The sequence below is a fragment of the Kineothrix sp. IPX-CK genome (genome assembly GCF_039134705.1).
GTDB classification, from domain to species: Bacteria; Bacillota; Clostridia; order Lachnospirales; family Lachnospiraceae; genus Kineothrix; species Kineothrix sedimenti.
In genome coordinates this window covers 1,499,459-1,614,801 of record NZ_CP146256.1, presented here as the reverse complement: position 1 = coordinate 1,614,801, position 115,343 = coordinate 1,499,459, and the positions used below count along the sequence as shown (strand labels likewise).

The window sequence follows — 115,343 nt, the reverse complement described above, 5'->3', positions numbered from 1 at the left end:
TTGCTTATAATAATCAGGTCTTTACGATTTGAGAGTATCTGCTCTATTATTTTTTCCGGCTCTTCTTTCAGCTGAAGCTTTAGGAAGAACCATTCATGAAAGCGGTTTATGATTTCTTTCTCTTGTCCGATATCCGCTAAATCTTCCAAAGCTCCATCCACCACGCTTTCTAATCCGCGGCCACTTTCTTTCAAGACATACCTAAGCTTTCCCTGGGCATATCCACCTATATACAATTCCATCTGCCTGCCTCCTATCCGCTATTATTCAGCCTTCGGCTTCATAACAATAACCATACCTTTTTCACACTTTACCTCCTATCGATATGGTTAACATAATTACCCCTTCACAAAGTACGGTAAAATACCCTGAAGTATCTCCCGTAATTCCCCCGAATTCCTTTTTGCTTTTTTTCCAGTAATAAAGAAAGGTCAATAGACTCATTAGAATTGCTGCGGTTCCTATACCTTTGGATAAAAAGATCATCGTCCCGCCGCAAACTGCCAGCTGCAAATACAGGAGTATCCTTACCAGCCTTTTCTGGGCACTGCTTGAAAAGGTATACAGCAATCCATCTTTCCTGGCACAGGCAAAAGTCACCGCACCGATCCCGCTGAGAATTCTGGAAAGATAGAAACCCGAGGCCAAAAGCCCTGCAGCCTTCATCCCCTCGATTTCCAAATACGCACCTATATATATAAGGTAATATACAATTAACAGAATGACCGAAAAGGCTCCCACATGGGCATCCTTCAATATTTCAAGCTTCCTCTCCCTATCCCTGTAAGAGTGCAGCGCATCCATCGTATCCATATAACCGTCCACATGGATTCCTCCGGATATGACAATCGGAAGAGCTGTTCCGATGAGGACTAAACAGCCTTTGCTCATTCCCAAAGCCTGACAGAACATTGTCCACAAATATACCGTAATTCCTATTACCACGCCGACCAAAGGAAAAAAGGCAATCATATATTTCATATCCTTTTCCTTCCATTCAAACTGGGGAACCGGAATAATGGAAAACATAGAAAAAGCAATTCCTGCAGCTTTAATTAAAAACATATCATTTCACCTCTACCGGTATTCCCGCAACTACCTCTGTCACCTCGTCCGCAAGCTCCGCCAGCCTGCAATTAATTCGTCCCAGCGTCTCCATATACCGCATGGTCCCTTCGTCATAGCTGTTACCATCTTCGAACACATTGTTGGTCACGATGACCAGATGCTTTGTCCTCTCCGCAAGCATCCGTACGCTGCCCATCACACGCTCTTCTACTTGTGATACTTCGGGCAGCCCGGTCTCTGCATTTGCAAACATCTCATTTGCCGCCAGATTGGACATACATTCAAGCAGTACCGATGCCTGTTCTTCTACCGCATCTGCTGCCGCCCCAACGTTTAACGGCTGCTCTATTGTAACGAACCCCTTTCCCTCTCTCAGCTTCCTATGTCTCTCCACCTTCTTTTTGCCTTCCGTATCATATATTTGCATGGTCGCCAGATAGTAAAGCGGCTCCGCTCCTCTCAGTGATAATATTTTCTTTTCAGCATAGGCAGACTTCCCGCTGCCGCTGCCGCCGGATATGATAATTACCATTTTCGGTGTCCTCTTTTTCTGACTAATCGAAGCGTACATACTGCTGTACACTGATATCCTGAAACCCCGTCCGGTTCTCATAAACGGATAGGGCAATATCTAGCAGTGAAAACATCATTACTGCGCCTGTTCCCTCTCCAAGTGCCATTTCCCCGTCGATGACCGGATGCAATCCAAGCTCCTGCATAATCTTTCCTGCGGCAGGCTCCTTGCTTACATGGGAAGGAATGATGAATTCTTTTATGCCGGGCACCAGCCGCTGTGCTGCAAGCGCGGCCGCCGCACTGATGGAGCCGTCCATCACTATCGGCACACGATACAGCCCACCGCCGATAAATACGCCGGTAAGCCCTGCAATATCCAGCCCCCCTACTGCCGCAAGTATATTAAGAGCATTTATGCTTCGGGTATCCGTCCTCTGAAATTGATATTTTTCCAAAGCGCTGTTGATCACTTCGTATTTGCGGCTCAAACCTTCCTTACTCAGTCCTGCTCCTCTTCCTGCTACGTCCTTTGCCGGACATCCCAATAGAGCCGCCGTCACCGCTGCACTGGTGGTAGTATTTCCGATACCCATTTCTCCGGTAGCAAGAAGCGTATAACCTCTTTTTTTACAGTCCTTCACCAGCTCAATTCCTACCGTAACGGCTTGCAAGACCTCTTCTTTCGTCATGGCAGGCTCTTTTAAAAAGTTTTTTGTTCCATAGGCGATTTTCCTATGTACAATACCCTCCCCGCTTATCTTGGAATTAATTCCTATATCCACCGCTATTACGTCTGCTCCGGCGGCCTTCGCCATCCTGCACACGCTGCTTTCTCCTCTTCCCATGCTCTCGGCTACATGCGCCGTTACTTCCTGGCCGCTTTGACTGATTCCTTCCTCCACGATTCCGTTATCCGCACATAGAACAATAACGGCTTTCGAAGAAATATCAATTCTGGTATCTCCCTCAATCGCTCCTATACGGGCGATTATCGTTTCAAACCGCCCCAGGCCATCCAGCGGCTTTGCAATGCCATCCCATATTTCTTTAATCCTTCGCTCTATTTCCATATCCGGCCCGTCAAGCTTTAATCGCTTCAGTTCTTCTTCCGTCACCAATCCACCCTCTTATGCTCTACTCCCAACAAATCGTAAATGTAATCCATATCCAAGTATTCTCTAAGCACCTTCGCCAGCTTGTCATACTGCGTTTCCCTGAATATTTTATGATCCATGGGCCGCCCGCCGTCATAGGAGATTCCTTTCTTTTCCGCCAGGCATCTCACGATTGCAGGAGCGATTTCTCCATGGTCAAAAATTCCATGCACATAAGTGCCGTATACATTGGTTAAGAAAGCACCGTCCGCCTTATCTGCGCCATCCTTTTTATCCGTAAGGACGCTGATGGGCGAAGCTTCTGCTTCCCGGCTGCTTACACCCATATGTATCTCATAGCCTTCTATCTCCATGCCGGAAAGCGAAGACAACTCTCCGCCTAAACTACAGAATCTTCCCGTTACCTGAGTTCTTATTTTGTCTTTCTTAAGTACGGTGTCTATTGCGAGCAGTTCCATTCCCCTTATATTTCCACCTTCTTCAGTGCAAAAGGGATCTGAAATGCTCTTACCTAACATCTGATAGCCTCCGCATATGCCAAATACCACGCAGCTTTCGGACATCTTTTTGACTGCCGCTTCCAAACCGTTCTGGCGCATCCACTTTAAGTCTCCCATCGTATTCTTACTCCCGGGAAGCAAGATCATATCGGGGCTGCCAAGCTCTGCCACACTTTTCACATACCTCACAGAAACATCTTTCAGCTGTTCGAATCTGTCGAAATCCGTAAAGTTAGAAATTCTCGGAAACCGGATAACCGCTATATCTATCAGGGCTTTTTCTTTTTTCTCAAAGCGGGTGGTCAGGCTGTCTTCATCCTCAATGGAAATATCCATATACGGAATGACTCCTACTACCGGTTTTCCGCCCTTTACCTCCAGCATGCTTATGCCCGGATCGAGTATGGTTTTATCACCCCTGAACTTGTTGATGATCAGTCCCTTTACCCGTTCCTGCTCTTCTTTTTCCAAAAGCATCAGGGTTCCGATAAGCTGCGCAAAGACTCCGCCCCTATCAATGTCTCCCACTAGCAGTACGGGAGCATCTACCAGCTTCGCCAATCCCATATTTACAATATCGTTTTCCTTTAAATTTATTTCCGCCGGACTTCCCGCACCCTCGATTACGATGATATCCGCCGTCTCCTGCAGCTTGTCATAAGCCGCCTTTATGACCGGAACGAGCTTCTTTTTATAGGTGAAATAATCTCTTGCATTCATATTCCCAAGGACTTCCCCGTTTACGATTACCTGAGAACCGATATCGTTAGTAGGCTTTAGAAGAATGGGATTCATGAGTACGGAAGGTTCCAGACCGGCTGCCTGCGCCTGAATGACCTGAGCACGCCCCATTTCCAGACCATCCTTCGTAATATAAGAATTCAGAGCCATATTCTGCGACTTGAAAGGCGCCGCACTAAAACCGTCCTGCATAAATATCCGGCACAGACCTGCAACGAGCAGGCTCTTTCCCGCATTGGACATCGTTCCTTGTATCATGATCGATTTGGACATAAAAAAACCTCCTTACCACAAATGGGTACGGAGGCAGAAAAGACATAGTAAGACCTATCCCTTAACTATTCCAGACCAATTACTCGTGGCTGTACTATACTTCATTCAAGGCAGGTCTCCTGGCTGAAAGATCATCGTATACGGCAGCCTTCCCGATTATTATCAGTGGCTGTTTGCCGCAACTCCCTTATCACAGTGACGAGTTCGTACAGGATTTACACCTGTTTCCCTTTTCATCGAAATGAGCCTCCGCTCTTTCGACACCTTAAATGGATGAAGTTTTGTTCACGAGTACCATAATACTATAGATAAAATATTTTTACCAGTATTTTTATGAAAATAATTATTTATATAATAAATCTTCGTTACTGTGAACGGAGCGGACAGTAACAAATTTTCCGATAGACCGGTCTAGCGCATCCGCTTCTTTCTTCAGCAGCTCCACATCCTCTTTCAGACCGGAAACGATCCTGACCTGTTCATCTAACGTTGCGGTCACTTCTTCTGTTGCCACCGCCGACTGCTCCGACACCACGGAAATATTATGGATGGATTCTTGTACCTGTTCCTTCTCTCCGGCAATCTCCTGCATGTTCCCTGCAACATTCTTAAGCCCCTTCACAAGATTCTCCACGCAGCGGTCGATCTCCCCGAACACCTGTATAGTCTCCTCCAAAGAAGCAGCCTGTGCGAATACAATCGTCTCCGCTTCTTTAGCAGATCTGGTCGTCCTTCCCGTGGTCTCTCCGATATTCTCCACGATATCCTTAATACTCTTGCCTGCCTGCATAGATTCATCTGCAAGCTTACGGATTTCTTCCGCCACCACCGCAAATCCCTTGCCGTTCTCTCCCGCTCTCGCCGCTTCAATGGAAGCATTTAGAGACAGAAGGTTAGTCTGTCCGGCAATGCGGTTGATCGTATCGATAAAGCCTTCAATCTCTGTGGAACGTTCCTCCACATCCTTGATATTGTCTACCAATACCTTGGTAATGGAAACTGTCGTCTCCGACTTCATATTCAGCTCATGGACGATGACGCGCCCCTGTTCCACCACAGCTGCGGCCCGGTCTACGGTATGGGCCATATCGTTCGTCCCTTTGCTTACGCCGTCGATCTTCACTGCAAAGTCCGCCATCTTATGGTTGCTGATATCCGCTTCCTTCGCCTGAGTCTGTGCCCCATTTGCCACTTCGTCTACCGCCGCTGAAATTTCCTTGACGGAAGCGTGGATGGTCTCCGATTTCATCGCGGCTCCTTCCGCCATTTCCTTTACTTTATTTCCGAATTTCTGCATATCTTCCATGAGCGTACGCATACTTTCCAGCGTATCGTTCAAGCTTTTGGCAAGAAGGCTGAATTCGTCTCTGCGGTCTGTCTTGAATTCCTGTGTCAGATTGCCTCCCGCCACCTCATGCAGTCCTTTGGTGATGATCTTCACGGACTTGCTCATGCCCGCCGCAATTTTGCCTCCTATGACAAAAGCGATCACACATGCAAGAAATACCATCACGATACATAAGCTTCGAATGGAATTGACATCCTTTACAATATTATCCTGGGGAATCAGGCCGCACAACAGTATCCCGGTATTTCCCACCGGAGCATATACGTATAAATACGTATTTCCGTTGTATTTGACATAATTGCCGCCTGCTTCTTCCGCACCCAGACTCTTTTCATAAAAATCCTTATCCGCAAATACCGCTTCCGTACCCTTAGACAGAAGCACTTCCCCGCTGCCTTCACCCTTCTGCAGACGCACAATCTCCCTTCCGTCCGGAGAAATCAATGCCTTTATACTGTTCTCGCCGAAATCCATCTCATCCAGCATCTCATAAATAGTTTCTGTAGTGATATCCAGTACGAGATAAGTATTTGCCTTGGAAAATTTCTGAAAAAATGCCAGACCATACCATTTATCTGAGATGTCTAGGCGCTGATCCAGAAAAGAATGGTAACCGAACCATCCGTTCTTGCGCGTTTCATTCTCCTTAAAATATCGGCCCTCCGGAGACTCCATAAATCCCTCATATACGTTATCGCCCATGCTTCCCGTTATGGAAGTAAGATAAGTTCCGTTTTCCGGAATAATTGAACAGCTGTACATATAGTCCACACTAAACTGCATTTGGAGAAGATTTTTTTTAGCACTTTGCAAATATTCTATTGCGTTTTTCTGCTTATAATACTTTTCATAATATGTGGACAGCTCGTCTCCGACGACCATTTCCAGTGCCTTTGAGGATACGTTGCCCGTCAACAGGCCGCAGTACATGCTCATGGCAGACGCCGTACTTATGGAAGAATCCTCCACCTTTTCCTTTATGACATTTGAGGCAGTCTTATAAGACACAAGGCCTAATACGATAATTAATACAATAGGAACGAGAAATGCCCTTAGCAAGGTACCCATGATGCCTGCATTTGCTGTCTTCTTCGTTGTTTTCTTCTTTTCGTCCGGCCTTAATACCGCTTTCGTTTTTCTCCCCATGGCATTTCTCCTATTATGAATCAGTTCTTCCGACGTGCAGAAAATATTTTTCTTTTATCACCTGTGCCGATGCAAATATTTATAAATTTTCATACGGTTCGATAATTCTTCTGTATATTGCAGGAAAGATGCTGCCGCATACGAAAAGCTGCGTCACTGCAAAACAACCGAGCAAAGGAAATACGATGGATACCGGAAAAAACAGCCAAAACATTCCCCACAGAAGTAAGACGCTCATAAGTGCGCAAAAGCCGGATTTCCATTCGCATACTATTAAAATCAAAGCATTTTTTATAATATGGCGGCCAGGTAAATCCAGTGCCGCCAAAAGAACAAAACAAAAACTTCCCAGCAGCGCCCCAAACGCCAGGCATGCAAGAGCGACCGTGCTGACGAAAAACGACTGCTCTCCATTTTGGAACCCACCTGACATTAAAAGAAGATAGCCGCCGTAAAAACACAAAACGAAAGAAGGCATTCCTACCTTAATACTTTTTATAATCTGTGAACGGAATTCCCTGAAAAAATCCCCTAGCTCAAAGCCATATCCGTCTTTGTACATTTTTATCAGATACCGGTTCAGGCCGCACAAGGCAGCGGGGATAGTAATTACCGGTATACAGCACAGTACAAAAACAAGGTTTACTGCAAACAGCTTCCCCGAATAGTTCCAGATAAAATAAAACACTCTTTTAAAGCCTGTTTTAGGAGTTTCTTTCACGCTTTCCCTGTTATTTCCAAGGTACCAATCCGTAACAGTCTTACTGATCCTCATTTCCTGCTGCACCTCCTGCCTTACGGTTCTTATCTTTCCTCTAGTTCTTCATTCCCGTCAATACGATGCCTTCCACAAAGCTCTTCTGTCCAAAAATATAAATAACAATGCCCGGTGCAATTGTCATACAGGTCGCTGCCATAGCGAGATTCCACTTCGTCCCGAAAGAACCGGTGAAATTGGTAAGTCCGATCGCAAAGGTCGTCTTTTCCATATCGTTAATATAAATTAGCTGCTGAAGCAAATCGTTCCAGATTTGAATAAATAACATCATTCCTACTACTACGATCGCCGGTTTTATCGCCGGCACCAAAATCGTCCATAAAGTGCGCATCCTCGATGCGCCGTCAATCGCTGCCGCTTCATCCAATTCCCTCGGTATGGTCAGCAAGAACTGACGGATGAGGAAAATATTGAAGAATCCACCGCCGGTTAGATACGGAAGAATCAACGGCCAATAGGTTCCTCCCAGACCAAGTCCCTGCGTCCAGAATACATACAAAGGAATAAGTGTCACCATTCCCGGAAGCAGGATGGTTCCTACGCAAAGATTGAATATCAGCTTTTTGCCTTTAAAGCGTAGTCTCGCAAACGCATATCCGCAGAAAATCGCCGTAATAGTTCCTGCACTTACCGCCGGAATAATTATGGTGAATGTATTTTTAAAATATTTCCAGTAAAGAAAGCTCTTCAGCGCCTCCGTATAGTTCGACCACTTCCATTCATGAGGTATGAAGGCGGGCGGATAAGCATAAAGCGTTCCGTTGCTCATCAGAGACGAGCGGAATATCCACCAAAGCGGTAACAGCACTAACGCTGCCAGGATAATTACGACAAGCAATACGACTCTATTTATAATCTGTTCCTTTTTCTTTCTGCTTCTAATTGATCTTCCTGCCATCCTAATCGTCCTCCTCTCCAAAAAGTGCTGTTTTCTGCGTAGCAAACAATATAACCGTGAAGATTCCTACGAGAATAAAGAAAATTGCCGCATAAGCAGCCGCATATCCCATTTTCTTTTTTACGAAGGCATACATATAGATAACATAGGACATGAACATTGAGGCATTCTGAGGCCCCCCGTCCGTCAGAGCTAAAGATGGCGTAACAACCTGAAGGTTTGTAATCAGCGCTGTCAGCAAGTTATAGAAAATAATCGGAGAAATACTTGGAACAGTTACATTCCAAAAACGCTGCCACGCATTTGCTCCGTCGATTTGCGAAGCTTCTATGTACACTCTGGGAACATTCTGAAGTCCCGCAAGAAAAATGACGATCAGATTACCGCTGCACCATATGGCTATCAGCGCCAGCGATGGGAGCACTTGACCGGGACTGTTCAAATATTGCTGGGTCGGAAGACCTAACATGCGGTTTACGAAATTGAATAAACCGTAATTTACCTCATACAGCCATTTCCATCCCGTAAATATGCCGATTGCAGGCAATAAATAAGGAATGAAGAAGATGGAACGCCAAAGCGTCCTTCCTATTATCTTCATATTCAGAAAAATGGCAATTACAAGAGAATATAAGATGGAACCGACTACCGTAAGCAGGGCAAAAATAATCGTCGCTTTCAACGAATCGAAAAAGTATACATCCTTCGTAAAAATTCGTATAAAGTTATCCAGCCCTACGAATTCCGGGTCCTTTACACCGTTCCACTTGAACAGGCTAAGTATAAATACCGCTATCGTCGGCAAATAACTGATGAAGGTCAATCCAAGAAACGCCGGAATAAGACAAAGATATGCGGTTCTCGCCTCATTTTTGCCTGCCCGCGACCTTTTGCTCTTTTCGGCTCCATATTTTTTACTCATTTAAACACCTTTCCTTCCTGCATTTCTTTCGTTATCCGCCCGCCGCATATCATGCGGCGGGCAGGCATTTCTACTACTCATTATATTCCGTAAAGATTTCATTTAATTCTTCCGCATATTCATCCAATGCTTCCTGCGCGGTCTGATCTCCGGTCCATACATAGGATAACGCCATAGTAAGTGTGCTGTTGAATTCCTCCGTTCCATTTACATAATACCATGCAGTAGATTGTGAATTATCTCTTGCATAATCTACAACTGCAGACTGATACATATCGTGCTCAGGGAAGTTCTCGTTGTTGATCCATTTATCGGTAAGTGCCTGATCCGTATACCATGATTCCAAAATAGGCATCCATGTACCTGCTTCGATTAAGGACCAAGAATTCTCTTCCTGATAATACCACTTCAGCCAGGTCATAGCTTCCTGCGGGTGTTCTGTCTGAGAAAATACTACATTCGGTCCTCCTGTACATATGGTTACTTTATTCTGGAAATAAGGAAGGACACCAACACCATATTCAAACTGTGCATCCGGGCCGAGGAAGGTTCCTACGTTCCATGCTCCGTCTGTAGACATAACGACTTTTTCCGTTCCGAGCGAAGTGTTCAAGGAGTTTGAGGCATCGCTGATTTCAGGAGCGCAATGATATTTTAAGGTTAAATCGGCAATAGCCTGAATTGCATCCGCTGTTTCCTTGGAATTAATGGTACATGCCGTACCGTCGGCACTATAATATCCGCCGCCGTTTGACAATGCCCATACTTCCAGCTGCCATGCGAGCGTATTAATGTTACAGCCGTAAATTTCGATATTTTCAGGATCGAAAGCAGGATCCAAAGCATTTTTCCCATTAATATCCAGCGTCAATGTCTGTGCTACCTTTACAAAGGTATCCCAATCCCAGGCTTTGTCTGCGGAAGCCGGCGGTGTGAACTGCGCCGGATCGAGATTCTGCTTCTCACATACTTCTTTAAGTAAATCGATGTTATACCACATATTTAAAACTTCGTTTGCTGCAGAATAAGCTACCGGCGTACCCTTGAACTTAAAGGTAAGAGACTCTAAAGGCTTCGCATCCCCTTCGCCGTACATGTCGCTTATATCATAGAGCAATCCATTTTCTGCAAAATCCAAAACGCCCGCTTCACTCATAATACCGGTATCCGGCAATTCCCCTGCCGTAGCCATGGCATTGAGCTTCGTAACATAATTGTCGTGGTCGATCTTCAATACTTCTACATAGATTTCATCCTGCTCCGAATTGAATTTATCTGCCACTGCCTGGGTAGCCGCTGTTTCCGTATCATTTCCCCACTGCGCATAAGTAATATGCACTTTGTCACTGTCGTCTGTTGTCTCCGCTACCGGAGCCTCGGCTTCTTCCGTCTGTGCCGCTTCTGTCTGCGTCTCAGTCTCCTTGGTTTCTACACTTGCCGTTTCCTGGCTGCTTCCACAGCCTGCCAGCATTGTTCCTGCCAAAAGCAGAGACATTGCCAGGCTTACTAATTTCTTTCTCTTCATATTTTCCTCTCCTTTGATAATGTAATTTTTATTCCACGGCATTCGTTATTGAATACCGTCATAAACACCCCATTTTGACCTAGATCTTCACTTTCTGCCATACTAACATCTCGCCGCCGCCGCGGTTGTTCCAAAGGCAGTAGGGAACCGCCCGAAGCTTCATTTCCTTTAGTTCAAATTCCGGCGCTCCATACAGTTCACCTCTTGAAATCTCCTTGTTTTCCAACCGGATTCCGTCATACTCCAGCACCGGTATATCTCCCACCAGCCCCTCTGCAGGCTCTCTCGGTTCAATCGGTTTGTTGATTTCCACATACACTCCGGCAAGGTTTCTTCCATTTTCCTTTTCTTCCAGACAATACACTAAAGGTCCCTTTACCAAGGCTACTTTTCCGCAGTCCTCGCGGACATTATCATTGGCTGCCACCCATTTGGCATCTATTCCGAAGTAGACGGCCAGCTCATGCTTTCCTGCTTCTCCCGCCTCTATAATCATGTATCCGGCTTCTCTGGCAGGTTCTAGCAGATCCCCGTCCAAAGTTGCCTTTACGCTTTTTGCATATTCCGGAACTCTTATCTTTATCCGGAGCGCCTTTGCCCCATCGCTCTCATAGTCGAGCCTGACAACACCGTTTTGCAGCAGTCTGGATCCCATCTTCACATGTAAGCTGCCTTCTTCTAAAATGACTTTTACTTCCGACGAAATAAACTGATGGATGAACAATGTATTTCCTTCCTTCGCATAAATATATTGTCCTAAAGATGCCAGTGTTCTCGCCACATTAGTCGGACAGCAGGCTACAGAAAACCATTTTTGCCGGTTCGCCTTCACATGATCCATGTATGTCCGCTTCGTACAAAATTCCGGCACCACCTCCAAAGGATTCACGTAAAAATAGCGGTTTCCTTCTATATTGATTCCCGCGAGAACTGTATTATAAAGTGCTTTCTCGACAATATCGTAATACCCGGCCTCTCCTGTTACCGCCGTCATCCTCTGCCCAAACATCATAAGTCCTATAGAAGCGCAGGTCTCCGAGTAGTTCGTTCGATTAGGCAAATCATAATCCACCGTGAATCTTTCTAATAAGCCGCTGGAACCGATGCCTCCGGTAATGTACATCCGCCTCTGTGTAACGTTATTCCAGATAGCCTTGCATGCTTCTAAAAGTTCTTCGTCCTGCCGCTCTCCGGCCAAATCCGCCATCGCACTGCACATATACATGGCGCGGACCGCATGCCCTTCCGCTGTTCTTTGCTTTGCCGGACGCATATGCGCCTGAGAGTATGCCAAATCATAATTATCGAACTCCGGAAAGAACTCATATCCGCCGCGCCTTCTGATTTCTTCAAGGAAATAGCTGGGCTCTTTTCCTCTTTCGTCGATAAAGTAATACGCACAATCCAGGTATTTCTTATCTCCGGTAACACGATAGAGCTTTATCAGACCCACTTCCACTTCCTGATGCCCCGGGTAGCCATGTATCTGTCTTTCCTCCGGACCGAAGACCCGGCAGATTAAATCCGCGTTCCTTCTGGCAATGTTAAGGAGACGATCCTTCCCGGTCGCTTCATAATACGCTGTTGCGGCCTCCATCAAATGTCCTGCAGTATAAAGCTCATGCCCTTCTACCTGATTGCTCCATTTTTTTTCAGGAGCCATAATCGTAAAATATGTATTTAAATATCCATCCGGCTCCTGCGCCCTGCCTACCAGTTCTATTACCTCATCCGCCTGCCGCTCAAAAGCCTTGCCGGTTCCGTTGTCGATACAATAGGAGACTGCCTCCAGCCACTTATATAAATCCGTATCCTGAAAAACGATGCCTCTGCGTTCTCCTGCCATCTCTCCGGCAGCTATCTTGAAATTAGCGATGCAATAGGTCGGCAGAGCCTCCTTCTGACGATCGTTCAACACTTCCCACTGATATTCCAAAATCTTATCAGCCACCTGTTTCGTATAGCTTCCAAACAGCGAATCCGTTATCTTAATATTTCTCAATTTTATTTTTTCCAATCATTATCCAGCCTTTCTGTTATATTTTTCCATATTATTCTTTCGTTTTTTCTTTTTTCACTGCTTTATGTTTTATTTTTTCATTTTATTATCCTATTTTTTTATTAAACGTTTACTATTTATAATAATAAAATTGAATTTTCTCATTATTTAAGCCATCAAATTAGTTTATTTTATTATGGTAAACGTTTACCTTTCTGTTGATTCATTCTAACATTTGAAATATTGTTTGTAAATACTATTTGTTATTTTTGTTAAATATATAAGATTTTATCTTTTCATTTTTGTATAAATTGAACATGCAATTCCTTTGCCTCGCTTTTCATCTTGTAAAACGTTTATCCTGCATATATAATATAAACAAATGTATTTATCGAGGTGGAAATTTTATGGCAAACATGAAAGACATTGCTGACAAGGCGAATGTTTCTATAGCGACCGTTTCCAAGGTCTTAAACGGAATCGGCGGAATAAGCAGCGAGACGACGGAGCTGGTGCTTTCTATCGCAGAAGAATTGAACTACCGGCCGAATCTTTATGCAAGAAATTTAAAAAAAGGCCAGAGCCATTCTCTTGGCATCATATCGGAAGACATTACCGTCTTCAATACCCCGCCCATCATCGATGGAATAGGTGCCTGCTGTGAAGAACGGAATTATCATTATCTCCTGGAAAATCTCCGTCTTCACAAGCTGAATATCGATCCGGTTCTCCACGCCGGCAAATATAATCAACTAACCGATGAAGCTATTGATCTGATGCTTTCCATGCAAGTGGACGGAATTATTTATTTGAGCTGCCACAGCCATAAGGTTCTCGCGCATCCCCTGAACCAAAATATCCCTTTTGTCTGTGCCTACTGCAGCAGTCCAAGCCTTTCTATTCCGTCCCTGCTTTACGATGACAGAAAGGCGGCATATGAAGCTACCGCTCTGCTCATCCGCCAGGGACATGAACGTATTGGCTGCGTGACAGGTTCCTCGGACAGTATTCATATGAGAAACCGGCTGACCGGATATCAGGAGGCGCTTTTTGAAAATGACATTCCCTATAATCCTCATCTGACCATACAGGGAGACTGGAACAGGGACAGCGGATATCAGGCAGCCGAAAAGCTGCTGAAACAGAATGTTACTGCTATTTTCTGTCACAATGATATAATGGCAATGGGAATTATAGATTATTGCACAAAACAGGGAATCGAGATAGGCCGTGATCTGGCGCTGATCGGTTTTGATAACCTGGAGATCAGTACGGTATGCCGCCCGACACTTTCTACGGTAGAACTGCCGCTTTTCGATATCGGTCATGCTTCTGCCCGCATCCTGATCGACAAGATCGAAGGCACGAAAGAGCCTGCTATAGGAGAGATATATTTGGATTGCCAGATTATCGAAAGAGAATCGACACAGCTCTACCGAAAAAAAAGGGCGTAGGAATCTCTTCCTATGCCCAAAGCTTTCTTAAGCTTCTTCCAATCTTCTGTCCCGTATTTCACCCCCTGTTCAGCGTTCCTTTATAACCGGAGATTCCGCCGGGATTTTCTGTGACTGTGTCACATATATAGGTTATTTATGGTAAGAAAGGTTACATTTAGAAAATTAAGAAATTTACGGTTTATATTATGGGTTAATTAAGTTATAATACAAGGGTCGTAGTTTTTTATTGATAAAAATTAGTATGAAATAAGGAGTAAGTTATGGAAAATTGGTTTTTGCGTTTTGTAAAGGGAATGTTTATCGGTTCCGGTTTTATTCTCCCTGGTGTCAGTGGCGGTGCGCTTGCGGCAGTTTTTGGAATTTATGAGCGGATCATTTCCTTTCTGGCACACATTACAAAGGATTTTAAGAATAACGTGCTATTCTTTATCCCGGTAGGACTTGGCGGCTTGACTGGGGTGTTTGTGTTATCATTTGCTGTTAGCTTTTTACTTGGAACGTTTGAATCATATATACTTTGGTTCTTTGTCGGCTGTATTGTAGGAACGGTACCCGCCCTGTGGGAACAGGCCGGTAAGAAGGGACGAAGCAGCAAACATATCGTTATTCTCGTTATTACATTTATTATTGGCCTGGTATTCTTGTTTTACGGTGAAGAGCTGTTCAGTACCGGTGTGCCGCAGAATTTCGGTACATGGATGTTAGCAGGGGCGCTGATCGGACTCGGCATTATCGTTCCGGGACTCAGCCCTTCTAATTTCTTAGTTTACATGGGAATGTATAAGGCCATGGCTGACGGCATTAAGACTATAGACATGGGCGTTCTTATTCCTCTGGCAATCGGCGGACTCGCCTGTGTACTTCTTCTTGCAAAATTAATGGATTATATTTTCTCCAGGGCATATGCCGGTCTGTTCCATTTTATCCTGGGCATAGTCTTTGCTTCTACTGTGATGATCATACCGAGAGACTTCAACTATCTCAGTGCCGGTACCATAATATGCATCATTATGTGTGCTGCAGGAGCCGCACTGGGTTACTGGATGAGCATGCTGGAAAAGAGATATAAGCCGGAGGATTAATCAAATACCCTTGCGGGAATAAATTATCAGCCGTGAAAGGGACCGCCGCACTATCCTATCGCTCGTGCGGCGGTCCCTTTCTTAATTCCTGACACAAAGTTTTATAATAATTTAGATGTTACTCCTTAGCATTGGCTGCAGCCTTCTCGCTGTACTCCTCCACCCACTTATCGAAGTTGCCGTTTTCAACGTTTTCTGCAATTACCTTATTGATGATTGCAATCAAGTCTTCATTCCCCTTGTCCAATGCGACCGCAGAGGTCTTGCTCCTCTCCATATCTGCATCGCTGAATACAATATTATCATATGCGAAGACATACTGTTCTCCTACTATGCCTTCCACCACTACACCGGCAACCTTGCCATTCTGCAATTCCATAAGGCAGTCGGGTACTTTTTCTAAGGAAACCAACGGCGAATCCGCCATTAATTCCTGCGCAACGGCTTCCTGAGTCGTCGATTTTTCCGCTGCTACCGCTTCCCCGGAGAACGATTCCAATGTATTATATTTTTCTGCGTTTTCCTTCAAAATCAAAATCTTCTGAGCAGCCTCCAGATAAGGCTCCGAGAAATCCATGGTCTCTTTTCTCTCTTCTGTAATAGAGATACCGGCAATCGCCATATCCACCTTGTGCGTAGGGATAGAAGATATTAAAGAAGTAAAGGTCATATCCTGGATCTCCAGTTCTACTCCTAACTCTTCCGCAATTTTCTTAGCAAGCTCCATATCGATTCCAACTACCGCCTGATCGGGAGATGTAATGTCAATAAATTCATATGGGGGGTAACCAGAAGCTGTTCCCACAACTAACTTTCCGGCTTCCTTAATGGATGCGAGCACCGGTCCGTCCGCCTGTGCAGTTTCCTCTGTATCCGCTGCTTCCGTAACCGTTTCGTCTGTTTCTGCCGCTTCTTCGACGGAAGCCTCCTCGCTGCTTTCTGCCGCAGGCTGAGTGCTCGCCTCGTCCGTCGCCTCACTTTGAGAACTGCCGCAGCCTGTGAAAAGCATGGCTCCCATAATAGCGGACATAATCAATGCTGTCAATTTTCTTTTCTTCATAAACTTCTCCTCCTTATTATGATGAAACTTATCTTAAAATTTCCACCCTTTCCGGGCAGTCCTTTCAGTTACCCAATTTGAATACGGCTTTTATTTACAATTCTATTTACCTGTTCGTATTCCCCCCGCAAATAATGGACGACATTTTCACAAGAAATTCTCTGCAGATCCTTCAATGATTCTTCGGTATAGAAAGCGGCATGGGGAGTAATGATCACGTTCTCCCGTCCGATCAGAGCATTATGATCCAAATCCGGTTTTTCCTCCTCGAGAACATCTAACCCGGCTCCAAACAAAAGCTCTTGTTCCAGCGCCCACGCCAAAGACTTTTCATCTACGGCACCGCCGCGTCCCACATTGATGAATACCGGCTTTTGCTTCATCCGTTCAAAGCGCTCTTTGTTAAAAAAATAATGGTTTTCCGTTGTCTGGTTCATATGGTTGGAAATAATATGGCAATTCTCCAGAATATAATCTATATCCACCAACTCGATACCCGCCTGCTTTGCCGTCTCCTCCGGCAGATACGGATCATAGGCGACGACCCTTATACCAAAGGCCTGCGCACGCCCGGCTACCGCTCTTCCTATCTTTCCCAATCCGAAGATGCCCATCTGCATTCCTCTAAGACGCCTAAGCTTTTGCCCCGAATAATACTGCCATGTTTTCCTCTCCTCAATGTCTTTCGTATAATGCTTCACGCCTCTTAAAAGAGTAAGAATCAATGCCATCGTATGGTCCGCTACCTCGCCCGTACAATATTCACCGATAGGAACAATTCCTATATTTCTTCTGCACGCCGCCTCATAATCAATGAAATCATAACCGGTCGCATTGAAGCAGACACATTTCAATTTTTCCGCACAGTCCAGGATTTCCTGATCCATATTCACAAAAGCAGTCAGCACGGCATCCGCATCCGCAATTACATTTTTGAACTCCTCCCTATCGCCGCGATAGGGATATGTGATGGTCCGGCATTTTTCAATGCCGCTTTCCAGGATTTCCTTTTCATAATCCAGATTTCTTCCTAAAACATCCGGATAATCGGTAATAACAACCTTCATATCCTCTCCTCCTTTATCTTCGGCTGCTCTTCCTCAGCCTTTTCTCCACCTGCTTGATCATGCAGGACAGTGTGAAGGTAATAATGAAATAGATCATTGCTACGATGACTAAGGGCTCCATCGGACGGAAGCTGATCCCCCGTATCGTATCTGCCGCATACATAAGTTCTGCAATCCCGATGACCGATACCTGTGAAGAGGTCTTAATTACTGTAACAAATTCATTGCCCATTGCCGGAAGAATATTTTTGACGGCCTGGGGAAGAATCACATACCACATCGTTCTAAAGCTGTTCATTCCGAGTGCCTTGCCGCCTTCTGTCTGCCCTATGTCAATGGACTGAATACCGCTTCTGACGATTTCGCAAATATATGCCGTAGAGTTCACACTTAGGGCAATGATGCCTGACAGCAGTCTGGAAATATCCGTTCCTCCCAGCATGATTGAGGGAATATTGATTCCCATGAGCGGAAGTCCGTAAAATACAATGAAAATCTGTACCAGTACCGGCGTACCCCTGATGAATTCCACATAGATTCCTGCGATTATTCTTAGAATCCTGCTTCTGCTCAGCTTCATAAATGCCATTAAGGTACCGAATATCAATCCTAAAATCACTGTCAATACAGATATCAACAATGTTATTTTAGTGCCATTCCAAATAAGAATCTGGTATTTGTATATAACCTGTAATACTCCTGCCATTTTCTTTCCCTCTTTCTATAACATTTTTTCTAAGAACGCCTTTACCCGTTCATTCTGCGTATCTTCAAATATCTGTTTAGGCGTTCCTTCCTCCATGATGATTCCTTCATCCATAAAAACCACTCTGTCCGCTACTTCTCTGGCGAATCCCATTTCATGTGTTACTACGACCATAGTCATTCCAGACTCCGCCAGATTTTTCATAGTGTTCAGCACTTCTCCTACCATCTCGGGATCCAGCGCTGAGGTAGGTTCATCGAATAATAAAATTTCCGGCTCCATTGCGAGTGCCCTTGCAATAGCAATTCTTTGTTTCTGTCCGCCCGAAAGCATCTCCGGGTAGACTTCCCTTTTATCCTCCAGTCCTACAATCCGCAATAATTCCAGAGCCTTTGCCATCATTTCCTCTTTCGGTCTCTTCTTCACCTTAAGCGGAGAAATCATAATGTTCTTCAGTACCGTCATATGCGGAAATAAATTGAAGTGCTGAAATACCATGCCGATATCCTGCCTTAAACGGTCATAGCTCTTAAACTTTTCCGTAAAGCATTGGTCCTTGAACCAGATTTCTCCTCCGTTCACCGTTTCCAGTGCGTTCATACAGCGAAGCAGCGTACTCTTGCCTGAGCCGGAGGGTCCGATAATGGCGACCACTTCCCCTCGTTTAATGTCCAGATTGATTTTTTTAAGCACTTGAAGAGAATTATAATTTTTGGATACGTTTCTAATGGATAAAATTTTCGTATTCTCCATAATTGCCCTTCCTTTCCGAATAGTGAGTCAAGAACTGTTACTGTTCACTCCGTTCACAGCAACCCATGATTTCCGCATTTAAATTCGCTTTGCGAAGCAGAAATCATCTCCTGAATCACGTTCTTACGCAGCTTAACAGCGAGTGTTAAGCTGCTGTGTGAACAGTAAACAAAAACTTTCTTATTACAAAAAAGGCGCCTGATTCTATTTCAAATCAAACGCCTTCGTTTTCTTCCATATGTGGAATAATTCGCACCGTATACTGTATACATTTTTCAATTTCTTATACTTTATCATGTGCGTATATACTTGTCAATACTATTTTTCCACTTTATTTTTTTTATCATTGTCCTTTGTTACATACAGATTCACCAACTGCTCCAGATACGTTACCGTTCCATCCACTCCCAGCAGGCTGCTGTCAAGCATTAAATCTTTATAACGGTAATCCTGAGGCAGATATCCTGCATAGGTTTTATGATAACGCTCTCTTGCCTTGTCCACCTCCAGCATCATTCTCCTGGCTTCATCGGGCTGCATACAAAACTTTTGTATACAGGTTTCATACCTAATCTCATCAGGAGCATAGATAAAGACATGAAGACTGTTCGGATATTCGTGCAAAATATAGTCGGAACATCTTCCTACGATAATGCAGGATTCCTTATCTGCGATACCTTGGATAAGCTTACGCTGCGTATCGAAAATATCGTTCTGCATATCGCTGGTTCCCATACCCAGAGGATATTTCATGCGAAAGAACTTACCCTGCACCGCTTCTTCCAGCTCCCCTATGACGGAGACCGGCACATTCATCTCCTTAGCAGTCATATCCACAATGTCGCGGTCATAATAGTTGATGCCCAGCCGTTTAGCCAGCTTTTGGGCAATGGGGCGCCCCATACTTCCAAATTGTCTGGTTATGGTAATTACATATTTGCTCATATCGCTTCCTCCTTTGGCGAAATTGTCCCCGCTCATATCGATTCCCTTAACAACGGCAGCGTGGAACAGTGGATTCCTCCTCCCAGCTTGTTAATCTCCGAGATATCCGCCGCAACCACTTCGACGCCTGCTTCCTCAAGGTTCTTTCTCGTATTCACACCCTTTGAAGAGAATAATACCTTCCCCGGCTCCATGGCGATACAGTTATTGGTCAGCATAGGGTCCTCCCTGTCCGTCTCAATCAGCCGGTACCCCCTCTCCTGTAACAGCTTTAAGAACCAATGGGGAAGAATAAAGGTGCTTACCAGAACCTTATCCTTATCAACGGGCACAAAAGCTTCATCCAGATGAATATAATAAGCGGGCATATCCACTACAATCAGCTCGATATCCTGATAGGAGAGCAAGGTCCGGAGTTGTTCGATTCCTGCGTCGTTCACACGGACGGATCGCCCAATAACAGCCGTCTTTGGATCCAGCATGGAAAAGGAACCACCCTCTACTGTTCCATTTCCTTGTATCGCACCTAAAATAGGAATATTCTGCTCCGCCAATAGTTTCTGCGTAAGCCATGTGTCTCCCTGATGAAAATACATGGCAAACCTTGTCAGCACAGCTCCCTTCGGCAGCATCAGCGCCACATCTCTGGTAAAGGTCAGATTGGTCCAATAATTTGCCGGGTCCTCTAAATAAAGCACTTCCGTTCCGTTCGCCCTCAGTATATCCGCCATCCGGTTATGCTGCTCCCGCATCAGTCCGATGTCCGGAAGCTCATAAGACTTGAAATAATTTCTAATCCTTCCCTCTTTACTTTTCAAAATCCTTGCGCCGGCTTCTTCCTCATATTCTCCGTTGGCGAGCTGCTCTAATTCTTCTCCCGGGCAGTGCATTAGAATCCTTTTAATTTTACCCACAGAATTATTCACCCCAAAGCCTTCCCCCCATACTTCCTCAAATACTTCGGATGTGAATAAGTTATCGATCTTACTTCTATCCATGTACATTTGTAAAGTCGCCATATCTGATACCTCCTATCTGTATGAATCTACTGTCTGTTACAAGCCTGCGAGCTTTGCGGCCAAAGGCATAGTAAGTACGGACAGCAGTGTAGTAAACGCTACTCCCTTAACTGCCGTATTCTCGTCGCCTCCGTACTGCTTGCTCAGAATAACCACCATACTTCCTGCAGGAGCTGCCAATACGATGAAGCAGACGCCAAGCAGAACTTCATTTTCCACAAACTGCTTAAGAAACAACATGCCTGCCACAGGAAGTGCCATTAATTTCAAAAAAGAAAAGCCCAATAATTTCTTATCTGTGATTAGTTTTTTTGTGGAAAGTCCCCGAAAAGATGCCCCAATAATCAACATACTAAGCGGTGCGGTCATTCCGCCCAGCATTTCAATCAGCTTCATTGGCATTTCAGGAACCGGAAAGCGGGTCACTTCGATTCCAATTGCTAACAGACATGCAATGACTCCGCTATTTAACATCGGTTTCCATTGCACGGTCTTTCTGCCCTCCAAGTCTTCCCTTTTACCCATTTTACCAATGCGGAAAATTCCATAAGTATAAATTAAAAGGTTAAAGGGAATGAGAAAAATAGCGGCATACATTATGGCGGATTGACCATAGACTGCCGAAATCAGCGGGAATCCCATAAATCCCATGTTGGAAAAAACAAGCATCACCTTATAGCCGCCCCTCTTTTCCCTTTCGTGAAAAAACATCGGTATGACGATTTCTGCCGATATTATCAAAACCAAAAAGAGCAAGACGGCCAGTATACCTGTGAACAGCAGCTCTTTTACCACCATCTGTCCTCCTGCACAGCCTGACAATATCAATGCGGGATTGGCAATATGAACTACCAGCCACGACAGGCTCTTTCCAGTAACGTCATCCAATATGCCTTTTCGGGCGCCATAATATCCCAGTAGCATTATAATAAAAAATATAAGCATTTGTTGAAAAAGCACCATAATATTCCGCCTACTTTTCGCTTAAAATTTCATCTATTATTTCTATTACCCTATCTATCTCACTCTTCGTTATGATGAGAGGAGCGATAAAACGAACCACATTATGATCGGCTCCGCAAGTCAAAAGGAGCAAATCCTTTTCCAATGCCCTATTTTTTATCTTATCGGTAAGAGCGGCATCCGGTTCGTTCCCTGTTTTAACGATTTCCATTGCCAGCATCAGGCCTATCCCACGAACATCGCCGATTACGGAGGCGAATTTCTTTTGCAGAGCCGAAAGCCTCTCTTTAAAATAGCTTCCCATTTCTTTGCAGTTCTCCAGCAGTTTCTCCTCTTCAATTACCTGAAGAGTCGCAAGGCCTGCGGCACAAGCCAGCGGATTTCCTCCGAAAGTGCCTCCGTGGGCGCCAGCCGGCCATAAGTCCATCAGTTCTTTTTTGGCAATGACTGCCGACAGCGGAATACCGCCGCCCAATGCCTTTGCAGAAGTAAGGATATCCGGCTTTACCCCATAGGTCTGGAAAGCGAACAGCTCTCCCGTTCTGCCGATTCCGGTCTGTATCTCATCAAATATGAGAACAATACCGTGATCATCACATATTTTCCTAAGTCCTGTTAAGAATTCCTTAGGCGGAGCAATATATCCGCCTTCTCCCTGAACGGGCTCTACGACAATAGCCGCTACACACTCCGGCGCAATAAGTCTGGAAAAGATCTGCTCGAACTGGCCGAGGCATTCCATATGACAGGTGTCCTTCTTCTGTGCGAAAGGACATCTGTAGCAATTCGCATAGTCGGCCCAATATACGCTTGGTAACAGAGGCTCATAATATTTCCGATACGCGGCATTGGAACCGGTTATAGATATCGTTCCTATAGTTCTTCCGTGAAAAGAATTCTTAAAGCTGATCACGCCGGGACGCTTTGTCACGTACTTAGCAAGCTTAATGGCGCCTTCATTCGCTTCCGCTCCGGAATTGCTGAAATATACCTTGGTATCTCCTCCCGTCAGTTCCACAAGTTGTTCGGCAAGCCTCACGTAGGCTTCATAGTAAACCACATTATGACCCACGTGGATCATGGTTTCCATCTGCTCCTTAATGGCATTTATCACCCTCTCATTCCTGCATCCGATGTTATTCACTGCCACACCGCTTGCGAAATCAAGAATCTTTCTGCCATCCTCCGTAAATACATAACAGCCTTCGGAATCCGTTATGCCGAGTGTTGTTGCCCGTCTTGCTACCGCCGGCATTACATCCATACATCTTTCATACATGCTCTTCATTGTCCCGTCCTCCTAAAAGTTTATATCCGTACCATAATAAACCGCTTTTATGAGCTTCTCCATCGTATCCATATCTATCGGTACCGGGTTGACTCTCGTTGCACCAAGCATGGCATGATCGGTCAGAATATCATACTTTTCCAGAAAATCTTTCTCTTCTACTCCTGCACCTGCAATACTGGAAGGAATATTCAACTGTTTTGCAAGCTCTTTTATTTCTTCTACGATATCGTTACAACGGCAGCGATAGGACAGTTCCCTTAATTTATTCTCCACTTCGCTATTCCGGCGATTATATGCCAGGGCATAAGGCAGAATAATTGCATTGGTAAGCCCATGCGCCATGTGAAAAACGGCTCCGAAGGAATGGGCGATACCATGTACCATCCCAAGCCCTACATTTGCAAAGCCTATGCCTGCCATCGCTTGATAATAATGTACCTTCTCCCGTGCCGCCAGCATTTCTTCTTCGTTCTCCTTCCTATATGACACGGGCAGCCATTTCATAATTCCCGTAATAGCCCCACTGCACAAGGCTTCATCGAATTCATCCAGATTGTGATTGATATAAGCCTCCATAGCATGTGTCAGCGCATCCATTCCTGTTTCAGCCACAATATTCTTCGGCATTGTCATCGGAAGCCTTCCGTCTAAAATCGCAATATCCGGCCTTAGGCAATCTGTCATAATGGGAACCTTTAATTGTTTTTCAAGGTCTGTTATTACCGTTCCTCTCGTTACCTCCGATCCGGTTCCCGATGTGGAGGGAACACAGATAAGCTCTGTTTTCCGCCCCTTCGGAATTTCGCCCCGGGCATTTATTTCCAGCACATTCTCAAAGGTGAGCATTGGAAATTCATAAAATAAAAGCATTGCTTTCGCACAATCCATCGTGGAACCGCCTCCTATGGCTATTACTGCCTGAGGCTTAAATTCCTTCATGACAGCAACTCCTCTCATAACCTCTTCGATCGTAGGGTCGGAGGCAACTCCTGAATGCACCTTCACCTCACCGCCCTTATGCTCCAGATAATCCGTTGCCTCTTTGATGACGCCCGTTCTTATCATCGAGCTTCCTCCTGTGACGATCAATGCCTTATCATATTTCAGCTCCTTAAGAAAAGAGAGGGCACCGGTACCCATTACTATTTTTCTCCCGCTTAATACTATGTTTTTCATGATGTTCACTCCTATCTGCCTCATGTGACGTGCCTAATATCCGTATGCCATCTTGAAGGACTTGCCTTATTGTAAATAGAACGCGATCGTCTTACGCAGCAGCAGCGGCAATACTTCAAAGGTATACGGAATATTCACTCTTTCCGTCCACTTATGAGCATCTTTTCCATAGCAGCCATAATTGACCGCCGGAATATTGAGCCTTTTGATCTGATCTACCGGTATAGGATATAACTCCTTCATTCCGGGAAAGTTGTCCGTAAGAAGCCCGAGGGATTCCTCCGAATCGTCTATTTTCAGATAACTGCTGTCGGAAAGGCTTGGGAAGAACTTCATAAAGCGAAAAGTTTCCCCCGTATCATCAGATACCTCCTGCACGATTTTCCGTATCCGGGAAATTATTTCTTCCTCTTTACCCTGCAGCGTATTATGAGGGCAATAAGGCGCTGCAAAGTACAAAATCACTGCCGGAACAGTAATGCCGGCCGCATGAAGGAGATACCGAACCGTCTGGATAGGAATTTCTCTTTTATCCGTCCCCTTTTTCATTTCGTCCAAAATCCTGCTCTCCAAATCCTTTTCCGTACAGCCTCTGTCTTTTGCAATCTGCCAAAGCTCCTCATAGGTCATTATCCGGTAAGGGTACTCATAATCCTTATGTGCCTGACCGCTCAGCTTACTGAAACGCGCGCTCATTTCATTGATTTTTGCCAGCGCCTCCTGCATTACCTCTTTAGCCGCCGTAATTAATTTCCCGATGATCTCCTCCATAGAGGCATTATGAACAAAATAATTAAAGTATACGAATGCCTCCGAAGCTGTCTGCACATTGTACCATGGTTTTAAATCCTTCATTTTCAGCACAGAGGGCGGATAGGTATATTCCCCTTCATATTCGTCCGAAAAAGCACTGTTTAAATTAATCTTATCCACCAGTCCGGCAGCGACCATGGATGCATCAAAGCCTTCGAAGCACTGTCCTACATGAGTCTCCTTTCCCTGTATATAGAAACAGGGAAGCAGTTTGCCGACGGTTCCTGTATACAAAGTTTTTGTCTGGTCGCCTCGGAACAAAGGGCATATGAAATCGTTATTGATCGCCAGTATGTATTCTAATTCATAAGTCTTCTTAAGCTCCTCTAAAATATCCAGTCCCTCTATGATACCTGTGTGCAGGTTTTCTTCCACCGGATTAAAGGATACCAGAATATTTCCGCTAAGATTCTGAACCTGCCCGCACATTTCTTTTAAAATGCCGAGAAAAACCGCATCGCCGCTTTTCATATCGCAGCTCCCTCTTCCAAACAGATAATTGCCGGATTCCAGATCCTCTCTTACCTCCGGTGCCAGATCCAAGCCCGCCAGCGCCTCCATTAATTCATCCGGTTTGCATGCGAATGGCTTTAGTGCGCCATATTCCTCAATCCCTACGGTATCCGTATGTCCGTGAAAAAGCAGCGTTCTTTTCTTTCTTTCTTTTTCTCCGATCAATAGCGCCATTACATTTCGGCGGTGAAGCGAATCATCCTTTAATTCTCTCACGATTACCTGATCAGGATGCCTCTTGAAATAGGGAATCTCTCTTATATATGCTTCCATAAACAAACCGATTTCCCGCTCCCCATCCGTGGTATTAACACTATTGATATTTACCAGCTCCTTTGTGAGCATCAGCATATCTTCATTGATCAAACGATATCTCCCCTTTCTTTTTCCAGAATGTAAAAAAGGCCTCTACGATTTCGTAGAAGCCTCTTTGCTTTATAGTTCTGTGTACTGTATACATTTTTAACATACTTTTTTACACTTGTCAACTATAAATCTTTATTTTTTTGTTGCATTACCAAGAAATTATGTAGTAAAATATTTTTAATATAAATGTGTACAGAATACAGAGAGGATATTTTATGAAACTACAACCCATTCAAAAAACGCTCACCTTGAAAGAACAAGCTTATAATTCTATAAAAGAAGCCATATTGCTAAATAAATTAGAGCCGGGTACACCGTTGACGGAAGAACAGCTTAGCGCTACTCTGTCCATAAGCCGTACCCCCATCCGTTCCGCCCTGCAGCAGCTCGTATATGAAAAGCTTGCCGCTTGCGATGTAACGGGACATATCTATGTGTCTACCATTACTCAGAAGGACGTGGACGACATCACCGTTATGAGGTCTAATCTGGAGCCTCTTGGAATCGAACTTATTTCCTTTCCCGTCGCCGCAGAAAAACTACATAAAATAAAGGAGATTCAAAAGGCTCAGCGCGAATTGGTAGAAAAGCATTCGGAAGATAATTATCAATATGCCCTTCTCGATACTATGTTCCACAACGAAATAGCTCATTTGTGCGACAACTCTATTTTAGTGGAGACAATAGAAAATCTGGGGCCCATTATGATAAGAATCAATATCTTATCCGGAACCTTACCTCCCTATAAGGAAAACGCTATAGAAGAGCACGCCTCTATTATCCGCTTTCTGGAAAATAATCAAAAAGATTTTGCCGTGTTAGCCATGCGGGAGCATGTAAAAAAGGTAGGGGAGCGCATTATAACTACGCTTAGCTAATATTTATTATTTTATATTTCTATGACCTTTTAGGCATTCTCCTTCATACTAGTCGCCCTTTCAGCGATATTCTTGCTGAAGTTGATAACATCGTGGTCATAGCTTTCATTCATCAGTTTTGACTGAATGAGGAAATCAGCGGTCGCTTTATTATTCGCGATTGGTATATCGTACACCTGCGCGATTCTGAGCAAAGCCTTGACATCAGGATCATGGGGCGCCGCTGTCAGCGGATCCGAGAAGAATATTACAAAATCGATCCTTCCTTCTACGATCTTCGCGCCTATCTGTTGGTCTCCTCCTAACGGGCCGCTGTTATATCCTCTTACGGGAAGCCCGGTGCTGTCCGTGATCATATGGGCCGTCGTTCCCGTTCCGCAAAGGAAGTGCCCCTTTAATATCTCCCTGTTATCCTGACACCATTTGATCAAATCAGCCTTTTTGGCATCATGAGCAATCAGTGCGATATTTTTCTGTTTCCCAATTGTAAGTGTGATAAAGTCTTTTTCCATGCAATTCGTTTCTCCTTACTTTACGTATGATTTTAAGCATTTGTAAGTATCAAAAATATTCTTGAACTTTTAGGCTGTGTTTTCCTATAGCCTTCCATTTTGTATTATAGCAGACTTTTTGAATTTTTTCATTTAATTCCGAATCATAGATTTTTAAATATTTTTTTTGTTCCAATAGCGATTCCGAGAGATATCGTCCCCGCAAGCAGCACTACCGCATGCTCAAAGCCTTTCCAGCTTTCAAAAAGAATACCGTAGAAGGCACTGCCTATCGGCTGCGCACACATGGAAGCCGTAAGAATTAACGCAATTACCTTACCAACAATACCAGGCGGCGTTTCCGCTTGGACAAAGGAAAGCATTTGTACCGTGAACATGGTGGAAATTGCCATAAGAATAAAACAGCATGTGCTTATCACTATGTAGTTTACAATATCAGAGGAACTAGTTGCCAGGGATATTCCGATAGGGAAAACGCAGACGGCACATGCCAGCAGCAAATGTCCGGCTTTTTTAACAGCCAGCCTTTTTGCGAAAATTCCCGTGAGGATCCCTCCCGCGATTCCCCCGGCTGCCAGCGCACCTTCCGCAAATCCATAGAGCCTATTCGCCTGCTCAGGGGAAAAGCTAAGTACCTCCGTAATCAGGTAGGGCAAACCTACGATAATCATTGCCGACATAAAAAGATTGATCGCACAAACCACAAGCAGAACCCTTCCGATAATAGGTTTCTCTTTTCGAATAAAGATAAGGCTCTCTGTAAAATCACATCTTGCAGTTTCCCATATGTTTTCTCCGCGCTCTCTCTTTTCAAAGGGAATCACGATAAAAATCTCCATAACCGCTGCAAGCAGAAAGCAGGCAAAGCAAAGTATAAGTACCGTCTTAAGGCCATATATGCTATATAAAATACCACCCAATACCGGTCCCAGCAAAGAGGAAAGTGAACTGATGGAATTGATAATAGAATTCGCTGTCATGAGTTTATCCTTGCCAACTAATGCAGGAACGCTGGCTTGAACCGACGGCTGATAAAATCCGGCAATACCATATAAGAGCATAAGCATACCTCCGATCAAAAGGATGATATTTGCCCTACCCATACTTAAAAAGAATATCAATATAAGCGCCGAAGTAAGAAAGTCCAATATGACCATGATATTTCGTTTATTCACTCGGTCTGCGATAATACCTCCTGCCGGCGAGAGAAGGATTGCCGGAATAAAGGCACAAGCGGTAACCGTTCCGTAAAGCGCGGAAGAACCAGTTTGATTCAGCAGATATAAAGGCAGGGCGAACCTAAGGGCAGCATTGCCAATAGGGAGATAATCTGCCCCACCGCTACCAAAGTAAAATCCTTAGAAAATAACTTTTCATTCATAATTTCAATCTCCTTATAATACCGAACGTCGGTATGTATATTTATAAAAAGCAGGTGTCAAAACGTCTGTTATAAATATATTTCTGTCCATATATCTAAAACAAAAGAAACGACTGCGTCAATCTATTTACTATCCTGATAAATCTGTGCCAGCTCCTGCAGCCTATTTATCATTTCGTCATCCAAAACATCCAGTCCAAAGCCGCGCAGCATTTGATCGAACACCATGAGCTTTCTATAACACTCCTCGGGTGTATTGTTAAAAATCATAGGATTGAGCCAGAAATTAGCGGCCAGCACTATCAGCTCAGAAAGCTCCGCGGAATATTGTGTCTGAATCGAGCCATCCGCTATCCCCTGCTCAACGATTGGACGAATATATAGGGGAACTGCTTCGTCTATCGTATCGCGAAGCATTATAAACATAAATCTGGGATTCTCACCCAGATTAGGCGCCGCCGTAAAAATATCACTTTGTACCGGACGCAGAATAGATTCCTTAAAGATGGCTTTCAGCTTTTCTTTTCCATTCATATCCGAACGGTCACGGATAACTGCTAACATTTGATTGGAGTCTGAAGTCATCCGGTCCGTTACCGCAATCAAAATCTCTTCCTTCGATTTAAAATGATGATAAATTGCCCCTTTGCTGAGTCCGCCCAGATTATCGATAATATCCTGTATAGAAGTATGCTCATAGCCCTTTTGCATGAATAAACGGAAGGCAACATCCAATATGAGATTGATTGTCTCCTCCGGGTATTTGTTTCTCGCCATTTCATCTCACCTCAACAATTCACTATACCAAAACATACCATCGGTATGTATGATTATCATAACATACTAATGGTATGTTTACAAGTCTTTTTAATCAGGAACTTATTCTTCTGTCAACGCAAATACACTTTCCCTTTTAGTGAGACAAACAATAGATTATAATAGCCTGCTGCACCACGAGCAAACTTTTTTTGAATTCATAACCCACGAAATATTCGGATTCGATAACATCTTCAGATACCTCCTCGCCACGGTAAAACGGGGGACAAGGATTGACAACAGCACCGGAATTCGCGCTGTCCATAATCGCTTTCGTAACCTGATATCCTTTAAAATCAGCTAATGCATCTTTTTGTATAGGATCCGTACATATGATGTCCTTGCCCTCCACCGCAGCCTCCAGCTCACCAAACACATCGACGCCTTCCATCTCATAACCCTCAGGGCAGCACTGGGCAAACCGAAATCCCATAATTTCGGCAGCCTCCTTCCATGCCAAGCCGATATTGCCGCTTCCTCCGCAGAATAAATAGCTGTCATTCAGAAAATCTCTGCGAAGCTTTGAGAGAGAATATAAATCTGATACGATTTCGCAAGGATGATTTTGATCCGTCATCGCATTGATTATGGGTACTCCTGAAAATGTTTGCATCCTTTCCATAAGGGAAATGTCCTTATGCCTTACAATGACCAGGTCACACCAGTTATTCATATATCCTGTGACGTCTTTTATCTCTTCTCTTTTATCCAACGTTTGCGGGGGAAACAGTATCGTCTGCCCGCCCAGCAGAAATATCCCCTTTTCGAAGGTGACCCTTGTCCGGATGCTCGCTTCCGAGAAAAACATGACGGCTGTTTTCCCCTTTAAAAAATCCTTGTATTTTCCGGCTTGAATAGCGTCGGCAATATCGAATATTTCAAAAATATCCTTTTTCGTATAATCCGTTATCCGAAGAAAGCTTCTCATTTTTATCCCCCTGCAAGAACCTGTTGCCCCTATACATATTCTTCTATCCCGTATTTGCTTATTTTTATCTTTTTCACATATATTTCCTTGAGCCTGGAAAGAGCATCGTAATGGGCCGTTGCCGCATGCCGCTTCAGCTCATGCTGATTCGTCCACATCTCCATCAGGCATATATCATCTGATGAATCCAATGGATAATAAAAATCATACTTAATATTTCCCGGCTCTTGTCTGGAAGCCGTTGCTATTTCTTCTTCCTGAAGCTTTCTGTAAAATTCCTCTCTTTTTCCGGCTTGAATGGTATATCTTGCATTTACGAGGACATATTTTCGTATCGAAAGAAGAGCAGCCCCATAATTCTCCGCCTTAGTTACTGCAAAATATTTGCAGAAGGAGACCGTCCACATATCCATTTCTTCATCCATTCCGTCACCTGTCTCCGCTATATCGTTCATAATAAAAGAAACGAATCTGCATGGGGTTTTCGCTATCTCAGGAAGGAGATAAGATGCGCCCCATTCTGCATCCTCCTTGTCATCCACAAATCCATTTCTTGCATCTACAATAAAATTACTGCCCTCGTACTTTGCCAAAAGGCTTGCCGCAAACATAGTAGGACGTCTATAATCCTCCAGATGACAATACTTTTTCCACCTGAGCAAAACTACATGATCCTCAGGAATATATTTTACATTGCAATATTCCGAATCGAACTCCTCCTGCGCAACCGCGATTTCCATAAATCCCACCGTAAATGGCAAATGGGGAAAGAGCTTCGTTCCTGTATGTACGAACCCATTCTGAATATACCAGTTTTTTAAGCGGGTGTTTTCCTCTATGATTCCGATAACGATTTTATTTCCCTTGAGGGTTTTTACCACATCATAACAAAATTCTACAAGTTGCTTTCCGTACCCTTTGTGCCTATATGCCGGCAATACTGTCAGTTTAGCCAACTCATAGCTTCCATTATCCTTTGCTTCCAGCTGTGCAAAACCGGCAATCTTATCCCCTTCGCATATTGCAAACATTTTATTTCCCTTTTTGTAATCGTTTTCCAATCTTTCATATGGCATAAAAGCCCCGTTTGTCGGGCAATTATCTGTGGTAAGCCCGAATTCGTCTGCAACTGTCATCGAGCTGTCCTTAATTACGGCAAGACATTCCATTAAATCCTTTTCTTCTACTGGTCTGATCATTCTACTTCTCCTCCTGCTCCTCACTATTGTAAATTTACTAATTTATCGATACCGTCGATACCGGCAAATTCCTCTACTATAATAGACTCGATATGTTCTTTTAAACCTTTATCTACGTCTGTAATACACCAATTTTTTTCGCCGCCTATACTTTTACAATCGTCTTCAATTAATATATCAGGCCTTATTCGTTCTACCAAATCGGCGTACCCTTCCCTTTTTCCTCTGCATAAAATTTGCGTATATTTTATGCCATGAAAATCCATGACTCTTTTTATAAACAAATATCTTTTCTTTCTAACATAAGAACATAAATAGATTTCATTTCCCTTATCATATAAGCCATTTATTATTCGCTTCGCTTCTCCTATCGGAGCATATCCATATTTGGAAAACAAGAACAGCATGGGCTTTGTATAAAAAGCAGTACCCTCTATAAAAATCATTATTTTCTTCATCCTCAGCTCCCACCTGCGTGCTTAAGCACGCATACAAATCAGAAGGCGCTAAGAGCTATGGACTATTATTCCGCATATAGTTCCCTTATTGCCTGTTCCCAATATTTCTCAGAAATATGAGGCCATACGCATTCTCCCACAGCCTCTTTACATAATGCCATCGCTCTATCCAATACTTGAGTGTTACTGATCCGTCCATTTCTAAGGACTCTCTCTGCCACATGGCTCCAATATGGAGCATGAACCATCAGCTTATCCTTGCGCATATCCGCAATAACCTCATCCACCTCATATTCTAAGCTGATAAACTCCTCCTGCCATCCTCTTTCATGACTGCTCAGTATAAGAAATTGCGTTCTCCCTTCGCTTAAAAGCGGCATTCCCACCGATCCGGGATTTAATGCAGTCTTTTTATTATAAATGGTTTTATTTTGCCGGTGGGTATGTCCGCAAATAATCAGCCCAGTTTCCGATGCTTCCAGAATTTCAAATATTCTGTCGCTATTTGGAATCATTTTTTCGTTTACCTGATACGGCGAACCGTGGCAAATCAGAAACGGCGGATGTCCTTCGAATTCTATTCTTTGTTTAATGGGTAAAGTTTCAAAAAAATCAATATCTTTATCAGATAAACGATCATAATTGTATCGAAGCGTCCCCGTAGTTGAATTATAATCCGCCCATTCCCACGTTTCATCTTCCTTTTTCCTATAATCGATCCAGTATCCTTCTTTATTTCCCCTAATGAAAATACAATTATATTTTTACTTTTCTTTTTTATGCCCGGCTTCATACCAAACCATACATTCTTCCGCTCTTACAAATCCGCATTTTTCATATAACGCCCGTCCTGCTTCGGTGGCGTCAAGGCTTATTTCTGTAATTTCCTTCTGCCTTGCTTCCTCCATTAACCATGCCATCATTTTTAAGGCAATTCCATGCCTTCTATAATCTGCACGGGTATAGACGTTCATAATATGAGCTCTTTTCCCGGTAGGATGATCGAACGTAGGCATCACATTTATATAACAAATGGAGGCACACCCAATGGCCTCGCTATCTTCCACTGCCAGCACAGTAGTCTGGCCGGAGCTTTTAAAATATTCTCTTGTGTTGTTTATAAACTCCTTATTGAAGGGCATGCCGTCGGACAGCCCGTTTACAGCTCTCAGCATCTCGAGCCTGATATCCATAACCATATCTAAATCGGTATTCACTGCTTTTATCAATTTCATTCTGTATAGTCTCCTGTATCTTTCGCTTAGCACACGCAGCTGCGCATTCACTTCTTCTGTAAGAGAAACTCCTTTTCCTCTTATAAAAATGCAGAGCTGCCCATCCCTTTATAAAAGGATGATTAACAGCTCTGCGTTATAAATTTTGTTCTTTACAGACTTCTCCGCGCAGCAGAACGCCTCCCCTTTTGAGTATCGATTAAAGATAATTTTAGGTAGATGCCGCGCGATTGTCAACACACTTTTAAATATTAATTATAATTCGAAAATTAAAATTATAAATTCCACCCCGTAATCCATGATATTCAAATGTTTATGATCAGCCCCGTTATAAATGCAAAAATTATCACATATAACAAATATATTATGAACTGGCGAATACCTAATACAATTTTAACAGCGCCTAAATTGGTGATTTTTGTGGCCGGCCCGGTAAGCATGAATGCTGCAGCGGATCCCATGCTCATACCGTCATAAAGCCACTGCTGTAAAAGAGGAATGGTCCCGCCCCCGCACATGTAAAGCGGAACGCCGATGGTAGCTGCCATCAGCACGCCAAATCCCTCGTTGCTGCCAAACAGTTTAACAAAAGCATCTGTCGGTACATATCTTTGGAACAAAGCAGATAGTACAATTCCTAAAAGAAAATACAACCAGGTTGCTTTCACATTCCGTCCGAAATTTTTAAGTAAGCGCAGCAGGATATTAGGATCTGTATCACGGCTTTTCACTTCTGCAATGGAAGAAAAGTTGAAAAAGGAGGTTTCCCGGCAGAATACGTGTACCAGCAGCCCTGCTACGATGCCACAGAGAAAACAAGCCGATATTCTTACGATCAATGCCTTTGTTCCCAGCGCAGCGCTATAAATAATCAGCTGTGGATTGAGTAAGATAGAGGACATCATAAAAGCAGCCAGCCAGTCATCTCTCATCCCCTTCGCCGAAAAGGATGCCGCAATCGGAATTGTTCCATACATACAGAGCGGTGATGCTATACCGAGTAAACATGCCGGTACGATCCCCAATACCCCCATCCTTTTATCCTTTAAACTATGGAACAAATTATGTATCCGTTCTTTGCCGAACACAGACACTACCGACCCAATGACCATACCCAGCAACCAGTACTCAAAAATCTGATTCAATTGGATACTAAAATAATACCATAGATAAACAAATTCTCTATGCAATATATCAATCATCGATATTCACCAATTCATACTCACGGCTGCCAAGTCCGATTTCCTCCGCACTTTCCAGTGTATGAAGCCCATTCAGTTGTTCAATTCTGTTTACGAGCTTTTCTCTTCCTTCCGCAGTATATACAAGATCGATACATGCCTGATCAAGCGCCACCGGATCAGTTGAAGAAAGAATTCCGATATCGTGAATATCCGGTTCCGCCGGTTTTCCATTGCAGTCGCAGTCTATACTGATCCTGTTCATAACATTGACATATGCAATATTCTTCCCATTCCCCAAACTGTCAGAAACAGCCTTACCGGCATCAGCCATTGATTCCAGAAAATCATCCTGAATTCCTCCCCACATACTTATACTGCTCTTTCCTGCAGTATGTATCAGGCATTTTCCTTCTTTTGAACCAATCCCTATGGAAATGTTTTTAATTGCTCCTCCAAAGCCAGCCATCTGATGCCCCTTAAAATGAGAAAGCACAAGAAAAGAATCATAATTTGCAAAGTGGGCGCCTACAAGATCTTCTTCCAGATGAGTTCCTCCATTTACCGGAAGGCTTATTGATCCGTCAGCGTCCATAATATCTACCTCCGCAATATCCGTGAATCCATGATCCTTGGCTACCTGCATATGCATAGCGGTTTCCCCGCGAGAACCGCCATACGCCGTATTGCATTCCACAATCGTACCTTCCACAGACTGCACTAAGTCTTTAATCAATTCCGGTTTCAGATAGTTGCTGGCGGGCGGTTCACCTGTACTAAGCTTCACAGCAACCTTCCCTTCCGGCGTCCAGCCCATTGCTTCATAAACAGCCATCAAACCTTCCGGGCTGATATCGGTCGTCATGTAAACTTTTGGTGTTTCCTCCGGTAATTGAGTTACCTCATATTCCACCTCCGAACTTTCCACTTCCGTATCAGTTTCGTTACTGCTGCCCTGAACGTTTCCACATGCTGTAAGGGAAAACATTACCATAAGTATTAGAACAAAACCAATAACTCTTTTCAATTTCATATCTCACACCCTCCATCCGTATTATTCCTCTACATATTCTTTGCAGGATATATATCCCCATTAAATAACTCAAACTTAATGTAAAAATGTGAGAATTCTGTGAGAAAAAAGGTAGATTTATATGAAAATATATTAATTACTTTGACTTGGATACTCGAACCAAAAAGTAGTTAGAGATTCTTTACAGTCTACGCCATAGCACATATCATGAGCCTTTAAAAACGTGCTGACGATAGAAAGACCGATACCGGTTCCCTTTTTACGTCCGCTATGATGCTGACTGCATTGATATCTTTCCCAGATGATTGCCCGATCCTCCTCCGGAATAGGTTCACCCGGATTGATAACAGACACCCGTATCCCGTTACCCGGTGTCTCAATCACTACGAAGATTATTCCCCCATCCGCAGTATGATTGACGGCATTATTCAACAAATTCCGCATTACCTGGCAAATTTTCATAGCATCTACATAGACGGGAATATCCTTCTGCGCGCTCTCCAACCGAACCGTGATATCATATTGAGCAGCATTTTGTTCGTAATGAGCTGCCTCTGACTCAACAATCTCATACAGATTGTACCAATCCTTTTTTAGTTGGATATATCCGGCCTGTAGCTGGGAGTAATCCATGATGTCGCTGACCATCTCGCTCATCCGTCCAGCTTCCTGTATAATAAGATTAAGGTCCTCATTACGCTTTTCATCATTTTTCCAGCTGATATCCCGCACCATTTCGGCATAACCCCTGATAAGCGCCAGCGGCGAGCGCAGTTCATGGGACACATTGGCTATAACCTCTTTGCGGAGAACATCCACTCGTTGGAGAGCCTGACTAAGCTCGTCTACCGAATCGGATAGTTGCCCGAGCTCATCATTCAGGGAAAGCTCTGATGTTGCGGTTAATTCGCCCTTTGCAAGTTCGTCTACCGTACTCTTTATAATGTGAATTGGCTTCACAAAATGGCGGGACAACAATGCTGCCAGCATAGCAGCCGCCAGTGACAGTGTTATGCTCAATATCACAAGCTGGCTCCGGTTAATACGAAGCACCGTATGCAGTTCATCCATTGAATGATACAAAACAATCAAAGCCTGCCTGCCTTCGTACGTCACAGGAATGCCGATTTCAAGTACTAACGGTTCAGACCCGTCCCGAATTATTTTATGGTACGTTTTTCCCTGCAAAACCTGCTGATATTCTTCACTATGCTTTAAGTTATATAGAAATGCATATATAAAATCCCATGAATTTTCCTTTTGCAGCCTATATCCTAAACTGTAAAGCGCAATCGGATTCCCGTCAGCATCAATCAGTATCATTTTTCCGTTAGCGGACTTACTTAGAGAAGAGAGCAGATGAGCATGATCGGCGAGATCTTTTGTTTTTATGTTCTCAATAATAGGCTGTAAACGGCTTTGTACTTCAGCCACAGTGGAATCCACATAATTCCGCTCAAACAGGAATATCTGCACAACCCACATAAATGCTATGCCAAGTGCCACCAAAAGCATCATGAGCAGCCACAAGCGCACTGCAATCCTGGAGCGGAAGGGCAGCCTCTTACGAATCTTATTCATATTCAAATTTATACCCAACCCCCCATGCCGTTTGAATTACTTTCCTGTAGTCGCCCAGATGTTCCCGAAGTGATTTGATATGCGTATCTACGGTACGTGTGTCGCCATAATAGTCATAACCCCAGACCTTATTCAACAGCTGTTCCCGGCTGAGAACAAGTCCTTCATTCTGTGCAAGATACAGTAGAAGCTCAAACTCCTTAGGAGGCAGGTTAAGTACTTTTTCACCTGCGGTTACTGTTCTTGAACCGGGCGAAACACAAAACTCTCCAAAAGAAAGCTTATCACATGATCTTTTTCCGCTGCGCTTGAGTACAGCACCGATACGGGCCATCAGTTCCTTTGGACTAAACGGCTTCGGTACATAATCGTCCGCTCCAAGATGAAAGCCTAACAGCTTGTCATATTCCTCGCTGCGGGAAGTAAGCATAATAACCGGAACCTGACTTTCCTTGCGTATTTCCCCCAGAGTTTCAAAGCCATCGAGTTCCGGCATCATGACATCCAGCACAACGATATCAAACTGTGTACTATTTACTTTTTCAATAGCTTTCTGACCGTTTTCTGTCTCTTCGCACTGATATCCATCTAATTCAGCATAAGTCATCACCAGCTTCCGGAGATGTATATCATCATCAACAATTAGTAATTTCGGCATCATGATCCCTTCTCTCTTTTTTTATTTTCTGTTATTTGTAATCCATCGAACCGCGAAATCCACAATGTCTCTCTGACTCATGCAGGTAACCACGGCATTGCCAATGTTTGCTTTTTTAACACTTGCCGCTGCTTCAAAAGCTTCTCCGATTTGTTCAAAATCCTCTCCATCCACAACAAGTGTTTCATAAGTGACCCATTGCCTCGTTCCATCTACCATCATTGCGCTGCTTTCTTCTGCATACCTTTTTTCAGGATAATCTGCCATAACATCTGCAAGATGAATGGAAGTATTTTTATCATAGCCGACTCCGATTAAAAGTACTTTTCCATCCAGCCCATACAGTTTTCCAATAGGCGAACCTTCGCCAAAAATATCACATAAATCATGATTCTCTGTTAAATATTCCGCATTTGTTCCCTTAGCCGCAAAAGATCGGGCCGGATGAGCGCTTCTTTTTGCTCCAGGCCATTTTCGAAACATTTCAGCAACGGCCCCCATAGTGTTGGTTGGTGTAATATCCTTATTATAGGCCGGCCAGTTTTCCCTGATGAGCTGCCACCATTCTTCAGGCACTTCCCAATGTACTCCTGCTTTCGGGTCTAAATTTTTCCAGCTTTGGGTCGGCATCAAAAGCGTTCCTCTGTCCGTTAGCGTTTCAAGAAGCGCTTCGATAACTATCTGCGCCCCACCGCACACGAATCCTAAGCTTCCGAGAGAAACATGGGCAATGACATTGTCTCCCGCTTTTATCCCCAACTCCTTAAACCCTTTTTTTAAATCTTCTTTTAATACTATTTTTTTGTTTTCCATATATTTGCCTCATATGCCCGCAGGAATGACGAAGAGTCTTCTGTATAATTCGACAGCAAACGAATCCCCTCCGGATGTTTTGTTCGTTTCTTATTGGAAGAACTCAAATTTACCTCAATATACAGTGTTTCTGTTTCATCCTTACGATAATAGGTAAATAAATCTTTTTCTTTTCGATCGGTAAATAGTACAACTCCATAAAAGATAACTTTATGCTCCTTGCGCAAAGCCATCAATTTCCGAAAAAAGTGAAGGACAGAGTTCTCATCTTGAAGCTGCGCCTCTACATTGCAATTCTTATAATCCTCATCCATCATAATCCACGGCTCCACAGCAGAAAATCCCGCATATTGCTGATCGTTCCACTGCATCGGTGTTCTCGCATGATCCCTCGTACCTGCCAATACCTTTGCAAATGCCTCTTCTTTTTTCATGGTACTGCATAACTCATCATAAAGATTCAACGACTCCACATCGCGAAGATCCGAAGCAGACCTAAAGTTTTGATTGAGCATTCCAAGCTCCTGCCCCTGGTAAATAAACGGCGTGCCTCGCAGTGTAAGCTGGATTACAGCCAAAAGCTTTCCCAGGACATTCCGATACTGCGGGTCCGGATTTATTTTAGAAATCATGCGCGGATTATCGTGGTTTTCATAAAACAGTGATGGGTGGCAATGATTCCCGTAATTCTCCATCCAATTAATCATATAGCTTTTCAGATAATTAAGGTCATATTGATAATCATCAAAACGTGTATGCCCCGGCGTTTCCAGATGGTCAAAAGAGAATACCATGTCCAGCTCATTTCGGTAATCGGCAGTCAACAGCTTGCTCATTTCCATTCCTGTCCCGGGAGTTTCCCCAACCGAAAAAGCATTATATGGGATAAACACCTTCTCTTTCATATCATGCAGATATTCGTGAAGACGAGGTCCATAGAAATAATGTTCTACTCCATGATATCCCATAAGCTTGCCGATGCTTTCATTTCCATCCGGCAGGCCGCTGCGCTTAGAAATATAATTAATGACATCCAGGCGGAATCCATCCACACCCTTTTCCAGCCACCATCTTACCATATCGTGAATCTCATGACGCAGGTTTTCATTTTCCCAGTTTAGATCCATCTGCTTCTTTGAGAATAAATGAAGCGCATATTGTCCGCGTTCTTCTACATAGTTCCACGCGCTGCCGCTAAAAAATGATGTCCAGTTGTTAGGCTGATCCTTAAAAATATAATAATCTCCATACTTGGATTCCGGTTCATGGATAGCCTTCTGATACCACTCATGCTCATCTGAGGTATGGTTCACCACAAGATCCATAATAAGCCTCATGTCACGGTTATGAACCTCAGTTAATAACCTGTCAAAGTCCTCCATTGTTCCAAACTCATCCATGATCCTATGGTAATCTCTTATGTCATAACCATTATCATCGTTAGGAGAATCATAAATTGGTGAAAGCCAGATAGCATCGATACCCAACTCCTTTATGTAATCCAATTTACTTATGATACCCTGCAGGTCGCCAATGCCGTCTCCATTGCTGTCTTTAAAGCTTCTGGGATAAATCTGATAAAATACGGCTTCCTTCCACCAAGCTTTCAGAATGGGCCCATCATTGGTCTTTACCGTTTCATGTTCCGTATTTAAAAGGGTGAGCAGCGTATCCACGAAACCTTCATCCAATTGACTTTTAGACAGCTTCGGCAAAGCCTTTAGCTTTAAATTTCCTATGATTGGATTGGTAACTGCCTTTTTGCTTATATTCATTTGTAAGAGCACCCGATCGATAATATCCTGTCCAATCGGATTGGCATACACATCTTTGATACTACTGTTTTTTGTCAGCATAGAAACATCACTCCTGTTCTTTGTTTATTTCACCACGGGCAGCCAATTCCGATATTATGTGATCATACATCTGCTTATCAATCCTGAACTTCTTATAATAGATCAGGTAACCGGCCACAATAAAGATAAGCGGTAAAATTAACATTGCAAACTCCATAGTAAGCAGTCCTGAATCAGTAACATCCTCCGGTGTCTTAGCAGCATTAATACCGGAAACGATCAAGGTCACACCAACGATCCCATTAGCAATTGCTCCCCCGATCTTATTTATAAACGGCTGTACAGAAAAGGTGATGCTTTCATTGCGGCGTCCCAGCTTCCACTGTCCGTACTCTACCGTATCGGTCAAAAACATGAGCATCAGCAGCTGTATGAAAGCCTGACCGGTAAAAAGAAAGATTCCGGCCGCACCGATAAACAACATATTCATCGGCGAAAGGAAGAATATTATATACCCAACTACTACCAATATAGTTGCGAAGGCATATAACGTTTTTCTGCTGTATTTCTTTGAAAACAGAGGAAATACAGATAAGGCTGCCAGCTGTGAGACTCCGAGAATCGCAGCAAACACCGAATACATCCCTTCATTTTTGAAAGCATATTTGAAGAAATAGACTCCAAACCCGGTGGTAGTGCAATATCCGATCATAAATAATGCCATTGATATAGCCGTAAATAATAGTTGATCATTCCGGAATAAAATTCTGAACATTTCCTTTAACGAAGTGGACTCTTGCTTGACATTAATATTCTTATCCTCTTTCACTCCAAATACCGTAAACATAAGAAATGTCCATGTAATCAATACGATTGCTATCGCTGTAATCTGCCAGGCTTTTTTATCTCCGCCCAAGGCCCCGGTAACAGGCAATATAGCAACTACGGTTGTAAATAATCCGATATTTGCACATATTCTGGCAAAAGAACCTGTTTTCTCACGTTCCTTTTGGTCAAGTGTCAGGGACGGAAGCATTGACCAATAAGCGATATCATTGGCTCCATAGGTTAAGTCCCAGAGAAGATAGATCACTACAAACGTTATTACATATCCTGCTCCATTTAGTCCGAAATCGTGAAACAATAGCGCCGTAAGAATACCGCCAAGAATAGCTCCTATCACAATCCATGGTTTAAATTTCCCAAATCGTGAGCGAGTATTATCTACTAAAAATCCCATGATCGGATCATTTACAGCATCAAATATACGTAGTATGGTCATCGCTCCCGTCATCCACCACATAGTGGAATCCGGCAAATCCAAAATATCCGTCAGGAAGAACAGAAGATACATGCTTACAATCGTATAAAGCATATCTCTGCCAATAGTTCCAAGTCCAAACATATAACGATTATGATTTCTTTCTGTTTTTACTGCCATATTTATCCCCATTTCTATGTAACACCAATTGACAAGGTCGCACACGATTGAATATAAATGCTACCTTTGCTGTTCACTTTCCTTCTCTGTAATATACATATTCGACCCGAAATCACCAAGCATTCGTACACTTTCACGATACCCTGTCCCGATAAACTGCTCGCATAATGGTATTCCTGCCGCAAGAGCCTCTGAAGAGCAGGTGTAGGTTTCCTCGCAATCCTTCAGACTATAATGGCGGTTGGCTGCCCGCATAATTATACCATCGGGATTCAACTCCACAGGTACGACGTGTTTTATCAATCCTCCGAAACGCTGGATATAAAGCTTTTGCGGTCTTGTCCGAATGGTAAACCTTCCTTTTTTCAGTCCGATCACCTTTAGCTTGTCGCTACTTTCTGCCGCAGTGGCTAAAGTTTGAAAAAATCCTGTAAGCGCAGTCTCCTTGTCCTCTCTTACCGTTTCCCATATCACTTTGTTAGATTTATAGGATTTAATCCTGTAAAATCTTCCATATTGAAAAATCTCTCGATACTGCTTATAGAATGCAATTTGCTCTGTAATATCTTTTCTTTGCTCCGGCGTCAGATACTTTAAGTCCAACTCATACCCCAGGCATCCAAAGCAAGCTGCATGGAAACGGGTTGCAAGCGGCGTCTCACGTAAGGTTTGCTGATGGGGCGCCTGCGAAACATGAGCCCCCATGGTGGACTGCGGATAAAAATATGATAAACCTGTCTGAATCTTTAACCGCTCAATGGGATCGGTATCATCGGAAACCCAAATCTGCGGGCTATAGCAAAGCATTCCCAAGTCGAACCTATTGCCTCCGCTGGAACAGCTCTCCAGCAAAATATGGGGTCTGGGCTCGAATATCCTGGTCAACACCTCATAGAGACCCAGGATGTAACGGTGATAGAACTCACCCTGATTTTGCAACACTGCAGAAAATGCTTCCGCGATATGCCGGTTCATATCCCATTTCACATAGGAAACTTTTGCCTCATCCAGAATGCTGCTAACCTGTTCCACGATATAATCCCGAACTTCTTTTTTGCCAAGATCCAGCACTAACTGATTTCTTCCCAAGACCGAATGGCGGTTTGGCAGTTTAATGGCATATTCCGGGTGGCTTCTATACAGCTCGCTGTCCTCATTCACCATCTCGGGTTCAAACCAAAGGCCAAAATCTAACCCCATGTTTCTTATTTTATCTGCGAAAACCTTCATTCCGTCCGGTAATTTCTTAGGGTTTACCCTATAATCTCCAAGCCCCGCTTTATCATGATCGCGGCCGCCAAACCAGCCGTCATCCAGTACAAATAGTTCTATCCCCAGTTTTTTCGCATCCCTGGCAAGCCGCAATAGCTTTCCTTCATTAAAATCAAAAAAGTGCGCCTCCCAGTTATTAAGCAGTATCGGTCTCTCCTTCTTCTTATAGCCGCCTCTCACGATATGTTCATTAATAAAATCGTGCATATTATGGCTTGTACCGTTGAATCCCTGACTGCTATAACTCATCACGCATTCCGGTGTTTCAAACTTCTCTTCCGGAGATAATATCCATTCAAACATATGAGGATTGATCCCCATGCATATCCGAACGTAATCCCGCTCATTCTTTTCTACTATACTATAATGATTACCGCTATAGATCATATTGAAGGCATATACGCTTCCATAGTCTTCATTGGCATCGGCTTCTGCTAATAAAAACGCAGGATTATGACGATTACTGCTTGCTCCCGTTGTGGAAGAATTTATTGTGATTCCATAGGAAACCGGTCGCTTATGTAAGTTGGCTTCTTTAATCCAGCCTCCATCCAGGGTGTACATTTGAAAGCGCTCATCCGGCAGATCCATAGAAATGCTCATGATACGGCGGATAGTGACCGGATCATGTCCTTCATTCCTTACAACCACTCTTCTGCTGATCACATTCGTTCGCTCAAATACTGTATAATATAGGTCAATAAAAATCGGATATGCCTTATCCTTTAATGTTATTTTCAGAGTTTGATCGCCTCCACAGGCTGTAGGCAATGCTTCCATCGAGGCAGTGCCCTCTTGCACTTCATGGCCTTCATATATAAAATCGGTAACAAAGCTGCCATCAGGCATTTTAAATTCCGTTGGACTATGGCGATAATCACCCCTTCCATTGTCCGACCATTCTAAGCACATACCATCCAGACTATATACATCATCTTCCCTGCTGTAAAAAACGCTGCTGCCGACCATGATGGACCGTTTTTGAGCCAGAACATCGGCTCCATCCTCTTTACTTAACAGGTTTCCATAATAAATATGCTCCAAATGCCCGTACTTAGTCTTGCCAATAAGATAGGTGGTACAATCCGTATCTAATCGAAAGCTTGTTCCATCAATCGTAATCAAAACACGTCCCCTCCATTTGTACATTTTAAATATATTTTTAATTAATGCATCCATTTCTTATACTAATTTTACTAAATTATAGCATATAATCATCCAAATGAAAATTTTATAATCTATTCTTTTTTCAAATCTATCAAATAGTAAACTCTATACAAAAATATACCCCCGACATGTTCCATAGGAACATATCGGGGGATGGAGTTGAGTTAAAAGATAATGCACGAAAAATCAGGAAAACTCCATGGTTCAGGGCATGTAAGACTTTGTCAAACGATGTACAGCATCACAAAACTTTGGAAAGCAGAATCAGTTCCTCAAGCGCCTTGCTGTCCTCTTGTTTGCATTCCTCAATCAGCACTGCCAGCTGCTTCCTTATTTCAGGCCTGGCAAAATTCTTCAATTGCTTCTCGTTTCTCTCGTATCCTCCCAGAATCTCCGCCATGCTCCATATATTCGCTGCCACCTTGGAAAAATGCTGCTCTATCCTCCTGCAGCTATCGCTGTGCTCTTCCTCTTCCTCCGACAGCTTTTTCATATAAACGGCCGCATTGCTCCGCCCGTCCGCAAGACAGTCCATCGCATCTCCATGGCACATGAGGCGCTCTGCCAAAAGCGGTAAGACCGCATCCCTTGGAAAGTCGGCTTCGTTCAGTATCCCTTCCCTCCATGCATCGTAAGCAAAGATACCTTTCGCAAAGATCTTACCTGATTTTTTATCCAGTCGCCCGGTCATTACTCTTATTGCATTTTCAATAATTTCTTTAGTTGAGATTGGCTGCTTTATTGTCTCACCAATAGAAATTATAGCTATCGTATCGTTGTTTTCCCACCATTTTCCCGATATAAAATAGCCGGACTCATCTATCTTTACATCCCGGGCAAACTCAAGAGAATCCTGAAAAAAATTCCATCCAAACAGCGTCTCTCCATTATCCCTATAGCCGGCAATAATGCAGGCCTCCGGAGGTCCGATGATTCCGAGGGCAATACAGGGAAATCCGGCATCTATCCTTTTCTTAATAAAATGGATAAAATCATTCTTCTTATCCGAGCAATTCATACTAAGCTTTACATCACATGCGGTATTAGTTCTCGTTATGATGTGAAATTCACGCCCTAACGCTTCCACCCCCAGCTTATACACCTCCTCAGGATCGTCAAAGGTATGAATGACGTCCACATTTCCTCCGTTCCACGCATCTGCTTCCCATGTTAAGCGAAAAGCTGCTCCCGAGGCTGCCATGGAAAAATCTATTCCCACATCCTGACCTAAATAGTTTGCGCAGCTTTTCACACACATCGGATATGGCGTACATCCCCCCGCACCGTATTCTACCTTGGATATTCCATATAATACTGTTCCGGTTTCATGGTGCTGTTCATTTTTTAATTCATTTTCTTTATTCATGATATTATCACCCTTTCTTTATACCGAGTATGCCTATACCAAATGCGCCTGCACATAGTTTTATCCTTCCCACAGGCGGACGCTTTCTTCTGAAATCGGAAGGCGTAAGCCCCGTCACTCTCTTGAATGCGCGTGTAAAACTGTCGTAATTTGCAAAGCTGTATTTGGTGGCAATATCGATAATGCTCTGATTATTATATAGGATCTCATAAGCAGCATTGGAAACTTTCCGGAGAAGAATATATCGTGAAAGAGAAATTCCGGTCTTCGTTACAAATATGTCCCGTATATGTGCAATAGAAAAGCCAGTCGCCCTTTCAAGCTCCTTATAATCAATTTTTTCCTCTACCCTGTTTTCAACATAAATGATAATCGAGCTTATCGTTAAAAAGTAATCCATTCCGTGTACCGTTAATTCCCTTCATGAAGTAAGTTCAATATACCATACAAACAGAAAACTTTCTCGGCATTTTTAAGGATGTTAAGATACCATTTAATTAGTAATAATTTAAGATTGGCTGCAGTTACGCAGCCAATCTCACAAAATTAAAGTTGATTCCTTTTAGTTTTCATTATTATTAATGGCCGCCTGTGCCGCTGCCAGCCTTGCAATAGGGACTCTGAAAGGAGAGCAGGACACATAATCGAGGCCCGCATTATGGCAGAACTCCACAGAGGATGGGTCGCCGCCATGCTCGCCGCAGATTCCCAGCTTCAGTCCGGGACGTGCCTTTCTTCCCTTCTGAGCCGCCATCTCTATCAGCTGCCCTACGCCGTTGTGATCCAGCTTGGCAAAAGGATCGGATTCATAAATTTTACTCTTATAGTACGCCGACAGGAACTTGCCTGCATCATCCCTTGAAAACCCGAAGGTCATCTGTGTCAGATCGTTAGTTCCGAAGGAGAAAAACTCCGCTTCTTCCGCAATCTCATCCGCCAGTAAAGCTGCACGGGGTATCTCTATCATCGTTCCTATCTGATACCGGATGTCTGAACCCTTTTCACGTTTTACAGCCTCTGCTGTCTCCACAACCACATTCTTCACGAATTTAAGTTCCTTTTTATCCCCTACAAGAGGAATCATGATCTCCGGCACGATGTCAAAGCCTTTTTCCGACTTCACCTCTATGGCCGCTTCCATTACTGCTCTCGTCTGCATTCTGGCGATTTCAGGATAAGTTACAGAAAGACGGCAGCCTCTGTGGCCCATCATCGGGTTGAATTCGTGAAGCGCCTCACAAGCCGCTTTTACCTTTTCTACGGGCAGTCCCATCTCCTCTGCCATTTGCTCGATATCCTTTTCTTCCGTAGGCACGAATTCATGAAGAGGGGGATCTAAGAAGCGGATCGTTACCGGTCTTCCCTCCATCACCTCATACATTCCTTTGAAATCACCCTTTTGGAAAGGAATAAGCTCTGCCAAAGCCGCTTCTCTCGCCTCCACCGTTTCAGATAAAATCATCTTTCTAATCTTAGGGATCCTATCAGGCTCAAAGAACATATGCTCCGTACGGCAAAGGCCGATTCCCTCCGCTCCCAGCTTAATCGCATTGAGCGCATCCGCAGGAGTATCCGCATTAGTCCGCACCTTCAAGGTACGCAGCTCATCCGCCCAAGCCATAATACGCCTGAAATTACCTGTGACTCCAGCTTCTACTGTCTTAATATCTCCATTATAAATCTTACCGGTAGAGCCGTCCAGGGAAAGGTAATCCCCTTCCGCAAACTTACAGCCGCCAAGTTCAAAGATCTTCGCATTTTCATCGATTACGATTTCACCACAGCCCGATACACAGCAGGTACCCATTCCTCTCGCAACAACCGCCGCATGGGAGGTCATTCCGCCTCTTACAGTAAGAATTCCTTCTGCCGCATGCATTCCTTCGATATCCTCCGGAGAGGTCTCCTGACGCACCAGAATGACTCTTTCTCCTCTTTCATGAGCCATTACCGCATCTTCCGCGTGAAAATATACTTTTCCGGCAGCTGCACCCGGAGACGCAGGGAGTGCTTGTCCGATTACCTGACCGGCCTTTAACGCTTCCTCATCGAAATTCGGGTGAAGCAGCTGATCCAAGGATTTCGCCTCGATTCTCTGAACTGCCATGCGGGGGCTGATCATTCCTTCATCTACAAGATCGCAGGCTATTTGCAGTGCGGCTCCCGCCGTACGCTTACCGCTTCTAGTCTGTAAGAAGAACAGCTTGCCGTTTTCGATGGTGAATTCCATATCCTGCATATCACGATAATGAGCTTCCAAGCGGTTTGCCGTCTCTAAGAATTGCTCATAGCATTCCGGCAGTTCCTCTTTCAGCTTCGTAATTGGCTGAGGAGTACGGATTCCCGCTACAACATCCTCTCCCTGCGCATTAATCAAATATTCTCCAAAGATTCCTTTTGCTCCCGTAGACGGATTTCTCGTGAATGCCACGCCGGTTCCCGAGGTTTCTCCCATGTTGCCAAATACCATTGCCTGTACATTGACCGCAGTTCCCCATTCTCCCGGAATATCATTCATCCTGCGGTAAACGATTGCGCGATCATTATCCCATGAGCGGAATACTGCCTTTACCGCCTCCATCAATTGTCTCTTCGGCTCCTGCGGGAAGCCCTCTCCCTTTTGATCCTTATATATCTGCTTGAAACGTTCCGTTGTCTCCTTAAGGTCCTGTGCCGTTAACTCCGCATCGGTACGCACTCCTCTGCTTTCTTTCATTTCCTCCAAGACTTTTTCAAAGTTGGATTTAGGTATTTCCATGACCACATCGGAGAACATTTGAATAAACCGACGATAAGAGTCATAAGCGAATCTGGGATTTCCCGTCTTCCTGGCGAATCCCTCCACCGCTTCATCGTTCAGACCCAGATTCAAAATCGTATCCATCATGCCCGGCATGGAAGCACGCGCCCCCGAGCGGACAGATACAAGAAGAGGATTCTTCGTATCTCCGAATTTTTTCTCCTGCTTCCGCTCCAATTCTTCGAGCGCTGTAAAAATCTGAGCCTCGATCTCGGGAGCAATCTGCCTGTCCTTTTTGTAATAATCAGTGCACGCTTCTGTAGTTACCGTAAATCCTTGGGGAATCGGGAGTCCGAGCTTTGTCATCTCCGCAAGATTCGCCCCTTTTCCTCCCAGAAGATTCTTCATCTCCGCGCTGCCTTCCTCAAATAAGTACACCCACTTTGCCATACTTTTTCCTTTCTCATCCTTTTGTCATTTTTCTTTTTTGTTTCACACAGACGTAATATACCATGAGCGTTAAACGTCCATGGTATATTATAACGCCAAATGGCGCTCTTCATTCTGTGTGCAAACTCGTTTGATAATCGTAGAGCTATTATATCATATATTCCCAAAATTGCACAGTTTTTTCGATATATTTCCAAATTATTCCAAATATTTAAGAAATACGAATTAATTGTGAAATAATTAACAACAATTTACTCTTCTACACTCTTTATTTTCCCGGAGAGAAACTTATAGAATAAGGAAGCCGAGGCCTTTTTTAACGGATGGATGGAAGCCTCAAAATAATAAGGTTTATCCAGCCATTGCTTTTCCTCCCAATATTTCTTGTCTCTCGCCAGAACTTTTTCCGCCAGAATCTTTTTTACTTCAAAAGTTATCAGTTCTTTCATGCCGGGTTTATACCGGTGCATATCCATATTGAGGTATTCCACGAATCTGCTGTATTCCTTTTTTTCAATTGCTTTCTCCCGGCTGCCCGCGCTTCTTCCAATTTTTCCGGCAGGGACCGCCCCCCATTGCAGCGCTGTATCCTCCAGATAGTTTAGCGTATTCTTAAGTCCCGAACCAGCGGTAGCTGCGACGAGCAGCATAGGATTTCCACATCGATGTCATAGGCTGCAAGCTCCTCCCTTAGGTTCTCTAGGAGATGGTAGGTATTTCTCTTCCGGCTGCTGGCATGTATCGCGATAACTTTCTTTCTCATATACCGCTGCTCCATATCTGTCCTTAATAACAGACAATTTCTTTAATATAAAATTCTCTTCCGCTCAGCAGCTCGAACTGCGCCGATTGACAATTAGGGCAGACTGCACGGTTCTCCAGTATATTAAAAACTGTTTCGCATTCTCCGCACTTGCCGTTACCGGGAATAATTTCTATGTCCAGCTTGGTATTTTCCAGCATAGTTCCATCCACAGCGGCCGGATAAACATCGTATATGTACTTGGGAACCATGGAAGAAAGCTCTCCCACCTGCAATACGATAGTGTCGACTTCCTCCACTTCGTTTTCTCTTGCGAAGGCTTCCACCACTCTTGCCACTTCCATCACCACACCTAGCTCATGCAATTTTGCTCAGCTCCTTTTACTTGCTTTTGGAAAAAGCATTCTGTACTTTTTTAACCGCAATCTTTCCTTTTCTCTTAATAATAGTCTTCACTACCACCGGCTTCATGTCCGTAAAGGCAACGCCTTCTCCGTTATAAACACGCTCCAGCTTTATCGCATCGAACTTGCACTTTGTCGTGCACTGGCCGCAGCCTACGCACATGTAGGAATCCACCACCGTTACACCACAACCCAGACAGCGCTCTGTCTCCTTGCGCATCTGTTCCTCGGTAAAGGTTCCTCTTAAGTCACGGAAACTTTCCTCCGCCTTCTTGTCGGACTTAATATTTTCAGGACACTGACGCGGCGTATTGTCATAGGATTCTATAATCGCAGCCTCTTTATCCAGTTCTTTGAAGATACGACGATCCCGCCCGTATACGAGACTCTGTCCCGGATGTACAAAACGATGGATGGAAATAGCCGCCTGCTTGCCCGCCGCAATCGCGTCAATGGCAAAGCGAGGGCCTGTATATACATCACCGCCTGTGAAAATGTCCTCCTGAGCCGTCTGATAAGTAAAGGAATCCGCTTCCAGCGTTCCGTTAGGCCTCGTTACCACCGCGGAACCTTTTAACAAATCTCCTGAGAGAACAGACTGTCCAACGGAAAGAAGTACGTAATCCGCCTCCACCGTCATCGTGTCGTTTTCATCGTACTGAGGACTGAATCTTCCTTCCTCATCGAATACCCGGATGCATTTCTTAAACTCGATTCCCGTAACCTTTCCGTCCGTTGTCAAAATACGTTTCGGCCCCCAGCTATTTCGTATCTCGATGTGTTCCTCCTGCGCTTCCATGATTTCATCTTTAGAAGCCGGCATCTGCTCTCTGCTTTCCAGACAGCACTGAATCACCGAATCCGCTCCGGCACGGACTGCTGTTCTTGCAACGTCTATGGCAACATTTCCACCGCCTACTACTACGGTCTTGCCGCTTATTCTCGCTTCCTTATCCTGATTTACCATACGAAGGAATTCAATACCTGACATAACGCCCTGTGCATCCTCTCCCTCGATGCCTACTTTTCTTCCGCCCTGAGCTCCGATTGCCAGATAGAACGCATCATAGCCCTGTTTTCTCAGGTCTCCCAACGTAACGTCCTTTCCTACCTCGATGCCCGTCCTGAACTCGACGCCCATTTCCTTTATGATATCTATTTCCGCTTCCACCACGTCCTTCTCCAGACGGAAGCTGGGAATTCCCATGGTCAGCATACCCCCGAGCCTTTTCTCCTTTTCGAATACCGTGATGGTATAACCGTCCAAAGCGAGGTAATATGCACAGGAAAGGCCTGCCGGTCCCGCACCTACAATAGCGATTTTCTTATTGCTGTAATCATGGCGCTTCTTTGGGATTATGCGGTTTTCTTTATCCAGTTCCTGTTTGGCGATGAATTTTTTGATTTCATCGATAGCGATGGGAGCGTCGATATCGCCTCTGGTACACGCATCCTCACATCGTCTGTTACAGATACGTCCGCATACTGCCGGAAGCGGATTCTCATGACGGATCAGCTCCAGTGCATCCTTGTATTTCCCCTGGGATGCCAGTTTAATATACCCTTGTACACCGATATGCGCGGGACAATTGGTCTTACACGGAGCAGTTCCCGTATCCACTACGTTTTCTTTGTTAGTACGGTATTCCGGGTTCCAATGCTCTTCTCCCCATTCCATATCCCGGGGAGTTTCCCTTGTGGTAATATCGCTTGTTACCGGTTTGGAAGAGCATAGCTTCTGTCCCAGCTTCAAAGCATTAACCGGACAGTTTTCCACGCATTGCCCGCAGGCAACGCACTTTTCAGGATCTACCTTCGCCACATAATTAGAACGCACCATGTCATTATTCTTGAACATCGTTGCAGTTCTGAGAGAAAGGCAGCCGCAGCCGCAGCAGTTACAAATAGCATGGGTTTTTCCTGAACCGTCAATATTGGGAATCTGGTGCATCAGTCCGTTTTCTTCCGCACGCCTGATGATTTCAAAGGCTTCTTCTCTCGTGATCTGACGCCCTCTCCCCGTCTTGATATAGTACTCCGCAGCATGGCCCATCTGGATACACATATCTTCCTTCAGATGTCCGCAGCCTTCACCCATGATTTCACGGTCAGTACGGCAGGAGCAGTCGGTAACAGTAAAAATATCATTTTCATTCAAATACCTAGATACTTCTTCATAGGAAGCGCGGCGGGTATTTCCATCAATCGCCGTTTCTATGGGAATAACGCGCATAAGTCCTACACCCGGAGGGAAGGAGCCGGCGCTCATAGGTCCTCTTACACGTCCATAGGCTTCCATGGCATAGCCGATGATCGGATACTTTTCCACATTTTCCCTGCTGTTTACAATCATTTCCATCGTTCCCGGAATCCATGTCTCCGCCCAGAATATATCTTCTCCATCCCTGGTATTTACAAAGCATACACCATACTGTGCCAGCTTCATCAGCTGTTCATGGCAATAGTCCTCCGGTTTGTTTAATAGTTTAGCAATTTCTCTGGTAGTTCGTTTTTCGCAAACACCCAGTCCCAAACCCACCTCAGCCATTTCGTCATTTACTCCGGCTTCGAGGATGATGTATTCCGGGTCATCCCATTTATAGGCATTCTTAGCCCCCGGCTTTTTACGTCCGATATGATTTGCGAGAGCCAGTACCTTTTCGTTATATTGGCATTTATACCACTCGGGAAAAATCATTTTTGTAATATCTTTCATCTCATTTAACCTTTCGTTACTGTTCACTCCGTTCTCAGCAACGCATGATTTCTGCATGTAAATCCGCTCTGCTAAGCAGAAATCATCTCTTGAATCACGTTCTTATGTGAACAGTAATAACCTTTCTTACGACCGCCATTTTTTAGTCTCATTATAAAGCCAGTCAGCAAAGTCCTTTATTCCCTCTCCCGTTTTTGCGCAAACCGGAATGACCTGAATATCCGGGTTTAGTTTCTTGGCCCGCTCTATGCAGACCTGTAAGTCAAAATCAAAGTACGGCATTACATCTATTTTGTTGATCAGAAGTACATCGCAAATACTGAACATCAAGGGATATTTAAGCGGTTTGTCATCTCCCTCGGGCACGCTTAAGATCATAGCATTCTTTACCGAGCCGGTATCGAACTCCGCCGGACATACGAGGTTGCCTACATTCTCCAAGATTGCGAGATCCACCTCTTCCGTTCCCAGGCCTTCCAGCCCCTGCTTCGTCATATCCGCATCCAGATGGCACATGCCGCCCGTATGGAGCTGAATGACCTTCGCTCCCGTCTTTGCGATCGCAGCCGCATCTACGTCCGAGTCTATGTCAGCCTCCATTACGCCGATGCGCAGCTTATCCTTAAGCAACTCGATAGTACGTGTCAGTGTGGTCGTCTTACCCGCACCGGGCGAAGACATAAGATTGAGTAAAAATATCTTTTCTTCTTTTAATTTCTGCCTTAGTAAGCCGGCTTGTTTATTGTTATCTTCAAATACACTTTGTTTAATTTCCAGTACTCTATATTCTTTCATCTATGCTGCCCTGCTCCTTCCAAAGTACGGCATTGTTTTTATTCTGCTAAAGCTGCGATTTCTTTATATTTTGCGATATCCGTGTACAATTCCGCCTTATAAGGATTGCGTTTCGTCTTAGCTACTTTATAAATCATATAAACCAATACCGCAATGTTAACCGCCATTGCAAGGAAGCTTACGATAAAGTAAATGGTCGTATTGTAGGTCGAAGAAACGGAGAACATTCCCGTATCCTGAAATGCAGGAAACGTCTGGGCAAACATACACCAAAGCGCAAGCGTCTGAGCGCGGTGCTGAAGCCATGCACCTTTTCCCAGGGTAAATGCACAAAGAGTAGGCGCGAGCAGCAGTGCAAAGCCGCAGTACCATGAATGTCCCGGGAGACAATTATATGTATATGCGAAGTTCCAAAGATCATATGCTATAATCCAGAACCAGAGCATATCGGGCCAGATCATATCTCTGCTCTTATCCTTAGCCGTCGCTTTTCTTATCTTGATGCCGAACCATCCGGTGATCGTGATGATGTTCAAAATACCTGCAATCGCATTCATGTAATTCCAAGGTCCGCCGATCACATACTGCGCGTCATCCACTAACATTCCGCCGCCCACATAATTCATTCCTACCTCCAGATCGCGGGCTATCGCCTCACAGATATTGATCGCAAGAATCAAAGGGGGGAAACACAGTGCAATTTTGTTCTCGGAAAGTCTCCACTCTTTTCCCGTCTTCTTGTTCGTTCCGTGAAGATGACGGATACACCAGAAGCCGATACAACCGGCCGTGGAGGAATATACCTTCGCAAGATGGAACCAATCCGTATAAGTGGTATCAGATAAAACCGTAAACCACAGCACGGATAAAACGGCGGGAAGTACGACAAAACATACGATTCCCATTACCTTGTACCTTCTGGACACCTCATTCAGTGCAAATAAAGCTGCAAAAACCACTAACCACATGAGCCACGACGTTAAGCCGGTTGCTCCCGCCTCATAATTAAATGTAAACATATCTCTCACCTTTCCTTTGTTATGCTGGTCATACCAGCACTTATTTTTCGTTCTCTTCTTGATATAAATTTATCATTGTTACGGAAAATAGTCAATTCTTTATATACCTTTCTACATTATACTAAAATTTTGTTATTGATTTTAGTCATTTCGTACAATATAATGTTAGAATAACCAATTCTGGTATGTGGTCAAACCAGTATACTGTATGGAGGTCAGGTTTATGGAATTTCAAAAAATAAGCTCCCCTTCTCTTAGGGAGCTGTTCGTAGAGCAATTAGAGCATATGATTTTATCCGGCAAGCTGGGAATCGGGGAGAAGCTTCCGCCGGAAAGGCAGCTTTCAGAAGCTATGCAGGTCAGCCGGGCGGTGGTCAACAGCGGTATTACCGAGTTGGAAAAAAAGGGCTTTCTCATCGTAAAACCCAGAGTCGGCACCTTCGTCGCCGACTACCGTAGGACTGGGACTCTCGATACTCTGCTTTCTATTATGAAATATAATGGGGGAAAGCTGAGAAATGATGAAATAAGATCAATTCTCGAAGTCAGAATTGCCTTAGATACCCTTGCCGCGCAGCAATGTATCAAACGCATTACCAATGAAGAGGTTCAATTATTGTTGGAAAAAACAGAGCGCATCCGGGATGCCGCCTCGATCGCCGGGGCATCTCAGGCTGCGTTCGAATTTCAGCATGAATTCGCCGTATTGTCCCAAAATGCACTGATACCTTTAATCTTTCAATCCTTTAAGGCTCCGGTATTCACGCTTTGGGAACGTTTCTGCACGCTGTATGGAATCCCCGCCCTATATCAAAATACTTATAAGCTCTGGTCCTTCATTCATGACCGGGATATAGACGGAGCCGTCCACTGGATTGAGCACTCCGTAGGGGAAACCATAAACGGCAGCCGCAAAATTTATTACGAATAGCAAGAGAAGGCGGCCTATTCTTTCCTGCGCTTCTCATAACCGAAGAACAGGAATACCGCAGCACACAGCAGGTAAGCCGCCGTATCGATCCATTCATATCCTGTTGTATAAATTTCTTTCAGCGTAGCCTGATCCGCAATTGCATTGGTAACCGCGGAACCCACGGCTGCAAGCAATAAAAATATTCCTATGGCAGTCCAGACATTTACCTTGGTAAAACGTATGATAAGTATGGCTGCCCAGACAATCGCGACCCAGAGAACACCGATGGGCAGAGCATACTCCCTTACCCAGTAAACCGGCTGGCTTAAATAGTTGTCATTCACTACATATTCTATTACATACAGAAGCGGAAGCAGAAGAATGCTGGCAGCTGCCGTCATTTTCACGATTTTGTTCCTCTTGCTGATTGCCAGGGGCAGCCCGCAGGCATAAACATAGGCGATGCCGGCATCGACGATCAAGGACCAGGTGAGACGCCTGTTCACTGCAATGTCTACAATAAAGGAGACAAGAACAGCTATAATCCCCATCGATAAGGCAAATCCTTTCAAAACATATAATGTTTTTGTTTTTTTCAAATAGTTTACTACCTTCTCATTTTTTTTGGCAATCGAAATCGTATCATGAATCGTCTTCATCATCGTATCCCGTTCTAAAGCACAGTCTTCGCAATTTGCAAAATGCTCCTCCATCACCTTATTGGTCTCCTCACTGGTCAGCCTTTCCACATAGCTTGGAAGCAAATCCCTTACTACCGCACAATCAATATTCTTTTCCATTATGAATCCTCTCCCTTCAATAACTTTTGCTTTCCTCTGTAAAAGGTTACTCTTGCCCAGTTCTCCGTCACTCCCATAATTTCGCCGATTTCCGCAAAACTCAATTCTCCGGTAAGTCTAAGATACATGACCTCTCTCACCCTTCCCTCCAGCCGGTATATTTTCCGGAACAATTCTACCTTGTCGCATTTCATCAGATATTGTTCCTCCAAGTCCTCCTCGGAGATCTTTTCGGTAAGTTCATCGATGGACACCGTTTTTTTCTTCCGCCGCTCCAGCTCCTTATACCACAGCCTTTTTCCGATCTGGCAGAGCCAGACTGATATCTTGCAGTCTCCGCGAAACTTCTGAATCCCCTTTATCGCTTGATAAAACGTCTCCTGGGTCAACTCTTCTGCCAAATAAGAATCCTGAGTCAGGCAGAATAGATATTTATATACGACAGAAACATTCTCCTCATAGATTTGTTCCATATTCTGCTTATCCAACTCCACACCCCCTATGGCACCGCATACACCGGCCTCAGCCTTACATGACAGAATAAATCCACACACTTTTCTTCCTTTTACTTCCGTTACATTAATAAGTGCGGGAATAATCACAAAACGTTACACACTTTTTAAATTTTTTTATTTAAATCGAATGTCTCGGCAGATTGACTATGAAGAAACGGCGATTTTGAATGAGATCAAATCCGCCGTTTTATTTTACAAAACTAAATTATCAATATTCATCAAGCTTTTTCCTCTGCGTTTTATATCCACTTTTCTATGGCATCTTTCGCTTCGTTCACACTCGCACCGTGTATGGAAAGCGGCCTTTCAACCTTAGCATCCGGGCACAGCGTCTTAATATCCTGCTCGCTGCTTCCTACGTCGCTTCCTTCATGAGTACAAAACGGTTTAATTGTTTTTCCTGTAAAATCATATTTTTCGAGAAAAGTCCATACGTGCATCGGCATGGTCCCCCAATAATTAGGGTAACCAAGGTAAATCGTTTCATATGCCGAAATATCATCCGGCGCATGCTTAAACTCCGGCCTGATATTTGCGCCCTTATCCCGCTTCGCTTCTTCTATACATATATTATAATCGGGATTGTACTCCTTCACCGGCTCAATCTGGAACATATCGGCTCCCGTCATATCACCGATCATCTTCGCAGCTACCTCTGTGTTTCCGATATCCAGACTTTTTATTGCACCATTTACATAATTCTCACCTTTTCTTGAAAAATATGCGACCAACTCTTTTGACATGTTATTTCCTCCTAAAAACATTTTATCCATAGCTTACTTATGTTAACTATTATCTACCGGTACAGCGTACTGGCTTTAAGTACAATTATGACTTGGAGTTTCGTCCAAGGCAAGAATAATTAATTTTTTAACAATATTTTTCGACGACATAAAATTATTCCTGCTAAAATCCCTCATCGTTTGCACGATTATCCCCTTTTTGAATACATTGTAGTAAGAATGAGGATTATGAAATCCAAGGTATTTCATAGGAGTTAGATTAGATTGGATTATAATATTACCAGTAATATGATTACATCAAAAGTAGGCATTCCCTATGACGATATTAGCTGGAACGATGTTACGGGGCAGCCCTTTGGCGTCGCTTCTCAATTTAACGCTATTGTTTTCGGCAATGCTAATAACATCGTGGACACTAGCGGCGCAATGGCTGTTGGCGGAAACTTTGTCAGCCCTAGAGGCCTTAGTCTTTCCTTTGGATCCGGTTTAGAACCGGTAGATATAGGCTATTCCCCTGATATGGTAAGATTTCTTGTAGGGAATAACGTTTCAATGAACGGCCCTTTGGGCGTGGTTGGCCATGTTGTTGCAGGAGGCAACTTCCGTGCTGACAAGGGAAGTACCTATTTAATAGGTAAAAGCGGAGAACCCGGACAGGTACAACAATTAGAGTCTTTATATCACTCCGATTCCGGCAGCCCTTATTGGAAGCCCAGCGAAAAAGGGGATCACTTTGTTATCCCGAGCTACGATGTACCAAGATTTATTCCTGCAAGCCGGATTAACGCAGATACTTCCGGTTTCTTCAGGAATGCGAGAAACAGTATTGAGAATTATAAGAGTTGTATTGAAGATTTGCCTGCAAACGGGGAAATCATCGATAATTTCCACGAATGGATTCTTCGCGGTAACGATCCGCAGCAGAATGTATTCCAGATTGATGTTCCAAATGGTATTTTAAAGAAGGGACTTCGTGCCGAAGTACCGGAAGGCAGCCTGGTTATTATAAAGTTGAGAACGGGAGATAATGCACATCTGCAATATGGTCTTATGGGAGAACGGGGCAGAGCAGACCATACTCTCTATGTATTTGAGGACGCTAAAAATATATTTATGGAAGTTCCTGCTGCAATCTGGGGAAGCATTCTGGCTCCACAAGCCATGTTCCACGCTCACTCGACAGGGGGGCATATTACCGGCAATGTTGCCCTGAATTCATTTGCGGTAAATCCAAACAGCGGTTTCGAATTCCATCTTCCGCCTTTTGTCGGAGGCGTAATGTGCGAAACCGTAGAATCAGTTGTTCCTGCTCCTACCACCCCTGTTCCTGAAACAATGCGGCCTCTGCCTACACCCCCGGAGACTGCTCCCAGTACGGTTAGTCCTGAGGCTGTTGTTTGTCCGGTTTGTCCGGAACCAGCTCCTTGCCCGATTTATCCCACTTGCCCGGAACCGCTTCCTTGCCCGGTTTGCCCGGAGCCTATGCCGTGTCCGGTCTGCCCGACTTGCCCGGAGCCTATGCCTTGCCCGGTCTGCCCGACTTGTCCGGAACCGGTTACTTGCCCGGAATGTCCGCCTTGTCCGGTTTGTCCGGTTTGTCCGGAGCCGGTCATATGCCCGGAATGTCCGCCCTGTCCGGTATGTATGATTACCCCGGGGCTCATCGCCGGTTATATCAAGGGATGCTCCTGCTGCAGCGAGCATGAGTGGGAGCTGCGGCTTTATCAGATATTCTGTAACACTCAGGTTTTATTATCATACAAATGTGTACCTTGCTTTGGGTACTTTGAATTCGAAGTTCCATACAGCGGAAGTTATTTATTAAAGGTATGTCCGTCAAAGAATTTCAGAAGAAACTACAGATGTAAACCGAATATATCACTGAATAATATCGGAGTATCTAACTTTATGATGGAGTAAAGGTTGATTTACACCTTAAAGGCGCAGGAAACGAATCCCTGCGCCTTTTATCGAATCATTCTGCCATTCATTGACAAGGTCATTCACGGTCGGATGAGGGCAAATTTTTTTTCTTAATTTTATCTATAATTAATTTCTGCATCTCATTTTTATTCTTTCCTAAAGCAAAGGCCAGCTCTTCATATAGATTATTTTCTGCAATCTTAAAGTAACGTTCATCTATAACTGTATCCTTCTTTCCTTGCGAACCTCTTTTTCTCATCCTGTAATACATGCTTTTAATAATACTGATTAATATTTCAGGCTCACAGCTTTGGATGGCTTCTTTATATTTTTTTTCGCATAATCTGCTGTCATCAATCGGCATTTCTTCTATTTCCGGAACTTCATCAATTATTTTCCACGCTTCCTCTTCATTAATAACTTTGCGGATTTTATGTTTAGTTCCCCCTACCGGAATATATATTTTTGCACCTGCTTCTTCCAATGGAATCATAAGGTAATAAAGTTCATCCTTGGCGGCCATAGAAATATCTAAATATGCAATATCCTCGATTTTACATATTCCATAATTTGAGTTGACTACTACATAATCACCGATTTTAAACATTTATATTACTCCTATATTCTTGTCTGATTATTATTACCATCATTATTAATATAACTAAAAAAGGAATCCTTACACTCAGTGAATTAGAGTGAACCGCATCCTTCCGTCTGCCCAATAATTACTAGTTGTTTATTCTATATTTATTATTATAACAAATTTTATGACTTTTTGTAAGTGTTTTAATGAATTATATAAAAAATACAATATTATTATTTTTTTGTATTTATATTTTTATTATTTTTTCAAATAGGTAATACATTATTTAGGACTGATGAGGACTATAATTGGGATCTTCAAAATCTCCTTGTAGGACGTACTTCCCTATAAGGATTAGAGTGTCAAAAGGTCTTTTTGACATCCTAATCCTATAAGATAAAAATAGAGCTTATTCAAGATACTCATTATGAGACTCCTGAACAAGCTCGATATGATTTTTTTTAATATATTGAACTAAATTATATTACTGCCTATTCTTCTCGAACATCTCGCTGACATCCTCCAGATTCAGCCTGATTTTTATATGCTGGGGACAAACCTTCTCGCATTTTCCGCATTTGATACAGTCGGAAGCCGCTCCTGCATCCTTGGTACTCACGCTGTAATAGACATCGCTGTTCCAATCGTTATATTGTTTTTTGGCATTGTAACACGCGAAAAGGTCGGGAATCGCTATATGTACGGGGCATCCGTCCACGCAGTACCTACAGGCTGTACATGGAATCATGTCCTGATTCTTAATTATTTCCCTGATATGCCCTATCAGCTCGAATTCATCATCCGTAAAAGGAACGAAATCCTTCATATAGCTGAGATTATCTTCCATCTGCCCTATCGTGCTCATTCCGCTGAGAACCATGAACACCTTGTCAAAGGAAGCACAAAAACGAATGGCGTAGCTTGCATAGCTCGCTCCTTTTCTATGCTCATCCAAAATAATCTCCGCCGCCTTCGGCAAATTCACAAGTCCGCCGCCTTTCACCGGCTCCATTACAATAACCGGCTTATTATGCTTCTCGCATACCTGATAACAGAGATAACTTTCAATACCCGGATCATCATAATCCGCATAGTTGAACTGTATCTGCACCACCTCGATATCAGGCTGTTCGCTTAGAATCTTATCCAACACCGCCGCCTTATCATGAAAAGAAATACCGATATGCCTGATCCGGCCTTCAGCCTTCAGCTGCCTGGCAACTTCGAAGGCATGACACTCTACGTATTTCGCATAATAATCGGAATTCAAGGCATGCATCAGATAATAATCGAAATACTCTACCCCCGTATTCTCAAGCTGCCTTTCAAATAATGGGATAATTTCCTCCTCTTTCTGGAAATAGCTGGAAGTCAATTTGTCGGTAAGGATGTAAGACTCTCTCGGATACCTCTTTACCAGACAATCTCTGATCGCCGTCTCACTCTTCCCTCCGATATAGCCGTGGGCAGTATCGAAATAGCAAAAACCCTCCTTAAAAAACGCGTCGATCATCTGATTGAACTGCTCATAGTCCACTTCCAATTCATTTTCCCCCTGCCTCATGGGAAGTCTCATACAACCAAAGCCCAGTTTCTTCATCTTAATAACCACACCTTTCTCCCTATTGTTTCGCAAATTAATATATATCACCCTTTCTTGGGACATCGGAAAATCACTCGTTAAAAGCTTTTATTTTCCATTTATTAAAATACTACACCTTGGAGTTAAGTTTAAGTCAAGAGAATTTTCAAAAAAATTTTTATACCCATTTTTTAATGTTTTTTCGTATATTGTATAAAAGTACTGTCTGCCCCAATGTGTATATGATATTCAGCGAAATAAATATCAGAACAATTATTACGGCATTCGTTCCAAACGGTATATAATCCTTAATTGAAACGGACAGTGACCGCTGGATGAACCCGGCCATCGATATACTTGGAATGATCGTCAGAAAAAAAGCCGTCCATAAAATGGGTCTGTAGATATCTACCAGCATCCTTCTGATATCCTTAAGCGAATAACCAATTAAATTCAAAATCACCATATCCCGCTTATTATCCTGGAAATTTACATAAACTGCCAAGAACAGTAGGATTCCACCTACGATTCCTCCGATGACTTGGTTGATGACAGCACTGGTATTGTTCGATACCTCATCTTTTTCCAACCCGAGGATACGTTGTTCCCTATCTGTCGTTTCTCCTCCGCCCGCAGGTTTTTCCATGGTCCAGACGCCATTATAGGCTCCTGCCGGTATTCCCATTATCTCCGCCAGCTGTGCTGCATTTGCCAAAATGCTTTCAGCCTTTGCATTAGCAGCAACTCCGGCTACGACAAAAGTATATTCCCTGCCGTCTATAAAAACAGCAAGAGAATCTCCTTTCCGGACTCCATACAACTCCGCCAGCCCCGGATTAATATAGATACTGCCCGCATCGGGAACGGACATCAGCCTCTTATCCATATCCTGAAGCTCATATAATCCGTTCAAACCATACAATCCGATTATTGTCTGCTCTATCTCATAGCCGCCCGCCATCAATCCGGCTTCATGATAGAGGTAGGACAATCCTTCAAACGGCAGGGGGTCCTCCATGTAAGCAGGATACTTCGTATCGAAATCATAATTATGGCCCATCATTTGAGAATTGAAAACCTTTTGACTGCTGGAATTCAAGGACTGCCCCAAGATAACACAAACATTGAAGGCCGTTACCGCCACAAAGATAAGAGACACTGCAAGGGGCTTTCTTAATGCAATCCGAAGAGGGAATTCATTTTTTACAGGAAGAAACTTCACAATTCTATCGGCCATCAATAAGGTCTTTCGAACGCCGCTTCCCTTTTTTCCCGCAATTAATGCTCCCGGCTCCTTGCCCCGTATAAAGAAATAGCATAGAAAGGCGTTCAGGCAAAGAATCACCGCCGCACCCAAGAATCCCTCCATGATGGTAAAAGGAGCAATGCCCTTTATAAGTCCCGTAACGGAATAGGTTCTCATGTTGGCCTTTACCAGAATGTCCGATAAAAAATATCCTCCCGTCAGCCCGGCAAGAGAACCGGTAACAGACATCACCGCAGTAAATAACACAAAATAAAAACCCAGCGACCTATCCGTAAAGCCCAAAGCTTTCAGACACCCGAAGGCCTTTGTATTCGAGCCGAAAAAGCGGTAAAAAAACATAAAGAAAACAAAACAAGTCAGACCCAGCATGGAAAAGAAAAAGGTATATGCCAATGATGTATTGGAAGCCAACGCATTTTTATATTGCACCTGATTTGCGCTAAGACGCGGAAGCGATTCCAGTACGGCCGTGTTGCCGTCGATAGAAAATCTTACAAAATAAAAAGAAAGTGCGCTTAAAAAGGTGAGTAGAAGCAGCAGCCATACAAATACCTTATTTTTCCACACTTCCTTTGTTAATTGCTTATACAATAGTCTCATATTTACCCCCATATCATGGCATCGGCCGTTATCGGAGCATCGTTTCGGACGTCCTGGTATATCATCCCGTTCTTCATCGTCAAAATGCGGTCTGCCGTTTTGGCGATCTGCTGATTATGTGTGGTGAACAAAACGGCGATACCGAAGACCGATTTTAGGTCATGCAGCAGCCCTACTACCTTTTTGCTGTTTTCTTCGTCCAAAGCTCCCGTAGCTTCATCACAAAACAAAAGGCCAGGACCTTTGATAACTGCACGTGCGATTGCTGTGCGCTGCTTCTGACCACCGGAGAGCTGTGCCGGAAATTTGTCCAATATGTCGTCGATTTCGAGAATACGAACTAAACGCTCAAAAGAAAGGGCACCCTTTTTGGAGCTGATGCCAATCTTTATATTTTCTTCCACCGTCAGATTCTCTAACAGCAGATATTCCTGAAATATGTTCCCGGCTTCGGTACGTTTCCAATCGGCAAGCCTTCTTTCGGACCATGTAGTCATCATCTCCTCCCCGTACTTCACACTTCCCTGTGTAGGACGTATAAGACCCGACAGGATGTTCAGCAGGGTGGACTTTCCTGAGCCGCTGGGGCCGAGTATCGCCGTAAATGTATTTTCGTAAATATCTAAAGAAACGCCTTTGATAACCCTTTCCTTTTCAAAATCCTTAATAATGTTTTCCGCTTTCAATATAACCTTCAAAAATCTTCTCCCTTCATAATTTTAATTTAATAGGTAATTGCGAAACTCGTTACCTTCACCAATTTTATGTGCCATTTCATAACTTAGCTAAAACTTTCCACGGTGTGTCTGTTTTTGCCTCCTTTAGTGAGCGGCTTGTATTTTCTTAAGGAAACCGACGCTCTCAGGGAAAACGCCGCAAGGATGCGGCGTTTAGGCAGCGGCGCACATGGAGGTGCTTTGCTGCCGACCCGTCCGGTTATGACTGCTTCAAGGTTTCCTTTAAAAATACAGCCGCAAATGACTATTTTAATTTAAATGAATCCTTGCGTTCCCGAAGCAGGCGATTGATTTCCTCCATATCTTCTTTTGCGCCGAGGGCACTAATAAAATAGCCTATGACATAAATGAGCAGAACCATAATGATCAACACACCTATGGGCGTACTGCTGTACCAGTCAAAAACAAGTCCGAAGACAACGATTACGGCTGTTGCATAGGTAATGTTCAACAGCGCCTCCAATATAGGATATTTGTTTTCATACTTGTTAGTAAAGATAAACCCGAAATGTACTGCGGCATTTGCTATGAGAACCTCAAAAACAGTAGTGACAAAAAGACATTCGCCTCCATACAGCAAAGCTACCGCCGCCAAAACTACAAGAGTAATACCTGTGGTTGACATAATATTTATTAAAATCCTCTTCATGCTTCCTCTCCCCTGAGCTTGTTCTTAATGCCATTTAAATACTTTCTTGTTACATAAAGCCGTTCTCCATTTTTCAGCATCGCTTCCATCCTGCTGTTGAATAAGGTCTTTATCGTATCCAGAACATTTATATTCAAAATACAGGCCTTGTTGATCTGAACAAAATCTGTATCGGACAGCATATCAAGCAGCTGATAAAGACGCAGCTGCGTTCGGTATACTTCATTTTCGCAGTAAACATATGTCCTCTTATCCACACTTTCAATGTAAAAAATATCCGCGGCTTTCACTACTTTCTCTCCATCCTTCGATTCACATAAGATTTTTGTATCTGCCGCCTGAAGAAGCGAAATGAGACGCTTTACGTCCTGGTCCATCTCCGCATATTTAACAATTACTTCCGTCTCCTGCTGCTCAGGATTTCTTTCTAATCTAAGAAACAATCTGCCACCCCCATATGCGTTACTGCTCGCTCTGTTCTCAGTAATCCGTATACTCTTATCATGAGTATAATAGGGAGCCATCCCCTTGGCAATAAACTTTCCTCCCAAATACAAAAATCGGCGACCATCATGCAATTAAAAAAAATAAAAGGACAATAAACCTCGATTTATCCATCTGATATTGGATAAGTGACATTTATTGCCTTTTTGTTCATATCATATAAGTCAGTTAAACTGTCGTGTGCATTCCATCAGCGGTTTGCCTTTTATCAACAGCTATAAGTATAATTGTCATCAAGAAGCTTCTGATTGTCGTCAAGCTGTGAGATTCCGTCCTTATGGATCTTTTTCAGCACTTTCATGGACAAAAACAGTAAAAGCTGTGAAACTGCCGCTATCCCAAGCATCAGCAGAGCGTTGCTCGTGAAGGTCGCTTCTCCCAGACCGGAGCTTATCGTTTCTCTAAATCCGTAAATGGAGTGTGTCATGGGCAGATACGGATGAATGTTCCTGAAGAACTTATCAGTAAGAGGCATCGGGAAGGTTCCTCCCGAGCCCGCAAGCTGCAATATGAGCAATATCATAGCCACGAATCTTCCCGGATTATCGAAGGCCATCGCCAGAAACATGATGAGGAACATGTATGCGTACGCAGATACCAACGCCACCGCAAAGTATTGAAGTATATGATCCGGCTCCAGGCCGATGAGCATCATCACTCCGGCTTCGATAAGGGCCATTGCCGTAGCCCCGGCAGCTCCTACTGTTATCTTGCTTATCCACCACTGGAACACTGATTTTTCTTTTACCGCAATCTTGCGAATAGGGTAAATGAAGTTGAATACAAGACACCCCACATACAAGGCCAGCGATAATACATATGGAGCCAGCGCATGGCCATAATTAGGCACATCGCTGTACTTTTCCTGCGTGATCTCATTTGGCTGTGCGATCATCTCCGCCGTCTTATCCGTCGTATGAACGTCATTTACCTGTCGGGAACCGTCACTTAAAGCCAACGCCAATTCGCTGCTTCCGTCTTTAAAGGTATTCAGGCCATCCTGAAGGGTTATGCCGCCGTCCGCTAATTTCGCCGAGCCTTCGGTCAATTGTGCGGAAGCCTTCTGAAGCTTCGTCTGTCCTGCCATAAGGTCATCGTTATTCTTTACCAGCTCTTCACTGCCTTCTTTTATCGTATTGGTACCGGATACCAGTGCGTTCACACCGTCTTGAAGAGCAGGCACATTGTCGTTGAGCTGGTTAAGTCCGCTGCTCAGCGTCGATGCCCCGCTATTGAGAGCTGCGGAATTGTTCTTCAAAGTTTTCACACCTTCGTTTACCTGCTCTACTCCCGCAATATAAGTATCCAAGCCTGTGCTGAGCTGCGCTGAGCCTCCTTCCAAACCGGTCTGGAGACTGGTAATGCCTCCCGTCAACTGACTCATGCCGGGGATAAGCTGACCGTCCAAAGCTGCCTTTACACTGCTTAAGCCTCCCGAAAGGCTGGCAATCGCGCCCTGAGCTCCCGGAAGCACCTGATCAGCTCCCGCCGCGATCTGATTTACCGCCGCTGCCACCTGGGCGGCAGAGCCTGCCGCTGCCGACATGGCACTCACCTGCGCGCTCATGTTTGCCGCACTGGCCTCAATGCCGGATACTCCGCTTTCTACCGCATCCATATTGGCTACGATGTTCGCCGCCTCAGCCGAAATACCAGAATCAGATCCGCTGTTTGATGCTGCCGCATCGATCATGCCAAGCACGATGCTCTTGGAATTATCGTCCAAATCCGATGAGTTGCTTACCGCTTCTCTAAGTCCGTCCAATGCAGAGGATTCCGAAGAGACAGTGGCGGCGCTGTTCATTATATTATTCGCGCTGCTTTTTGCCGCTTCCGCCGCATTGATAATGTTCGCGGTATCATCTCCCGAAATATTCGAAACTGCTGCATCCGCCGCTGCCGGACTGGCTGCACCTGCTGCCGCCAGCATTTGGTTCAGGCCCTGGATGCTGCTATTGAGATCTGTCAACCCTTTATCGAGTGCCGCCAGCTGTTCCGCACCGGAATCGATCTGAGTGCCTATACTGCCTGACATCTGGGTCAGGCCTGCCGAGACCTGATTTGCTCCGCTTTGAAGCTGTGCGGTTCCGTTGCTTAAACCGGCGACTAAGGTAGTTACCCCCGTCTTAAGGGCAGTTCCATTGTTTGCCAGGGTATTGGTTCCGTCCGCCAGCCTGGATACACCGCCGGTATAGTCCTTGATGCCGGATGCCAGCTTGCCGGAACCATCATCCAGCCGGTTTACGCCGTCCGCTAAGTCGGGGACCTTTTCTCCCAATGTATCCACACCCGCCTTTAATTCACCGAGACCATCGTCCAATTTAGCTGTGCCCTCCAAATATTGTCCGAGAGCAACGCTGAAGGTTTCTTCTCCGTCGCTGAAGGTTATGGTGCTGTCCGCCAACGTATTCAATCCGTCCGTCAGAGCCCTGCTTCCTTCCGCCAAATCATTGGCACCCTCATCCAGCTGCTCCGCTCCGTCAGCCGCCTGTGCAAAGCCATCTCCGATTTCGGAGAGCTGGTCGAAGATCGCTTTGGCATAGACCTCGGTGACCTTCTCGGAAACTTCGCTCTTTAGCTGTTTCATGGCTGTTTCACCGATTACCTCGCCTAAGTAATTCAATGCACCGTTTGTTTCATATTCGATATTCATTTTCTTCGGGCGCTCATCCATGACTGTCGCAGCATTTGCGGAAAAGTCCTCAGGAATCGTTACGATCATATAATATTCCTGATTTTCTAAACCTTGTTTCGCCTCCTCGCCCGAAACAAACTCCCAATTTAAGTTCTCGTCTTCCTTAAGCTGGTCTACAACCTCTGCTCCTACATTCAGCATTTTTCCGTTGTATTCCACTTCTTTATCTTCATTCACTACCGCAACCGGCAAGTCTCCGGTTTTTCCATATGGATCCCAAACGGATTTCAGGAAAAATGAAGCATAGAGAATCGGGATAAAAGAAATAACAATAAAAGAAATTAATAAAATTTTGTTCTTAAGGATTGCCTGCCATTCTTTTTTAATCATTTCCATGAATCGAATTCATCACCTTTCTAATTAATAACTCTCTTTTTTCTTCCGGCTGGTTCCAATCGTACAAAGCCAGCTTTTCTTCCCCCACCGCTTCCATAAGCAATTGATAAACCGTCTTGTTCCTCAGAGAATCCCTCCATAGCCTGTCGGCCTGTGCAAATGCATTTTTCAAGATTGCGGTGCCTTGATCTGTAATGAACGGGAAATCCTTGAATACTTCACTGATAAGCTCCGTATCGGTAAACGTTTCAATTGGTCCTTCCAGTGCTTCCACCACCTGAAGTAAATTAATGTTCTCCGCATTTACCGCCAGCGTAAAGCCGCCGTTGTTTCCCGAAACGGAATTCACCAGCCTGGATACAACCAGCTTACGGATAATTTTCCTCAAATAAGAGGGAGAACACTTTAACCTCTTGTTTATTTCCTGTGAAGACAAGGGAATACCGGGGTCCTGGGTTGCAAGCAGAACGATAATACAGGCCGCTTGTTCAAATCCTTTTGTAAGTTTCAACGTCTTACCTCCTTAACATATCTTGCGAATAGCAATACGGTTTATAAATCAGTTTATAGATAATCATTATCTATTATGGATATTAGTTATCTACAATTGGCAATTATACTACTCTCACATCATATTGCAAGTAAAAAAAATTGTGCTTATGATGAAAATATTCATCATAATGCACAATTTTGTAAACCTGTTCAACTTGCTTAGATATTGCCGTCTCCGTTTATTATTTGCCAAAACTAAATCAGCAATTTGTAGTAATACTTTCGCTTCTCATCATAAACATATCCATTTGCAATCAGTACATGATTGGACGCATGATTTTCCGGCTCCGGCTGAACAACAATCCGTCTGGCTCTTTCTACTGTTCGAATAGTATCTGTCAGCAGCCCCACAATTGCTTTCCCATACCCTTTACCAAGATAGGCTTCATTACCAATCAGGTAATCGATCGAAAAAGTATCATCAGGCGCTGATACACTGTACCAATCTTCCATGTCTCCCGCAGCATAGCAATCGTAATATTGACAAAAGCCAATAGGTGTTTCGCAATCCATAACTATAAAATGGTGTATCCATGAATAAACATCATGTCGTTTATGTATTTCGCCAAGCCATTCGTCCGCATCGTGATACCACTTTAAGATATAGTCCTTATTCAGCCATGAAGTCAACAAATCTATATCCGCATCATCAAGGGGACGAAGAAGCAGTTCATTGCTTCTCATTGTTCCGACCTCCATTCCAAAATATAAGCTGTGTTTATTATAATACAGCATATTCATCAGCCACTCAACTTTAGGACATTATAATTAATGCACAATTTTGCACCGATGACAGTAAGACGATGGACGGATTCAAAAATTAACAATGACCGGCATATTTTACTCACTTGTTTACGTATGCTCTATTCTATCACACTTGCGCCAGTTGTTTTCCAAATTCTTCGCACTGAGCTAATCCGGAAGCATCCGGCATCTCCTGACACATCAATCCTTCTCCGTTCAGTACCGACGCACCTGCTGCATTCATTCTCTCTACCCATTCGCGCATCCATTGTCCGTCGCCCCATCCGTAAGCGCCGAACAGTCCGATCGTCTTTCCTGCTGCGAACCCTTCCACATCACATACAAACGGCTCCATTTCGGATTCTTCTAACACTTCAACGCCCATAGCCGGACAGCCCAGAGCAAATGCCTTCGCCTTTTTCAGTTCCGCCAAAGAAGCACCGCTCACATCCACCACCTCGGCTTCCCTGCCAGCCGCTTCGATTCCTTTACCTATCGCTTCCGCCATAGCTTGCGTATTCCCTGTTTGTGACCAATATACAACATAAATTTTTTCCATATCTTTTTCCTCCTAGGCCGCTTTCTCCTGCAGCCAATCCTCTCTGTAAATTTCTATAATGTCTTTAATACCTACTCCGAAAAAAATCAATTGCAGCATCGTTTCTTTTACTATTTCGAATTTGCGGAAAAGCTGCTCCTTCGCAGAGATGTTCTCATATACCTTCCAATAACCGGTAAGCATGGAATTTCTCCCGTTATAGCGAATGAAGCCTTCCACATCTTCAATCGGATAACCCATCAGAACTCCCATTTCATGGGGAAACTGTATCTTATCCGACATGTATTTTTTATACCTTTCTCTAAAAACCGGCAGTATGTCATACAGAGAATTCCCATGGTATCCCATTTCGCCCAGCAGCTTTACCACACGCTCTTCTTTTAGATACGAAGTCAGCTTCTTCTCATTAAATAAAAGAATCGCTATTTTCTCTTTGCTATTTCGCAGTACATAGCTGGAAATACTTGTCGACCTCAAAATCATCATAAGCTCGGCGAGTTTGTCTCTGCGGATAATCAATAGATTCGAAATCTTCAGACCCGATATGAGCGGAGCACACTGCAAAGCCAGTTGTGTTTCTATGTCTTTTAAATCCATTTCCTGCATTATATTAAATGCTTCCTTGCTCATTTCATCTCCTTTCCAGTTAGTTTTGACTAACCTATGGATATGATACATTTTAAGGACGGGGTTCGTCAAGGGTATTATTGAGATAATTCATCATTTGTTACTTATCCCTCTTAATCCACCGATTTCAGCGCCTCAACCATATCCACCTTTCTAACTTTCCGGCATACGAACAGATTGATAAGAATTGAAAATATCGCGATAATAAGAGCTATCGTCACAAAATGCACCGGGGAAATATATGGTGTCCACTCCATATTTTCCATGGAAACCACTCCCACATAAAGATTTAGGAATGCAAGGCTTCCCGGAACTCCAAGCACCATGCCGGTCAGCAGATTCAATCCGCAGTCCGTAAGAACCATCCTGTTTATCTCCTTTTTATAAAAACCGAGTACCTTCATGGTTGCATATTCGCGGTAACGTTCAATAAAACTTAAGGTTCCCAGATTATACAGGATGACTGCCGAAAGCACTAATGCCGCCAAAATCAGGATATACATAATAGACCGCACGCTTTCAAGCATGGTATCCATGTTTTCACGCTGTTCGTCAATAGATGTCAGCCCGGTTACCAGATCGCTGCCTTCGATAGCTTCATAACCTGAAGCATTTCCAAGATAAACAGTATTAGGCGTAAATTCTTCCTTCCACGCAGCTTCCGATAAAAAGATTCCCTGAGGCATCTTTGCATCTACAACTGCCTTTATCTCTATCTGAAATTCCTCCGCCGAAGTATCCGGCCGGCAGCGGATGATATCCCCTTCTCTTACTCCCATCTGCTTTGCCAGCCTATAAGTAATAAAAGCTCCGTTTGCCGGAAGCTTCTGTTCTTCGCCGCTCTCATAAAGAAACAGGTGAAGCAATGTTCCATCCGATATAATGGATAGTACTCCGCTTTTCTCCATATCATTTTTCCTAAAGACGGCGGTCTTTGCTTCCGAGTACTGAACATTGTCGTCCGCAAGCTCCTGTTGCAGCAGTTTATCTCCGCCTTTCTTTATAGCAGCGGTATACTGATAGGTATATTCTCTTTTGAATACATCATCATAAGAACTATTAATGGAATCCCATACTCCGATACCGGCTACCATTAGTATCATACTTCCGGCAATTGCCACCACTCCCATAATATAACGTGCCGGATGAATCTTTATCGCCCTAAGAGTCCAAAGCCACTCATAAGATAAACGGGAACGTTTCAGCGGCTTATCACTTTTTTGTTTCTGCTCTACAATCCCCCTTATGATCTGCGCCGGCACACCTTTTATGACCTTACGGGCTGTCAGTATCGCGGCCAGAGTACAAATAAGTACGATTGACAGCCAAAGCACAGCACTCTCAGTTCCAAGCACCTTACTCCACTCAGGAAGCGTGAGTGTGGTTTTCTTGATATTCATTACCAGTTCCGATATGAACAGCCTGCCTGCCAGAATTCCGAAGCTTCCGCCAAGCAGGGATACCGCCATGCCATACAAGGCATAATGCCCATAAATCTGCCTCTTATAGAATCCCATCGCTTTCATAGTTCCAATCTGTACTACCTGATTATTCACCAGACGGCTCATTGTCGTATACATCGTAAGCAGGGAAAGCAGCACAAATACTATCGAGAACAACACTGCCATCTTTTTAATCTGTTCCTGCTCCTTTTGAACCTGCCAGATGGATGGCATATCTTCCCTCAGGGAGACGGAATACAGCCTTTCGTTAAAAACTTCCTCCATGTCCTTTCTGACCTGTTCCTTCGAAACGCCGGATTTACCTGTCATATCGATTCTTATCTGATTATTTGCTACAGCGCCTAATAAATCCCTGACATAAGCTTCACTCATATAGGCATAGCCATATCTGAGATGATTCGGTACGCTGTCCGTACCATATGTAACAAAATAAATATTCTCGGCATCGAGAACGGTTCCCTTTACGATGACTTCAAATATTCCGTCATTGATCGATACATCGATCGTATCCCCCGCACTTAGGTCATGCTCTGCGGCGTAGTCCTCATCTATCCATATTCCGTCCGTATCGCTGTAATGCTCTCCGCTTCTGATCAGCGGATTTAGAACGCGCAGGCTCTCCTCCTTCAATGTTACCACTCTGAGCTCCGTATCCGTTTCTTTTCCCGTCCGGCCTTCCACAGAAAAACTCATTGCCGCCTCAGCGTTTTTAACATAGGACAGCCCTCTTACCGCCTCCATGTCTTTATCTGTAATCTGTCCCGCATACACCCACACATCTGCCAGATCAGTATCGGCAAAATATTCTTCCGACGATGCCTTCATTCCGTTCCAGACACAGTTCATTCCGGAAAATATGGTCATAGAAATCATAGCCATCATAAACACGGAAAAAAACTGCGACCACAACTTTTTCAAATCTCTGAAAAACTTCACATATAAATATTTCATTACCACTCAACCTCCTCCATGCCCACAGGATTTTTATTGTCGGCAATTTCTTCGATCCTTCCGTCCTTCAGCCTGATCAGACGGTCTGCTGCCGGTGCGATTGCCGCATTGTGGGTAACGAGTACTACCGCATTCCCATATTTGCGTGACATTGACTGGAGCATGACAAGCACTTTCTTACCCGTCTGACTGTCCAGGGCAGCCGTCGGTTCATCGCAGAGCAAAAGCTTGGGATTTTTACACAAAGCTCTTGCTATGGAAACCCTTTGCAGTTCTCCGCCCGACATCTGTGCTGGGAGATTGTCTGCACGCTGTGACAGCCCTACCGCTTCCAGCGCTTCTTTGGCAGTGATTGGAGCTTTACTCAGCTTTACCGATATATCCACATTCTCGTAAGCCGTCAGATTGGGAATAAGATTATAGAACTGGAACACGAAACCGATGTCATGGCGTCTGTATACCGTCAGTTCCTGCTCATTCAGCTTTGACACCCGGCGCTTCCCTACCTGTATGTCACCGCTGCTCGCATAGTCCATTCCTCCCAGCAGATTTAGTAATGTAGATTTTCCGGAGCCTGACGGACCCAATATGACAGTAAATTGTCCATTTTCAATTTCAAGGCTTACATTGTCCAACGCTCTGATCACGGCCTCACCTGACCGATATTCTCTTGTTACATTAGTAAAACGGATAAAGCTCATCGATATTTCCTCCCTTGTCTAAGTCTGTATAGAATCATCATAACATGAGCAATAGCTCACGTTATAAATATAGCGCTCCGTTTTATTGTTGTCAATATTTTTATGAGCATTTACTCATATATTAGAAATTATGAGGTATTGTTCATACAGCGGCTTAACACTTGCTGTTAAGCTGCGTAAGAACATGATTCAGGAGATGATTTCTGCTTCGCGAAGCGAATTTAAATGCAGAAATCATGCGTTACTGTGAACAGAGTGAACAGTAACAGTCTTGTTTTTTAATCGTCATATGTTAAAATAAATTAGGATGAAAATGAAACGATATGGCGCGAAAACTTGCATACGGAGGAATTAGATGAGTAACAAAGAAATCCGCATACCGAAACAGGCACGCAGTATAGAAAAGAAAAAACAACTAAAACAGGCAGCACTTATACTTTTTTCCGAGAAGGGCTTTCACAATACCAGCTCCAACGAAATAGCAAAAAAAGCCGGCTTATCCATCGGAACATTCTATTCCTATTTTACGGATAAAACAGCTCTTTATGAAGAATTAGTCAAAGATCTGTATCAGGATGCCCTGGCACAGATTCCGGATATTGGGCTTGAAAATGAGGACGACATGATACCGGACCCCGCAGAACTGATTAGAAGCTATATACAGACTATTATGCAGATACACACCTATATGCCTGCATTTCAGAAGGAAATCACAAGTCTCTCCCAGCAATATGAAGAATTCCGTGTACTTGAAGAAAAATATCGCAGCTATGCTGCCGAAAAGGTTCTTCGGTTACTGCAAGGCTACCGCAAACTGCTTAGGATTACAGACTTTACCACTGCCGGAATGATTATTCAAAACAGCCTTGAGGCGGTCGTACATGAGGTGCAGTTCTATCATACTTCTTACGATAAGGATAAAGTAGTCGACGAACTGACGGATATGCTTTGCCGGTACGTCATTAAGGCTGAATACTTGAAGTAATCCATACTCCGTCCATCTATAAATTGCAAGGAAAACTGGATAAATATAATCTTATATTTATGTTATTTATTCTGATATTATTTGGGCTTTGATTATATAAATCCCGTTTCCTTAACAAATCGGCTTTATACCTTGGCGGTTCCCAGCCTGGATTCCTTTAAATGTACGGCGAGCAGGGATACCGCTTGTATAATATGTACCATTACAATTATGAGACCATACTTATTTAATTTAAATGTGAGAAAGAATATTAGTGCAAAAACCAACTCTATTATCAAAATGAACCGAACGTATTTTTTATATACCTGCTTTTCATTATCGCTCAATTTCTTTGCTTCACTTTGTATGGGAGCCAGAAGCAATATGACGGCAGTACCGATCACCTCTGCCGTAAGCAGCGGTACAAAATCGACAGGAAACTGGAATTTTTTGACGACCAGCACAACACCTGCCACTGCAATATTGGACAATATTATGCATATCCATGTTTTGGACGCGTGATAACCGCCGCAATAACTCCTCAACGGTATAAACATCACCATGAATAATGCCACACTTACCAGTTCCCCCGAAATCAAGCCTATTATTATGGCTATGATAATATTTATCATGACTTCCAGCACCAGCGTATAACCATATCGATACACGCTGGTGTCTTCTCCGGAAATCATTCCGTTTTTAAGCTGCCTGTCAAGAATAAAATCAACAACTCTTAAGATCATTATTGAACCTTTTTAAACTTATTTGCCGCTTCCGGAAATTCGGGCTGATGAAATATCCACGTACAGCATACATTTGCAGTTTGCACTACCATCATAAGTGCCAGGCAATTCATGATACCAAGTGTTTTGCATACAATGTTTTTTTTCATTTTCATAAGAATATACCTCCGTGTTTTTTTGTTATTCTACATTCATCTGTATAACTAAACAATATAATTGGCAATTTTTGCAACCTGAAGAACAGTTTTTGTCAAAACACAGAAGATCTATCCCCCGGTCAAGACGGGCTGCCGCACTTTTTCATATTGTACCTCCGCTTGCGTATCGTGACGGATACCATTTTTGAAACCATGCTGTAAACGCCCCCATCAGTGCAGGCAGGACAGAGTTGATTAATCCTACATAGGGTGAAAGCACTGTCCCCATCAGGATATATGTCCAAATGGGTGTGACAAGATAGAGCACACCCCAGGCTATGGTCAAGATGCGGTTTGTACTGATAAACAGCGGATTCTCAAAAGCTCTTTCCCCGCCGTAACCCTCTGCGCTGTAATAGGCGGTCAGAGGCACTTCAGGAAACGCACCGGTAAACCACATCAGCCCAAATATCAAATAGCTGGCGGACACGATCAGTCTCACATCCACACCGAGCAGCACCGCCAGTGAAAGCCCTGCCACAATGGGGATGCTGATTTGCTCGTAGACGACAGGACGGAACTTAATCCATAACAGCGGAATGAGCGCCGCCACCGCAATGCCTATCGCGCCGCCGACAACAGAATTGATGGCCATTGCTATCCAAATGACAATCCATGGCGCAAGAAGAAGCACCATATTGGTTTTGTGCGTTGTCTTATGTTCTGAACGCTTTGGCAGCGTTTGTTCCCCGAACAGATCATCCCATTTGAGCATGAGGCTGAAATCACCAGTGACTTTATAAAGCCTCTGAAACAGTGCCTCCTGCCCTGAGATTTCTCCGCGAGCAATGGAACGCCAAACCGAGTACGGCGTTTCGATTCTCGTAGTGTACGGCTTGAAATCGTCCGTTATGACCTCCGAACCTTGCTTTTTCAGCAGGATTTGATAAGTTTTTTCAATGTCGGTATAGTAAAACTCTATTATGCGCTCCACACCGTCCGGCTTATATAAGGCTGCCATTTGCGTTGTAAAATTCAGACTGTCGTCCGCGGGAGTTCCCGAATCCCCGTCTTTGGCAATTCCCCAGGAAGCATCTGCCATTTTCTCAAATATATTACGCGGATATAACGGCTCAGCCAGCTCCGCTTGCGTTCCGGCATGAATCCCTCCGGCGGCATACTCCGCTCCGGCGCAGCAAACAAGCTCTAAATATGTATTCGTACGGGCTTTTAACTCGGGTATGCGGAACAATTCTCCCTGACCGCAATAAATTGTCGCGTAGTTGCCCTTTCCGCAAAAGTGGTCAAACATGGCGGTGACCGCTTCGTAATTTCCTTTATGTGTCCAAAAACCGCAAGTTGAAATCACGACGTTCTTTTGGTGGCTCAGATCGTATCGCGCCGGATGACCTCCGCTTTCATTTTTCTCTTCCATGAACGGCAGGTTCAAGGGGAGTTGGCGGTCGATGAGATTTTTCAGTCCGCCGGGGACCCCGAAATAGTAAAGCGGAAAAGACCAGATGATCACATCTGCGGCAATTATTTTGGATAGGATTTTATCCATTCCATCATCTATGACACACTTCCCCGGCGTCTTATTCCAACAGGCAAAGCAACCCAGACAAGCCTTTATGCCTGCCTGTGCCACATCAATTATCTCTGCATCCGACCATCCGGCTCCATCCAAAAAAGCACGGGTCAAACACATGGTATTGCTGCGTTCGCCTTTCGGTGAACCATTCACAACTAAGACTTTCATAGGCCCCTGTCCTCCAAAATGGTGATTGCTTTCTCTGCCCAATCCAGGCTGGCATCGTAGAATGCTTCGCCGTAAAGGATAGAGAGCTCCCAAAACGCTGCCTTTCTCTTATCTCCTACAACCGCCCCGTATTCCTCGCTCGCGGTATGGGCAGCCCTTAATGATTTCCTGCTTTCAAGACATTTATCCCGATATGCACGGAGCATATCGAGTGACTGCTCGATATTTGTTTCTCCGGCAAAAAAAACGCGTATTAAAAATGCGCTCTTAACACGCATCGCGTCGGCAATATCCGCCTCCGGCAATGAAAGCCAGCAAGCAAGTTCTTCTTTTCCGCTATCTGTTATGGTATATACTCTCTTGTTCGGTTTTTCAGTTTGCATAATTCGTTCGCTGGTCAGCCAGCCGCGCCGTTCCATCGCATCCAGTTCGCGGTAAACCTGACTGGTCTTTGCCTGCCAGAAAAACGAAAGAGAAGCCTTAAACGCCTTATCCAGTTCATAGCCTGTCATAGATCCGTAATTCAAGAGACCCAGCAGACCGTGTTTTAGTGACATACGAACACCTCCTTCATATTATACAAGTTGAATATATCACAATGACAATATGGTGTCAAGGTCGAACCGGCCTGTCAGCCTTAAAGATTTCTAATATTTTTTGTCAAAAAATAGATGTATATGTGCTTTAACGTATACATCTATTACTATATTATAATTACATATATTTCATTACTATACAATCTACGAGCACTTTTAGAAAACCTGAATTCATCTTCAAAAAGGGACAGCTGAACCGTTACGTTTGTTTCGATATTTATAAAACAAATTATTTAATAAAACAATTACAATGGATAATAAGCCAATATATACAAAGTGATTATTCCTAATAAGATTTATTCCTAATATTATAATACTAACTAAATTAAAAAAAATACAAAGAATGCTTGTAAAAACGAGCAAAACTATACTATAAAAAACATTCTGTCTACACACTAAATGTAAATTAACCAATTTATAGTAAGAAAAATTATATACTAAACAAATTTCTCCCAATATTAGTAATAAAATAAAAATTATTATTATTGCCCTAGATTGATTTATACTTATGTTAAACATATCTTTATATTGAATTTCTGTCGGGGTGACTATCCATGAATAATTTCCTGTTTTCGCATTTTCTAATAGCGGCACAATATCAGTATAGAATTTATTGATATTCGTTTCACTTAATCTAATTATACCGCTTGTTTTATTAGCATAATGAATTTTTAATCCATCCGTAATTGAAACATTTGCATCTATTGAAAAACTAGGCATCACAATATATTTATCCAAAATTATATTATAAGATGCCATGCGTATATTACTTGCATCAGATAAAAAACCGATTATTTTAAATTTATATTTATCAAATAAATATTCTGCCTCAAAAATATCTCCTATACAATACAACGATGAATATTCTTTTCCCATAAGGACTGGAATAACTTCATTTTTTTTGTATATAAAATCATCAGATATAAATGATGTTCCGTCTGAAATAATAATCTCACAATTATCTATCATATCCTCACTAATTTGAATACAACTAATTCCAGCACATTGGTCTAACAATTTACCGGTTCCTTCTTCATAAAACAGGCCTTTCTGGTTAGGCATTTCCAAGTATTGCTTATATATTTCAAAATATTTATATCCATTATCTTCAATTAATAACTTATGCAATTCTTTAAAGGACTCTAAATCTTTATCTAGCGGATTATCTTCATGCTGTATCGAATAAATTACATAACCGTCATTTATATTTTTTTCAGATTGACTAATTCTTAATAAAGTCCCCAAATAATCACAACACAATATTAAAAATATAATTATTGCAAGAACAAATGACATTAAGACTAATTTTATTGCCTTTAACGTTTTCATATTTATCTCCTCTTATGCAATGGGCCTTGATAACCTATTTAATGTCTGCTGATTAAACCGCTTCCGTTTGAGAATAATCAGTTCCGCTACAAAAAAATGAAATCAGCCATTTTGATCCACATATTGTTGGGATTCCTGCAAAGTCCTATCGGTCGGTTGAAACGAAGAACGTTATCAACCAACCGATAGGTTTTGAGAATTATCAGTAACTTTATATACGACTTGGACCTCTTTTTATGGTAAATGTTTATTAAAACTGCAAAAATAATTGATTCATTAAAATCCTTTGTCTTTATTTTACCACAAAATGACGTAAAAGTAAGCAAAATCTAAGTGTTATGGATTAGTCGGCAGATACTATTTACTTACAACGGTTAGGGTGTTTCTCCCCTTCTCTGCTCAGATATCGTTTATTTACTTAACTTAAAATACTACTATGATAAAAGTTTCCCGCATCAACTCTCTGTTCCATACTTTACTACATGTGTATAAGAGGTCCACACATCATCATCTAGAAAAGTGCCCGTCGCCTTTACCGTATAATTCCCCCATACCCTACCAGAATCACCTCTCTTGAATATTTCACTAAGATATGTTCTTGTATAGTGATATGTTTCAAGAACTGTATCGCCACTCTTATGTTCAGAATATCCAATAGGTGTAGCTCCAAAAACATTATTTTTTGTTTCCCACTTTGCATCTCCCCAGACATTCCAAGTAACTGCTCTTGGCTGTACTGTTAATTGCAGGTAAATTGCGTACAAAAAATTAACTTAATTATATTTCTTATCAATTCCTTTTGATGAGGACCCTACGCTTACCATGTTAAATCTCCAGACTGTCAGCAGTAATGTACTGTTGATATAATCTTTCAAACCAATGGTATCACCTCCCTTTAATTGTAATTTCTACTGATTTCATGCCCGAAATTATTTTTTCAACCGATTCTTATTTGCAGATAATTATCTGTCATTAAATTTTTTACCTTTGATATCTCATTTTCAGCTTTCATTTAAATAAGCTCTTATTATACATATTTTCTGTTTATTCATCACTTATGCATAACGAACCATATTTTTATAAGCTTGCCTCTATCCCTTTTGTCATTTTATATTTACTTGAATAAATAAACAATGCTATTGGCACTTTTGGTAATTTAAAGGCCAGTTTTTGTCAAAAAAAAGATGTATACGCTGCTTTTAACGTATACATCTTCTATCATTATATAATTTCTTTATTTAATTTTTATACTATATTGCAGGCAAAACCAGAATAGCTGTGAAAATATCTTTTTCAATAAAACATTCCAGATATCCATTATACTTCTCCGCAGTATTTTTCACACTTTGAATGCCTATTCCATGAATTCCCTTTTCCTTCTTGGTCGAAACAAACCCCTTCTCACTGCGAATGATCTCTCCTCCAAAATCATTTGTGATCTTCACCACACAAAAGCTGCAATCATTCTGCATAAAAATACGGGTTCTGACATATCGTTCTTTTTTCCCCTGCCGCGCCGCACATATCGCATTATCCAGTAAATTACCCAGCATAGTTATCATATCTACATCAGCAACGCTTCCCATATGCGTCCCCGGTTCGGCATACACGTCAAAAAGAATACCTTCCTTGATACACTGAGCTTCTTTTTCATTCAAAATAGCATTTATAACATGATTCTCACTATATATGGCCATTGCACTATTTTCCAGTTCCACGTTTAATTCATATATAATGTCTAAAATGCTGTCATTTTGATTTTTCCTTGCGAGTTCCCCTATTGTTTTAAGATAATGGCTGGTATTATGAATAAACTCCTTGTATTTTTCATTCGTTTCCTGTACGTGGGCATAATAACTTAAATCTGCATTCTGACGGACGATCGTTACCTCTTGTCTCATATTCAGGGACATCTCTTCCGAGTACCGGTTAAATGCATAAAATATGAGAATATTTCCAAGCAGCATAAGTGCAAAGCACACAGACATTAAAAGTCTCATCGAAAGCTTTTCACTAAATTCCAAGCCCGAATAATAGGTAAGCAGCATAATTCCCAGATTTGCTATCGGAACACATAAATACATCATAAAGATTTTACTATTCATTCTCTTTCTGGACTTATTCGATACCTGCTTTATGATCACGAATAAAATATATGTCAGTAATTTCATTGTCAGCATATGCCAGGGAATTGCCGATAACCTGACAATGCTTGTCTGTTGGTGAAAGTATGATGGTATTTCTAATAATATGGCAAATAGAAATTCACATCCCCAAAATATAGATAAAGCAATGATAAGATAAATCAAACGGTTTCCAAAGCTTGTACAAAACAGTAAGCTTACATATAAAAAAAATAAAATTGCCACACCAAATAAATTCAAGTATGTATTGTTCATCAAATTAATCAAAAACATTATGCCTGTGGTTATAATACTGATTAATATGATCCTTCTATTTATTTCAAACGATCCTCTGCGTTCAAAAAAATTGTCGAAAAAATCGAATAATATATATACTTCCACTACACAGCTCAACAACAAAACTGCCTTATCCAAATACTCCATAATATCCCCTTATACTTCAATATTTCCTGGCCATGCTCCTTGCCAGTTCGACTCTGAGTTCTTTTTCCTTCGAACGCGCAATAGATAAAATAGTGCCATCTACCAGTTCTAATTCTGTCGTCGTTTTTCTCCTGATGTATTTTAAATTTACAATGTAGCTATTATGGGCATACGCAAAACCGTAATCTTTTAGTATGGGATATAATTCATCCACTCTTTCTTTGCATGTTATGTTGTTTTCGAAATCATATTTTTTAATATTAGGGCAGGCATAGATGTTACTTCCGCGTCTGGCAATTGCTATATATAATATTTCCTCCGGTTTTAACTTTACTGTATTATAATGCCGGTTTCCAACAATGTACGGTTCCGTCTTTTTATTTTTCATCTCCCGGATAATTATTTTCATTTCCTGCTGCATGCGCTTGTCCGTATATTCCTTCAGCAAATAACGAAAAGGGGCTGCTTCAAAACATTTTACGGTTGGCTGACAGCTGCCGGAACAAAACACTAAAATTGACATGGGAAACCTTATCCTAAACTGTTTGGCCGTTTCATCTCCATTAATTTTCTTCATTTGCATATCCAGTATAAGCAAATCAATATTATCCTGTGTTTTACATTTTTCTATTAATTCCTCCCCTGAATAATATTCATAGAAAAAAACTTCGCTTTCATCAAGACCACTGCTTAAAATTATCCTTTTTACATACTGAACAAATCTCTTATCGTCATCACAAATTGCCACATAGTACATAGGTTATCCCCCTCCCTATAAACTCTATCTGTATTTATATTTCATGACTGTATAACAAATATTTTAATAGATATATTCTTTTATGTCCATAATTTTGTCTGTTATATTAAACCCGTCGCAGAAATAAACCTCCTTTTACATTCTGCCGCCTCGGGCGAAGCGCACAGCCCCCCTTGTGCAGTACACTTAAGGCCAGCTGGCATTTCTCTCCCCACGCTGTCCATCACGTCTACAACCTCATGAAAAGGTATTACACCTTCCCTTCCCGACAAGGCAAGGTCAGAAAATGTAATTGCCATTGTTATAGCCGTAGTAAATCTGCTAAAGCATGGCTGATTATTTCCGCCCGGTATCGGATCGCAGGGCCAGCCGATGGCTGCCTGTAATGCTAATGACGCCGCGCTTTCCACCTGACTTGGAGTTCCGCTGGACATTTCTGTTATCGCTGCTGCCGCCATGGCTGAACAGACACCGCATTCCCCGGCACACCCTGTTGTTTCGCCGGTGGGTTCCGACCTCGTATAACAGATTACTCCTACACCCGCGGCAACAAACAATCCATGCAAGACATCTTCCTCGGACAGATGCCTTGCCTCCATAACCGCTCTTACGGCAGAATACAAATATCCTCCTCCGGTTCCCATAGGCCCCGGTACGATTTGAACACCTCTCCTGAATGCCTGAGCGCGATATGAGTATGTCAACGCGTTCGTAATAACACCTCCAACAGCCGGAGGCGATTGTTTACAATAATTCTCCCACTTACGAAAATGATAACCGGAAAAAGGTGTTTCCAAAAGCTGTTCCTGCGCTTCATCTATGTAATCTGTCTGCCTTTTGAGCAGCCGCTGGATTTTTCTCATGTACTCTACAATCTCTCCTCTGCCCCATCCGGAGGAATTCTCTTCATATACAAGTGCGGTTTCCCACAAGCTTTGATGATTTACTTCCGAGATCCGGATCCATTCTTCAAAATCTGCGAAAAGCTGGGGCTTTTTTCTTTCCGTCGTAATAACAGGCAAGATCGGTTTAAGGACGTACTGCCTGCGGTTTCCTTGGAGCACTAATTCTTTATCCCCTTTAAAGGATATCGGGATGCCCATAGCCCATACAACCTCTATCATTCCGCCTCCGATGGAATTACCGACAAGCACTGCCTGCTCATCGTTCCTGTCTGTCAGAACAAATTTGACTGCATTTGGATGAGAGCTTTCCGCTATCTTCTCGAAATCAAAACGATAAGGGATGCCCTCTTCACTTAAAATCTGCCTGATATCAAATATCTTTTCCTCCTCAGGCAAAAAACCATAAGCACCAGCAAGCATTCCCAGGTCTTCATTCATCCATCCAAAAGTTCCGGCAAAAGAGCCATCCGGATCCAGATACACCTGTATCTGCTTCAGCGGCGCATCCAGCAGACAGGACGCAACATAGCCGATCCTGCACGGACCGGCTGTGTGAGAACTCGAGCCGGGCTGCATAATCGGCCCAAAAACATCATTATAAAAATCCGGATACAATTCTAACATCGTGCTTTTTTCACTCCTGCGTTTCATTTATATTTGGAATCTATCTGACTGCTTCCAGTAAGATATCGGTCAATAGCCCTGCCGCAATTTCTATCGCGGCAATATCCACCGTAAACCCGGAATTGTGAAGCGGATGTCCTTCTCCTGTTCCTACTTTAAGGTACATCCCCGCCGCCTTTTCATTCGCTTCCAAATAGCATGAAAAATCATCACTGATCATATTGGTTTCGACATGTTTTATACTGAAATGATTCTTTTTTGCAATGCGCTCTATTGTATCGCACAGACCCTCATCATTAACAATAGGGGCCGGACCTTCATGCCATTCGATACGCACCTGCATATCGTTCATCGTTGCAAATTCCTGAACAATAGTAAAAAAACGTTCTTTCATCTCTTTTCTTTCCCGAAAGAGTATGCTGCGCATCGTACCTTGAAAAAAGCCGCTCTCTGGAATTACATTCCATGTATTCCCGGCGCATATCTGCGTAAAGCTAAGTACACTGGGATGGATAGCCGGAACCTTTTGAGGCACTGATGTCTGTAAGACAAGCATCATCTGCGCCATCACAGGTATGGGATTATTTCCCAAATGGGGCATTGCCGCATGCGCGTCCTTTCCCTTTATGGTAACCTTAAACTGATCAACGGCTGCCATAATGGTTCCCTTTTTCAGCCCGATCGTTCCTGTCGGAAGTGCCGGATCTGCATGAAAAGCATAATACTCGTCCACTTCCTTCAGCACTCCTGTTTGTATTACTGTTTTGGCACCATCTGCCACCTCTTCCGCAGGCTGAAAAATAAAAAATACGTTTCCCGATATCTCTTTTCTTTTTTCATGCAGACGTTCTGCTGCTGCAAGTGCTGTCGTTATATGAAAATCATGACCGCAGGCATGCATGATGCCGCTATGGACGGAAGTATAAGAAAGCCCTGTTTGCTCTTCTATCGGCAATGCATCGATATCCGCCCTGAAAGCGACGTTCTTTCCCTTCTTACTCCCGCGCACTACTGCAATCAATCCTGTCGAAAGGCCGGTCTTTACTATCTCGATACCGTCCTTTTGAAGAATTTCTTTGATTTTCCGTGTTGTATCATATTCTTGATATCCCAGCTCCGGATGTTCATGGAACCAGCAGAATATTTCCTTCCAATCCTTGTCCATACCGCCCCGCTTAATCCTTTGTATATGCTTTAAGGTAATCGTCCAAATCTACCTGAAGAATCTTATTAATCAGATTCGTTGCGATCATGATCGTTGCGAATGCTGTAATCGCTACGATCTGCTCCTCGTTCCAATGCTTTTTTAATTCATCAAAAATTTCTGCCGGAACGTGATTCGAATCGTTTACAATAGCTCTTCCATACCGGATAAGAATATCCTCCTCTTCCGTAAACTGAAAAGTATCGAAATCAATATCCAGATCCTTAAGTATCTTGCGGAAAAAGACACTGCATATGAGACAATCATTTTCTGTTGATATCGCATAACAGAAGAAATTCACCGCTCGTTCTCCAAGAAACTGCTCGATGGTTTTCTCAAGCGGATACCATTCCATCAATGCGTGATACGATGGGAGCGAATGGAGCAACGTCAGTTTCATATTTGTAATGCGCCCGTTGTCACTGATCTGCTTATCGATTTGATGTTTCACCTCATCAGATGCCTTTTCATATTCTATCTGTGATATATATGCCATAACCTGACCTCCTAAGTTCTATATTGTATAACTGAATCTTTGCATATATCTGTCAATAAATTGTTTTGTTCTCTCATTCTCCGGATGAAAAAACAACTTTTCCGGAGGCGCCACCTCTAACACGATGCCATCATCCATAAATGCCACCTTATCGGAAACCTCCCTTGCAAAATCCATTTCGTGTGTAACGATCAGCATAGTCATCCTGTCATCGGATGCCTGTTTAATCACCTGCAAAACCTCTTGAACGAGCTCTGGGTCCAGGGCAGAAGTAGGCTCGTCAAATAAAATTATCTGAGGGTTAAGTGCCAACGCTCTCGCAATCGCCACTCGCTGCTTCTGTCCGCCCGATAACGCTGTCGGATAGTAACTGGCCCGATTGAGCATACCTACTTTGTCAAGGTAAAACCGCCCGATCTCGATGGCCTCGGCCTTCTTCTTTTTTTGTACTACTATTAAGGCTTCTGTCACATTTTCCAGCGCAGTCTTATTTTCAAAAAGTCCGAAACTTTGGAAAACCATACCTGTTCTTTTTCTTACTTCTTTTTTTGTATGTCTCGAAATATCATGTGCTTTGAACTTATAATCACCGATCGCAATACTGCCTTGATCCGGTGTCTCCAATAAATTAATACATCTGAGCAGCGTCGATTTACCGGAACCGCTGGAGCCGATAAGGGCAACGGTCTCTCCTTCCTCCACTGTCAGATTGACCCCTTTCAGGACTACGGTATTCTTAAATGACTTTTGTACTCCTCTAATATCTATCATTTGGCCATACCTCTCTCGTTCCTTCGAACATTTTTTTCCAGTTTTGCTACCAAAAATTCAAATACAATACATATCGCCCAGTAAATAAGCGCAGCATCGATATATGCCTCAAAGAAACGAGATGCCCTTCCTGCCTCAATCTTAGCCTGCCCCATAATCTCAGTTACGGAAGCGGCAAAAGCTAACGATGTATCCTTTAGCAGGCCGATGAAGAAATTGGCAAACACGGGAAGTGCAACCTTTATGGCCTGCGGAAGTACTATCCGGATCATCGCTTGCGTGGTATTCATCCCAACCGAGTATGCGGACTCCAATTGCCCCTTATCCACGGAAATAATTGCCGCACGAATGGATTCGGTTAAATAGGCACCGGCGCTGACCGAAAAAGCCACCAGCATAAAAACCATGGCCGGCACAGCCGATACATCGAAAGAGGTTCCGAATTTCTGATTAATGATCCTTAGCAAAATAGGGACACCATAATAAAACAATAAGATTTGTACGATCAGGGGTGTCCCTCTAAAGAAGGACACATATAATCCTGTAAAAAGCCGCAGCACAGGAACCCTGTAAATCTTGATCAGCGCCCCTATTAATCCTATAAAAAGCCCGATAATAAATGAAACTACCGCAAGTGTCAGCGTATAAGGAATTCCCTTGAGAATATCCGGGATAATCTCTATCATGAACTCCACATCAAATATTTTTCCCATTACTATTTACCCTGTGGTGTATAATCAGCCTCAAACCATTCCGTTGAGAGCGTTGACAATTCTCCGCTTTCAATCAGCTGTCCCAATGCAGCGTCTATTTTCTCCTGAAGAGTCTTTCCAAGCTCATCCTGTTTAAAGATAAAAAATACAGGAGTTTCTGAAAGCCGCTCACCGACCGGTTCTACATCCAGACCCTGGATTTCTGCTTTGCTGATTGCAACAGCAGGATCGTTCAATGTTGCATCGATTTTTCCATTTACGATTTCCTGAAGAAGAGTTGTAATGTCTTCCTCGTAATATACAAGTGTTAAAGAATTCCCATTTTCTTCGTTCCATTTTTCCGCTTCGATATTATGTGCATCGCCGACTGTAAGGCCGATCTTCTTTCCAACCAGATCTTCAAATCCGTTAATATCGGTTCTTCCCTTTTTTACGATCAACTGATTCACAGCCGTATGATAAGGATTCTCTGTCAGATAATATTTCTCCCTGCGTTCGTCTGTGCCGGATATCTGATTCGCAAGCATCTGGAATTTATCAGAATCCAGTCCTACAAATAATGACTCCCATGGTCCTGTAGTAAATTCAAAATGCAGGCTGGGATCTACCTCTTCCACCTTGCGAAGAACTTCAATATCATATCCTGTCAGATAGTCATTTTCATCTACATAGCTAAAAGGACTGTATGTTCCCATCGTTCCTACAGAAACTGTGATTACCTCATCCCCTGCTGTCTCCTCGGCGGTTTGCGTTTCTTCATTTTCTGCTGCTTCTGCCTCACCAGCTTCCGCTTCTGATTCATTTATCTCTTCCGGAGCAGAAGTTTCTTCGGCACTTTTTGCAGCTGTTTCGCTCTCTGCTTTACCGCATCCTCCGAATATTCCTGCCATAGCAATTAATAATGCTCCTAAAACAATCTTTTTTTTCATAATATTTTCTCCTTATTTTTAATAAAAATTTTCTTCTCTGTTGTACGGATACTATCTTGTAAGCAGTCCGGCATCCAACACAAACTGGCTTCCCGTTATATATCTCGCTTTATCACTTGCAATAAACTTCACCGACTCTACCACATCTTCTGTTTCCACCCATGGCACCGGCAGAAGATTTCCTGCGGAACGCTCTGCAATTTCCAACGGTGTAGATCCTTCCATCTGTGCGAGCCCATCGTTCATAGGAGTATTAACTCCTGTGGGATGAAGCGTAACAACGCGTATTCCATGTGGCGCCAGCTCAATCGCCTGCGATCTTGCCAGACCGATGAGCCCATGCTTAGATGCCGCATAATGGCTCATTCTGTTCATTCCCCTTAAGCCGGCGATCGATGAATTATAAATAATCACACCGCTATTTTGTTCGATCATATGGGGGATAATATGTTTGGAAACAAGCCACCCGCCCTTAAGATTAATATCGATCATAGCCTCCCACTGCTCCAGCGTAAGCTCATACGAATAGCCATAAGCGGCAATTCCCGCATTGCTGAAAAGGATATCGATTTTTTTGAATTCCTTTATTCCTCTTGAAACAGCCTCCTTAACATCCTCTTCCTTTCGTACATCACCACCAAAGATCACAATTTCTGCGCCTAACTTTTCTACCTCTCCTTTTAACTTTTCCAGGTCCTCATTGGATGACTTGTTATAAGCAGGATAAGATATCCTCTCCCCCAAATCAAAGGCGATGATATTTGCGCCCTCTTTGGCGAAGCCTAAGGCAACCGCCCGTCCTTGTCCCTTTGCGGCTCCGGTAATAAAAACTGTTTTTCCTTCGAATTCTCTTGCCATTTCCACTCTCCTTGAGATTTCAATTTATTTTTCTCATGTATTTCTCGATTACCCTATTGCATAGTAATTATATATGTATTATATGCCACATAGATTAATAGTGCTAATTCATAAAAATTATCACTGGTTATTCATAATTCCTATAGCCGGCAGCTTTCACACCAAGAAAAAAGGATGCTCCTCAAGTCATTTCTTGACTTTTGGGACACCCTCTTATCATGTACTGATTTTTTTATTTTTTATATGTTATTGTTCATTTCCGGCAGTCTTTCGTTCTGCCTTCGGATATAGTCTTAATCCGACCAATAAACACCCCTGAATATACGGAATTTTATTTTGATCTAAATATTCCAATAGTTCTGCGCTTTCAGCCCCGGGCTGTATTACGATACATTTATACTGTTTATTGCATTCTTTCATGAGCTGTAATCCCTTTACCGGATTGATACACAAATCAATAATATCGATATCGTCAGTTATTTCATTTATCGATGCCAGTTCTTTTCCTACCGCATATACTTTGTATCCACGCTCGATTAAACTATTTTTTATTTTATATGCATATTTTTCTTCATTTATTGTGTCGCCCACAACAGCAAATACATTTTCCTGCATGATTTCTTTTAAATCCATTTATCCCTGCCTCCTCTTCATATAATATATAATTTCAGCATATCAAAGAACGGGATTTTTTCAAGGTCACGATAAATCTTCAGATATTTTTTCTATTTCCAATTTACTGCCCATGAATTTATGAAAATCAGGATCTTTTGGAATATTTAAATCAATTCCACGCTTTCTGGATGTTAAGACAAATAGCATCTGTATTGGTAAAATATATTCCAATACTGATAATTCCGTATCATTTATAAAATAATCTTCTGGCATACGATACTGCCTGTTTCCCTGCTTTTCATAATAATCATACAATCGATCCAACTGCTGTTTTTGCTTTTTATCCGGTGGAAACAGATATAAAAATTCGGTTTCCTCATCTACCGCATTATACATTCCATGCATAAATGCATCTGTTTGATATCCACGAACCGGGAAACGACATGTTTCAGATATTTTCAGAACCGCTTCCAGCATCGATGCCTGCATAATTCCATCATATAGTACAATCAGATTTTTACAGTCTTTTAAAGACTCTGCTGCTTTCTGACTCCAGTTAACCGACTTTTCTAATACAGCCGGCATATGATCGATCACTCTTTTCACACGGCCCTGATATTCCTTTTCTTTGGAATCTGACAGTATTCCCTGCACTCCTGCCAATCCAATTCCAAAAAGAATTAAGGTCAGTACCGTTGCCGTATATCCTTTGGTGGTAGCTCCTGCATCTTCGTATCCACATTCAACATAAATTGTAGCATCACTATGACTCGTGATTTCCGTGTCATATTCTCCCGTTACAGAAATGGTGCGTACTCCGGCCTTTCTTGCTTCATCTAATCCGGAAATAACAGCCGTGCTTGTTCCCTGTTGTGAAATACCGATAACCAGGCTATTTTTATTCATAAAGCATAGTTCCTCGGATATAGTTATCGGGTATACGGGAAAAACCCGTATACCCAATATTTTCTTTAAGAAAGAAGCCGCAGCAACTGCACTATGATAGGATGAGCCTGTTCCGGTCAAATATAATACTGATACTTTTTCTTGCATAAGATTTTTCATGCAATCTTCGAATATAGCAGCTCTTCTTTCCCATATGCCGCTTAATATCTTTGGTGTATCTTCAATATATTCACATATATCACCCTTGTATATCATTTGTCTTCTCCCTATTCATATTTTGTTCCATATCCGAACGCACCGGAACATTCGCAGATTTTTGATGCGAATGCTGCAGCCTCCGCAAGACTTGTACGAATTGCTTCCGACTGCTCCATTCCCTTTTTCAGCTTATCAGCATAACCGATTGTAAATGATGCAATCAAGGAATCTCCTGCGCCCATGGTATCCACTACTTTTACAATTGGAACTGCTGCTTGCACGTAGTATTCATTTCCATCGTAGAGAATACATCCCTTCGATCCGCGTGAAGCTGCTGCAAGCGTGGCACCGCCTTCTGTCATCATCTTAAGATGTTCCTTCACTGCTTCATCGCATCCGTCAAAAGAGCAGAACGCATAGTCAACATATGGAATGATTTTTTTATAATATTCGTCCGTGGAATCATCCGAAAAATCAAAAGAAATCTTCACGCCCGCGTCTTTTATTTTAGGAAGCTCTTCTTCTGTGAAACAGTAATTTCCACTATGAACAAAATCAAACTGTTTGATATATTCCAGATCAAAACGATCTAAGATAAATGGAGTTTTTCCTCTGATACCCCCATCATTCCAATCAACAAAAACACGCTCACCATTCTCCAGATCAATCTTAGACCAGCCGTTTTCGCCTTCCAGTTGTTTACATTTTACAGTTTCAATGTTCAGATCATCCAATGCCTTGATGACCCATTCCGCTTTTTCATCATTTCCGAAATATCCCATATACGCGGACTTTTCAACTCCGAAGATTGTGGCATATGCGCATAAATTTACACAGTTACCCCCTGGATACATAGTCTTGGTATGCTCATACATATCTACTACATTATCACCAAAACCTAATACTTTTATATTGTGTTCCGCCATCATTCTTTCTCCTTTATCCATACTATTTTAGTATTCAACAACACCCATATATCTTCTCATATCCAATGGATGTTTTCTCTTATCTTGTAATCCCGTGCGGTAAGCAACGCTCATGGCATAAAATAACATCGGGCAAAAATACTCATTTACGCTTTCATCAATTTTTTCAATTCCAAGCTCTTTCGCATCAATAATTTCGTACTTTTTCCCATATTTTTCCATAAAAACAAGTGCACGCTCATCCATAACTCTTGCTTTCCCCGTACCCATAAGGAGAATATAAAGATGGTCTTCGTCTGTACACTCAAACGGCCCGTGGAAATATTCTCCGGAATTCAAGTAGCAGCAATCCATCCACTGCATTTCCTGTAAGGAACAAATCGAGAAACCATATGCCTGCGAGTAGGAAGCTCCGGATGCCATGATGTAAAGAAAAGGCTCATTAAAATATTTTTCTGCAAAAATCCACGTACGGTTCTGCACTTTTTTTACTGCCGCGCGAACCATATCATCTGCTTTTTCAAGTCCGTCTAAAATTGCTTCATATTTTCCGTAATTCGGTTCCTGCATCTTTAATAATTCATTTAGCACACGTAATACAATACCTTGTGGTCTTGCGTTTTCATTTGTATCGTCTTTCCATGAATATATGATAGAATTAAATTCTTCTTGGGCACATATGGAATCCGGATTATGCGTCATCGTAATGACAGACGCGCCTTTTTCCATCGCAAACCTTGCCGCTTCTACCACTTCCTTTGTATTACCGCCATGAGAACAAAGAATAACCAAAGCACCACTTTTTAAAAATTTTGACGGTGATGTCACTAATTCTCTCGCATTTAGCCAATGAGAATGCATGGTTTCTGATTCTGCATTCACAAAGTAATATCCGGAATATAAATCTACCAGAGAACCTCCGCATGCTGTTAAAAACACATCATTTATTTTTCCTTTTTCCTCATATATTTTTTTGATTAATTCTTCTGGTGTTCTCATTCTTTCTTCTCCCTTTTTTCTCCCAATTCTAAAATCTATTATCATTTTTTATTAAGCCATATTTGCTGATATTACACAGAATATTAATGCAACAACGGTAAGCAGTAAAAATAACTTCCAGATTGTTTTCCACCACTTTCCAAATGAAATTCTGCATACGGCAAGTCCTGCCACGGTTGTTCCTGCCACCGGGCTCATTATATTGGTCAACTGATTTGCATACTGCAAAACGGTAACTGCTCCTTCCGGATTGGCTCCTTGTAAGTCACACAAGGAAGACATAATAGGCATTGTTAAAGCTGCCAGACCGGAAGAAGATGGTACCAAAAATGTTAATAATGACTGAACAATGTACATTACTATAATAAAGAATGCATTGCTGGTTCCTTCTAAAATGTTACTTAAAGAATTTAATACCGTATCAATGATCATTCCGTCAGAAGCGACTACCATAATTCCGCTGCAGAGTCCGATTACCATTGCTGCAAAGGAAATGTCCTTCACTCCATTAATAAATTCGTCCGCAATTTCATTTTCCTTTAATCCCCCGAATATACCAATCAGAAGTCCCATTCCCATGAAACACATGGAAAGTTCATTCATATACCACCCAAATTTAACAAGGCCAAATACAACTAAAATCATTCCAAGTATAAATACTGTTATTACTAATTTCTGTCGTTTCGTCATTTCGGCATCATTATCCTGAATATGCATCTCTTTTCTCTTTTTTAGATCTTCTTCATAGACGATAGAGCTTTCAGGATTTTTTCTCACTTTCATTGCACGGATTGTTACAAATGCGATAATGATTGCCATCATAATAAACCATTGAATCATACGGAATATTAACTGTGGATTACCCTGAATACCCGAAATCCCCTGTGCTACCAGAACATTGAATGGATTAATCGTCGATGCCGCATAACCGATAGAAGCACTTAAACAAACAGTCATAAATGTTGTCATTGAATCGTAACCCATGGAAAACATAATCGGCATAATCAGCAGATAAAAAGGCACCAGTTCATCCGACATACCAAAGGTTGTTCCTCCTAATCCAAACAATAACATTAGGATTGGAATAATCATAACTTCTTTATTTCCAAGCTTTTTAACAACTTTTCTGATTCCCATATTCAAGGCATTTGTTTTTGCCATAATTTGAAACACACCACCAATAACGAATACAAAAGCAATTACTTCTATTGCAGATTGAATTCCTCTTGCGGGCGCCATTAATACTGCGGCAATTCCTTGTCTTAAACTTGTCCCATCCTCTGCTACTTTCGAAACCTGTTGATAAGTTCCTGCAACTACTACATTTCTTTCCCCTGTAGATGTTTCTACGATCTGTCTTTGAAATTCACCGCTTGGAATGAGCCAAGTCATAATTGCAACAACTACAATTAACATAAAAATCAATGTACATGCATGCGGCATGCGAATTCTTTTCTTTTTCTCTCCCATAACTTTATCCACCTTCTATATTTTTTCAAAAACTACTTTTCCGTCCATAATGGTCATAACTACTTTTGCATTTCTTACTGTTTTAATATCTGCTTGTAAAAGATTTCTATCAAAAACAGCGAAATCAGCTATTTTACCTTCTTCGATTGTACCTAATGCATCATCCATTCCAAGGCTTTTCTGTCCCCCTATCGTCCATGCCTTTAATTGTTCCGGAATAGATATCGTATTCTCTTTTTGGAATGGTTCATCTCTTCCATCCATATATCCTCCGGAAGAGTAGAAAATTCCTTCCGGAACATCCGTAATCATCAATGGCAAATCGGTAGCACCGCATAAGGTAATACCGGCATCCTGCATGTTCCTGCGGTTCCAGTATCTTCTTCCCCGTTCCTTGCCAATTGTCTTGTTCATATTTTCTAATAAGACATTTGCGGGGTCCAGTGACATGATTTGGAAATAAATTTCTCCTACTGCGCCTATCTTGCCCAGTCTCTTCAGATCATTCGGATGTGTAAATTCCATATCGGTCAATCCATGTTTGTTTTTCAGCTTGCCGTCTTCCATTTGACATTTTTCATAGATATCCGCAATATGCCCAACCGCTCCATCGCCTTGCGCATGTAGTGTCCACCGAAAGCCTTCCCGGTCCGCGGCCAGTACATCATCTTCGATTTCACTCCATGGAATTTCCAAATTGCAAGAAAAGCTTTCGTTTTCATAGGGTTCCTTTAGTTCTCCCTTATAAGATGCTATTGTTCCATCCGTCATACGGTTAAAACCACTAAATCTTATTTTTTCACCGGTAAACATCTTTCTCATCCTTTTTGCGTATTTGAGGTTCATAGGTACACCCACCGGCTGAGACATAAAAAATGTTCGTAACGTAAATTTGTCTTTTCTTTCCAATTCTTTCAGATAATCGGTAAACCCGTAGAAATCATCAAATCCCATCTCTTTCACGGTTGTAACGCCTTTTTGATTCATCATACTCATATAATCCGCAAATTCGCTTTCTATAAACTCACGGTCATTTAAGTATTCTTTCATAATGCGATGGTAGCTTTCCGGATAACATGTTTCCGAGGTGAAACCATAAATTTCTTTTGCTTTCCCGTTCATGATGCAGCTTCCACGATCGGATGCAAAAATAATGACTGGTTTTTCACCATATTTTTCCTCCAACAATGTTTCACCTGCCTCTTGATCCAATCGTTCCGGATTCCATCCATGACCAAAAACAGCCCCTATCGGATTTTTTTCATTTATATATGCGGCGAGTGCGCAATTGAGTTGATCGCCTGTACTTATATCCGAAGCATCCACTCCCAAGTGAAAAATTGCATAGCCGGAAAAAAAAGTATGGGTGTCAACAATTCCCGGCATAATCATTTCATCGTTCAATGCAATAACTTTTTTCGCTCGATTGTAAATGCTTTCATCAGGCATTCCTCTTCCGATTTTCGAAATGCGATTTCCTGCAACACATATATAACCTTCAAAACATTCTTCATCCAGTCCGCTAAAAATATTGTTTGACGTAATAATTAAGTCTATTTTCATGTTCATTTCTCACCTCCCGAAATGATTATAACATCATATAACGTATTAATACAATATAACCTTTTCTGAGTCTTTTTTTTTTGTAAAAAATAAATATTTGCTTCCGTATTTTTTTGTATCATTTTCCCAAAAAAACACCCAAAAAAAGCACATTTCAATGATTAAATCACCGAAAATGTGCTCTATTCTATCTTTTTGTATTGCCCTATATAACCTTTTAAATTGAAAGTCGATATCTACTCCCAACAATATTTTCTTTACTTATATATAATGGTTTATCATCATGATCATAGATATAACTTTCTAAAAGCATAACAGGCTCACCCACTGCAATTCGCAGATTTGTTGCTTTTTCAAAAGTTGCGGTAGCAATCTCTATTATACTTCTCCCCTTTGTAGATTTGGGAATATGATATTCCTGATTAAGCAATTGAAACAAAGATGCATTCTCAAGACGAGATACGTCAAAATTCGGAATTCTATATTGAGGTATATACACATCTTCAAAAATAAGCGGCAAATCATCCGCTGAAAGTATTCTTTGTATATGATATATTCTATTACTTTCATCCATTTGAAAAAATTCATTTTGTCCAGGAAGCATATCTGTAATTTCACACAATAAAATATGTGATGATGGTTTTCTGCCATTGGCAACACAGGTTTCCGTAAAACTCATATTATTATTCTGCTCTATCTTACGATAAATCTTTGGGGCTTCTACAAAGGTTCCTTTCCCCTGATATTTTGACAAGTATCCTTGATTGCATAATTCTTCTATCGTCCTGCGGACCGTAATCCTACTAACATCGTAACTGATTGACAAATCCTTTTCCGTTGGAATCTTGTCACCCGGTTTGTATTCTCCGCTACGAATCTTATCTCTTATTTTTACCATTAATTGTTGATATAATGGCTGCTGTATATTTTTATTAAGCTCCATATGATTCCTCTCATCTTATAACCAATTCTTATTATCCATTGTGTTTGCTTGACGATAATTTCACGCTTAACTTTATTATTTCAGTATATCACAGAGATATTTTTTCGTAAATTAACTTTGCTTCCTGTACAGGATCTGTAGCATTAGTGATTCCTCCACCCACTATCAATACATCAGGATTTAAGGCTGCGTACGCCGGAACAGTCTCTAGTGAAATTCCTCCTGCGACAGATATTTCAGCACTTTTACTGTATGTCTTCATGACTTTTAAATCATCCATCGGTGTTCTTCCCCTTTTTTGCTGATCCACACCAGTATGTACCGCGATTCCATGTACACCAATCGCTTCTAATTGCTCGATCTTCTCCGGGATATGTTCTACGCAAATCATATCGGCTACAATTTCTTTTCCATATTTATTTGCTGTTTCAACACAGGCATTTATCGTTGCAATATCTGTAACCGCCAGAACAGTGACATAATCGGCTCCGGCTTTAAATGCCGCAGCTGATTCTAATTCTCCTGCATCCATTATCTTGGTATCTGCAAGGATTCTCTTATCTGGAAATTTCGCGCGGAATTGCCTTACTGCTTCCAGCCCGTATTCAAGAACAAACGGTGTACCAATTTCAATGATATCTACATATTCTTTCAATTTTTCTGCAAGACCGAGAGCCTCATCTAAGTTGAAAATATCTAATGCCAATTGCAATTTCATTCCTTAGGTCTCCTTTATTTTATGTGGATATTGTATCTTCCACAAATGTCTTCCTATTCCAAGTTAGCATGTCTTATAAACATATTGTCTGAATCATTATGTCTTTTTTCCATTAATCTCAGAATCACTGCATCTAAGAACAATAAACAGCTTTGCTCAAATAATGATCCCATCGGCTGTATGGAAGTAAGACCCGCATCAACTTCAACCTTTGGCGTTGGTGCTGGAATCTCAACTGCCACTTCTGCCAGCGATCCTATTGTTCCATTCGGACAAATCGTAACTGTCGCAATCGGAGCCCCAATTATTTGGGCTTTCTGCGCCATATTTACAAGACTTCCGGTTTCACCGGAACCGGATGCCACAATAAACAAGTCATCCTTTTCTAAATTTGGTGTTACCGTTTCACCGCAAACATATGCGTCAAAACCCATATGCATTAAGCGCATGGCAAAAGCTTTTGCCACAAAACCAGAGCGTCCCGCTCCTGCCACAAGAATTTTTTTTGCATCTAAAATCATATTGACCAGTTTCTCACCATCTTTACTGGATACTTTCTCTAATGTAGCTGTTAACTCCTGTGTGATTACCTTTGCATACTCAGTTGTGTTCATAACTATTCCTACTCCTTTAAATATCCGTGCAATAATATTGGCATCTGTCCCCAATAATTGAGCATATAATAAGCTCTTCTGAAAAATCAGTTTCATAAAGCACCTTTTTAACATATTCCATACATAATTCTAATATTCTCATACTGTTCTCAAATACATTTTTCCTGACAGTACTTCTAAGCGCATTATTATTTATTTTATAACGACAGGTATTCTCTGTCAACCAGCCCGCCAGCTCTCAAGTAAATTAAAAAAAGTACAATATCAATTAAATAATACTGTACCTTTTTCTTTATATTTTTTAATTCCCAGCCACTTACATGTTTTGATTCACTAACCATTTATACTTCAAATCTATTCAATGCCTCATCAAGATTCTTAGAATAACTGTTTAGCGTCATTATCATATCATTTAAATCTTCAAGTGACGACAACTGTACTTGAGTGGAAGCGGAAACCGCTTCAGAAGATGCGGCTGCCAATCTGTTTGGGCATATCAGGTACAGATTTGTTTCATGACCAGCCTATTTCATAATTTTCTTTTGATGCATACTCATAATCATAGATAATAGATGTAACTACATCCTTCGCCAATGATCTTGCTGTATTTTTAAGAATCCCGTCCCTTACCTTCTTGTGCTGAACCGGCATATACTGATATAACATATTTAGCGGAATTTCCACCATATCAAGATTATGAAAAAGCAGTTCTATCGATTCAGTAACTTCTTTTTCTCCTAAATAGTAACGGCATCTATCAGAAAAACTGTACTTTCTTGCCAATTTCAGATATTTCTCTGATCCATGATAATGTTTTTTCCAGTTATCCGGTTTTTCCAGCATTACTTTTTCCAATACTTGGATAAACCCAGAGCACTTGCATTCTTCATCTATCAGTTCTTCTTCCATTTTATTCAAGGCAAACAGTGCTTCCCGAAGTGCAAATGTAAGTGCCGGACCTACTTTTAAAATTCCAACACCGTCTTCCACCATTTCACGCAAAGCTTTTGCACTCTGATAGTCGGTGGAGTGTCCTTCAAATACAAGACTATTATATTTTTTCAATGCCATACATAACTCTCTTGCCTTCATTCGATCATATTTACAAATTGATGAATCGGAAAACTCAACACCCGGCTGTACAACAACTGCAATAATATCATCCCATGCATTTTCCAAATCATACTCCTGAAAGACATCTGTGTACGTTTCCACTGTGTCCTCAAAATCTTCCACCGTTGTGACCATTACATCTTCTTCCGCTTCCTGGCTTCCTCCCGGTATTGGCACCTCACTTCCAATGATGTATACCGGTTTCACAGCATGAGGATTCAGTTTCTTCACCTCCTTAAAAGCTTCTTCACACACTTTAAGTAACCTTGCACCACGACTTGCAATTACACGTGTCGGCAATTTTTCTTCTTTTGGATCATCGCCTAATTTCATGCTGGTATCCAAATGTATTTTGGTAAATCCGGCTTTTACATAAGAGGCCACCAATACTTCCGCCTTTTTCATCGCTGTTTCCTCTGTTTCGCGGCACCATGTCAAAGGACCCAAATGATCTCCTCCCAATATAATTTTGGCTTCATCAAAACCGATGCGGTGCGCTATCGCGAGAACCATCCTTACAAAATCAGGCGGCTTCATTCCCGTATACCCCCCGAATTGGTTTACCTGATTCGCGGTCGCCTCAATCAGAGCAATATCATCATGTCTTAATGCTTCCTCCAGCACAGCTTCAATAACCAGTTCATTTGCAGTGCAATATGACGGCACCGCACAATGAATTCCTCTTTTCCGTTTTTCTATCATTGCCTTTAATGGATGCTGCATAGTTTCTCCTCTCTAATCATCTCCATGATACCAGGATCAAAAGGGTATCAGGGGGTAAAATACCTTATGACCCCTATACATAATTATGTATGGTCACACCTTTAACAACGCGGTTAACAGTGCCGTCCGGGCTCGGATTATCCGGTGTAATTCCCAATTCAAGCGAATTAAAAAATCCTAATAGTTGTCCATATAGCAAATAGTTAAAGCATGCATAATTATCCGGTATTTGTTTTCCCGCTACCGTAATATAGGTATCACATGTATTTATTAACGACCTTTCATCTTTATAAGAAAAAACCGTAAGCCTGTGATTTCCGTTATCATGGTGAATTTCCCGAATCAAATCTTTACAATAAAGATTCGTGTAATCATTTTGTGACATCAACACTATAATATTAGTCTTATCATCCATAAATGTTTTAGGTCCATGGCGAAATCCCAGAATAGATTCCTGTATTGTAGCTATTCTTCCGTTTGTTAATTCCATATTTTTTAATGCTAGTTCCTGAATCAATCCATGGAAGCAACCTGCTCCCAGATATACTAATCTTTGCACAGGATATGTACTAAGATTTTTTATTTCCTGCCATTGATTCTCCAATATTTCTTTTCCTTGCTCTATTATGATATCGATATATTTTTTATTTTCTTTGAGATGATCAATGTCAAAAAACAGAAGTGCTGCAAGCATCATACATGATAAGGAACTGGTCATGGCAAATCCTTTGTCATTCGTTTTATCCGGAAGAAGAAAAACAAAATTGTCTTTTTCCATTTCTGCCTGTTTTGCAAGTTCGCCTTCTTTATTGCATGTGATAATCACCTGCACAATGTCTTTTACATGATCCTGAAACGAGTTATACGCCCCCACGCTTTCAGGGCTGTTTCCTGAACGTGCAAAAGATACCAAAACAGTCTTTGTATCCGCTTCCACATATTCTTCAGGATTAGACACAATATCCGTAGTCGCTATTGCTTCCATACGTACATTCATTTTATGGGATAGGTAATTTACAATCGTATCTCCGATATAATCTGAAGATCCTGCACCAGTAAAAATAACTTTTGCATCTTTTGTTACATGCTTTTTTAGAAAACTCCTGATATTTGTTTCATTTTGTACAATCAACCGGTATGTCTCACTCCATAATTCAGGCTGCTGCATAATTTCACTTGCTGTACATAATGCATTTAACTTCTCTAATTCTTTCTTTTCATATCCGAATATCATACTTTATTCTCCTTTATTTATATCTTCTATTTAACAGTATCTGTATTTTTACTTCTATAAAATATCAAAATTCGTTTCTATCACTTTTCTGATAAATGCACTGCATGGTTCTTTCTTATCTGCATAGTATTTAGCCAATAATCCGGCACCAACCCAGGGACTTCCCTGAGATTCTACTATCGTAATATTGAGATCAGATAAATATTTCTTTAATGGAGTCACAACAAGTTCTCCTGTTTTAAAGATTCCTCCCGAAAAAGAAACAGGGCATTTTTCATGAAATTGCAATCGAATATAAAGAGTTCTTATTATCATTGCCAATTCTTTTGCTGCATCATCATATGCCTGAATCGCCGATTGGTCGCCCTGCTTAGCTGCTTCCAACAATAGTTTCTGCAAGAAAGCGATTTTGCTCCGATAGGGCTGATAATCTTTCTCAAACAAATCTATTATTTCCTTATCCTCCGTGAGACTGAAATATTCTTTTACTATTTCATATAGCGGTCCCTTCTTCAGACGTTCGTCGGCCTGCTTAGAGAATAATTCCAGGCATTTGACACCCAGCCACCTGCCGGAACCTTCATCGGAAAAATATTCACTCCATCCGCCGGCGCTCAAAAAATCGCCTTGTATGTTTTTACCAAATCCTATTGTTCCTGTTCCGGCAACCAGATTAATTCCAGGCTCCAATAACAAGGAGCCTGCCCATGCCACTTCACAGTCATTAACCAATTTTATATGATATTTTTCCAGCCTTCTTTTAATGAGTGATTCCATTAGTTCATCATTTGCCCGCGATTCTCCGTATGTCGGCATCCCAAAGCATGTCCAGATATTTTCATTTTGTGAGACATCAGCTTCCTTTAATAACTGAAAAATACCTTTTTCTAAAAGAGCAACAACTCCATCCATTCCAATTTGTTTATAGGAAGCGCTTCCGTCTTTATATGCAGTAAGAACCGTCCCCTCCTCATTTAATAAACAAAAAATGGTTTTCGTTCCCCCGCCATCTATTCCTATATAATATGTCATTCCCAATCTCCTATTTTGAGTTACTTCATTCCTGTCATCGATATTCCTTTAATGAATTGTTTCTGGAATATAATAAATACAATAGAGGACGGAATCATAATCAATGCTGATGCTGCCATCGTAGCCGACAGATCTGCCATGTGCTGGGATGAAAAATAAGACAAAGCAAGTGGTAATGTCATCTTTTCTACACTATTTAATAAAATCAACGGATTTAAATAGTCATTCCATCTTTCAAGAAATGTAAAAATCGATAATGCACCCAATGCAGGCTTGATCTGGGGCAATATCATACGAAAAAATATTTTCATATCGCCGGCTCCGTCAATTTTAGCGCTTTCAATTAATTCCTTTGGCAATTCATCACAAAATTGTTTACATAAATAAATTCCAAAAGCATTTATGAAAGTAGGAATAATCAATGATAAAATGGAATTATATAATTTCAGCTGATTCATCAATAAAAACTTAGGTATCATGGTCGTCTGTTCCGGAACCATCATTGTCGCAAGAAGAATCATAAATAAAATATTCTTACCTTTAAAATTGAATTTAGAGAAAATATATCCTACCAATGCACTTGTAAAAACAATTACAATCACATCCGTTATTGTAACAACCAACGAATTCCTAAGCCAAATAAAAAACGGGGAATTAAATAAAACTGTTTCGTATCCCATTACTGTAAATTCAGCCGGAAGTATGTGCTTTGGATTCATTAATAATTCTTTTGTACCTTTAAAGGAATTACTGAGCATCCAAAAATAGGGAATTAAAAAAATTACAGTTACAATAGATAAGCCTAGCAATATGAGCACTTTGCCAATTTGTTTATTCGTTATCTTCTTCATAATCAATACTCCCAATCTACTCTGTTTAATCGTTGCTGCACAAGTGTGATTATCATAATGATTGCGAAAAGTGCCATAGATATTGCAGAAGCATACCCCAGATTCTTGTATTCAAATGCTGTTTTATAGATATAACTTGTAAGTACAAGCCCCGCATTTTGAGGTGAGGATTTCGCAACCATTTCCGAAAACTGTGCAAACATATTAAAATGAGAAATTAAAGTCATAATAATAACAAAGGCAAATGTCCTTCCCAACAATGGAAGTGTAATCCGGAAAAATCTTTGAAATGAATTTGCTCCGTCAATCTTACATGCTTCATAAAATTCAGCAGGTATCCCATCCAAACCGGCCGAAAAGAGGATTATATTATATCCGATATCCGCCCATAACGTGAAGATTATAATAGAACCTAATATTGTATGAGGATCTCCCAGCCAGTTTGCACCTAAACTTCCAAATAAATTAAAAAATATATTTAGCAAGCCATTTCTGACAGAATAAATACTTCTGGCCCAGACCACGCTCGTAGCAACCATTGGAGCAATACAAGGCAAGAAAAAGACCATTCTAAAAAAGCTTCTTGTCTTATTTGAACGGAAAGTAGTAATTAACTGTGCCAGTGTCAGCGAAAGAATCATATTAGCCGTTACGGTAATCAATACAAATAGCAATGTATTCGTAAGTGCCTGAAGGAACGCGGCGTCAGAAAATAATATCCGGTAATTATCAAACATAATAAATGTATTATCTTCACGCAATGGATTGTAATCCATAAAAGATATGATAAAGCCGCCCACAATGGGTAAAATTATGAAAATACCCACTTGAAGAAATACGGGAATTAGTACGATTAATACAATTTTATTATTTTTCATCTATGCTTTTTCTCCTAATTAGATCCCACCTTTATTTCAAACTTGCATTTATATTATCCTGTGCATTCTGTAATGCCTCTTCACTTGTTGCTATTATTCCTGTACAATAATCTACAAAGGCATTATTAATAGATTCCTTAAATACATCTGTATTAAAATATCCTATAAATTGAGCCTTACCAAGAATTCCTACGATCGGTTTCATATATGGCATTTTTTCAATAAATTCCTGGCTTTGTGCTATAGATTTTTTTGGCGGTATCTGAGAGCATTGGATATTATGCTGTAACAGAACATCATCCCGGAAAAAATACTCTAAAAATTTAAAGGCTGCCTCCTTTTGTTTACTGTTACTGCTTACAGCCAGTGACCATCCTGTTTCTGCTGCAAATGCTGTATTGTCTCCATACCATGGCATCTCCACATAATCAAATTCTTTCCCATATTCAACATGAAAAGCACTGATTCCATCCGCTACCGACCAAGGTCCTCTTGGAACAAATAAGTTGGTTCCGGTAAATACCTGCTGATACCCCTCAATATCACTTTTGCTGGTAAGCCCTTCCAAATCAGCAACCTTATCTGTTACAATTAATTTATGTAATTCCTCAAATGCATCTTTAGCTTCCGGTGTATTAAAATTAACTGTTCCATCTTCAGCCAGATACTGACCGCCCTTTGAAAGAATCATGGATGTAAGCAGGTAAGTTACGGAATCCCAATTGGCAAAGTCAAATCCCTTAATAGCAAACATATCTCCTTCACGTACCGTAGCCGTTTTTGCTTCCTCAACCAATTCCTCCCAGCTCGTAGGAATCTTAAGATTATTTTCCTGCAGTATTGCATTATTTACTAACATTCCGCCCGATTCATTATTAAACTCCATTGGCATTCCATACAGTTTCCCCATATATTCCAGAGCACCCGTTGTCGGAGCATAGGTGTCATCCAAAATTTCCTTAGTCATAACTTCGGGAATCTCAGCTAAAGCGCCCGTCGGTGCAAAGTCTATGGCCCAGCCCCCCCATAATTCATAGATATCGCAGCCACTATCTTGAGAAATTAAAGATGTCTGAACCTTTGATTCAAACGTATCATATGGGAAAAATTCCAATTTAATCTCGATATCCGGATTTTCTTTCATAAACTGTTCTGCAATTGTCTCATATGATTTGTTCCAGGATTCCTCCTGGTGCCCCCAAAAAGTCAGTACCGTTTTCTCACTACCCGCTGCTACACTTTCTTCATTTTTGCTGGAACATCCGGCCAGACTCAGTACCATTACTACCACCAATAAACTACATAATAATTTGCGCATACCTACCTCCTGAATTTAGATTTTTAATGATTTGAAATATGTCAGATACTTTTCGTTCTTCATCAACATTTCCTGTACCATGCTGTGTATCTCATCTGTACTGCATACACTTGATGTCAAAGGATCGAATAAAATTGCCTGAAATACTTTCATCGGGTCCCCTTCAATTGCCGCGCGGACCGCAAGTTCTTCAATCTTAGCAGAATTATTTATCATAATTGATAAATGTTCCGGTAATGTAACTTGCTTGATTGCTGTGATTCCTTTTTGTGTAGCTACCACTGGAATCTCAACACAAGCATTCTCTTCAATATTTGTAATATAGTTCTTATTTTTAAGATTCGCGTTAAAGAAATATGGTGTTCCATCTCCAAATATTGCATTAAAAATATTGGAAGCATATTCCTCTCCTCTTTCCAGATCAATCTGACCAGATTCCAACCAGTCCTGATACTCTTTTTCCCAGGTATCCTCTCTTTCCAGATATTCTTTTAATATGTAAGCATGCTCGCCCGGATTCCATCCTGTTCCATGTGTACAATATTTTTCGATCAAATCCTTTCGTTTCCTGAACCAAGAATTGTATTCGGAATTATGTCCTGAAGATTCCGTAGGAAAATAATGCAAACTTTTCATCATCTCTATTCTTACAGGTTCTTCATTTGCTACCTCATCTTTTTTTATTGCATCCCAGATTCTAGGGTATGCATCCTCTCCATTCACCTCGAATTTAAGATAGAATGCCTGGTGGTTAATTCCGGCACACAAATAATTAATTTCTTCCTCTTTTGCTCCAATCCATTCTCCCAACATTTTGGCAGTTCCCTGCACACTATGGCATAAACCAGTAACATTCAACTTTGTCTGTGATTGTAAATAACTAACCAACATAGCCATTGGATTGGTGTAATTCAAGATAATCGCATCAGGGCAAACCTCCTCTATATCATGAATGATATCCAGCATGACTGGTGCAGTTCTTAAAAAACGAAAAATACCAGCCGGTCCTCTTGTATCACCCACACAAATATCCACCCCGTATTTTTCAGGAATTTCAATATCATGTCTCCAGACATCTACTCCTCCCTGAAGTATCGTAATCAATACCCCATCCGAATCTCTTAATGCCTCCTTTCTGTCTGTTGTCATTTGGACTGTTGCCTTATGTTTTCCAGCCTTAATAATACGTCTTACGCCTTCCTCGGCATATTGCAGTCTTTTCTCATTAATATCCATTAGCATGAATTGACAGTCGTCAAATGCGTCAAACGTTAAGATGTCTCTTACCAAATCTCTTGTAAAATCCAATGATCCAGCTCCTATAAATGTGAACTTTCTACTCATTCTTTCCTCCTGATGTTTTATAAACATTATGTTTGTTTACCAATTGTTTATCTATATAATAGAGCATTTTTATCAATTTGTAAATAGTTTTTTAATTATTCTTGCATTTTAAATGATTATCCGTTATTATTATGTTTAGTAAACGAGGTGAACTTATGTCAAATATACGCGATGTTGCCAAAGAAGCTGGTGTTTCCATTTCTACGGCATCAAGAATACTTTCAAACGATGAAAATTTCAGGACAACCGAACAAACAAAACAAAAAGTACTGGAAGCTGTCAAAAAACTAGATTATCAATTTCATCCACGTAAAAAGAATGTACCAAAACTAACAATCGGCTGTATTCTGCCGCTTACATCCGAAAAGTATTCGGATCCTTTTTTTACATCTATTTTATTATCTGCCGAAACGGAATTGAATCAGCATCAACCTACTGAATTTATTCTTAGAAACTTTAATGATTTGAATCATTCATCAGTACTGCAGGATTTTTGCAACACTCCCCTTGATGGATTATTGATTATGGAGGAGATTACAAAAGATTTAATGGCGCATTTATCCCGGCCGTTTCCAAATATCGTAACCATTGATCAGATAGAATCAACCTTTAATTCCGTAGGATTTGATCATTATGCCGCAAATATGCAGATCATGAAACATCTTCTGAATAACGGATATCGGAAAATTGCTTATATTGGCGGTTCCGCTCCCGGTTTATCATTTTATGATTCTCTGCGAATGGTAGCGTATCGGGAAGCTTTAAGAGTATTTAATATTTCTTACGATGATAGTATTATCAAAGATTGTGAATGGAATCTGACGCTTTGCGCTAAATATGCGGAAGATCTGCTTCTTTCTGAGAATCGGCCTGATGTCATTTTTGCCGGGAGTGATACTCTCGCAACTGTTATATTAGGTGTAATTTATCAGTTGGGCATGAAATGTCCCGATGATATTGGAGTCATTGGCTTTAATAATCTGGATACCAGTGTTCATACGATTCCTCCACTGACTACTGTTGACGTTCCGACAAAAGCAATCGGAAAACTTGCGGCAAAACGTCTTTTAGATTTAATTAATAACCGTGATTCTTTGGTAATTAATGTATCCCTGCCTACCTCATTAATTGTTCGGGATTCGACCAGATCGTCGCTCCCTACCGGTATATCATTACTATAAAAAGCTGAAAACACCGAACAATTCGGTGTTTTCAGCTTTTTTAGTTCTATTTTGCTAATTTCTTTTTATAAAATCTATCTGTCACTATTACCAGTATCGCGATTATAACAATCGATAAGATAATATAACCGGCTGGATACAAAAGAGCCCCCGTTACATCTATGCTGCCTGCCTCGGATATCTTTTTCAAATCGGCAGACTATCCGCCAGACAAAGCGCCCCATACCCCACTCTGGCATTAGGATAAACCGCCTCTCCCCGCAGCGGCCTGGCTCCCCTTCTCAAATAAGCCCGCACCTTCTCCCCGTAAAGATAAGGATCATTGCCCATCACAATTCCCCATTCCATCATGAGCGATGCCGATCCGGTCACAAAAGGTGTGGCAAAGGAAGTCCCGGTCACCAATTCCGTCCCGCCCATCCCATCGCTGATCGATATATCCACGCCGGGAGCTACGAGATCCGGCTTTACCCATTCGCTGGCGATTCTGCTCTCCAGCCGGTTTTCCAGAAGAAATCCTCTGCCGGAAAAGTCCGCGTATGAATCGTAGATACTGCTGTAAGCACCTACCGTAATTACTTTATGGGCCGTAGAGGGTATTGTGAAGGTCACCTCCGGCGTAGGCGAATAAAACCTTGTTCCGCTGTTAAGGATTACGCTGCTTGGCAGATAGAAATAGTAATTCCCCGTCACGATTTTGACCGGCTGCAGCAGAAATGTCCACACACCCGAATTGATATAATTCTGGCGCGGAATAAAATCAAAATATATTTCTTGGTCAACGCTGTACGGAGAAGGCTCCCCTATATATATGAGGACGTCAGTCTGCTCCATCGTAAGCCTTATCGTCCCCGATCGTCTGGTGTCCACGATTTGTCTTTCTCCGCCCGGTGAAATGAGAGTTACCAGAAAAATATCCGCGTACTCCTTCCAAAGCTGCACGCTGACCGTCCTCTCATAGGACGCTATCGCCAGTTCTACTCTTGTCTCGCCCGATACAACACCTGCCGCGTGGCCTCCCGCAGCTCCCTCATTACCGCTTCCCACACAGATGACATTTCTTCCTATTTCAGAAACATTATCCATAAAACGTTCCAGCAAGGAGGTACCGTCATGCGCCCCGTATGTATTTCCAAAGCTCAGATTGATAGACATCGGCCTGGCAAGTGCAACCGACTTTTGCACTACATAAGTCAGCGCGCGCATAAGCTCTGTAGTCCTCGGAAAAGAAGGCTGCCTGGCCATTCCCAGCTTTACAATGATTAATTCGCTTTCCGGTGCCACTCCCACATATCTTCCGTCAGACGAAAGCCCGTTGCCCGCAGCAATCGCTGCCACCGCTGTTCCATGTCCCGTCACGTCCAGACTTGGCAGCATACGGAACTTTTCCTCCGGGTTGCTTTGCTCCAAAGCGGCGTCTATCTGCATATTATTGAATTCCACTCCCATCAGAAAGCCTTCCGGGGGCGCAAATCCTCTGCTTTCATCCGGTTGAAGGGTCTGGTCCCATAAATATAAAATACGGCTCGTTCCATTCGGCCGCCTGAAATCCATTCTTTCATAGTCGATACCCGAATCTATTATTGCAACAAGTGTCCCGCGACCGGTCAAAAAAGGGTCTCTCACAGTAACCGGCAATATGCAGGAAGCTTCTTTTCCCTGCTGCAGATTGAAAAAAAGACGCTTAGGCATTTCCACGTATTCTATTTCTTCCAGCTCCACCAACGAGGCTATCAGACTTTGCGGTATAGTAATGATCGCATAACCGGCAATCAGTTCCTCCACGCCAATGATTGGATTGTTTAGGCGACTCAGATCGCCGTTATATTTCACGATCAGTTCCCATACACTCGTCTCCGGATCATAGCCGACATCCAAAACAAGAGATTTTTCCCGCTCCTCTCTGGAAGCATTCAGTGCCAGATTCAAAAGATTTTCTAATTTTTGAGAATCCATATACATCCTTCAAAATTTCTATCACTGTTATTGTATGCTTTATCCTTTGGCAGTTCACACGCAATCCCATATTTTTATTAACTTATTCCGATTCTAGATTATTTCACTTCAAACCAGTCGAAATCCGCATATTTCCCCAATCCGGTCAAGTCCTGACAGCATATGCCGCACATTGCTCCCGTAAACCAGCCTTACTCAAGTGCATTTTCAACGGCCTTTTTCAGAACATTACTCGAATTTGTCGCTCCCGATACCGCATCGACATCTATTTTTTGTTCTTCAACTATTTTATCCACAACTGCTTCCGCAGATTCTCCGCGCTCATTTCTATGCTCTAATATGCTGATATTCTCAATTCTCCCATCTTGCACGGTAACCTCTACCTTTGCGTATATAAAATTAACATTGCAGTCTCCGGTATATACTCCATCCGCGACCTCCGCGAGATCTATCTCTTCAAAGACAATGCTTTTGACCGCCTTCTTGTAATCCGAGACACTTTTCAGATAAATTACAAGACAAGCAAAAGCAACAAGCAAAACAAACGTTATAACATAAATAACAATCTTCTTTTTATCGCTCATACATTTCCTCCATAGTCGTAATAGAATAGTAAAGTGTGTCAAAACCATATTCCAGAAACTCTTCTTTGGACAGCTTCATTTCTTTTTCAATATAGCATTCCTTGTTTGCCGCCGTCTGAACGAGACCGGCCAGCATCCCCCAGAATACAAAGATTGTAGGCAAAACCTTTATTCCGGCACGTATTTCTCCCCTCACAATCCCATCGCACAAAAACTGACGTATCTTCTCGTTTATTTCCTCTCCGACACGATATGTTTCCTGCTCCTCCGGCAAATAACTTCCACTGTCAAAATCAACGTTAATCTTATCCAGTGCCATTTTAAAATAAAAAGGATATTCCGCTTGATATTGCGCTATTCCGCGGCATATATGATCATACCTGGCCCGTGTCGTTTCCTGTCCTTCCAAAGCGACGGCAATATAAGCATACAGCTTCTTCATGCTCTCCAACACCAGTAATCCGACGATCTCCTCCTTATTTTCAAAATACACATACAAAGTAGCCTTGCTATATCCCGCCGCCTTCGCTATATCATCCATAGACGTCGCTTCTATACCATTTTTTATAAAGAGGGCTTGAGCCGCACAAGCAATATTTTCACGGTGTACACTCTTCGGTTCTTTTTTTCTTCGTCCCATTCGTTATCTCACTCCAATTAATTAAACTCATAGTTTAATTATAATATTATATTTTCTCCTTGTCAATTTATATTTTAATATAAGAAAGGGTTTTGCCTCACCGTACACTTAAGCAGATTGGTTTTGTTTCCGCACCCGTTGATTAATTATTCCGCTTTTTCATTATAAGTACATTGACACACTGCAATTATTGAAGTATAATTACACAGTAAATATAATTAACACCGTTAACGAGGGCAATTATATGGGTATCAAAGAACGGCGTGATATCGAAAAAGCCGAAATGAAAAAGAAAATAAAAGGTGCCGCTATTGAACTTATTGAACAAGAGGGCTATGAAAAATTGTCAATAAGAAAGATAGCCGCGAAAATTGAGTATTCTCCGACCACAATTTACCTTTACTACAAAGACAAAGCCGAGATTATTTCGGATATGTCCTACGATCTTTATCATAAAGTTGAGAGCAATGCTGCTGCCATCATAAATGGCAATGCTGCACTTTCAATAGATCAGCGAATACGCAGCCTTTTGAACGTCTTTGTTATGAGCCTTTGCAGTGAACCTGAAATGGCAAAGGCTATTATGTATAGCGGAACAAATGCGATATTTGCTAATGAAAGCAGAAATGATAAGCCTTCCAATTCAGGAATAGACATGCTTGATAATTTCTTTGCCGACGGGATAGCCCAAAGAGTCTTGAAGCCAAATATAGCGAACACTTCATGGATGATAATTAGTGCTTTACTCGGTTTCGTTATGTGTGCCATAGAAAATCAATTATATAAACTGGAGGATTTCGACCGGCTTGTGAGCGATTTCATAGAAATCCTTATGGGGGGAATCAGACTTTGAATTATCATCATTTGATATGAGGTGGAATATATGCTTTGGATAGTTATAGTTTTGATTGCGACGGCAATCATAGTGATGTATATGGCAATGCCAGGCGGCAGGCTTTGGAAGCAATATCTGGCAGATGTGAAATGTTCTTTCGCCGAAACAAATAGGCAGAGAAGCACACAAAGTATATTTACGGAAGATTATGTTGCCAGGCTGCCGGCTCCGCTTTGTCAGCACATCATCAATGGCGGATATATGGGAAAGCCCGCTATGAACAACATGCTGATAAATTTTCATAACACAAAATTTTGCATGGCGGCAGGCAGAAAGCCCATTAAGATTAAATTCATGCAGGTCAATTTTGTAGGCAGACCTGACCGACATGCTTTCTTGACGGGAAGAATTGCAGGGATTCCATTGCAGGCTAAAGACAGTGTGCTGGACGGATACGGCTCTATGACCGGCGTATTTGCCAAGCAGTTTCAGCTTTTCCGTTCTACCGGGGCCGAAATGGATCAGGGGCAATTGATAACGGCGCTGGCAGACGCAGTATATATGCCGTCTTTATTTTTACAGGAGTATGTTTCATGGACAATGATCGACGACCACACCGTCGAAGGCGAGATCGCATGGAAAGGAGTCTCTGCTAAGGGAAGATTTTCTTTTGACACTGATGGCAACATTAGTCGTTTTGATACCAATGACCGCTACATGGACGAAAATGGAAAAGGCAGCTCGCTGGTGCCGTGGTATGTAATCTATTCTGATTACAAAGAGCAGAATGGCTACTTTCAGCCGGGAAGTGTTAGTGTAAATTGGATGCTCCCGGATGGTGACAGCACATATTTTGTGAGCGACAGCATTGAGATTCAGTACTCGATAAAAGAAATAAAAAACAATCTTTTGGGGTACATCTGAATATTTATTATGATTATACTTCACCGACATAGCTTTTTGTTATATTAGGCATACATAAGCTTCCCGAAACACTGTATTCCTCATATAGCTTTTTCAGCTCTAAAATATAAGGTTCATAATTACTATCGCCTCTTTCAGGCGCATATGAAGCGGACATATTTCTTCCGATAAAGCTATCTTCATCAAACATCAAGTCACATCTAAAAGTTTTATATTCACAAATCCCATCTTTAAAAAAGTCACTGTATTCTTCGGGGCTTTCTCCTCTCATACCGTCAGAAAATCCCTTGAAATCAGGACAGAATTTGCGATTGATGGATTCATTTTTCATAACCAGTTCGCTTTTATCGTCCCGGCTATTCCATACGAGGATTACTTTACCTTGACTTTTTAGTATCCTTTTACACTCTGACTTAAATTTTATTCTGTCAAACCAATGGAACGCCTGGGCAACAGTAATATAATCAACGCTATCATCCAATAAACCGGTGTTTTCAGCTGAAGCATTTACGGACACAAAATTATCATATGCGGTAAGCTCTTTTTCTGCGATGTTTCTCATGTCCTTATTGGGTTCAACACCATAAACATAGCTGTTTTGTCTTAATAGCAGGTCAGTTAATATTCCTGTCCCGGATCCAATGTCCGCGATAACGCTCTCTTTCGTAATTCCGACTTCCGAATAAAGATATTCAATAAAGCCATCCGGATAGGAAGGTCTATACTTAGAATAAATATTTGCCTTACCTGTAAATTTTGCTTCGTTCATTCGTCACAACCCTTTCGCATATTATATTCACATCATTTTATCACATTCCGAGTATAGCATATTTCCTACTTCATTTACAGCAATAAAAAAGACCATCGGCATATAGAATGCTGATGTGACCCCAATAAGTTAGACTTTATTAGCGAGACAGCTTCGGCTGCCTCGCTAATTTTATGCAGCCAAGAGATTGAGCCTGTATTGTACAGGGCTCATCCATCCTAGTTTTTCTTTGATTCTTTGTTCGTTATAATACTTTATGTAACCTTCGATTTCATTTTTTAATTCTTCATAACTATAATATACCACACCATAGTATATCTCTTGTTTTAATAAACCAAAGAAGTTCTCCATGACTGAATTATCATGGCAGTTGCCTTTTCTTGACATACTCTGGAAGATTCGTTCTTCTTTTAGACGATGTGAATAAGCTTTCATTTGATAAGCCCAACCTTGATCTGAGTGAAAAGTTCTTCGGTAAGGACAATCGGATGTTATTTCAATAGCCTTATCAAGAGCATTCATTACATTAATTGCAGAGGGATGCTTATCTATGCCATAACTTATGATTTCACTATTGCACATATCCATAAACGGGTCCAAGTATAGCTTGTGCATTGTCATATGTCCTTTGGAATCTACCTCATAGTATTTAAACTCTGTAGTATCAGTTGTAATCTTCTGATGTGGGATATGAGTATTGAAACGTCTGCAAATTCTGTTACGTGCAACTGTTCCAACTTTCCCCTTATATGAACTATACTTACGACTTTTCCTGGTAAAAGACATAACTTGGAGACTAAGCTTTTGCATAATTCGTTGGACTTTCTTCTTGTTTACTGTATATCCCTGATTCCTGAGTTCTCCATACATACGACGATATCCATAATCCTTATTATTCTCATGAATATCTAATATCCTATCCTCCAGCTCTTTATCAGGATTTTCTCTATTAAATCTTTTCTGCCAATACATATATGCCGCTTTTGGAAAACCTACAACTGCGAGAATATCTTTTAGTTTGAACTCTCCTCGGAGGCTGTGGATGATTCTCGCTGTTTTTTCAGAAGAGCTTCCTCCTCTAAACGCAGCCTCCTCAGTTCTTTTAAATAGGCATTCTCTATACGTAGCTTTAAAAGTTCATCTTCAAGATGTTTCACATGTTCAGCGCTAGTGTCTATTGGATTTGCTTCAATAGGCTGAGATTTATGTTTATTGTTTAGCTTATCAAACACGTTCTTCCGACCTCTTTTCCTAGGCCTCAAAGCATCAGGACCAGCAATCTGAAAATCATTCACCCATTTACAAATCTGTGCAGGATTATGAATTCCTTCTTGAATAGCTAATTCTTGATATGAAACCTCACTTGTTAGATATAATTCTACAACAAAAATCTTATATTCAAAAGAGTATTTTTCTTGTTTTCTTAAACGCATCAAACCTTCGTCACCTTGTGATTTGTAATTATCGACCCACTTTTTTACATTACTCGAGGCGGAAACACCGTATTTCTTTGCTAAATAATCTTTTCCTCCTTCTCCATTTAGATAAGCCATCACAACCTTTTTCTTAAA

At 42.2% G+C, this 115,343-nt stretch carries 107 protein-coding genes and 1 riboswitch (2 of these 108 running past the window's edge); of the genes, 9 read left to right on the top strand and 98 right to left on the bottom strand.

Annotation, left to right across the window (positions count from 1 at the left end):
* The 11 genes from V6984_RS07565 to V6984_RS07515 form a co-directional block, all read right to left on the bottom strand.
* Positions 1-242, bottom strand: partial view of a bifunctional adenosylcobinamide kinase/adenosylcobinamide-phosphate guanylyltransferase gene (locus tag V6984_RS07565; RefSeq protein WP_342759173.1) — the 5' portion only. The gene continues 142 nt to the left of window position 1, outside the view; only the first 242 of its 384 coding nucleotides appear in the window; its start codon is at positions 240-242; its stop codon lies off the left edge, out of view.
* Between the two features lie 61 nt (positions 243-303).
* The gene (locus tag V6984_RS07560; RefSeq protein ID WP_342759172.1) at positions 304-1,065 is read right to left on the bottom strand and encodes an adenosylcobinamide-GDP ribazoletransferase; all 762 of its coding nucleotides are present in this window, start codon (positions 1,063-1,065) and stop codon (positions 304-306) included.
* Position 1,066: 1 nt separating this feature from the next.
* Positions 1,067-1,600 carry a bifunctional adenosylcobinamide kinase/adenosylcobinamide-phosphate guanylyltransferase gene (locus tag V6984_RS07555; RefSeq protein WP_342759171.1) on the bottom strand — a complete coding sequence of 178 codons (534 nt, stop codon included), beginning with the start codon at positions 1,598-1,600 and terminating at the stop codon, positions 1,067-1,069.
* A gap of 22 nt (positions 1,601-1,622) precedes the next feature.
* On the bottom strand, positions 1,623-2,654 hold the full coding sequence (gene cobT, locus V6984_RS07550) for a nicotinate-nucleotide--dimethylbenzimidazole phosphoribosyltransferase (RefSeq protein ID WP_342759960.1): 1,032 nt from the start codon (positions 2,652-2,654) through the stop codon (positions 1,623-1,625).
* Between the two features lie 41 nt (positions 2,655-2,695).
* Positions 2,696-4,213: a cobyric acid synthase gene (locus tag V6984_RS07545; RefSeq protein ID WP_342759170.1), complete on the bottom strand. Its 1,518-nt coding sequence runs from the start codon at positions 4,211-4,213 to the stop codon at positions 2,696-2,698.
* Positions 4,214-4,305: 92 nt separating this feature from the next.
* Positions 4,306-4,496, bottom strand: a riboswitch (cobalamin riboswitch).
* A gap of 60 nt (positions 4,497-4,556) precedes the next feature.
* Positions 4,557-6,707, bottom strand: a complete 2,151-nt coding sequence (locus V6984_RS07540) for a methyl-accepting chemotaxis protein (protein ID WP_342759169.1) — start codon at positions 6,705-6,707, stop codon at positions 4,557-4,559.
* A 79-nt stretch (positions 6,708-6,786) separates the two neighbouring features.
* Positions 6,787-7,482 (bottom strand): hypothetical protein, encoded by a 696-nt coding sequence (locus V6984_RS07535; RefSeq protein ID WP_342759168.1) that lies wholly within the window; start codon positions 7,480-7,482, stop codon positions 6,787-6,789.
* 40 nt (positions 7,483-7,522) lie between these two features.
* A complete protein-coding gene (locus tag V6984_RS07530; protein ID WP_342759167.1) occupies positions 7,523-8,383 on the bottom strand; it encodes a carbohydrate ABC transporter permease in 861 nt (286 codons plus the stop codon).
* Position 8,384: 1 nt separating this feature from the next.
* The gene (locus tag V6984_RS07525) at positions 8,385-9,305 is read right to left on the bottom strand and encodes a sugar ABC transporter permease (RefSeq protein ID WP_342759166.1); all 921 of its coding nucleotides are present in this window, start codon (positions 9,303-9,305) and stop codon (positions 8,385-8,387) included.
* Positions 9,306-9,378: 73 nt separating this feature from the next.
* Positions 9,379-10,830, bottom strand: a complete 1,452-nt coding sequence (locus V6984_RS07520) for a sugar ABC transporter substrate-binding protein (RefSeq protein WP_342759165.1) — start codon at positions 10,828-10,830, stop codon at positions 9,379-9,381.
* 79 nt (positions 10,831-10,909) lie between these two features.
* The gene (locus V6984_RS07515; RefSeq protein ID WP_342759164.1) at positions 10,910-12,832 is read right to left on the bottom strand and encodes a glycoside hydrolase family 127 protein; all 1,923 of its coding nucleotides are present in this window, start codon (positions 12,830-12,832) and stop codon (positions 10,910-10,912) included.
* Between the two features lie 404 nt (positions 12,833-13,236).
* Between V6984_RS07515 and V6984_RS07510 the strand changes: the two genes are divergently transcribed.
* Positions 13,237-14,283: a LacI family DNA-binding transcriptional regulator gene (locus tag V6984_RS07510; RefSeq protein ID WP_342759163.1), complete on the top strand. Its 1,047-nt coding sequence runs from the start codon at positions 13,237-13,239 to the stop codon at positions 14,281-14,283.
* A gap of 263 nt (positions 14,284-14,546) precedes the next feature.
* A complete protein-coding gene (locus V6984_RS07505) occupies positions 14,547-15,368 on the top strand; it encodes a DUF368 domain-containing protein (protein WP_342759162.1) in 822 nt (273 codons plus the stop codon).
* A gap of 118 nt (positions 15,369-15,486) precedes the next feature.
* On the opposite strand, the gene V6984_RS07500 is transcribed toward V6984_RS07505, so the two are convergent.
* The 10 genes from V6984_RS07500 to V6984_RS07455 all read right to left on the bottom strand — a co-directional run bounded on the left by V6984_RS07500 (position 15,487) and on the right by V6984_RS07455 (position 26,040).
* Positions 15,487-16,428 carry a transporter substrate-binding domain-containing protein gene (locus tag V6984_RS07500; protein WP_342759161.1) on the bottom strand — a complete coding sequence of 314 codons (942 nt, stop codon included), beginning with the start codon at positions 16,426-16,428 and terminating at the stop codon, positions 15,487-15,489.
* A 68-nt stretch (positions 16,429-16,496) separates the two neighbouring features.
* Complete coding sequence (locus tag V6984_RS07495; protein ID WP_342759160.1) at positions 16,497-17,495, bottom strand: NAD(P)-dependent oxidoreductase; 999 nt, start codon at positions 17,493-17,495, stop codon at positions 16,497-16,499.
* 13 nt (positions 17,496-17,508) lie between these two features.
* The gene (locus V6984_RS07490; RefSeq protein ID WP_342759159.1) at positions 17,509-18,201 is read right to left on the bottom strand and encodes an amino acid ABC transporter permease; all 693 of its coding nucleotides are present in this window, start codon (positions 18,199-18,201) and stop codon (positions 17,509-17,511) included.
* A gap of 15 nt (positions 18,202-18,216) precedes the next feature.
* Positions 18,217-18,954: an amino acid ABC transporter ATP-binding protein gene (locus tag V6984_RS07485; protein ID WP_342759158.1), complete on the bottom strand. Its 738-nt coding sequence runs from the start codon at positions 18,952-18,954 to the stop codon at positions 18,217-18,219.
* 318 nt (positions 18,955-19,272) lie between these two features.
* Positions 19,273-19,899, bottom strand: a complete 627-nt coding sequence (locus V6984_RS07480; protein WP_342759157.1) for a cytidylate kinase-like family protein — start codon at positions 19,897-19,899, stop codon at positions 19,273-19,275.
* A gap of 32 nt (positions 19,900-19,931) precedes the next feature.
* On the bottom strand, positions 19,932-20,918 hold the full coding sequence (locus V6984_RS07475; RefSeq protein ID WP_342759156.1) for a dimethylarginine dimethylaminohydrolase family protein: 987 nt from the start codon (positions 20,916-20,918) through the stop codon (positions 19,932-19,934).
* Between the two features lie 36 nt (positions 20,919-20,954).
* Positions 20,955-21,881, bottom strand: coding sequence for an AEC family transporter (locus V6984_RS07470; protein ID WP_342759155.1), 927 nt, complete (start codon positions 21,879-21,881; stop codon positions 20,955-20,957).
* A gap of 10 nt (positions 21,882-21,891) precedes the next feature.
* A complete protein-coding gene (locus V6984_RS07465; RefSeq protein WP_342759154.1) occupies positions 21,892-23,169 on the bottom strand; it encodes an aspartate aminotransferase family protein in 1,278 nt (425 codons plus the stop codon).
* Between the two features lie 12 nt (positions 23,170-23,181).
* Positions 23,182-24,348: an iron-containing alcohol dehydrogenase gene (locus V6984_RS07460; RefSeq protein ID WP_342759153.1), complete on the bottom strand. Its 1,167-nt coding sequence runs from the start codon at positions 24,346-24,348 to the stop codon at positions 23,182-23,184.
* 66 nt (positions 24,349-24,414) lie between these two features.
* Positions 24,415-26,040: a M20/M25/M40 family metallo-hydrolase gene (locus V6984_RS07455; protein ID WP_342759152.1), complete on the bottom strand. Its 1,626-nt coding sequence runs from the start codon at positions 26,038-26,040 to the stop codon at positions 24,415-24,417.
* Between the two features lie 215 nt (positions 26,041-26,255).
* On the opposite strand from V6984_RS07455, the gene V6984_RS07450 reads away from it, so the two are divergent.
* Positions 26,256-26,918 (top strand): GntR family transcriptional regulator, encoded by a 663-nt coding sequence (locus tag V6984_RS07450; protein ID WP_342759151.1) that lies wholly within the window; start codon positions 26,256-26,258, stop codon positions 26,916-26,918.
* Positions 26,919-26,947: 29 nt separating this feature from the next.
* On the opposite strand, the gene V6984_RS07445 is transcribed toward V6984_RS07450, so the two are convergent.
* The 24 genes from V6984_RS07445 to V6984_RS07330 form a co-directional block, all read right to left on the bottom strand.
* On the bottom strand, positions 26,948-27,430 hold the full coding sequence (locus tag V6984_RS07445; RefSeq protein WP_342759150.1) for a methylglyoxal synthase: 483 nt from the start codon (positions 27,428-27,430) through the stop codon (positions 26,948-26,950).
* A gap of 143 nt (positions 27,431-27,573) precedes the next feature.
* A complete protein-coding gene (locus V6984_RS07440) occupies positions 27,574-28,707 on the bottom strand; it encodes an MFS transporter (RefSeq protein ID WP_342759959.1) in 1,134 nt (377 codons plus the stop codon).
* A 227-nt stretch (positions 28,708-28,934) separates the two neighbouring features.
* Positions 28,935-29,588: a TetR/AcrR family transcriptional regulator gene (locus V6984_RS07435; RefSeq protein ID WP_342759149.1), complete on the bottom strand. Its 654-nt coding sequence runs from the start codon at positions 29,586-29,588 to the stop codon at positions 28,935-28,937.
* 136 nt (positions 29,589-29,724) lie between these two features.
* Positions 29,725-30,555, bottom strand: coding sequence for a peptide transporter (locus tag V6984_RS07430; protein WP_342759148.1), 831 nt, complete (start codon positions 30,553-30,555; stop codon positions 29,725-29,727).
* A 29-nt stretch (positions 30,556-30,584) separates the two neighbouring features.
* Positions 30,585-31,754 carry a GNAT family N-acetyltransferase gene (locus V6984_RS07425; RefSeq protein ID WP_342759147.1) on the bottom strand — a complete coding sequence of 390 codons (1,170 nt, stop codon included), beginning with the start codon at positions 31,752-31,754 and terminating at the stop codon, positions 30,585-30,587.
* Positions 31,755-31,777: 23 nt separating this feature from the next.
* Entirely contained in the window at positions 31,778-32,212 is a 435-nt protein-coding gene (locus V6984_RS07420; protein ID WP_342759146.1) for a hypothetical protein, read from the bottom strand.
* Positions 32,213-32,277: 65 nt separating this feature from the next.
* Entirely contained in the window at positions 32,278-32,805 is a 528-nt protein-coding gene (locus tag V6984_RS07415; protein WP_425324253.1) for a metallophosphoesterase family protein, read from the bottom strand.
* Positions 32,806-32,976: 171 nt separating this feature from the next.
* The gene (locus V6984_RS07410; protein ID WP_342759145.1) at positions 32,977-33,447 is read right to left on the bottom strand and encodes a GNAT family N-acetyltransferase; all 471 of its coding nucleotides are present in this window, start codon (positions 33,445-33,447) and stop codon (positions 32,977-32,979) included.
* Positions 33,448-33,752: 305 nt separating this feature from the next.
* A complete protein-coding gene (locus tag V6984_RS07405) occupies positions 33,753-34,649 on the bottom strand; it encodes a permease (protein ID WP_342759144.1) in 897 nt (298 codons plus the stop codon).
* Positions 34,642-35,493, bottom strand: a complete 852-nt coding sequence (locus V6984_RS07400; protein WP_342759957.1) for a DUF362 domain-containing protein — start codon at positions 35,491-35,493, stop codon at positions 34,642-34,644. The genes V6984_RS07405 and V6984_RS07400 overlap by 8 nt, the downstream gene beginning before the upstream one ends.
* 300 nt (positions 35,494-35,793) lie before the next feature.
* Entirely contained in the window at positions 35,794-37,242 is a 1,449-nt protein-coding gene (locus V6984_RS07395) for a sensor histidine kinase (protein WP_342759143.1), read from the bottom strand.
* The gene (locus tag V6984_RS07390) at positions 37,235-37,900 is read right to left on the bottom strand and encodes a response regulator transcription factor (RefSeq protein WP_425324252.1); all 666 of its coding nucleotides are present in this window, start codon (positions 37,898-37,900) and stop codon (positions 37,235-37,237) included. Before V6984_RS07390 ends, V6984_RS07395 begins: the two co-directional genes overlap by 8 nt.
* A gap of 21 nt (positions 37,901-37,921) precedes the next feature.
* Entirely contained in the window at positions 37,922-38,713 is a 792-nt protein-coding gene (locus V6984_RS07385; RefSeq protein ID WP_342759142.1) for an AAC(3) family N-acetyltransferase, read from the bottom strand.
* Positions 38,695-40,569, bottom strand: a complete 1,875-nt coding sequence (locus V6984_RS07380) for an alpha-glucosidase (RefSeq protein WP_342759141.1) — start codon at positions 40,567-40,569, stop codon at positions 38,695-38,697. Before V6984_RS07380 ends, V6984_RS07385 begins: the two co-directional genes overlap by 19 nt.
* A gap of 7 nt (positions 40,570-40,576) precedes the next feature.
* On the bottom strand, positions 40,577-41,950 hold the full coding sequence (locus V6984_RS07375) for a glycoside-pentoside-hexuronide (GPH):cation symporter (RefSeq protein WP_342759140.1): 1,374 nt from the start codon (positions 41,948-41,950) through the stop codon (positions 40,577-40,579).
* Positions 41,951-42,010: 60 nt separating this feature from the next.
* Entirely contained in the window at positions 42,011-44,347 is a 2,337-nt protein-coding gene (locus V6984_RS07370; protein WP_342759139.1) for an alpha-galactosidase, read from the bottom strand.
* Positions 44,348-44,630: 283 nt separating this feature from the next.
* Positions 44,631-45,755 (bottom strand): hypothetical protein, encoded by a 1,125-nt coding sequence (locus tag V6984_RS07365; RefSeq protein ID WP_342759138.1) that lies wholly within the window; start codon positions 45,753-45,755, stop codon positions 44,631-44,633.
* 7 nt (positions 45,756-45,762) lie between these two features.
* The gene (locus V6984_RS07360; protein WP_342759137.1) at positions 45,763-46,155 is read right to left on the bottom strand and encodes an AraC family transcriptional regulator; all 393 of its coding nucleotides are present in this window, start codon (positions 46,153-46,155) and stop codon (positions 45,763-45,765) included.
* Positions 46,156-46,317: 162 nt separating this feature from the next.
* The gene (gene ppdK, locus V6984_RS07355; RefSeq protein ID WP_342759136.1) at positions 46,318-48,945 is read right to left on the bottom strand and encodes a pyruvate, phosphate dikinase; all 2,628 of its coding nucleotides are present in this window, start codon (positions 48,943-48,945) and stop codon (positions 46,318-46,320) included.
* Positions 48,946-49,196: 251 nt separating this feature from the next.
* Positions 49,197-49,595: a hypothetical protein gene (locus V6984_RS07350; RefSeq protein ID WP_342759135.1), complete on the bottom strand. Its 399-nt coding sequence runs from the start codon at positions 49,593-49,595 to the stop codon at positions 49,197-49,199.
* A gap of 136 nt (positions 49,596-49,731) precedes the next feature.
* Positions 49,732-50,073 (bottom strand): hydrogenase maturation nickel metallochaperone HypA, encoded by a 342-nt coding sequence (locus tag V6984_RS07345; RefSeq protein WP_342759134.1) that lies wholly within the window; start codon positions 50,071-50,073, stop codon positions 49,732-49,734.
* Positions 50,074-50,089: 16 nt separating this feature from the next.
* Positions 50,090-52,885 carry an FAD-dependent oxidoreductase gene (locus V6984_RS07340; RefSeq protein WP_342759133.1) on the bottom strand — a complete coding sequence of 932 codons (2,796 nt, stop codon included), beginning with the start codon at positions 52,883-52,885 and terminating at the stop codon, positions 50,090-50,092.
* Positions 52,886-52,954: 69 nt separating this feature from the next.
* Positions 52,955-53,623, bottom strand: a complete 669-nt coding sequence (hypB, locus tag V6984_RS07335; RefSeq protein WP_342759132.1) for a hydrogenase nickel incorporation protein HypB — start codon at positions 53,621-53,623, stop codon at positions 52,955-52,957.
* A 38-nt stretch (positions 53,624-53,661) separates the two neighbouring features.
* Positions 53,662-54,642 carry a DUF5692 family protein gene (locus V6984_RS07330; protein ID WP_342759131.1) on the bottom strand — a complete coding sequence of 327 codons (981 nt, stop codon included), beginning with the start codon at positions 54,640-54,642 and terminating at the stop codon, positions 53,662-53,664.
* 223 nt (positions 54,643-54,865) lie between these two features.
* Here V6984_RS07330 and V6984_RS07325 point away from each other — a divergent pair, with 223 nt between their 5' ends.
* Positions 54,866-55,573 (top strand): FadR/GntR family transcriptional regulator, encoded by a 708-nt coding sequence (locus V6984_RS07325; RefSeq protein WP_342759130.1) that lies wholly within the window; start codon positions 54,866-54,868, stop codon positions 55,571-55,573.
* Between the two features lie 14 nt (positions 55,574-55,587).
* Here the strand turns inward: V6984_RS07325 and V6984_RS07320 are convergent, their stop codons facing one another.
* From V6984_RS07320 to V6984_RS07310, 3 genes are all read right to left on the bottom strand, one after another.
* Positions 55,588-56,355, bottom strand: a complete 768-nt coding sequence (locus tag V6984_RS07320; protein ID WP_342759129.1) for a DUF6320 domain-containing protein — start codon at positions 56,353-56,355, stop codon at positions 55,588-55,590.
* Positions 56,355-56,957 (bottom strand): sigma-70 family RNA polymerase sigma factor, encoded by a 603-nt coding sequence (locus V6984_RS07315; protein WP_342759128.1) that lies wholly within the window; start codon positions 56,955-56,957, stop codon positions 56,355-56,357. Before V6984_RS07315 ends, V6984_RS07320 begins: the two co-directional genes overlap by 1 nt.
* Before the next feature lie 152 nt (positions 56,958-57,109).
* Positions 57,110-57,613, bottom strand: a complete 504-nt coding sequence (locus V6984_RS07310; protein ID WP_342759127.1) for a flavodoxin — start codon at positions 57,611-57,613, stop codon at positions 57,110-57,112.
* 264 nt (positions 57,614-57,877) lie between these two features.
* Here V6984_RS07310 and V6984_RS07305 point away from each other — a divergent pair, with 264 nt between their 5' ends.
* Complete coding sequence (locus V6984_RS07305; protein WP_342759126.1) at positions 57,878-59,533, top strand: collagen-binding domain-containing protein; 1,656 nt, start codon at positions 57,878-57,880, stop codon at positions 59,531-59,533.
* A 79-nt stretch (positions 59,534-59,612) separates the two neighbouring features.
* Here the strand turns inward: V6984_RS07305 and V6984_RS07300 are convergent, their stop codons facing one another.
* The 13 genes from V6984_RS07300 to V6984_RS07240 all read right to left on the bottom strand — a co-directional run bounded on the left by V6984_RS07300 (position 59,613) and on the right by V6984_RS07240 (position 74,086).
* Positions 59,613-60,143: a CarD family transcriptional regulator gene (locus V6984_RS07300; protein WP_342759125.1), complete on the bottom strand. Its 531-nt coding sequence runs from the start codon at positions 60,141-60,143 to the stop codon at positions 59,613-59,615.
* A 460-nt stretch (positions 60,144-60,603) separates the two neighbouring features.
* Positions 60,604-61,731, bottom strand: a complete 1,128-nt coding sequence (locus tag V6984_RS07295) for an aldo/keto reductase (RefSeq protein WP_342759124.1) — start codon at positions 61,729-61,731, stop codon at positions 60,604-60,606.
* Positions 61,732-61,879: 148 nt separating this feature from the next.
* Positions 61,880-63,568 carry an ABC transporter permease gene (locus V6984_RS07290; protein ID WP_342759123.1) on the bottom strand — a complete coding sequence of 563 codons (1,689 nt, stop codon included), beginning with the start codon at positions 63,566-63,568 and terminating at the stop codon, positions 61,880-61,882.
* A 2-nt stretch (positions 63,569-63,570) separates the two neighbouring features.
* Complete coding sequence (locus tag V6984_RS07285) at positions 63,571-64,266, bottom strand: ABC transporter ATP-binding protein (RefSeq protein WP_342759122.1); 696 nt, start codon at positions 64,264-64,266, stop codon at positions 63,571-63,573.
* 283 nt (positions 64,267-64,549) lie between these two features.
* The gene (locus tag V6984_RS07280; RefSeq protein ID WP_342759121.1) at positions 64,550-64,954 is read right to left on the bottom strand and encodes a DUF3021 family protein; all 405 of its coding nucleotides are present in this window, start codon (positions 64,952-64,954) and stop codon (positions 64,550-64,552) included.
* Positions 64,951-65,505: a LytTR family DNA-binding domain-containing protein gene (locus tag V6984_RS07275; RefSeq protein WP_342759120.1), complete on the bottom strand. Its 555-nt coding sequence runs from the start codon at positions 65,503-65,505 to the stop codon at positions 64,951-64,953. Before V6984_RS07275 ends, V6984_RS07280 begins: the two co-directional genes overlap by 4 nt.
* Positions 65,506-65,666: 161 nt before the next feature.
* On the bottom strand, positions 65,667-68,489 hold the full coding sequence (locus V6984_RS07270) for a YhgE/Pip domain-containing protein (RefSeq protein WP_342759119.1): 2,823 nt from the start codon (positions 68,487-68,489) through the stop codon (positions 65,667-65,669).
* Entirely contained in the window at positions 68,476-69,000 is a 525-nt protein-coding gene (locus V6984_RS07265; protein ID WP_342759118.1) for an Rrf2 family transcriptional regulator, read from the bottom strand. The genes V6984_RS07270 and V6984_RS07265 overlap by 14 nt, the downstream gene beginning before the upstream one ends.
* A gap of 236 nt (positions 69,001-69,236) precedes the next feature.
* Positions 69,237-69,725: a GNAT family N-acetyltransferase gene (locus tag V6984_RS07260; RefSeq protein WP_342759117.1), complete on the bottom strand. Its 489-nt coding sequence runs from the start codon at positions 69,723-69,725 to the stop codon at positions 69,237-69,239.
* 187 nt (positions 69,726-69,912) lie between these two features.
* A complete protein-coding gene (locus tag V6984_RS07255) occupies positions 69,913-70,344 on the bottom strand; it encodes a flavodoxin (protein WP_342759116.1) in 432 nt (143 codons plus the stop codon).
* 12 nt (positions 70,345-70,356) lie between these two features.
* A complete protein-coding gene (locus V6984_RS07250; protein WP_342759115.1) occupies positions 70,357-70,974 on the bottom strand; it encodes a DUF3793 family protein in 618 nt (205 codons plus the stop codon).
* 110 nt (positions 70,975-71,084) lie between these two features.
* Entirely contained in the window at positions 71,085-73,385 is a 2,301-nt protein-coding gene (locus V6984_RS07245; protein WP_342759114.1) for an ABC transporter permease, read from the bottom strand.
* Complete coding sequence (locus tag V6984_RS07240) at positions 73,385-74,086, bottom strand: ABC transporter ATP-binding protein (protein ID WP_342759113.1); 702 nt, start codon at positions 74,084-74,086, stop codon at positions 73,385-73,387. The genes V6984_RS07245 and V6984_RS07240 overlap by 1 nt, the downstream gene beginning before the upstream one ends.
* Before the next feature lie 355 nt (positions 74,087-74,441).
* Here V6984_RS07240 and V6984_RS07235 point away from each other — a divergent pair, with 355 nt between their 5' ends.
* Entirely contained in the window at positions 74,442-75,071 is a 630-nt protein-coding gene (locus V6984_RS07235; RefSeq protein WP_342759112.1) for a TetR/AcrR family transcriptional regulator, read from the top strand.
* A gap of 125 nt (positions 75,072-75,196) precedes the next feature.
* Here the strand turns inward: V6984_RS07235 and V6984_RS07230 are convergent, their stop codons facing one another.
* The 30 genes from V6984_RS07230 to melA all read right to left on the bottom strand — a co-directional run bounded on the left by V6984_RS07230 (position 75,197) and on the right by melA (position 106,910).
* Complete coding sequence (locus tag V6984_RS07230) at positions 75,197-75,793, bottom strand: accessory gene regulator B family protein (protein WP_342759111.1); 597 nt, start codon at positions 75,791-75,793, stop codon at positions 75,197-75,199.
* The gene (locus tag V6984_RS07225) at positions 75,793-75,948 is read right to left on the bottom strand and encodes a cyclic lactone autoinducer peptide (protein ID WP_342759110.1); all 156 of its coding nucleotides are present in this window, start codon (positions 75,946-75,948) and stop codon (positions 75,793-75,795) included. Before V6984_RS07225 ends, V6984_RS07230 begins: the two co-directional genes overlap by 1 nt.
* Positions 75,949-76,093: 145 nt before the next feature.
* Positions 76,094-77,689, bottom strand: a complete 1,596-nt coding sequence (locus V6984_RS07220) for an NAD(P)H-dependent oxidoreductase (protein ID WP_342759108.1) — start codon at positions 77,687-77,689, stop codon at positions 76,094-76,096.
* Positions 77,686-78,246, bottom strand: coding sequence for a PadR family transcriptional regulator (locus V6984_RS07215; RefSeq protein ID WP_342759107.1), 561 nt, complete (start codon positions 78,244-78,246; stop codon positions 77,686-77,688). Before V6984_RS07215 ends, V6984_RS07220 begins: the two co-directional genes overlap by 4 nt.
* Before the next feature lie 216 nt (positions 78,247-78,462).
* Positions 78,463-79,614, bottom strand: a complete 1,152-nt coding sequence (locus V6984_RS07210) for a hypothetical protein (protein ID WP_342759106.1) — start codon at positions 79,612-79,614, stop codon at positions 78,463-78,465.
* A gap of 1,250 nt (positions 79,615-80,864) precedes the next feature.
* Positions 80,865-81,785, bottom strand: a complete 921-nt coding sequence (locus V6984_RS07205; protein WP_342759105.1) for a sensor histidine kinase — start codon at positions 81,783-81,785, stop codon at positions 80,865-80,867.
* A gap of 412 nt (positions 81,786-82,197) precedes the next feature.
* Positions 82,198-82,938 carry a LytR/AlgR family response regulator transcription factor gene (locus V6984_RS07200; protein ID WP_342759104.1) on the bottom strand — a complete coding sequence of 247 codons (741 nt, stop codon included), beginning with the start codon at positions 82,936-82,938 and terminating at the stop codon, positions 82,198-82,200.
* A 101-nt stretch (positions 82,939-83,039) separates the two neighbouring features.
* Positions 83,040-84,467 carry an L-serine ammonia-lyase, iron-sulfur-dependent, subunit alpha gene (locus V6984_RS07195; RefSeq protein ID WP_342759103.1) on the bottom strand — a complete coding sequence of 476 codons (1,428 nt, stop codon included), beginning with the start codon at positions 84,465-84,467 and terminating at the stop codon, positions 83,040-83,042.
* Positions 84,468-84,507: 40 nt separating this feature from the next.
* Complete coding sequence (locus tag V6984_RS07190; RefSeq protein WP_342759102.1) at positions 84,508-85,632, bottom strand: amidohydrolase; 1,125 nt, start codon at positions 85,630-85,632, stop codon at positions 84,508-84,510.
* Positions 85,633-85,642: 10 nt separating this feature from the next.
* Positions 85,643-86,167, bottom strand: a complete 525-nt coding sequence (locus V6984_RS07185; RefSeq protein ID WP_342759101.1) for a hypothetical protein — start codon at positions 86,165-86,167, stop codon at positions 85,643-85,645.
* Between the two features lie 18 nt (positions 86,168-86,185).
* On the bottom strand, positions 86,186-86,938 hold the full coding sequence (locus V6984_RS07180) for an amino acid ABC transporter ATP-binding protein (RefSeq protein WP_342759100.1): 753 nt from the start codon (positions 86,936-86,938) through the stop codon (positions 86,186-86,188).
* Entirely contained in the window at positions 86,935-87,651 is a 717-nt protein-coding gene (locus tag V6984_RS07175) for an amino acid ABC transporter permease (RefSeq protein WP_342759099.1), read from the bottom strand. The genes V6984_RS07180 and V6984_RS07175 overlap by 4 nt, the downstream gene beginning before the upstream one ends.
* Positions 87,652-87,653: 2 nt before the next feature.
* Complete coding sequence (locus tag V6984_RS07170; protein WP_342759098.1) at positions 87,654-88,580, bottom strand: transporter substrate-binding domain-containing protein; 927 nt, start codon at positions 88,578-88,580, stop codon at positions 87,654-87,656.
* A gap of 51 nt (positions 88,581-88,631) precedes the next feature.
* Entirely contained in the window at positions 88,632-89,438 is an 807-nt protein-coding gene (locus tag V6984_RS07165; RefSeq protein WP_342759097.1) for a mycofactocin-coupled SDR family oxidoreductase, read from the bottom strand.
* Positions 89,439-89,684: 246 nt separating this feature from the next.
* The gene (locus V6984_RS07160; protein ID WP_342759096.1) at positions 89,685-90,071 is read right to left on the bottom strand and encodes a CoA-binding protein; all 387 of its coding nucleotides are present in this window, start codon (positions 90,069-90,071) and stop codon (positions 89,685-89,687) included.
* 66 nt (positions 90,072-90,137) lie between these two features.
* Entirely contained in the window at positions 90,138-91,214 is a 1,077-nt protein-coding gene (locus V6984_RS07155) for an SIS domain-containing protein (RefSeq protein ID WP_342759095.1), read from the bottom strand.
* A gap of 11 nt (positions 91,215-91,225) precedes the next feature.
* On the bottom strand, positions 91,226-92,086 hold the full coding sequence (locus tag V6984_RS07150; RefSeq protein ID WP_342759094.1) for a PfkB family carbohydrate kinase: 861 nt from the start codon (positions 92,084-92,086) through the stop codon (positions 91,226-91,228).
* A gap of 24 nt (positions 92,087-92,110) precedes the next feature.
* Positions 92,111-93,082 (bottom strand): SIS domain-containing protein, encoded by a 972-nt coding sequence (locus tag V6984_RS07145; RefSeq protein WP_342759093.1) that lies wholly within the window; start codon positions 93,080-93,082, stop codon positions 92,111-92,113.
* Between the two features lie 51 nt (positions 93,083-93,133).
* Positions 93,134-94,552 carry a YfcC family protein gene (locus V6984_RS07140; RefSeq protein WP_342759092.1) on the bottom strand — a complete coding sequence of 473 codons (1,419 nt, stop codon included), beginning with the start codon at positions 94,550-94,552 and terminating at the stop codon, positions 93,134-93,136.
* A 15-nt stretch (positions 94,553-94,567) separates the two neighbouring features.
* Positions 94,568-96,121: an amidohydrolase gene (locus V6984_RS07135; protein ID WP_342759091.1), complete on the bottom strand. Its 1,554-nt coding sequence runs from the start codon at positions 96,119-96,121 to the stop codon at positions 94,568-94,570.
* Positions 96,122-96,332: 211 nt separating this feature from the next.
* Positions 96,333-97,058, bottom strand: coding sequence for a GntR family transcriptional regulator (locus V6984_RS07130; protein ID WP_342759090.1), 726 nt, complete (start codon positions 97,056-97,058; stop codon positions 96,333-96,335).
* An 88-nt stretch (positions 97,059-97,146) separates the two neighbouring features.
* The gene (gene hxlA / locus V6984_RS07125; RefSeq protein WP_342759089.1) at positions 97,147-97,776 is read right to left on the bottom strand and encodes a 3-hexulose-6-phosphate synthase; all 630 of its coding nucleotides are present in this window, start codon (positions 97,774-97,776) and stop codon (positions 97,147-97,149) included.
* Between the two features lie 53 nt (positions 97,777-97,829).
* Complete coding sequence (gene hxlB, locus V6984_RS07120) at positions 97,830-98,486, bottom strand: 6-phospho-3-hexuloisomerase (RefSeq protein ID WP_342759088.1); 657 nt, start codon at positions 98,484-98,486, stop codon at positions 97,830-97,832.
* A gap of 417 nt (positions 98,487-98,903) precedes the next feature.
* A complete protein-coding gene (locus tag V6984_RS07115) occupies positions 98,904-100,226 on the bottom strand; it encodes a class II D-tagatose-bisphosphate aldolase, non-catalytic subunit (protein ID WP_342759087.1) in 1,323 nt (440 codons plus the stop codon).
* Positions 100,227-100,299: 73 nt separating this feature from the next.
* Entirely contained in the window at positions 100,300-101,460 is a 1,161-nt protein-coding gene (locus V6984_RS07110; RefSeq protein WP_342759086.1) for an SIS domain-containing protein, read from the bottom strand.
* Between the two features lie 54 nt (positions 101,461-101,514).
* The gene (locus V6984_RS07105) at positions 101,515-102,492 is read right to left on the bottom strand and encodes an N-acetylglucosamine kinase (protein WP_342759085.1); all 978 of its coding nucleotides are present in this window, start codon (positions 102,490-102,492) and stop codon (positions 101,515-101,517) included.
* A 20-nt stretch (positions 102,493-102,512) separates the two neighbouring features.
* Positions 102,513-103,343, bottom strand: coding sequence for a carbohydrate ABC transporter permease (locus V6984_RS07100; protein WP_342759084.1), 831 nt, complete (start codon positions 103,341-103,343; stop codon positions 102,513-102,515).
* A gap of 2 nt (positions 103,344-103,345) precedes the next feature.
* Positions 103,346-104,221 carry a sugar ABC transporter permease gene (locus V6984_RS07095; RefSeq protein ID WP_342759083.1) on the bottom strand — a complete coding sequence of 292 codons (876 nt, stop codon included), beginning with the start codon at positions 104,219-104,221 and terminating at the stop codon, positions 103,346-103,348.
* 31 nt (positions 104,222-104,252) lie between these two features.
* Entirely contained in the window at positions 104,253-105,539 is a 1,287-nt protein-coding gene (locus V6984_RS07090; protein WP_342759082.1) for an extracellular solute-binding protein, read from the bottom strand.
* A gap of 15 nt (positions 105,540-105,554) precedes the next feature.
* Entirely contained in the window at positions 105,555-106,910 is a 1,356-nt protein-coding gene (melA, locus tag V6984_RS07085; protein ID WP_342759081.1) for an alpha-galactosidase, read from the bottom strand.
* 128 nt (positions 106,911-107,038) lie between these two features.
* Here melA and V6984_RS07080 point away from each other — a divergent pair, with 128 nt between their 5' ends.
* A complete protein-coding gene (locus tag V6984_RS07080) occupies positions 107,039-108,064 on the top strand; it encodes a LacI family DNA-binding transcriptional regulator (RefSeq protein WP_342759080.1) in 1,026 nt (341 codons plus the stop codon).
* Positions 108,065-108,110: 46 nt separating this feature from the next.
* On the opposite strand, the gene V6984_RS07075 is transcribed toward V6984_RS07080, so the two are convergent.
* The 5 genes from V6984_RS07075 to V6984_RS07055 form a co-directional block, all read right to left on the bottom strand.
* The gene (locus tag V6984_RS07075; protein WP_342759079.1) at positions 108,111-108,254 is read right to left on the bottom strand and encodes a hypothetical protein; all 144 of its coding nucleotides are present in this window, start codon (positions 108,252-108,254) and stop codon (positions 108,111-108,113) included.
* The gene (locus tag V6984_RS07070; RefSeq protein ID WP_342759078.1) at positions 108,251-110,020 is read right to left on the bottom strand and encodes a S8 family peptidase; all 1,770 of its coding nucleotides are present in this window, start codon (positions 110,018-110,020) and stop codon (positions 108,251-108,253) included. The genes V6984_RS07075 and V6984_RS07070 overlap by 4 nt, the downstream gene beginning before the upstream one ends.
* A gap of 98 nt (positions 110,021-110,118) precedes the next feature.
* The gene (locus tag V6984_RS07065) at positions 110,119-110,193 is read right to left on the bottom strand and encodes a hypothetical protein (RefSeq protein WP_342759955.1); all 75 of its coding nucleotides are present in this window, start codon (positions 110,191-110,193) and stop codon (positions 110,119-110,121) included.
* Positions 110,194-110,211: 18 nt separating this feature from the next.
* Positions 110,212-110,604 carry an FMN-binding protein gene (locus tag V6984_RS07060; protein ID WP_342759077.1) on the bottom strand — a complete coding sequence of 131 codons (393 nt, stop codon included), beginning with the start codon at positions 110,602-110,604 and terminating at the stop codon, positions 110,212-110,214.
* The gene (locus tag V6984_RS07055) at positions 110,594-111,244 is read right to left on the bottom strand and encodes a TetR/AcrR family transcriptional regulator (protein WP_342759076.1); all 651 of its coding nucleotides are present in this window, start codon (positions 111,242-111,244) and stop codon (positions 110,594-110,596) included. Before V6984_RS07055 ends, V6984_RS07060 begins: the two co-directional genes overlap by 11 nt.
* A 244-nt stretch (positions 111,245-111,488) precedes the next feature.
* Here V6984_RS07055 and V6984_RS07050 point away from each other — a divergent pair, with 244 nt between their 5' ends.
* Both V6984_RS07050 and V6984_RS07045 read left to right on the top strand, forming a co-directional pair.
* The gene (locus V6984_RS07050; protein ID WP_342759075.1) at positions 111,489-112,097 is read left to right on the top strand and encodes a TetR/AcrR family transcriptional regulator; all 609 of its coding nucleotides are present in this window, start codon (positions 111,489-111,491) and stop codon (positions 112,095-112,097) included.
* Positions 112,098-112,127: 30 nt separating this feature from the next.
* Complete coding sequence (locus V6984_RS07045; protein ID WP_342759074.1) at positions 112,128-113,003, top strand: DUF6544 family protein; 876 nt, start codon at positions 112,128-112,130, stop codon at positions 113,001-113,003.
* Between the two features lie 13 nt (positions 113,004-113,016).
* Here the strand turns inward: V6984_RS07045 and V6984_RS07040 are convergent, their stop codons facing one another.
* Together V6984_RS07040 and V6984_RS07035 are read right to left on the bottom strand one after the other, a co-directional pair.
* Positions 113,017-113,772, bottom strand: coding sequence for a class I SAM-dependent methyltransferase (locus V6984_RS07040; RefSeq protein ID WP_342759073.1), 756 nt, complete (start codon positions 113,770-113,772; stop codon positions 113,017-113,019).
* Positions 113,773-113,943: 171 nt separating this feature from the next.
* Positions 113,944-115,343, bottom strand: a protein-coding gene (locus V6984_RS07035) for an IS3 family transposase (RefSeq protein WP_342759072.1) whose coding sequence is annotated in 2 segments (ribosomal slippage) — positions 113,944-114,878 and positions 114,878-115,343 — 1,422 coding nt in all (it continues 21 nt past the right edge of the window). Because the reading frame shifts where the segments join, the coding sequence is not laid out codon by codon here.

Excerpts from the sequence above, each read along its gene's own strand:
- V6984_RS07545 (WP_342759170.1), bottom strand. The coding sequence starts at position 4,213 with ATGTCCAAATCGATCATGATACAAGGAACGATGTCCAATGCGGGAAAG.
- V6984_RS07350 (WP_342759135.1), bottom strand. The coding sequence starts at position 49,595 with ATGCTGCTCGTCGCAGCTACCGCTGGTTCGGGACTTAAGAATACGCTA.
- V6984_RS07050 (WP_342759075.1), top strand. The coding sequence starts at position 111,489 with ATGGGTATCAAAGAACGGCGTGATATCGAAAAAGCCGAAATGAAAAAG.
- V6984_RS07260 (WP_342759117.1), bottom strand. The coding sequence starts at position 69,725 with ATGAGAAGCAATGAACTGCTTCTTCGTCCCCTTGATGATGCGGATATA.
- V6984_RS07425 (WP_342759147.1), bottom strand. The coding sequence starts at position 31,754 with ATGATCAGACCAGTAGAAGAAAAGGATTTAATGGAATGTCTTGCCGTA.
- V6984_RS07045 (WP_342759074.1), top strand. The coding sequence starts at position 112,128 with ATGCTTTGGATAGTTATAGTTTTGATTGCGACGGCAATCATAGTGATG.
- V6984_RS07250 (WP_342759115.1), bottom strand. The coding sequence starts at position 70,974 with ATGAGCAAGGAAGCATTTAATATAATGCAGGAAATGGATTTAAAAGAC.
- V6984_RS07290 (WP_342759123.1), bottom strand. The coding sequence starts at position 63,568 with ATGAGACTATTGTATAAGCAATTAACAAAGGAAGTGTGGAAAAATAAG.
- V6984_RS07245 (WP_342759114.1), bottom strand. The coding sequence starts at position 73,385 with ATGAAATATTTATATGTGAAGTTTTTCAGAGATTTGAAAAAGTTGTGG.
- V6984_RS07080 (WP_342759080.1), top strand. The coding sequence starts at position 107,039 with ATGTCAAATATACGCGATGTTGCCAAAGAAGCTGGTGTTTCCATTTCT.
- V6984_RS07390 (WP_425324252.1), bottom strand. The coding sequence starts at position 37,900 with ATGCCGAAATTACTAATTGTTGATGATGATATACATCTCCGGAAGCTG.
- V6984_RS07300 (WP_342759125.1), bottom strand. The coding sequence starts at position 60,143 with ATGTTTAAAATCGGTGATTATGTAGTAGTCAACTCAAATTATGGAATA.
- V6984_RS07540 (WP_342759169.1), bottom strand. The coding sequence starts at position 6,707 with ATGGGGAGAAAAACGAAAGCGGTATTAAGGCCGGACGAAAAGAAGAAA.
- V6984_RS07430 (WP_342759148.1), bottom strand. The coding sequence starts at position 30,555 with ATGAGAAGCTTTCTTCGGATAACGGATTATACGAAAAAGGATATTTTT.
- V6984_RS07505 (WP_342759162.1), top strand. The coding sequence starts at position 14,547 with ATGGAAAATTGGTTTTTGCGTTTTGTAAAGGGAATGTTTATCGGTTCC.
- cobT (WP_342759960.1), bottom strand. The coding sequence starts at position 2,654 with ATGGAAATAGAGCGAAGGATTAAAGAAATATGGGATGGCATTGCAAAG.
- V6984_RS07130 (WP_342759090.1), bottom strand. The coding sequence starts at position 97,058 with ATGGAGCTTAATAAAAATATACAGCAGCCATTATATCAACAATTAATG.
- V6984_RS07375 (WP_342759140.1), bottom strand. The coding sequence starts at position 41,950 with ATGGCAGTAAAAACAGAAAGAAATCATAATCGTTATATGTTTGGACTT.
- V6984_RS07380 (WP_342759141.1), bottom strand. The coding sequence starts at position 40,569 with ATGCTGACAAAAAACAGTAGTATCAAAGATGTGTATGCCAATCCGATT.
- V6984_RS07525 (WP_342759166.1), bottom strand. The coding sequence starts at position 9,305 with ATGAGTAAAAAATATGGAGCCGAAAAGAGCAAAAGGTCGCGGGCAGGC.
- V6984_RS07320 (WP_342759129.1), bottom strand. The coding sequence starts at position 56,355 with ATGGAAAAGAATATTGATTGTGCGGTAGTAAGGGATTTGCTTCCAAGC.
- V6984_RS07215 (WP_342759107.1), bottom strand. The coding sequence starts at position 78,246 with ATGTCACTAAAACACGGTCTGCTGGGTCTCTTGAATTACGGATCTATG.
- V6984_RS07135 (WP_342759091.1), bottom strand. The coding sequence starts at position 96,121 with ATGAACATGAAAATAGACTTAATTATTACGTCAAACAATATTTTTAGC.
- V6984_RS07485 (WP_342759158.1), bottom strand. The coding sequence starts at position 18,954 with ATGGAGAATACGAAAATTTTATCCATTAGAAACGTATCCAAAAATTAT.
- V6984_RS07100 (WP_342759084.1), bottom strand. The coding sequence starts at position 103,343 with ATGAAGAAGATAACGAATAAACAAATTGGCAAAGTGCTCATATTGCTA.
- V6984_RS07055 (WP_342759076.1), bottom strand. The coding sequence starts at position 111,244 with ATGGGACGAAGAAAAAAAGAACCGAAGAGTGTACACCGTGAAAATATT.
- V6984_RS07560 (WP_342759172.1), bottom strand. The coding sequence starts at position 1,065 with ATGTTTTTAATTAAAGCTGCAGGAATTGCTTTTTCTATGTTTTCCATT.
- V6984_RS07190 (WP_342759102.1), bottom strand. The coding sequence starts at position 85,632 with ATGGACAAGGATTGGAAGGAAATATTCTGCTGGTTCCATGAACATCCG.
- V6984_RS07145 (WP_342759093.1), bottom strand. The coding sequence starts at position 93,082 with ATGAGAACACCAGAAGAATTAATCAAAAAAATATATGAGGAAAAAGGA.
- V6984_RS07420 (WP_342759146.1), bottom strand. The coding sequence starts at position 32,212 with ATGAAGAAAATAATGATTTTTATAGAGGGTACTGCTTTTTATACAAAG.
- V6984_RS07435 (WP_342759149.1), bottom strand. The coding sequence starts at position 29,588 with ATGGCGAGAAACAAATACCCGGAGGAGACAATCAATCTCATATTGGAT.
- V6984_RS07140 (WP_342759092.1), bottom strand. The coding sequence starts at position 94,552 with ATGGGAGAGAAAAAGAAAAGAATTCGCATGCCGCATGCATGTACATTG.
- V6984_RS07405 (WP_342759144.1), bottom strand. The coding sequence starts at position 34,649 with ATGATTGATATATTGCATAGAGAATTTGTTTATCTATGGTATTATTTT.
- melA (WP_342759081.1), bottom strand. The coding sequence starts at position 106,910 with ATGTTTATAAAACATCAGGAGGAAAGAATGAGTAGAAAGTTCACATTT.
- V6984_RS07160 (WP_342759096.1), bottom strand. The coding sequence starts at position 90,071 with ATGGATTTAAAAGAAATCATGCAGGAAAATGTATTTGCTGTTGTGGGC.
- V6984_RS07195 (WP_342759103.1), bottom strand. The coding sequence starts at position 84,467 with ATGTTAGAATTGTATCCGGATTTTTATAATGATGTTTTTGGGCCGATT.
- V6984_RS07535 (WP_342759168.1), bottom strand. The coding sequence starts at position 7,482 with ATGAGGATCAGTAAGACTGTTACGGATTGGTACCTTGGAAATAACAGG.
- V6984_RS07385 (WP_342759142.1), bottom strand. The coding sequence starts at position 38,713 with ATGGAAAACAAAAAAATAGTATTAAAAGAAGATTTAAAAAAAGGGTTT.
- V6984_RS07070 (WP_342759078.1), bottom strand. The coding sequence starts at position 110,020 with ATGGATTCTCAAAAATTAGAAAATCTTTTGAATCTGGCACTGAATGCT.
- V6984_RS07480 (WP_342759157.1), bottom strand. The coding sequence starts at position 19,899 with ATGAGCAAATATGTAATTACCATAACCAGACAATTTGGAAGTATGGGG.
- V6984_RS07445 (WP_342759150.1), bottom strand. The coding sequence starts at position 27,430 with ATGGAAAAAGACTTTATCACACTTACAATTGGGAAACAGAAAAATATC.
- V6984_RS07255 (WP_342759116.1), bottom strand. The coding sequence starts at position 70,344 with ATGGAAAAAATTTATGTTGTATATTGGTCACAAACAGGGAATACGCAA.
- V6984_RS07530 (WP_342759167.1), bottom strand. The coding sequence starts at position 8,383 with ATGGCAGGAAGATCAATTAGAAGCAGAAAGAAAAAGGAACAGATTATA.
- V6984_RS07330 (WP_342759131.1), bottom strand. The coding sequence starts at position 54,642 with ATGTTTACATTTAATTATGAGGCGGGAGCAACCGGCTTAACGTCGTGG.
- V6984_RS07230 (WP_342759111.1), bottom strand. The coding sequence starts at position 75,793 with ATGATCTTAAGAGTTGTTGATTTTATTCTTGACAGGCAGCTTAAAAAC.
- V6984_RS07155 (WP_342759095.1), bottom strand. The coding sequence starts at position 91,214 with ATGATATACAAGGGTGATATATGTGAATATATTGAAGATACACCAAAG.
- V6984_RS07235 (WP_342759112.1), top strand. The coding sequence starts at position 74,442 with ATGAGTAACAAAGAAATCCGCATACCGAAACAGGCACGCAGTATAGAA.
- V6984_RS07410 (WP_342759145.1), bottom strand. The coding sequence starts at position 33,447 with ATGAAATTGATAAAAGCAGTGAATACCGATTTAGATATGGTTATGGAT.
- V6984_RS07150 (WP_342759094.1), bottom strand. The coding sequence starts at position 92,086 with ATGATGGCGGAACACAATATAAAAGTATTAGGTTTTGGTGATAATGTA.
- V6984_RS07220 (WP_342759108.1), bottom strand. The coding sequence starts at position 77,689 with ATGAAAGTCTTAGTTGTGAATGGTTCACCGAAAGGCGAACGCAGCAAT.
- V6984_RS07495 (WP_342759160.1), bottom strand. The coding sequence starts at position 17,495 with ATGAAGGTTGTTATTACCGATTATCCGGATGTTTTAGGAAGAAATCTG.
- V6984_RS07205 (WP_342759105.1), bottom strand. The coding sequence starts at position 81,785 with ATGAAATTACTGACATATATTTTATTCGTGATCATAAAGCAGGTATCG.
- V6984_RS07395 (WP_342759143.1), bottom strand. The coding sequence starts at position 37,242 with ATGAATAAGATTCGTAAGAGGCTGCCCTTCCGCTCCAGGATTGCAGTG.
- V6984_RS07200 (WP_342759104.1), bottom strand. The coding sequence starts at position 82,938 with ATGTACTATGTGGCAATTTGTGATGACGATAAGAGATTTGTTCAGTAT.
- V6984_RS07490 (WP_342759159.1), bottom strand. The coding sequence starts at position 18,201 with ATGGCAGGAGTATTACAGGTTATATACAAATACCAGATTCTTATTTGG.
- V6984_RS07470 (WP_342759155.1), bottom strand. The coding sequence starts at position 21,881 with ATGGTGCTTTTTCAACAAATGCTTATATTTTTTATTATAATGCTACTG.
- V6984_RS07105 (WP_342759085.1), bottom strand. The coding sequence starts at position 102,492 with ATGACATATTATATAGGAATAGATGGCGGGGGAACGAAAACCATTTTT.
- V6984_RS07325 (WP_342759130.1), top strand. The coding sequence starts at position 54,866 with ATGGAATTTCAAAAAATAAGCTCCCCTTCTCTTAGGGAGCTGTTCGTA.
- V6984_RS07210 (WP_342759106.1), bottom strand. The coding sequence starts at position 79,614 with ATGAAAACGTTAAAGGCAATAAAATTAGTCTTAATGTCATTTGTTCTT.
- V6984_RS07175 (WP_342759099.1), bottom strand. The coding sequence starts at position 87,651 with ATGGGAAAAATATTTGATGTGGAGTTCATGATAGAGATTATCCCGGAT.
- hxlB (WP_342759088.1), bottom strand. The coding sequence starts at position 98,486 with ATGAAACTGATTTTTCAGAAGAGCTTATTATATGCTCAATTATTGGGG.
- V6984_RS07510 (WP_342759163.1), top strand. The coding sequence starts at position 13,237 with ATGGCAAACATGAAAGACATTGCTGACAAGGCGAATGTTTCTATAGCG.
- V6984_RS07095 (WP_342759083.1), bottom strand. The coding sequence starts at position 104,221 with ATGAAAAATAATAAAATTGTATTAATCGTACTAATTCCCGTATTTCTT.
- V6984_RS07165 (WP_342759097.1), bottom strand. The coding sequence starts at position 89,438 with ATGGCAAGAGAATTCGAAGGAAAAACAGTTTTTATTACCGGAGCCGCA.
- V6984_RS07090 (WP_342759082.1), bottom strand. The coding sequence starts at position 105,539 with ATGCGCAAATTATTATGTAGTTTATTGGTGGTAGTAATGGTACTGAGT.
- ppdK (WP_342759136.1), bottom strand. The coding sequence starts at position 48,945 with ATGGCAAAGTGGGTGTACTTATTTGAGGAAGGCAGCGCGGAGATGAAG.
- V6984_RS07400 (WP_342759957.1), bottom strand. The coding sequence starts at position 35,493 with ATGACGACCGATATCAGCCCGGAAGGTTTGATGGCTGTTTATGAAGCA.
- V6984_RS07110 (WP_342759086.1), bottom strand. The coding sequence starts at position 101,460 with ATGATATTCGGATATGAAAAGAAAGAATTAGAGAAGTTAAATGCATTA.
- V6984_RS07170 (WP_342759098.1), bottom strand. The coding sequence starts at position 88,580 with ATGAAAAAAAAGATTGTTTTAGGAGCATTATTAATTGCTATGGCAGGA.
- V6984_RS07280 (WP_342759121.1), bottom strand. The coding sequence starts at position 64,954 with ATGAAGAGGATTTTAATAAATATTATGTCAACCACAGGTATTACTCTT.
- V6984_RS07475 (WP_342759156.1), bottom strand. The coding sequence starts at position 20,918 with ATGGCGACTTTACAAATGTACATGGATAGAAGTAAGATCGATAACTTA.
- V6984_RS07500 (WP_342759161.1), bottom strand. The coding sequence starts at position 16,428 with ATGAAGAAAAGAAAATTGACAGCATTGATTATGTCCGCTATTATGGGA.
- V6984_RS07060 (WP_342759077.1), bottom strand. The coding sequence starts at position 110,604 with ATGAGCGATAAAAAGAAGATTGTTATTTATGTTATAACGTTTGTTTTG.
- V6984_RS07185 (WP_342759101.1), bottom strand. The coding sequence starts at position 86,167 with ATGGCATATATATCACAGATAGAATATGAAAAGGCATCTGATGAGGTG.
- V6984_RS07460 (WP_342759153.1), bottom strand. The coding sequence starts at position 24,348 with ATGAAAAACATAGTATTAAGCGGGAGAAAAATAGTAATGGGTACCGGT.
- V6984_RS07365 (WP_342759138.1), bottom strand. The coding sequence starts at position 45,755 with ATGAATAAAGAAAATGAATTAAAAAATGAACAGCACCATGAAACCGGA.
- V6984_RS07360 (WP_342759137.1), bottom strand. The coding sequence starts at position 46,155 with ATGGATTACTTTTTAACGATAAGCTCGATTATCATTTATGTTGAAAAC.
- V6984_RS07040 (WP_342759073.1), bottom strand. The coding sequence starts at position 113,772 with ATGAACGAAGCAAAATTTACAGGTAAGGCAAATATTTATTCTAAGTAT.
- hypB (WP_342759132.1), bottom strand. The coding sequence starts at position 53,623 with ATGAAAGAATATAGAGTACTGGAAATTAAACAAAGTGTATTTGAAGAT.
- V6984_RS07270 (WP_342759119.1), bottom strand. The coding sequence starts at position 68,489 with ATGGAAATGATTAAAAAAGAATGGCAGGCAATCCTTAAGAACAAAATT.
- hxlA (WP_342759089.1), bottom strand. The coding sequence starts at position 97,776 with ATGAAATTGCAATTGGCATTAGATATTTTCAACTTAGATGAGGCTCTC.
- V6984_RS07465 (WP_342759154.1), bottom strand. The coding sequence starts at position 23,169 with ATGAAGAGCATGTATGAAAGATGTATGGATGTAATGCCGGCGGTAGCA.
- V6984_RS07520 (WP_342759165.1), bottom strand. The coding sequence starts at position 10,830 with ATGAAGAGAAAGAAATTAGTAAGCCTGGCAATGTCTCTGCTTTTGGCA.
- V6984_RS07555 (WP_342759171.1), bottom strand. The coding sequence starts at position 1,600 with ATGGTAATTATCATATCCGGCGGCAGCGGCAGCGGGAAGTCTGCCTAT.
- V6984_RS07340 (WP_342759133.1), bottom strand. The coding sequence starts at position 52,885 with ATGCAGAAATCATGCGTTGCTGAGAACGGAGTGAACAGTAACGAAAGG.
- V6984_RS07115 (WP_342759087.1), bottom strand. The coding sequence starts at position 100,226 with ATGCAGCATCCATTAAAGGCAATGATAGAAAAACGGAAAAGAGGAATT.
- V6984_RS07450 (WP_342759151.1), top strand. The coding sequence starts at position 26,256 with ATGAAACTACAACCCATTCAAAAAACGCTCACCTTGAAAGAACAAGCT.
- V6984_RS07240 (WP_342759113.1), bottom strand. The coding sequence starts at position 74,086 with ATGAGCTTTATCCGTTTTACTAATGTAACAAGAGAATATCGGTCAGGT.
- V6984_RS07180 (WP_342759100.1), bottom strand. The coding sequence starts at position 86,938 with ATGATAGATATTAGAGGAGTACAAAAGTCATTTAAGAATACCGTAGTC.
- V6984_RS07225 (WP_342759110.1), bottom strand. The coding sequence starts at position 75,948 with ATGAAAATGAAAAAAAACATTGTATGCAAAACACTTGGTATCATGAAT.
- V6984_RS07310 (WP_342759127.1), bottom strand. The coding sequence starts at position 57,613 with ATGTCAAAAGAGTTGGTCGCATATTTTTCAAGAAAAGGTGAGAATTAT.